The following is a 110,686-nucleotide window of genomic DNA, read 5'->3' as shown; positions in this document are numbered from 1 at the left end:
CGGATTTCCGCCTGATCAATATGGATTTGAAGCCGGGCACGGCCGCGCTGGCCACGGGCGCGGTGGACGCCTTGTTCATGATCAATGGCTATCCGCTGGAAGACAAGGGCATTGGCCGCATCATCTGGTCCAGCAAGGGCTTGCCGGAACGCAAGATGCGCGCGGAACTGTGGGCGCGGCGTGACTTTACGCAAGCCCATCCAGACATAGCGGAACTGGTGGCCACGGCCTGGCTGCGGGCCCAGCATTGGGCGGCGCTGGACGGCAACCGCGAAGCCGTGATCAAGGATGGCACGCGCAATGGCACGCCCGACAGCGTGGTGCGGCGCAGCTACGACGATCCTGGCTTGCAGTGGAAGGAACGCTGGTCGCCCCTGTACGACGACGCCGTATACCGGCATTACCGGCGCGTGCTGGCGTTTGCGCAGGAACAAAAGCTGATCCGACTACCGTTGACGGCGGAAGAATTGCTGGAACCGCGTTTTGTGGCGGCCGGTCTGAAAAAGCTGGGCCTGGTCAATTACTGGGAGCCGGCCAAGGTGTAGTCGTCGCGTGGGGGGGCGCTTCAGTGCGGCAGACACACGCGTCCTACCGGTTTTACTTCCGTATCGCCCGCATGCGCGCGCAGTTGCAGCAGCATCAGTGCCACGCCCAGCATCAGCGCCGCCGCGCAGAGTTTCTTGTGCATCGTCTTTCCCGTTTTTTGATCGATGGAGCTTAGTTGCCCTACTTGTTGCCCTATTTGCGGGCATATTATTGCCGAAATTCAGCGTGCGGATGATCAAATTACCAAGCGTGCTCTACAATTATGCATCTTGCGCATCCGCGCCATCTGAATTCTATGCATAGTATGTGAAGGGAATGACAAGCCTGTGACTTCCAAGCCGATCAAGATCGCCGCCACCGTCGTCGTGGCTCTCGCCGCTGGGGCCGGCATTTATACCTACACCCGTCCCGCCGCCATCGCCACGCCGGGCGCTCCCGCTTCGGGCAGTCCGGCCGCCGCGCCGCAGTCCGCCGTTGATACGGCCGCCGTCGCCGCCCAGTTCCGCGACTTGTTGGGCAATTTCCGCAAGATCATCGTGCTGCTGGCCGACGAGCAAAGCTTGCCGGAAGGGGCGCGCGACGAAGCGCGCAAGGTGGGGCAGGCGCTGTTCCATGAAAACCAGGAGCGCATCGCCAAGCTCGATGCGGTGCTGGACCAGCTGACGGCGCCCACGAATCCGGGCCGCGTCGAGGCGCTCGACAGCCTGCTCACGTACATCGAATCCGATCCCGGCCTGTATGATGCGGACCGCCTGGCTTTCCGCGAATTGCTGCAAAGCCTGCTGGCCGACGTGGCCAAAGATTCGTCCTTGCCGGCGATCAAGCTACACAAGCGCATTTCCGAAGACCTCGATGCGCTGGGCGAGATCGAGCGTAATTACGAGAAGGAAATCCGGCAAATCTTCGGCAACCTGGGCCAGCGTGCCATCGAACTCAAGCGCGAGCGTTGGGACGATTACGTGGCGCAGCTGAAAAAGCTTTACAGCCGCGAACAGATTTTGAAGGAAAACGGCATTGTCGTGCCTTACACCGTGCCGCCGGCCGCGCCGTCAGCTGGCACGGTGCCCGAAGCCAAGCCCGTACCAAAAAAAGATGAGGCGGAAATCTTCGGCCTGGGCTTGCCGAAGAAAACCATCGTGCTGACCTTCGACGACGGCCCGCACCGCCGCTACACGGAAGAAATCAGCGCCATTTTGAAACAGTATGGCGTGCCGGCCGTGTTCTTCAACGTGGGCCGCAACCTGGGTTCGTTGGACGCGGAAGGCCACGCCAAGCTGAACGCGGGCGCGGAAGTGAGCCGCAAGCTGATGAAGGAAGGCTATGCCGTGGGCAACCACAGTTTCAGCCACGCCCAATTGTCGAAACAGACGGGCGACAAGCTGAAAGGCGAAATCCTCGGCACCGACACCTTGTTAAAAGCCATCAGCCCCGAGCGGGCCGCGTTGTTCCGCTTTCCGTATGGCGCGCGCAACAGCGAAGGCATGGCCGCGCTGGCCGATGCGCACCTGAAATCCGTGATGTGGAATATCGATTCGCTGGACTGGGCCGACCCCGTGCCCAGCTCGATCACGAATCGTGTGCTGGCGTCCGTCGACAAGGCGGGGCGCGGCATCATTCTGTTCCACGACATCCATGAACGCACGGTGAAAGCCTTGCCAGCCGTACTCGACAAGCTGATCGCCGAAGGCTATCAATTCGCGGCTTGGGATGGCACCAGCTTCCAGGTGGCGAAAAGCACGACGCCCGCGCCCGAGAAGGTGCCCGTGACGACCGGTTATGCCAATTCCTGGGCCGTAGTGATCGGCATCGACGATTACGCGAAATGGCCAAAACTGCAATATGCGGTGCGCGATGCGCAGGGCATCCGCGAAACCCTGATCGAAAAATTCGCTTTTGCGCCCGAGCGTGTCGTGACGCTGAAGAATGGCGAAGCGACGCGCAACAACATCCTGGCCGCTTTCCACGACAAGCTGGTCCACGGTGGCGTGCAAAAGAATGACCGCATCTTTGTCTTCTTCGCCGGTCACGGCGCCACGCGCAAGCTCAGCTCGGGGCGCGACCTCGGCTACATCGTGCCCGTCGACTCCGACCCGGCACAGTTCGCCACGGATGCGATTCCGATGACGGAAATCCAGAATATCGCGGAGTCCCTGACCGCCAAGCATGCGTTCTTCGTCATGGATGCCTGTTACAGCGGCCTGGGCCTGACCCGCGGCGCCGGTTCCAGCTCCTTCCTGCGCGACAACGCCAAGCGTATCGGCCGGCAAATGCTGACGGCTGGCGGCGGCGATCAGCTGGTCGCCGATGGCGGGCCGAACGGCCACTCCGTATTTACCTGGACCTTGCTGCAAGGCTTGGCGGGCAAGGGTGACCTGAACGGCGACGGCCTCATTACGGCCACGGAGCTGGCCGCCTACGTGGCGCCGGCCGTCTCCAGCGTATCGAACCAGACGCCCGCGTTTGGCAGCCTGCCCGGCTCGGAAGGGGGCGACTTCGTCTTTGAGTTGCCTGGCGAGACGGAATTCCTCAGCCCGAACACGACGCAGCTGTCGACGGAAGCCATCGCCCTGAACAGCAAGCTCGATGCCAAGCCGCAAGCGGCCAGCGTGACGGTGAAGGATTTGCAGGGCGGTGAGCAGAAGATCGTCACGCCGGGTGCCGTGCCGACCTCCACGCGCCAGCTGGCGCAGCGGGCCAACGACCGCGGCTTGCAGCTGTACAAGGAGAAACAATATGCGGCGGCGGAAGCGCAATTTACGGAAGCGCTGAAATTGCGTCCCGATTTCGCCCTGGCCGCCAACAACCTGGGCTTTGTCTTCTACAAGCAGGAAAAATACCGCGAAGCGGCCCGCTGGTTTGAAAACACGGTCAGGATGGACCCGTCGCGCGCCATCGCCTATTTGAACCTGGGCGATGCCTATGCCAAGGCCGGCGATGCCGCCAAGGCCAAGGCGGCATACAAAACCTATCTGGAACTGGCGCCGACGGCTTCGACGGCGCCGGCCGTGCGGCAAAAGATGGAGAAGCTTTAATTTTGCCCATTGTCCACGTGTTTGCCTGCAGCGGCCGCTTCGGCAGCCGGGAAGCACTGCAGGCTTACCTGTCGCCCACGTACACGGAGGATGGCGATGCCGTGCCGTCGCCATTCTTCCTGGAAACGGGCCTCACGCACTACGAGCCTGTGTGTGTGGAAAGCACGCTGCTGGCCGCGCCCGCACCGCTGGTACAGTTGCTCGATGGCGTCTCGTATGGCGACAGCTGGATAGTGCAGGCTTGCGCGGATGCGGATGCGGATGCGGATGCGCGGGGCTTGCTGGCCGACACGGGCATCTGCGTGTTTGCGCCGAATCAACTGGCGCACCCGCAGCGCAGTTCGCTCCATTACGTGGGCAGCTACCGTTACCGGGTGGATTGATCGTCATCCTCGCGCTCTTCGTGCAATAGTTTGTTGACGCTGGCCAGCAGGCTGGTGCCCGACGTGGTGATGAAACGGGCGCCTGCCGCCTGCGCTTCCACGCCGTAGCTGGCGACCGTATCCTTGCTGCAATACACGATGATGGGCAGCTCCGGCTGCACTTGGCGCACTTCGCGCACCGTGCGCACGCCAGCATCCTTGATGCGCCGGCGGTTTTCCACCCGTGCCATGTCCGTGATCAGCAGCGCATAGTGTCTCTGTTGCAGCATGGCCAGCGCCTGCCGCATCGACACGGCCTGGTCGACCTTGATGTTTTCCCGTTCCAGCTGTTCCAGCAGCAAGGTATTGTTGCGCGGATGGTCGTCCAGCCACAGCACCAGGCTGGACGGCTTCTGCGCCGTCGGCACGCCGGCCAGGGCCGTGACTGCCGCGCCGCCATCGGGCGGATGGGCCAGCAGCAGCTGCGTGACGGCTTCCTGCATGTCGTCGAGCGACTTTTGCTGCAAACGGCTGAGTTCCGTCACGTCGATTTCCTTGCCGCTTTCCAGGCGCACGGACTCGTTTTTGACGAGGCTGTCGGCGCGTTTGATCATGATGGACAGGTAAATGCGCGTGAGCAGGTAGCCGATCAGGAAACCATGCACGGAAAAGAACAGCATGATGCCGCCCACCACCGCCATGGCCGTGGGCGTGTCCGTGGCCAGACTGGGTGCAATGAAGGCGGTCATGCTGCGCGCGCTGCCGGGCAGGCTTTTGAGCTCGATCAAACCCACGCCGACGATGATTTTCGTCAGCCAGTCCGACACTTCCACCAGATTCGAATTGATTTCCATGGGCGTGGGCGTGCCCAAAAACAGGGTATTGCTGGGGTTGCCGGTCGCCGCATCGGCGTTTGCTGCGGGCGGTTCGTCCGTGGGGTGGCCCTTGCCATTGGCCCGCTCGTCGGGCGGTGCCACGTTGACGGTGCCCGAAGGCAGGCTGCGCGGTATGCCGAACAAAAAGCCCAGCAGCATGCCGCTGACGCAAAAGCCCAGGCTCCACAGCAGTGCCGGCACGGCGTGGTAGTACGGCGGCAGCAGGGCGCCAGCCAGCACGGCCAGCAGCCCCGCCAGCAAGATGTACAGCAGGATGTACGGCAGCACGTCGCGCTTGCGCGCGGCCGCCGTGGAGGTTTTGCTCGCCTTGCCGGCGCTGTCGCTCAGGTCCACGCTCGCTCCTTGAAAAATACTGAATCCAGGCAGCCGGCCTGCCGCGTATATATCCCGTAGGAGCCCGTACTGACATCATAAAAACTGGAGACGCGATGCGATTGAGAAAACGCAAACAGGTGGCAGCTTGTGCACTGGTATTGTTAAGCATGGCGCGCCAAGTGGCGGCGCAAGCGCCAGCCGAGGCCACCGCCGTCGCCGACGCAGCGCGTACCGTGCGTGTGGCGGGCCACTACGACAACGCCGTCGGCACCTCGGACGCGGCCAGCCAGGGCGTCATCACGACGGACTTGATCATCAACCGGCCCGCCTTGCGCACGGGCGAATTGCTGGAATTCGTGCCGGGGCTGATCGTCACCCAGCACAGCGGCGACGGCAAGGCCAACCAGTATTTTTTGCGCGGCTTTAACCTCGACCATGGGACGGATTTCGCCACCCATGTCGATGGCATGCCCGTCAACATGCGCACGCACGCGCATGGACAGGGTTATTCCGACCTCAATTTCCTCATTCCCGAACTGGTGCAGCGCATCGACTACAGGAAGGGGCCGTATTTCGCCGGCGAAGGCGATTTTTCCTCTGCCGGCGCGGCGCGCATCCGCCTGGCCGACAAATTGCCGCAAGGCCAGGCCAGCGTGTCCGTCGGGCAGCACGGCTATCTGCGCGGCGTCGTGGCCGCATCCTTTGATGCAGGACAAGGTACCTTGCTGTACGGCCTGGAAGTGAACCGTAACAACGGCCCCTGGGACGTGCCGGAGCGCGTGCGCAAAATCAGCGGTGTGCTGCGCTACAGCCAGGGTGCGCCGGACAACGGTTTCAGCGTGACGGCCATGGCCTATAAAAACAGCTGGAACGCCACGGACCAGGTGTCGCTGCGCGCCGTGGAGTCCGGCCTGATCGGCCGTTTTGGCTCGCTGGCGCCCAGCGATGGGGGCGACACCTCGCGCTACAGCTTGTCCTACGCTCTGCGCCAGCGCATGCAAAACCGCTTGTTCGAGCTGGACGCGTATGTGATCCGTTCGCAGCTGGAACTCAACAGCGATTTCACTTACTTCCTGGCCAAGCCGGCAGCAGGCGATCAGTTCCAGCAAAGCGAACTGCGCACGGTGGCGGGCGTGAATGCCAGCGAAAGCTGGAATACGGAGCTGTTCGGTCTTCCCCTGCGCAACAAGCTTGGCGTGCAGGCACGTGTCGACCGCCTGTCGCCCGTGGCCCTGTACAGCACGGTGGAGCGGATACGGCAAAGCACGGTGCGCGAAGACCGGGTGCGCGAGGCCAGCGTCGGCCTGTACGGCGAAAACACCGTGCAATGGCTGCCGTGGCTGCGTTCCGTGGCGGGCTTGCGCTATGACGCCTACCGTTTCAAGGTCGACAGCAGCGTGGAGGGCAACAGCGGTACGGCGAGCGACCATGTGGTGTCGCCGAAGCTGTCATTGATACTCGGGCCGTGGCGCAGGACGGAGTTTTTCGTGAACTATGGCAAGGGATTCCATAGCAACGATGCGCGCGGCACGACGCAGACGCGCTTGCCCGATGGCACGTCTTCCACTCCGGTCACGCCCCTGGTGCCGACGAAAGGCATGGAACTGGGCGCGCGCACGGAGTGGCTGCCGGGCCTGCAAAGCTCGCTGGCCCTGTGGCGCCTCGATCTCGGGTCGGAACTGCTGTTCGTGGGCGACGCGGGCGAGACGCAAGCGAGCCGCGCCAGCCGCCGCCACGGCATCGAGTGGAACAACCATTACCTAGCCGCGCCGTGGCTGCTGTTCGACCTGGACCTGGCCGCCTCGCGCTCGCGCTACACGGAACATGATCCGGCCGGCAAGCATATCCCCGGTGCCATCGGCAAGGTGGCTTCGTTCGGCGTGACGGTGACGGACCAGGGGCCGTGGTCGGGCGCCTTCCAGCTGCGCTATTTCGGTCCCCGTCCCTTGATCGAGGACAATAGCGTGCGCTCGGGTTCGACCACCCTGGCGTATGCGCGCCTGGCGTATCAGCTCAACCGCAAGACGCGGCTGTCGCTCGACGTGTTCAACCTGTTCAACAAGCGCGCCAGCGACATCGACTATTACTATGCCTCGCGCCTGCCCGGCGAGGCGGCGGACGGGGTGAACGACCGGCATTTTCATCCCGTGGAACCGCGTTCCGCGCGCCTGACCTTGTCATATGCGTTCTGATAACGGTAAACTGGGGGCATGACAGATGATTTAGTAAATACCAGTAAATTCCTTTCCCTTATCCTGCGCCACGCGCCTGAAAAAATCGGCCTCGTGCTCGATGCCCAGGGCTGGGTCGATATCGGCCAACTGCTGGCGCAAGCGGCCCAGCATGGTCGCCATCTTTCTCGTGAACAATTGGATGACGTGGTGGCGCGCGACAGCAAGACGCGCTACGCCATCAGCGATGACGGCTTGCGCATCCGCGCCAACCAGGGCCACTCGCTGGCCGCCGTCGATATTGCTTTGCCGCCCGCCACGCCGCCTGCCATGCTGTACCACGGCACGGCCAGCCGCTTTGTCGAGGCGATACGCACTGCCGGCTTGCTGCCGGGATCGCGCAAGCACGTGCACCTGTCTGCCAACCGCGAAACGGCCGTGGCCGTGGGCGCGCGCCATGGCAAGCCCGTCGTGCTGACGGTGGAAGCAGCCGCCATGCAGGCGCAGGGGCAGGTGTTTTATGTGTCGGCCAATGGGGTGTGGCTGGCGGACGCAGTGCCGGTGGGGTTTATCGGCTTTCCCTGATTAATGAATGAGGGCCTTGACCTTCGCCTTGCCCTGGCGCTTGCGGCGCCAGATCAGCACGCCAGTCGCGCTCAAGCCCGCCACCAGCACGCCCATGGCGCAAATGAACAGTTTGAAAGGCCAGCCCCACATCGAGGCCATGTGCAGGGCGCTGATCCAGCTGCGGATGGTGTCGCCGCTGGCCGTGCCCGTGGGTAGCCAGGTGGCCAGCTGCCGGCCGCTGGCCGCGTCGAAAAAGACGCTGGTGAGGCCCTTGTGGGCGTGCACGTCGCGGCTGCTGCGTACCTGATAGCTGTACACGCCCAGCTCGCGTTCATACGCCAGCGCGTTTTCCTCGATGATGGCGAACGCGTGCTGGCGTGCCAGCTCGTTCATCAAGAGGCGGCCCTGCGCGCGCGCCGCTGGCCAGGCCAGCTGCGGCCCCGGCGACGGCGTGTGGCGCGCGACGATTTCCTCGGCCCCCTGGTGCGCAAACAGGGGATGCATCACGGCCGCATACGCGCCATACAGGTTGAAGGCGACGCCGCTCCAGGCAAACACCAGCAGCATGGCCCACAGCCACAGGCCGCCCGCGCGGTGCAGGTCGAATACCAGTTTATAACTGCCGCCATGCCGGCGCAGCAGCCAGGACGGGCGCCAGCGCAGCAGCCAGGGCTTGCTGCCCGGTGACCGTTTTTTCAGGCGCGCGGGGAAGGTCAGGGCGGCGCCGATGAAGCAGTCGACCGTCCACACGATGGCGATCAGGCCGAAAATCAGCAAGCCCGTATCGCCCAGCGCCAATGCGTAATGCAGGCGCTCGATGAAGGGCAGCAGGTTGATGGCGCCCTGGCCGATCTCGCCCCACCGACGCTGGCCCAGCACGGCGCCCGTGTACGGATCGACAAACACTTCGTTGCTGGCCAGCGGCGAGCCGAGCGCTGGCTGCAGGTAAAACACCATGCTGTGGCCGGGTGGCGCCGACAGCGGCGCGTAGCTGACCTGCGCCTGGGGAAAGCGCGCGGCGACGGACTCGCGCAGTTGCAAGGCATCGAGCGGCGCGGCGCCTGGCGAAGGCGGCGCCGCGCGGAAGACGGCGGGCAGCAGGGCCGCCTCCAGTTCATCCTTCCAGGCCAACGCGCTGCCCGTGACGCCCGCCACGATCAGGAAGCCAGCCATCAGCAGGCCGGCGTAGCGGTGCAGCGCCGCCAATGCAGGGCGCATTTGCGGCGATGGCATCAGAAACGATACATGGCGCTGACGTTGGCCGTGCGTTCGGCATTGCGGTAGCACAGGCCCGGCAGGTAGCCGCAGTCATACAGGGTCTGCTTGTTGAGCACATTGTTGATGTTGAGGGAAAACTGCCACGCTCCGCGCGACACGCCCAGCGCCGCATCCCACTGCGTCAGGCCGCCATTGCGGATATTCAGGTTGTCGCCGTCGGAGTTCGAGCGCATGGCGCCGAGAAAGCGCATGCCCAGCGCCGCATACGCGGGCAGCGCCACGCCCACGTTGAAGGACTGGCGCGCCCAGGCCGAAGCGCTGTGGCGCGGCGCGCCCGACTGCTGCAAGCCCAGGTCGTCGTTATTGCTTTTCCTGACCTGCGTATCCAGGTAGGTGTATTGCGCGATCAGGCTCAGGCGGCTGGCGAACTCCGTGCGCGCTTCCAGTTCCAGGCCGCGCGAGCCCACCTGGCCCGTTTGCTGCAGGCGGCCAGGATTGCCGATGTCGGAGGTGGTGACGTTGTCGCGCACCAGGTCGAACACGGCCGCCGTGTAGCTGGCGCGCTGGCCCACGGGTTCGTAGCGCACGCCCGCTTCGATCTGCTTGCCGCGCGACGGTTTCAAGGCGTCGCCGTTTGCCGTAATGCCCAGTTCGGGCGAGAACGAGGTGGCGTAGCTGACATACGGCGCCCAGCCGCCATCGAACAGGTAGACGGCGCCCAGGCGGCCCGTGGTGGCCGATGGCGACTGGTGGTAGTCGGGTTTGACGCTGCCGCTATGGAGGTCGGTGACGTCGCCCGATTGCGTGGACTTGTCGCGGCGCAGGCCCGCCGTCACCACCCAGCGGTCCCATTTCATTTGATCCTGCGCATACAGGCCCAGCTGGCGCGACGGTGCGTCCGCGCGCGTGGGCGCCTTGGCTGGGACCAGGGGCTGCTTGCCATACACGGGCTGGTACAGGTCGAGCGGCTCGATAAAGCCTTTCTGGTGGCGGTAATCGTCGGTATTGCGGATGTTCGCGTAATCCACGCCCAGCAGCACCTGATGCGCCAGGCCGCCCGTGGCGAAGCGCGCCTGCAGCTGCGTGTCGGCGAATAGGCTTTTCGACGCCGTATCGACGGGCATGAAATAGCGCTCCACCGTGCCATCGTCATTCAAGCCCAGGGGGAACATGTCTGTACGGTCGTTCTTCAGGCGCGTGTAGCGCAGGTTCTGGCGCAGCGACCAGGTATCGCTGAATTTGTGCTCGAATTCGTAGCCAAGCATGGTGTTGCGGCGCTTGAAGCGGTTATCGTCGCCCATCAGGTTGACACCCGGATCGACCTGGCCGCGCGGGCCAGGTTCCAGCAGCTGGTTGGGAAATGCGTACTGCTGGTTGTCCTGCTCGTAGCGGGCCAGCAAAGTCAAACGCGTGGCGGGTCCCGCCTGCCAGGTCAGCGAGGGCGCAAAATACAGGCGGTTGTCGCGGTCGTGGGCCAGGCGCGTGTTGGCTTCGCGGCCCAGCATGACGACGCGGTAAGTCCAGGCGCCTTGCGCGTCCAGCGTGCCGCCCACGTCGGCTTTCAGCTGGCGGCGCTGGTAGCTGCCGACTTCCACGCCCACTTCGCGCACGGCATCCGCGCTGGGGCGCTTGCTGACGGCGTTGACCATGCCGCCCGGCGGAATCTGCCCGTACAGCACGGACGCGGGGCCGCGCAGCACTTCCAGGCGTTCCAGCCCATAGGGCTCGATGGAGGCGCCAAAGGTGCGGCCCGAATTGCGCAAGCCATCTTGCAGGATGCCGTTCGTTTCGATGGTGAAGCCGCGCAGCAGCGAGGAATCATCGCTGCCCAGCGGGCGCTGGTTCGGCGTCACGCCGGCCGTGTAGCGCAGGGTTTCATCGAGCGACTCGGCATTGCGGTCGCTGATTTCGTCGGCCGTGACCACCGACACGGATTGCGGATTTTCATTCAGGGCCGTATCCGTCTTGGTGGCCGAGGCGGCGCGCCGCGCCACATAGCCGCGCACGGGACCCGTGGCCGTTTCGCGTTCGTTGCTGGCATTGATGGTGATGGCGGGCAGGGTGGCGCCGATTGCACTGGTCTGCGCCGGCGCATTTGCTGGCGCTGGCGAGGTTTCCGCCCGCAGCGCATACGCGCCATTGGCGCCCGCCACCACGCGCACGCCCTGGCCGCGCAGCAGTTCTTCGAAACCCTGGCGCACCGTGTAGCTGCCTGCCAGGCCACCGCTGCGCTTGCCCTGCAAGAGGGTCGCATCGGCCGACAGTTCCACCCCGGCTGCGCTGGCGAACGTGGTCAAGGCCCGCTCCAGCGAACCGGCGGGGATCGCGTAGGGGCGCTTGGCTTGCGCATTCTCAATCGTCTGCGCGTGGGTGGCGCTGGCCGTGACGGCCAGGGCACTCACTGCGGCGCCGGCCAGGAACAGGGCCTGGATGGCGGCGGCGAGGGGGAACGGGCGCGGATGGCGCGCGGGCGCGTGCAGGCGAGGTGGCATGGTGCAAATCCTTGGAAAGTGGCAGGAAAAAAACGGTTCTTCCCGTATTCCGAACGAAACGCCAAAACCCTCAACGTTTTTTCACTTATTTTGCATTTATTTTTCAGGAGGCCTGGCGCGGCCCCAGATTGACCCAGTAGCGCGTGTGGTAGACCAGCTGCACGGGCAGGCTCAGGGCCAGGTTGGCCAGCGAGCGGTCCGTGTCGCGCAGCGAATACACGCCCGTCACGCGCAGGCCGGCGATGGACTCGTCGCAGCGCAGCACGCCGTGGCGGTAACGTCCCAGCTCCGCCAGCAGCTCGCCCAGGCGCATGCGCTCGGCCACCAGGCTGCCGTGCGCCCAGGCGGCGGCGCTGTCTTCCACCTGGCCGATGTCTTGCACGGCCAGGCGCGTGTAGCCGGCCCGCTGGCCCGCTTGCAAGTGCAGGGAGGGTGCGCCGTCCTGCAGCGGCTGCAGGGCGACGGCGCCCTGGAACACGGCGACCTTGCTGGCGTCAGCATCGAGGCGCACGGAAAAGCGCGTGCCCAGCGCCGTGGCAGTGCCTTGCGGCGTTGCCACCAGCAGCGGACGGTAGACGGACGTCGCTTCGTGGGCGCTGGTGACGAGGATGGCGCCAGCGCGCAGCACGATGCGCCGTTCATTGACGTTGTAGCGCACGTCGATGGCGCTGGCCGTGTCCAGCACCAGCTGCGTGCCGTCGGCCAGCACGATGGCGCGCGTCTCGCCCACGGCCGTGCGGTAATCGCTGGCGGCGCGCTGCCACAGGCCCTTGTCGTGCCCCAGCAGCGCCGTGCCGCCGCCCGCCGTGATCAGGCCTAATAGCTGCAAGGCGCGCCGGCGGCCGGCTGTGTGGCGCGGAGCCGGTGCCAGTGCACCGCGCGCCACCTCGCGTGGCAAAGCCTCGAATTGCCGGGCGAAGCGCTGCAGCCGGACCCAGGCCCGCTCGTGCTCGGGGTGGGCGGCGCGCCAGGCGGCGCAGGCGTCGGCATCGGCCGCACTGGCGTCTTCCGCCCACAGCCGCGCCATCCACTCGGCGGCGCGCCGCAGCACGGCGGGGGCGATGGGAGTAGTGTCCAGCTGGGAACTCATGCGCATTGCGCCATGCAGCAGGCCAGCAGCGCGCGGGCGATGTATTTTTCAACCGACGAGATGGACACACCCAGGCGCGTGGCGATGTCGGCGTAGGCCATGCCTTCCAGCTTGCACAGCAAAAAAGCATCGCGTACTTTATGCGGCAGGCTGGCCAGGATGGCGTCGATCTCCATCAGCGCCTCGACGATCAGCGCGCGCATTTCCGGCGTCGGCACGAGCGCTTCCGGCTGCGCGGCGATGGCGTCCGCATAGGCCGCCTCGATATGCCGGCGGCGGAACAGGTCCACCACCAGGCCATTGGCGATCTGCGCCAGGTGCTGGCGCGATTCCACAGGGGCGGGCGCGCGGCCCCGCGCGAGGATGCGCAGATAGGTGTCGTGCGCCAGGTCGGCCGCATCGAAGGCGTTGCCCAGCTTGCGGCGCAGCCAGCCCTGCAGCCAGCCGTGGTGGTCGCTGTAGAGGACTTCGATTTGCCGGTGCAGTTCCAGTTCGGGGCCTAGCATGCAACCTTTCCATGCCATGGTCCGCGGGACAGTCCGGCCTTGATGCGATTGAGAATTGTTCGTATTGTAGCCCGATTACGCGCGCTTGTGGCTGGCTAGTGGCGGGCCAGCAACGCTAGCGGGCAGCCATCAGGCTGAAATCAGCTTGATATCGGCAACTCTTTCCACCAGCCACACGCACGCCACCAGCGCGATGGCCAGTGAACCCACGGTCAGCACTTGTCGGTACAGCCAGGTCTTGCGCAGCAGCCAGGCGACGGGCAAGAAAACGGCGACGATGGCCAGTTGTCCCAGCTCCACGCCGACGTTAAAGCCCAGCAGGCTGGCCAACAGCGAGCCTTGGGGCAAGCCCAGGTCGCGCAGCACGCTGGCGAAACCGAATCCATGGATCAGGCCAAAGGCAAAGGCCGCCACGGGCCGTTTGCCGCGGAACAGCGGCAGCAGGTTGTTCAGCGCGGCCAGGATCACGGACGCGGCGATGGCCGATTCCACCCAGCGCGAGGGCAGGGATACGAGCGACAGGCTGGCCAGGCTCAAGGTGATGGAATGGGCGAGTGTGAACGCCGTGACGACTTTCAGCACGTCATAGAAGGCCGCCTTCAAGCCCTGCTGTTGCTCGCGCAAGCCCGGCAGCAGCACGGCCGGCAGCAGCAGGGACAGCAAAAACAAAATATGATCGTAGCCGATCCAGATATGCCAGATGCCGTGTTTCACGTAGGCGCCGAACTGCGCCAGGCGCTCGGGCGCGGCCAGCGAAATCGTCTGGCGCGGGCTGTCCGGGTCGAAGATGGCCGTTTGCGTGGCGCCGTCGCTGTTGATCTTGAGCAAACCCTTGTGCTGCGGGTCGAGGTCGGCGAACAGGCTGTAGCCGACGTGTACATTCGCCAGTGCGCCACCCGGGCAAGCGGCCTGGAAGCGCAGCACGCTGTAGGCGCCGTCCGTATGGTTGTCGATCAGTTGCTGCGTGGCGCGCAGCGGGCAGGCGCCCTGGTCGCTGGCCACCTGCAGGCGCTGCAGCGCGTAGGCGGCAATCGCCTCGTGGCGCGCGCGGATTTCATCCCAGGTCAGGGCGCCGTCGCCATTGCCGTCCAGGCCGATGGCGAAATCGAGGTCGCGCAGGGCGATATCCCATTGGCCCTCGACCTGCTGGCCGCGCACCGTCAGGCTCAAGTAACTGTCACTTGGCTTGTGCGCCTGCGCGGGAGCCAGCCAGGCACACAGTAGCAGGACGAAAAGGTATCGTTTCACAGCACCCCCGCTTTCTTCGCTGCGCTGCTTTTCGCACCATTCTGCGGCCCCAGCTGCCTGACGAGCCGCTGCAGGGCCACGTCTTCCGCGCCGTTGGCCACGATCCAGGCCAGCACTGGCTGGGCCGCGCCGTCATTGCGTGCCGCCAGGGCCGCTTCCAGCAAGATGCGCATGTCGGGCACTTCCTTCTGGATGGCCCAGTTTTGCTGCGCCAGCTGCAGGGCGGCGGGAATATCTTGCTGCAGGAACAGGGCGAAACGGGCTTGCTCGCGCTGGTGCACGGTGTCGCCCCGTTGCATGGCGGCATTGAAACGGGCCGCCAGTTCCGCTTTTGCCGCCAGGAAAGCCGTCTGCCGGCCGGGCAGAGATTGCAGCGCCAGCGCGTAGCGCAGCAGCAGGGCGTCGATGCGCTGCTGGTCTTTCAAGAGATGGACGACTTCCTGCGGGCGCTGCTGGTCGAGCAGGAAATCCGCGTAGGCGCCCAGCAGATAGCTGTCGCGCGGTTGCTGCGCCAGCGCTTGCTTATAGCGCGCTTCGGCCAGCGCCAACTCGGCGCGCCGCGTGGCCATTTCCGCCAGCAGGGTCAAGGCCCAGCTTTCCAGCTGGGGCGCCGCGCCGGCGCTACGCTGCAAGGTCAGGTCCAGCAAGCGCTCGCTGCTGGCGGCGCGGCCCGTGGCGCTGGCGATATTGGCAAGGCAGGTGACTGTGACCAGTTGCGTGGTGAGCGCCGACAGGCGGGCGCAAGCCGCCGTGGCCTGCGCGTAATCGCCCTGCACGGTGAGCACGGTGGCGCGCGTCAGCCAGGCCTGGCCGTTTTGCGGCTGTTGCGCGATGACGGCATCGAGGTCTTGCAGGGCGGCGCCGAAATGGTGGGTGCTTTGCAAAATGGTGGCGCGCAGCAGGCGCACGGGCACGGGTGGCGCTGCCTGCCGCCACCAGGGCGCCAGCGCCGCTTGCGCATAACCGAGGTAGCGCGGGTCCGTTTCGCTGCGCGCCAGGGCAATGTAGCGCTGCGCCAGGCCGGTGGCCAGGGCCAGGTCGCCTGGCGTGGCATCGAGTTGCTGGCGCAGACCGCGCAGTGCGAGCTGCGTGGCGTCGGCGCGGCGCGGCAGCTGTTCGATGACGGCGCTGCCGTCTTTCGGCGTGTAGGGCGCGGCCAGCGCCAGCAAGGGCAGGCAGGCGCACAGCAGGGAAATCGGTGTTTTCATCGTGGACGCCGTCGACGGTAGAGTGGCACAGGCGCCGGGGGAGAGCTTGCCCCGGCGCCCGCAGGGGCTTACAGCGGCACCGGTTCCGTGTTTTCCGGAGACGTCGCCATAATGGCGTCGATGCCCACGCCGTCCTTGTCATCGCTGGTGGTCAGAATGACGTTGCTGACGGCCACATAAAACGCATCGAGCAAGACCACGGGCGGCGGCGTGGTGCCACCATTGTCGCCGCCGTGGCTGCTGCTACCGCTGCCACCGCAGCCGGCCAGCAAGGCCGTGAACGCCAGGGCGCTGCATACATAGAGCTTTTTCATCGCATTCTCCTGGTTGGCTTACAGCTGCGGCGAACCGGCCACGGGGGTTTTCAGGTAGGGGAAACCTGCCGTGAACGCCGTTTCATCGAGGAAAGCGCCGTCCGTGAAATGCAGGCCGCCCGCCGGTGCATCGGCCGGTGCGCAGCCGATGTTCAAGGTGCACAGCTTGCCCATGGCTACGCGCAGCACCACGTCGACCACGTCGTCGCCGGGGCGGCGGCCATTGGGGAAGCCCGCGTTATCGCCATCGATGACGCCGAGGCGCTTTTGCGATCCCACGGCGGTGGGGGCGATCGAGGTATTCAGGCGCAGCATTTCCGATGCCGTCACGGTGACGGGCTGGTTCACGCCCTTGATGCCCGTCAGGAAGGTAGCCACCAGGTCGTTGCGGGGGAAGTTGGTGGGCGCCTTGGCGCCTGCCGAGCCGAACAGCACTTCCACCAGGGCTGGCGCCGTCGGGTTGGTGACGTAGTCGGCAAATTGGGCGTCGCCCGATGGCTTGCTGGCGTTGAAACGGTCCTTGTCCTTCAGGCCGATGACCAGTTCATTTACCAGCGGCATGCCCAGGCGCGACACTTGCACCCACGCGCCGCCTTCCTTCGAGGCCGTGGTGGTCGTGCCCGGCGCCGGGTTCAGCAGGCGGCCCTGGCGCAGGCTGGCCGTGGTCCAGCCGCCGATGACAGGGTCGCTACCGGCCGTCAGGCAGGCGGTCGGCACTTCCATCTCGATGGCCGTGACGTTTTTCCGCGCCAGGTCATCCTTGGCGGCGGATTCCGCATTCGCCGCAAACTCCGTGGCGGGCGCCTTGATGTTGATCAAGTCAAACGTTTCGCCCAGATTCACCACGAAGGGATCCTTGCGCTGGCCGACGAACAGGCGCGCCGGCGTGGCGCAGCCGGGGATGTTGACGGCGTACACATGCTGCGCGGCATACGCGGCATAGTTGGGAATGGCCTTGTTGCCGATATTGTCGACGGGCTTGTCGAAGGTCGTGCCGCCGCCCGTGGCATTCGTGACGACGCTCCTCGTGCCCGTGCGGCGGTCGCCCCGCACCACCGTTACGCTGTAGGTTTCACGCACGTTCAGCCCGGCAGGGTTGACGCTATCGATGGCGCCACCGTTGATGACCAGCGGAATCGAGACTTTCTTGCCGCCCACGGTGAACTGGCTATCCTTGATGGTGTTGGTAAAGCGAAACTGGAAGGTGAGGTCTTCCTTGCCGTCGCCATTGTTGTCGATATGGATTTCATACAGGGCGTTGGGATCCATGGCGAAATAATTCGGCCCGCCGTAGGCGTCTTGCAGCGGAATATAGTCGGCCACGAGGGTGGTGTAGGCCCCTCGGCCCGCCTCATAGCTGCGGAACATATAGAAGTCGGTGGCGTCGACTTTGGGGTTTTGCGTGATGAATGGCGCTTCGCGGTGGCTGGAAGCGTAGGCCGCTGGCGCGATGACCATGGCAAGCAAGCTGCCCAGGAGGGCGGTGCCCACTGCGGTTTTCGAGTGTGACAATGACATTTCGATTCTCCCGATTTTTGTTAGCGTTGACAGACAAGTCCAAGAAACTGCAGGCTGCCTGACTTATACGCACGGGCGAAGAAAACGGATTCACTTCTTAGAAAAGGACGTCCTTGGCTTACCAGGCCAGCACTTTCTGGCCGATGGCGGCGCCGATGGCCGCCGGCACCAGCATGCCCAGCACGTACCAGAAGCCGACGAAGCTGGCCGCCAGCTCCGGGCAGTGCAGGCAGTAGACGAGGGCCGCCATGCCTCCGGCGGCAAAGCCGGCGGCCGCGCCCGCCAGGCGCAGCCGCGTGGGCGCCAGCTGGCGCATGCAGCGCAGCACGGCGGCCAGGATGGGTAGCGAGAGCAGGGCGATCAGCAAAGGGCAGCTGCGCCAGGTGGCGCCCCAGAACAGCTCGGCGCGCTGTTCTGGCGGGGCTTCTTGCACAATGATGGCGGCCAGCGCCCACATCAGCAGCAGGGGCATGGCCAGCAGCAGGGGCAGGGCGCGCGTCTGCGCACCCGGCATGCACAGGCGGCGGCTGACATGCCAGGCTGCCAGGCAGAGGCAAATGACAAAACCGACCTTGATCCAGAAGTCGGGCAGCAGGGCCAGCTGTTCCAGGTTGGGCCGCACGCCCAGCAGCATGGCCATCAGCGCCACGCTGGCCAGCAGCCCGGCGCCCAGGGTAGTGGCGGCACGCCAGCGGGCGCCCGGGGGCGGCGCGGCGGCCACATCGGGGCCGCTGGCCAGCATGGTGATCAAGTCATCGGTTTTCATGATGTGCTTCCTTCAGTCCTTAAATTGGCCGCCAGTGCCTTCAAGCCGCGATGCACGGCTACTTTGACGCTGGCTTCCGAAATGTCCATGGCGGCCGCCGTGTCGCGCACGGACCAGCCGTCGAGCTTGGTATGCACGATGGCGTCGCGCTGCTGCGCCGGCAAGGTGGCCAGCAGCTTGCCCAGGTCGCGGCTGGCCTCGGCCGCCTCGGCATCGGCGCTGGAAAACAGTTCCTGCGCGCTATCTTCTTCGTCATACGGCAAGTGCTGCGCCTCGCGCCGCCCATGCCGGCGCAGCCAGTCGATCAATTTGTAGCGCGCGATCGCATGGATCCACGATGTCAGCGGCACGCCCGTATCGTACGTCAGGCGCTGGTTGTGGATGGCCAGCAGACATTCCTGCACCAGGTCTTCCACCTCGTCAGGCCAGCGCTGCAGGCGGCGCCGCAAAAACGCGCGCAAATGGCTGCTGGTGGCCTGCAAGAAACTGCGATACGCCGCCGCATCGCCATCGAGCCCGCGCAGCATCAAGCCATGCAGCCGCAATTCCGTGCCGTGCAGATGCTCGCTAACGGGTATTCGTTGCATGCAGGCCTTTGGTGACAGGCATTGAAAAAAATAAATTCAAAAATAATTGATGGTGGCTGTAACCAATCCGGCCATCGCGGCGAATTGACAGGCAAGCACGTTTCTTCATTCACTATAACGGGTAGTCATCATGCATATCAAGCACCGCCTTGCCGCCAGCCTCGTTCCGCTCTGTGCATGGGCCGCGACGGCACCTGCGTACGCGCAGCTGGCAGCGGGCCAGCGCTGCGCCGTGCAAAGCGGGGCGCAGACGGCGGCGCTGGTGGAGCTGTACAGCAGCGAAGGCTGCTCCAGCTGCCCGCCCGCCGACCAGCGCCTGAACGCCTTGCGCAAGGAGGCGGGGGCGGCCAGCCTGGTCGTACCGCTGGCCCTGCACGTCACGTACTGGGACCAGATCGGCTGGACGGACCCGCTGGCGCAGGCGCAATTCGACGTGCGCCAGGCCGAGCTGCTGCGCCACCAGCCGCGCCATGTGGCCTACACGCCGCAGTTTTTCGTTGGCGGCACGGAATTGCGCAGCTGGGATACGCAGCTGCCGGCCGCCATCCGCCGCATCAACGCGACCGCAGCGCCCGTCAACATCAGCCTGTCCGCCACGCCGGGGCCGGGTGGAAAGCTATTGCTGGAAGCTAATGCCAACGCGCCGGACGCGCAGACCGGTGGCCAGCTGTACCTGGCCATCAGCGAAAGCGGCATCGTCTCGAAAGTACTGCGCGGCGAAAACCGGGGCGCCACCCTGCATCACGATGCGGCCGTGCGCCTGTGGCTGGGACCAGTTGCGCTGGCGCAAGGCCGCGCCCAGCTGCGCCGCGAAGTGCATCTACCCGCCAGCTGGCGCCCGGAGCAGCTGCAAGTGGTGGCCTTCGTGCAGCGGACCGACAGCAGCGCCATCCTGCAAGCCGTCAGCACGGCGCCATGCGCGAAGGGAGTACTGTGATGCATACGCATACCGTTTCCAGCGCCACCATCCACCCCGCCTGGCTGCGCCTCACGCACTGGCTCAACGCCGTGGCCGTGGTCGTGCTGGCCACCAGCGGCTGGCGTATCTACAACGCGGCGCCATTCTTCCCGTTCGAGCTGCCGCGCGCGCTGACCCTGGGCGGCTGGCTGGGCGGCGCTCTGCAATGGCATTTCGCCGCCATGTGGCTGCTGGTGGGCAATGGTTTGCTGTATCTGATCATTAATATTGTCTCGGGCAGGCTGCGGCGCCAGTTCTTTCCCTTGTCGCCGCGCCTGCTGCTGGCCGATTTCACCGCTGCCCTGAAAGGCAGGCTGGCCCATGCGGACCCACGCCACTACAACATGGTGCAGCGCGCCGCCTACCTGTTCGTCATGCTCGATTGTATGGTGCTGGTGCTGTCCGGCCTGGTGCTGTGGAAATCCGTGCAGTTCCCCCTGCTGCGCGAGCTGATGGGCGGCTACGAGAGCGCGCGTCGCGTGCATTTCATCGCCATGGCGCTGCTGGTGGGCTTTGTCGGCGTACACCTGATGATGGTGGCGCTGGTGCCGCGCACCTTGCTGGCCATGCTGCGCGGCCGCTAAAGGAGATGAGCATGAAAAAATCCATTATTGTGCAAGCGCAGGGCCAAGCCATGCTGGCCGACGCCCTGCGCCAGATCAAACAGCCGTCGCGCCGCCTGTTCTTGCAGCGCAGCCTGAGCCTGGGCGGCCTGTCCCTGCTGACCGCTTGCAACGTCAGCGACCCGTCCAGCATCGAGACAGCCCTGACGGCGGTGTCGCGTTTCAACGACCGGGTGCAGGGCTGGCTCTTCGACCCGACCAGGCTGGCGCCGACTTATCCCGACTCCATGATCACCCGGCCGTTTCCCTTCAACGCGTATTACGGCGAGGATGAAGTGGAAGAGGTCGACGGCGACGCCTGGCGCCTGGAATTGAGCGGCTTGATCGCCGACAAGAAGCCCTGGAGCTTGCCGCAGCTGCGCGCCCTGCCGCAGGAAACGCAAGTCACGCGCCACATCTGTGTGGAAGGCTGGAGCGCCATCGGCAAGTGGGGCGGCGTGCCGTTTTCGCACTTCCTGAAGCGGGTCGGCGCCGACACGACGGCGAAATACATCGGCTTCCAGTGCGCCGACGATTACTTCACCAGCATCGACATGGCCACGGCCCTGCATCCGCAAACCATCATGGCCTTGACGTATGACGGCCAGGAATTGCCGCCCAAGTATGGCTACCCGATGAAATTGCGCATGCCCACCAAGCTGGGCTACAAGAATCCGAAACACGTCCAGGCCATTTTTGTCACGAATACCTATCCGGGAGGGTATTGGGAGAATCAGGGCTACAACTGGTTCGGCGGTTCCTAGGAAGGCCGGGGAGGCGGCCAGTGCGGCGTTGCATTGCCTTGTCGTACTAATCGTACTGCCTGCGGCAATGCGCCTGGCCCTGACCACCTCCCGGCCTTCCTGTTTTTAGCAGCAAGCAACACCCTGTAGCACAGTAATAGCTTTACCACCGGGCAATCTCGCCCATCCAACACTGAGACAAGGACATATCATGAAAACCACCATCACCGCCATCCTCGCTTCCGCCATCCTCATGTCGGGCGCCGCATTTGCCCAGGACGCCATGAAGAAAGACGCTATGGCCAAGGATGCCTCGGCCGATGCCATGCACAAGGATGCGATGGACAAGGACGGCATGAAGAAGCCGATGGCCAGGAAACACATGAAGAAGGATCACATGGCCAAGGATGGCATGGCGAAAGACGGCATGAAGAAGGACGAGATGAAAAAGGATGATATGAAGAAGGATGCGATGGGCAAGTAAAACTGGAGCAGATCGGGGCGTGGTGACTGCCTGTCACCATGCTGCCGGATCGATCACGCCGATGGCCATCAGCGCCGGCTTGCAAAATAAATATCCCTGCATCAAGTCGATGCCCATCGCCTTCAAGCAATCGCGTTCGGCGGCCGTTTCGATGCCTTCCGCCAGGACTGTAATGTGGAGTTCCTTGCAAATGGCGATGATGCCTCTGACGATCGCTTGCCTGGGCGCGCTGGCCTCGATGCCGCGCACCAATTCCATGTCGATCTTGATGATGTGCGGCTGATATTCCGCCAGCAGGCTCAGTCCCGCGTAGCCGGCGCCGAAATCGTCGATGGCCGTCTGGAAGCCGAAGCGCCGATACTCATGGAAGATGTTCACGAGGTGGGGCCGGTCGCGCACTTCTTCGCCCTCGGTCACTTCGAAAATAATGCGCTGGATGGGGAAATTGCATTCGCGCGCCGCGGCAAAAGTAGCCTGGATGCAAGCCTCGGGGCGATACACGGCATTCGGCAGAAAATTGATGGACAGGTATTCCTGGATGCCCAGCCGGGCCGCACCCTCGATGGCGCGCACGCGGCAGGCCTGGTCGAAGACATAACGGTTTTCGTCATTGACCTGGGACAAAATCGAGTATGCCGATTCGCCGTTGGGACCGCGCACCAGGGCTTCATGGCCAAAGATCGAGCGCGTGGACAGTTCGACGATCGGTTGATAGGCAAAGGTGAAATCGAAGTTCAGTGGCTCGGTGTCCAGGCACTGGCTGCAGCCTGTTTTTTTCCCGGCTTGGCCCGAGGTGTCGCTGGATGACGTCATGGTCGCGCTGGCCTCTGATGAGAAAGGTACGAGTTGTACACAGTAGTTATACCACGGCCTGCCGCCGGTGGAACGCTATTTCTGGTGCACAAAGATAGACGGAGGACTATGTCCGGGTGAGAAAGGAACAAGCGAGGCGCGCGAGATGCCAACGCAATTTGTAGTAAGCTGGTCGCCTCCTGATTTCCTGCATGCATAGTCATGACCGAACCGTCCGCCGCCGTGCCTTCCACCGTTTCTTCCCCCTCCGATAAATCGATCCGCCGCCGCTCGCTGTTCGCCGCCTGCAGCGCGCATGCCGTGCATGACGGCTTGACGGACGTTATCTACGTGCTGCTGCCCATCTGGCAGGCACAGTTTGCCATCAGCTACGCCATGGTGGGCCTGTTGCGGGGATCGTACTCGGGCATGATGGCCGGTTTCCAGTTGCTGGCCAGCCGCCTGGCCATGCGCTGGGGACGCGAACGCCTGCTGGTGGGCGGCACGGCGCTGGCCGGGGGCGCTTACCTGATCGCGGGCCAGGCGGGTGGTCTGGCCGTGCTGCTGTTTGCCTTGCTGCTGGGCGGCCTGGGCGCCAGCACGCAGCATCCGCTGGCCTCGTCCATCGTCACCGACACGCACGAGGCGGGCGGCGGCGTGAAGGAGGCGCTGTCGCACTACAACTTTGCCGGCGATATCGGCAAGACCCTGATTCCCGCCCTGGTGGGCTTGCTGTTGCTGGTGTGCAGCTGGCAAGCCAGCGTCTCGCTGCTGGGACTGCTTGGCCTGGCGGCGGCCGGCTTGCTGTGGTGGCTATTGCCGAAGCCGGGCGAGCTGCAGGCGGGCGCGAAGAAGGCGGGCAAGAGCATCGTGGGCAGCGGCTCGAAAGGCAGCTTTCGTGCGCTGCTGGCCACGGGCACTTTGGACAGCGCCGTGCGCATGGGTTTCCTCACCTTCTTGCCATTCTTGCTGAAAAGCAAGGGCGCGGGCACGGCCGGCATCGGCGTGGCGCTATCTCTTCTGTTCATGGGCGGCGCCTTCGGCAAGCTGCTGTGCGGCTATCTGGGCGCGCGCATCGGCATGATGAAAACCGTGTGGCTGACGGAATCGATGACTTCCGTGTTGATCGTGGCTGCCCTGTGGCTGCCCCTGGCCGGCGTGATGGCCATGCTGCCGTTGCTGGGCTTGGCGCTGAACGGCACGTCGTCCGTGCTGTACGGCGCGGTGCCGGAACTGGCCGCCCCTGGCAAGCGCGAACACGCGTTCGCCCTGTTCTACACGGGCAGCATCGGCGGCGGGGCGCTGTCGCCCGTGCTGTTCGGCGCGCTGGGCGACCATACCAGCGTGCCCACGGCCTTGCTGGCGCTGGCGGCCGTATTGCTGCTGACCTTGCCGTTGGCGTGGAAGGTACAGCGGGGCCTGGCGCACGGTAGCACCCCATCGTCTACACTCGCCGCATGAAAAATTTTGAAAAGCGGCGCGACCGCTATGACTTGTTCCGCGCGTTTGACAATCCCCTCGTCAACATCAACTTCCAGCTCGACGTGCCGGACTTCCGGCCGTACTGCAAGGCGCGCCGGATTCCCGTGTTTCACTTTTTCCTGTTTTGCCTGCTCAATACGGTCAGGGAGATCGACAACTTCATGTACCGCATCTACCAGGGCGAAGTGATCAGGATCGACGATTTCCCCGCTTCCTACACCGTCATCAACGGCGACGACAACCTCAACTACACGCGTTTCACGATGACGGACCAGCTCGATCTCTTCATCGTGCGCAGCCTGGAAGCGAAACGCATCGCCGAAGCCAGTTGCGCGCTGATCAATACGGGCGAGGGCGAGAGCGAGCGTGAACAGCGCAACAATATTTTCGTCACCTGCCTGCCATGGCTGGACTTGGCGGCCATCGAGCACCCCATCTACCGCCACCGCGACGCCGACATCCCGACCTTTACCTGGGGCAAGTTCGGCCCCGCACAGGAAGACGGCCGCATGCGGGTACCGTTTTCCGCGCAGGCTCACCATGGTTTTGTCGACGGCTACCATGTGCAGAAACTGGCGCAGGCGGTGGCCTGGCGTATCGCCGCCATCATTTCCTAGTCCAGCGTAACTTGACTTAAATACGCGCTGGGCGCCTGCCCCAGCACGCGGCGGAAGGCGGCCGTAAAGGCGCTGGGGCTGGCATAACCGAGGTCGAGCGCCACGCGGGTGACGGCTTGTCCCTCGGCCAGGCGCGTGATGGCTGCCAGCAGGCACGCTTGCTGGCGCCATTGGGCAAAGGCCAGCCCCGTCTGGGCGCGGAACTGCCGCGTAAAAGTGCGCCGGCTCATGCCGGCCTGCGCCGCCATCGCGTCCAGGTTGCTGTCCAGGCTGGGTTGCCGCAGCAATTCCATGCACAACCGCGCCAGCCTGGCGTCATGCGGCAGGGGCGCGCTCAGGGGCAGGGGCCTGGCAGCGGCGATCTCATCGAGCAGCAAGGCCATCAGGCGTCCGGCGCGTGACGCTTCCGCATACAATGCCTCCACGCTCACTGCTTCGGCCAGCAGCTGGCGCAGCAGCGGCGAGGCGTCCAGCACCTGGCAATCGGGTGGCAAGCCCATCCTGGCGATGGCGGCCTCGTCAATGAAGACATTGTGCATGGTCACGGCCCCATGCATGCGCATGCCGTGGAATAGCCGGGCCGGTACCCAGCAGGCGCGTTGCGGCGGCACCAGCCAGTTACCGTGTGGCGTGTGCACGCTGATGACGCCCCGCGCCGCATAGGCGAATTGCCCGCGCGCATGGCCGTGACTGGGAAAAATGGTGCCGGGGGCATGGTCGCGTGCGGTGGCGATCGCTGCGCGCGGCACTTCCGTATAGAAATCATCCATGGCCCGTACTCTACAGTATTTGACCTGCTATCGAAGGCGGGCCGCTTGATCTGCCCTTACCATGCACTCTTTTTCAGGAGAGCGTATGCACAATAGCTATCATCGCGTGGGCCATGGCCCCCACGCCGTCATCGTCCTGCACGGCTGGTTTGGCGACGCGCAGGCGTTCGCGCCGATGGAAGCGGCCCTCGATGGCGGCGCTTTCAGCTATGTCTTCATGGACAATCGCGGCTATGGCGGCATGCGTGGCATGGCCGGCGATTATTCGATGGACGAAGTGGCCACGGACGCGCTGGCGCTGGCCGATGCGCTGGGCTTTGCCACGTTCAGCGTGGTGGGACATTCCATGGGCGGCATGGCGCTGGAACGGCTGGCCTTGCTGGCGCCCTTGCGTTTGCGCAAGCTGGTTGCCGTGGCGCCCGTGCCCAGCTGCGGCGTGGCGCTTGAGGGCGCGGCGCGGCAACTGTTTCTCGACGCCAGCGCGAACGTGGATGCCCGGCGTTCCATCATAGATCGCAGCACGGGCGGGCGCTTGCCAGCCACCTGGCTGGACTGGAAGGCGCAATACTCGTGGGCAAGCTCGGATCCAGCAGCGTTTGCCGCCTATTTTCTGGCGTGGAGCGGGACGGATTTCAGTGAAGAAGTCAAGGCGGCGCACACGGCGCTGCCCTTGCTGGCGCTGGTGGGGGAGCACGACCCCCGCTTTGATGCGGCCCTGATGCGCCGCACGTATCTGGCGTGGTACCCGCAGGCCAGGCTGGAGGTGCTGGCCACTGCGGGACACTATCCGATGAATGAAACGCCGCTGGCCCTGGCGGCCAGCATCGAGGCGTTTTTATCGGCGCAGTGACGTTACGCCGCCTTGGCGCGCAGACGCAGCAGGCTCAGACCCAGCAGCACGAAGGCGCCGCCCGAGATGCGGTTGAACAGCTTGGCGCGCCCTGGCGTGGCCAGCTGGGTTTTCAGCAGGCGCGCCAGGTTGGCGTAGAACAAATGGGCCAGCATGGCGCAGGCGACAAACGAGGTCGTCAGCACGGTGAACTGGATGGCCACCGGTTCGCCCGGCGTGATGAATTGCGGGAACAGGGCCGAGAAGAACAGAATGGCCTTCGGATTGGTCAGCGCCACCGTTAATCCCTGGCGGAAGAGTTTCCAAAAGGAATTTGGATTGGCCGCGCCAAGCGCCACGGGCGCATCGGCCACGATGCTGGTCTTGCTGCGCCATTGCTTGATGCCCAGGTACACCAGATACAGGGCGCCAGCCAGTTTCAGCAGCATGAAGGCCGTGGCCGAGGTGGCCAGTACGACACCCATGCCGGCCATGGCCACGCCGGAAATGATGAACAAACCAAAGCCATTGCCCATGCTGCTGATCATCGCGCGGCGCGGGCCGACGGCGATGGCATTCGAGATGGCCAGCAAGACGGCCGGGCCGGGAGAAAACGTGACGAGCAGGGCGACGCTGCAAAAAAGCAGCCAGTTCGAGAGATGCATGGGTGTTCCTGGGTGGGGCCGGGGCCGGATTGAGAGTCAAAACACGGCTATTGTACGAAGTTTTCGACTCCCGCGTCAGCCGCCCCCGCTTGAATCAGGCTCAGCTTCAGGCAAACAGGCTGGCGACCACATGGTTGATGGCCGCGCCACCGGCGATCAGCCAGCAGAACAGCAGGCCGGCCAGCAGCAGGGGCTTGATGCCGGCGCGGCGGATGGCCGACATGTGTGTCGTCAAGCCCAGGGCTGCCATGGCCATGGCCAGCAGGGCCGTATCGATATCGGTGATGGTGGCCACGGCGCTCGCTGGCAGCAGACCCAGGGAATTGAAGGCCACCACGGCAATAAAAATGAAGGCGAACCAGGGAATGGCCAGCTTGGCCGCCTTGTCGTGGCCACCGGCCTTGGCCTTGTCGCGCGCCAGCACCGCCGACAGGATGACGAGGAAGGGCGCCAGCATCATCACGCGCACCATCTTGGCGATCACGGCCGCGTTCGCCGCCTCCTGCCCGATCGACTTGCCGGCCGCCACCACTTGCGCCACTTCATGCACGGTCGAACCGATGTACACGCCAAAGGCGGTGGGCGTGGCGCCCAGTACATGCCAGCCCAGGTTCAACTGGTACAGCAAGGGATACAAAAAGATGGCGATGGTGCCGAACACTACGACCGTGGAGACAGCGACGGTGACATCCTCGCTGCGCCCCTTGACGACGGGTTCGGTCGCCATCACGGCCGCCGCGCCGCAGATGGAACTGCCCGCGCCGATCAGAATGGCGCTGTTGCGCTCCAGCTTGAACACCTTGGTGCCCAGGAACATGGCCAGGCCAAACGTGGACGCCAATACCAGCGCATCGATGGCGATGCCGGCCACGCCCACCTGGCCGATATCCTGGAACGTCAGGCGAAAGCCATACAGGATGATGCCAAGTCGCAATAACGTCTGCTTGGAAAAGGCCACCCCCGCGCCGCAGGTGGGCGCCAGGCGGCCATACACGCTGTTGCCCAGCACAATGCCCAGCATGATGGCCAGGGTCAGCGCGCTCATGCCGTGGCTTTGCATCCATTCCAGCTTGCCCAGCGCGATGGCGCCCCAGGCGATCGCGCCGCTCAGCAGCAGGCCAGGCAGAAGGCGGCCATAGCGGTCGCTGACACTGGTGGTATTCGTCGTTGATAGGGATGACATGCCGTACTCCATGGTTACTGATTCGTATGGCATGACTGTACAGTTCGCTGATTAAATGGTAAAACGGATTGTTTTTGTATGTTTAACCAATTAAGCAGGTAGATTTGATGGCCTTAACTTTGCGGCAACTGCAGATTTTTCTCGCCGTGGCGGACACGGGCAGCACCAGCGCGGCGGCCGAACACATTGCGTTGTCGCAATCGGCCACCAGCGCGGCCCTGAACGAGCTGGAAACCTTGCTCGGCGCGCAGCTGTTCGACCGCGTCGGCAAGCGATTGCTGCTCAACGATAATGGCCGCCTGCTGTTGCCGCAGGCGCGGCAGATGCGCGACGGGGCCGCCAGCATCGAGCGCCAGTTCGCGGGCGCCGACCCGTCCGTGCCCGTCAGCCTGCAAATCGGCGCCAGTACCACCATCGGCATTTATCTGCTGCCGCACATCCTGGCGCAGGCGGCGCAGCAGTACGGGCGCAGCATTCCGCAGGTGACGATTGCCAACACGGCCGACATCGCCGCCGCCGTGGCCGCATTCAAGGTCGATATCGGCCTGATCGAAGGGCCGTGCCACGAAGCGGGCTTGCTGGTGGAGCCGTGGCTGACGGACCAGATGTTGATCGTGGCCGCGCCCACGCATCCGCTGGCGCAGCTGTGCCATCTGCTCAGTTTTACGGAATTGAACCAGGCGGGCTGGCTGCTGCGCGAAGCGGGCTCGGGCACGCGTGAAGCGGTGGAGCAGGCGCTGGTGCCGTACCTGCACTATCTGCGCCCCGCAGGCGAATTCAGCAATTCGGAAGCCATCAAGTATGGCGCCGCTGCGGGGCTGGGCATCGCCTGCCTGTCGCGCGTGGTGGTGGCCGATCTGCTGGCCAGCGGGCAACTGGTGGAACTGGACACCATGCTGCCGGCATTGAAGCGCAACTTTTACCTGATACGCCAGTCCAAGAAGATTCTCTCGCCCCGTTTGACGGGTTTCCTGGAATTGTGCCGCCACGCCTCGCGCATGGCGGGGTAGGTACGTGCGGTTTCATTTTGGCCGCGGAGCTTGTAATGCCGCATCGGGCGGCGCCAGTGTGCCCGCGCGCAGCCGTTGGACGGCTTCGGCCACGGCGCGCGCCACGTTGCGCACTTCTTCCTGCATATTGCTATCGCGGTCCAGCGCCTCATGGCTTTGCGCATAGCTGTCGTAATAGCCGATGTAGCGGTCCAGCCGCGACTTGGCGCCAGCGTCGACCAGACCCATCCAGTCGAGCCAGTCCGACAGGCCACGCCGCACGCCTTCGATGCCGGCCACGTCGCCATGCACGACGAGGCCATACGCGCGCCCGGCCAGGTGTTTCGGGTAGTTCCAGCCTTGCAATTCCAGGGCCTTCGCTTCCACGGCTTTCTTGCCGTGCGTGGACGTGGGGTCCGGGTTGCCGCCGTCGGCGCACACGAGCCGGTCTATCATGAGTTTCAGCACGCCTGGCGTCTGATACCAGTACACGGGCGTGAGGATGATGACGGCGTGCGCGGCCGTCCAGCGCTCGTAAATATCCGTCATCCAGTCATTCGTCTGGCGTTCGCCATGGTTCGGGTAGCAGCTGCACGGCCAGTGGCACAGGGGCATGGCCGTCGAGACGCAGCCTTTGCACGGATGGATGTGCAAGTCATACGAGGAGGTCAGCAAGCTCAGGTCCAGCACGTCCGCTTCGATGGCGTCCGCCTGCAGCACTTCTTTCGCCCATTGCGTCATGCGCCAGGTCTTTGATATTTCACCAGGGCAAGAACCGTCGTTGCGCGCCGCGCCGCAGATCAGCAGCACGCGCGACGGCGTGGCGGGATCCTTCTGGCGCGCCTCGGCGGCCAGCAGGCGCTCGCGCGTGGCGAGCCATTCCACCGATAGCTCGTAGTCGGGGTCGATAAAACCCGGTCCCGCCTTCTGCGTGACGGGCGCCTTGCGCCCATCCTGGTAATTCTTCCACGCCACTTCTTCCACCTGTACCAGGGCGCCGCGCACGGCGTCGAACGTGGGGTCGGCAAACGAGCGGATGAATTGCAAATGAAATTCGACCCTGCCCAGCGGCGCAGGCGCCTGGCCCTGGCGCGGCTGGGGAGTGGGGGGAGTGGCGGACATGGCTTCTCCTTGAAGTGGTGGCACCATGATGCCTGGAGTCCGGGTGCGGGTCCGTGCGTTGAGCAACTCTGCGACGATTGCTTGCCAAATTCCCGTTTTAGGGATAAATTCCCATATATGGAAAATACAGAATTGACTGATAACGATACGGAACGGCGCCTGGCCGCGCGTTTAAAGCAGTTGCGCGTGGAGCGGGGCTGGTCGCTGGACCAGCTGGCCAGTGCCAGCCAGGTCAGCCGCGCAACCCTGTCGCGCCTGGAAAATGGCGATGTCAGCCCGACCACGGCTGTGCTGGGCAAACTATGCGCCGCGTATGGCCTGGCCATGTCGCGCCTGCTGCGCATGGTCGAGGATGATTTTCCACCCCTGCTGCGGCGGGCCCAGCAAAGCGTGTGGACGGATCCGGACACCGGCTTTATCCGCCGCTCCTTCTCGCCGCCGTCGCGCGCGCTGGCCGGCGAAGCGCTCGAATGCGAACTGGGCGCTGGCGTGACGATAGCCTACGCCGCCTCGCCCCGGCCCGGCATGGAACATCATCTGTTGCTGCAGGAAGGTCAGCTGAACGTGACCGTTGACGGCCGCTCACACGACTTGCTTGCCGGCGATTGCCTGCGCTATCAGTTGCATGGCGCCAGCGCGTTTACGACGCCGCCGGACAGCGGCGCCCGCTACTTTCTCTTTCTTGTCTGAGGTTGATATGTCCCCATCGCTGCGCGTTTTTACCTCCGCCGATATTCATGCACGCTTGCCGGAACTGGGGGCCTTGCTGCAAGATTGCGTGCACGACGGCGCCAGCATCGGTTTTATCTTGCCGTTCGACACGGCGGTCAGCCAGGCGTTCTGGACGGATAACGTCTTGCCGGCCGTGACGCGCGGCGTGCGCCTGCTGCTGGTGGCCGAGGTGGAAGGGAAGGTGGCGGGCGCCGTGCAGCTGGACTGGGACACCAATCCCAACCAGGCGCACCGGGCCGAGGTGCGCAAGCTGCTGGTGGCGCCCGCTTTCCGCCGGCACGGCATCGCCCGCTTGCTGATGCAGGCGCTGGAAGTGCGGGCGCGCCAGCTGCCGCGCAGCCTGCTGACCATGGACACGCGCAGCAGCGACCATGCGCAAGCGCTGTACTTGTCGCTGGGCTATGTGGTGGCGGGCAGCATCCCCGCCTATGCGCTGGCGCCGGCCGGCGACCGGCTGGACGCCACCACCATCATGTACAAGCAGCTATAGCAATGCGCGATCAATGAGCTATAAGCGATGAACTATCAGCGGGAACTCAGGCTTTCAGGCGCGCTCTAACGACAGGGGCGCGCGACCGTGCCAGGGCGGGTGCCGCCTTGTCTTGCGTCGCGTCTTGCGCCGCCACAAGGCTGATGGCCGGTGCCGCCTGCAGGGGCGCCACCTCATTGCCCAGCGTGAAGATGCCCACCGTGCCCGATAGCTGCTGGGCGCGCTGCTGCATGCTCGCTGCCGCCGTCGACGCCTGTTCCACCAGCGCGGCATTTTGTTGCGTCACATGCTCCATCTGCACGATGGCGGCGTTGACTTGCTCGATGCCGGACAATTGCTCGCCGCTGGCCATGCTGATCTCGCCCATGATGTCCGTCACGCGATGCACGCTGGCAACGATTTCGCGCATGGTGGCGCCCGCCGTATCGACCAGGCGCGCGCCCGCGTCGACGCGCTCGACGGAGTCGCCGATCAGCTGCTTGATTTCCTTGGCCGCGCCGGCCGAGCGTTGCGCCAGGGTGCGCACTTCGGCGGCCACGACGGCAAAGCCGCGTCCCTGTTCGCCTGCGCGCGCCGCTTCCACGGCCGCATTCAGGGCCAGGATATTCGTCTGGAAGGCGATGGCGTCGATCACGCCGATGATATCAACGATCTTTTTTGACGACGCATTGATCGAGCTCATGGTATCGACCACTTGTGCCACCACCTTGCCCCCTTTGCCGGCCACGTCGGCGGCCGATAGCGCCAACTGGTTGGCTTGCCGCGCATTATCCGCATTTTGCTTGACGGTGCCAGTCAGCTCTTCCATCGAGGCGGCCGTCTGCTCCAGCGAACTGGCTTGCGCCTGCGTGCGCTGCGACAAGTCCAGGTTGCCGGCGGCGATTTCGCCCGAGGCGCCGGCGATGTCTTGCGTGCCGCCGCGCACGTCGCCCACGATATGGATCAAGCTGGCATTCATGTCTTTCAGCGCCTGCAGCAACTGGCCCACCTCGTCGCCGGATTCGACGCGGATATTGCCGCTCAGGTCTCCGCCGGCCACCTTGCGCGCCACCGTGACGGCATGCCGCAGGGGCCGCACGATGCCGCTGCTGATGAACCAGGCCGTGGCCAGGCTCAGCACGCCGCCGATCAGGCCCAGCGCGATGATCAGCACGCTGGTATTGTGCGCGCGGGCAATGGCCGCCTCGGCCGCCGCGCGCATCTGCGTTGATTGCGTGGCGATCTGCTGGTCGATGTCGCGCAGGGCGGGCTGCTCTTGCGTGCTGTTGCGTGTGGCCTGCAATTGCTCGATGCGCGCATAGCGCTGGTTCACGCTGCTATCGATTTCCCCGCTCACCGTGGCCAGTTGCCACGTGCTGACGCTGACGACCACCGCCAGCAGCAGCGATGCCAGCAAAAAACCCGTGGTCAGGCGTACACCGATGCGTATGTTTGAAATATTCATGTCCCCTCAGCTGTTGTCCCATGGTGGCCGCTACCCATGCGGGCGGCACGGCGCGGCGCTGTTGCCCCTGACGTTGCCGGGGTGAAATGAGTGTAGCAGTGCAATACTAAGTAATCTATAAATATTTCCATATTGGAATTGGTCACTGCTTGTTTAGCAACAGCTGGTAACTATGGCCGAAATGCATAGCCGCTTTGCCTGTCGCCGGCGCCTGGCTTGTTGCCAGATAAAATCACCTGCCTTATTACAGACTCGTCCTACCTCGAACCCCGGCATCGTCCGACTGGCGTATGCCGGTGCCGCGCCTACACTGAGCTTTGTACAGACCCGGCGGCGGGTCCTTTCTTCTTACAGGAGGCTGAGATGGCGAATATCCAGGCAGGATCGGACGGTGCGGCAAACGAGGAAATGACGGCGAAGCGCCTGAACGTGGTCGATTGGATCTCCATGATCCTGCTGATCGTGGGCGGCTTGAACTGGGCGTTGGTGGGCTTGTTCGATATCGACATCGTGGCCCGCATCCTCGGCGCCATGACGACGGCTTCGCGCGGCGTGTACGTGCTGGTGGGGCTGGCGGCGCTGTATTCCATTTACCTGTGTGTGCGCAAGCTGCCGGGCAAGCCCTAGGGGAAGCGATGCCCGTCGGTACCTATCCCCAGCGTGAACGCTAATTCAAGCAGCTGGAACGGGAGTTCAAGCAGGGAAGGTGCTAGCTAGGGCGCACGGCCAGCTTGCTGGCCGGCAGCAGCGTTGGTGCATGCGTCGATTGCACGCGCTAATTGGATGTGGTTATTGCGTGCGCAGGTAGGCCAGCAAATCGGCCACTTGCTGCGCATTGCCGATACCCCAGAAGCGCATGTTGTTTCCAGGAATGAAATCGTTGGGTGCTTTGAGGAAGCCGGCCAGGTTTTGCTCGGTCCAGACAATATTCGCGTTTTTCATGGCCGCCGAATATTTGTAGTCGGTGGTGGCACCGGCTTTGCGGCCGATCACGCCCGTCAGCTTGGGGCCGAAGCCGCCGCGCGCCGATGGCCCCACCTGGTGGCAGGAGGCGCACTTGCGAAACGCCGCCTTGCCCGCTTCGGCATTGTCCGTGAGGGTGGCGGGCGCGGCTGGCTGCGTGCGCGGCGACGCCAGGCGCCAGCAGCAAGGCTGCAGCGGCGAGTGGGGAGAACAAGCGGAAAAGGGAGGTGGATATCATCGGTGAGGCGGGAATGGGCTGAATGTACTTTTACTATGTGGCAAGGGATGGCGCATTTTACAGGCGGGCATCAAAACCTGCCCACCAGCTGCGCAGCAATGCCAGGATGCGGCGCAGGCAGCGATACAGGATGGGCTGACTACCGTTAGCGCTTGCCGCCTTGGGCGCCCAGCGCCGCCATGGCCGACGCGAACACGATGCAGGCGATGGCCAGCCACTGGGTCAGGCTCAGCAGTTCTCCCAGCACGGCCATGGCGGCCAGCGCGCTGACGGCGGGCGCCGCGCTGCTGAACATGCCGAATACGCCTTGCGGCAAACGACGCAGGGCAAAGATTTCCAGCGAATACGGCAGGGCGCTGGACAGCATGGCAATGGCAAGGCCCATCAGCGCAATCGATGGCGCCAGCAGGGCCGTGCCAGAATACGCGACCCCGATGGGCACCGTCACCATGGCCGCCACCGTCATGCCCCAGGCCACGGCTTGCCCGCCTTGCAAAGTCGAGGCGCGCTTGCCGAAAATGATATACAGCGCCCAGCACAGCGCCGCCCCCAGCGCATACGCCACGCCGACCGGGTCCAGGCTGCCCGGACTGCCTTGCAGCGGCAACAGCAAATACAAGCCGAACACGGCGCACGCCACGGCCAGCAAATCGCGCGGCCGGCGCGACGACAGCATGGCCACCGCCAGCGGCCCCGTCACCTCGATGGCGACGGCAATGCCGATCGGTATCAACGCAAACGCCCGGTAAATCAGCAAGTTCATCAGTCCCAGCACGGAACCGTACACAAGCAAGTTCAGCACATCCTTGCGCGTCAGGCGGAAACGCCAGGGCCGGAAGATGGCCAGCAAGATCAATGCCGAAAATCCCACCCGGTACGCCGTAATCCCCTCGACCCCGATGACAGGAAACAGATTCTTCGCAATCGCCGCCCCCAGATTGACGGAAATCTGCCCTCCCAGGACGGCCAGGGATGGGAGCAGGATGCTGTCGGGGAGGGAAGAGGTCGGGGCGGGGGAGGTCATGGGACGGTATTTTAATATGCCTGAGCGGGGTAGTCGCTGGCAGATTGGTAAGCCGAGGAGATTTAACGAGGTAGTTGCTGACATGACTGGTGCATCGCGGCTTCTTTTTCTATATCATGTTGTAAAATACGCTACAGTTGTAAAATTGTTTACTAATGGTCAGGAGTAGCCGCTCCTAATCGAACAGTCTTTACCATTAGCACATTAAAGACTGATACTAATGCTAACATGGGCAAAAGGATAAAAATTGGGCATCGGCACGATCGCCGTAATTGCCGGATTTGGTGATCGATGAGGTTGCCCTGCATTCCTTGCTGCCTGTCGCGCCGCATATTTACCTGTAACTCGGGAGTAGTATTGAATGACTGTTTTCAGTATCGGCGACACCAATTTTGAAGTGGATGTAGCGAAATCAAGCATTAGTCTGGAAGCTCATGGCAGCGGCATGCTGGAGCTCAATATCGATATCCATGGCGATGATGATGTGTTTATGCGCTTGACCGAGCCGGAGGATGCGGAATGGTCGTGGGCGCTGTATCCGCCGGCCTTTTTCCTGCACGGCTTGCGCATACCGGAAGGGCAGGGAGAAGCGTTTGCGATCGGGATGCTGGATACGCATCCCGAGGCGGAGGAATCGGGTATCTATATGATGGAATATGGCGACGTGTCGGCCGTCAATATTATCGAATTGTCCGCACGGCGCCTGCTCGTGTCTGGCATGGTGGACTTGTGCGGCAAGCGCTTGCCATTTCATATTGATCTGCCGCGCAGCTAGTGCCGGGGCGGTCGCCTCGGGATCGGAATGCACCCTTTTGAGGCGCATTCCCCCGCGGAGCCGGCCCCGCTCTTGCCTGATTACTCCAGACCCAACGCCCTTGCCACATCCCCCCACGCCACATACTTGAAGTTCTGCGGCCCATCGGGCAAGCGCTTGTAGCCGTCCTGGATCACCAGCATGCCTTGCGCATACGCGCCGCCCAGGTTGGCGGAGGTGACGTCCAGGCCATCCGTTTCCGACGTGCCGTCTATGCCGGCTGGCAAGTTGAATCCTACCTTGAAGCGGCCGCGCACCTTGTACGGGGCTTGTGCATCGAGCACCACATAGCTGCTGTCACCCTGGCTGGAAACGATCAGGTAGCCAGAGTCAGCCTTGCCACCCGGCTTGCGGTAGATGGCCATGCCTTCCACGTCGGCGCTCAAGTGCGCGCCCACGGGCAATACCATCGTGAGGGCGTCCGGCTTGGCGGCGTCGGCCGAGGTGGTCCAGATGCCGCGCGTTTCCTCGCCCAGGAACAAGCGGGCGTTGGCGTCGTCGGCCACGCAGCCTTCCGGTTGGGTGGCCACCTTGAAGCTGCGCAAGAGGGTGGCGCTGAACTGCTTGCCGCTCAAGCTGATGCTGTATTGCTGGAAAGTGCCGTCCTTGTCGTTGATGAACGCTTGCACGCCACCGCTGGCCGGCTGGTACAAACACATGCCGTAGATGCTTTTCAGGCCGGTAGGAAAACGGCCCGCTTCCGCCACTTCGCCGCTGGCATTGATGGTGAAGAGCATCATGCTGTTGTCGTCGCGCTGGGTGGCCACGGCCAGGTCGACCTTGCTGCCGCCAAGACTGACGTTCTGGCGCACGTCGACGTTGTTCAGGCGGCCCACTTCCAGCAGTTGGGTCTGCTTGCCTTGCAGGTCGTAGACGAGCAGTCCTTGCTTCTTGTTGGTGCCCAGGATGCGTGCGTCGGCAGGGTTGCTGGACAGCCAGATGGCTGGATCGTCTGCCGCGTCGCCCTGGCGCGCCATCGGCTCTGTCTGCGCTTGCGGGGCGATGATGGCCACCGCAGGCGATGTTTCCGACTTGCCGTTCCATTTCAAGGGCCGCGCTTGCCAACCGTTCTTGCCGCGCAGCAGCAAGGAGTCCTTGTCAAGCGCCAACTGGCTGTCGCCCTTGCGCACGTTCAAGGCCACGGCTTGCGGTGGCAGGGCTGTCCACTGTCCGCCCTGATGGGCGAACAGGTGCAGCTTGTCCGCCTTGCCGTCGAGCACAGCCACGCCGCCCGGCAGCACGGCCAGCGCGCCAGCGCCGCCGTCCAGCTGGCCGTACGGCTTGCGCAGTGCCACCACTTCACGCTTGCCCATGCCTTCGGAGTCGGCGTCATACGCCCACACGCCCATGTTAGCCTCGCTCACCAGCAGGCGCTGCGCGCCATCGTCGACTCTGCAATGTTTCGCATGGGGCGGCAAGGCGAGTTTACGTACCAGGCTGCGTTGCTCGCCCTGCATCACCCATTGTTCCGCTTGCCCATCCTTGCCGATCAGGAACAGATGGTCGAGCTGCTGGGCGTCGCGGTACAGGCAGGACGCTTCCACGGAAAACGTCGGTACGGGAAACGGCGCCAGCTTGACCAGCTTGCCAGCCTGCACATCGACGGAGACGGGCAGCGGGCGCTGCGTGTCCGCTTCCAAGAAGACGGCCAGGACCTTGCCGCCATCGATGCGCGTGTCGAGTTGCTTGGCGCGCACGGCGATGCGGTCCTGTTCCTTGCCGGCCGGATCGAACAGGCGCAAGCCGTGCTTGTCGAGAAGCAGCCAGCCGCCACCGGGCAGGCGCGCCAGCTCTTCGGCTTCCTGCATTAAAGAAGGTAAAGCAATGGCGGGGACAGCCAGCGCCAGATTGCTGAAAGAAAAGGCGGCCAGCAGGGCGCTGCACAGGACGGGTTTTTTCATGTTATTCAAGATCATCATCAGAAGGCGCTGGCTTTCAGGCTCACTTTGAAAGTGCGGCCATATTGTTCGTTCTGCACGTTGTACTGTTTCGTGCCTTGATACACATAGTATTTCTCGTTGTTCAGGTTGGCCGCCTCGAACATTACCTGGAACTGCTTGTTGATCTGGTATGACAGCGAGAAATCGAGCTGCTTCTGGCCGGCGACGATATGGTCCTGGCTTTGATCGAGGATGTCGCCGCCCATTTCCAGCAGATAAGGCGACTTGTAGTTGAGGGCCAGGCGGGCGCTCACAGGCCCTGTTTCATAGCCCAGCATCAAGTTCATCACCTGGTTCGACTGGCCCGGCAGGCGGATGTCGCGCTTGAGCTGCTTGTTCGTCGCCTTGTCGAAGCGGCCGATTTGCGCGCTGGAGGTGCTCAGGGTGGCATTCACGCCGACGAGAAACTTGTTGAATGGCGCCGGCAGCATGCGCAGCGGCTGCATGTAAGCCAATTCGATGCCCTTCACTTTCGCCGCGTCGCCGTTCGCATACGAGGTGGCCGTCGTGTAGCCCGTCCACTGGCCCGTGCCAGCCAGGTTGGTCGTGTACGTAAAATTCTTGATGTCCTTGTAGAAACCGTAGGCCGACATCACGCCGTCATTGCCCAGCACTCTTTCGATGCCCAGGTCGAGGTTGTTCGCCTTCAGCGGTTTCAAGTCCGGGTTGCCGATCACGGCTTCCGTATTGCTGGCCAGGCTGATGCCGGGCGCCAGCTGGCTGAAGTTGGCGCGCACCACGGCTTGCGTCCACGCGGCCCGCACGCTGGTTTTTTGATCCAGGTCATAACGGGTTTGCAGGTTCGGCAGCCAGTTGGTGTACGAGCGTTCGCGCGTCAAGGGCGTGGCCAACCCGGTGCTGTCCACCTGCGAGCCGGCTGCTTCAAAGCTGGTACGCTCGGCGCGCACGCCGCCCAGGACGTGCCAGGCATCGAAGTCGTAGCTGTTCTGCACATACATGGCGTTGATGTCTTCATGCATGCGGTAATCGTTGATGATGGACTCAGTGGCCAGGCGCGCCTTGTCGCGGTCCAGGCCCGCGACGCGGGCGCGGATGAGCAACGGGTCCAGCGCCACGCCGATGTTGCCCAGGTCATAGTCGAGGGTGTGACCTTGCACGAAGTTGCTCATCGAGGTCGAGCCTGCGCCCCAGTAATTACCGCTGCTGGCCTTGCTGCTGTTATACGCCCATTGATCCGTGTCATTGCTTTTTTCGCGGCGGCTGACTTTCGCGCCGAATTTCAGGGTGGCGATGTCGAACTTGCGCGCCAGGTCGATGCGCGCGTGGTGTTCATTGTCCTTCGAGTAGCGCTTTTGCAGGGTGATGGCGTTCAGCGCGTAGTTGGCCGGATCGTACAGCGAGGCGGGGCCGCTCAGCTTGGGTTCTTGCGTATCCGTGAAACTGATGCCGGCGAAATTGCTGGTGCCGCGGAAACGGCCGTCGTTCAGCGATTCTGGCGTGTCTTCCGTGGCGCGGCTCATGCCGCCTTTCACGTCCAGGGTCCAGTCGCCCGATTTCTGCTGCGTGCCCAGCACGAGGGAGCGCACTTGCTGCGTGTACTTGCGCTGGCGGATGCGGCGCTCGGCGCGCGCGCTGGCCGTTGCTCCTTCGGCCAGGCTGCCGCCGGCGATATTGCCGATGGTCAGGCGGTCGCGCACTTCATTGTCGGAAAATTCGCTGACGAACGAACGCAAAAACCAGCTGTTGCCCGCTTCCGGGCGGTAATCGAGGTTGACGGCCAGGGCGCCGCGCTTGCGCACGGGCAGGTAGTCGCGCAATTCCAGGCCCGATAATTTGCCTTTGCTCCAGGCGCCGCCCGTTTCCACGTCATCGGAGCCGAACGAGCGCTTTTCCGCGCTCAGGCCGGCAGCCACGCCCAGCTTGCCGTCGAGGAAGCGCTGGGCCCACAGGGCGCCGCCGCTGGGGCTGGTCTTGCCCGTCTTTTCATCATGGCTGGCACCCACGTTAGCCGACAGCAGCTTGCCCGGCAAGTCGAAGGCGGACAGCGATTTGACTTCGATGGTGGCGCCCAGCGAATTGGCGTCCATTTCCGGCAGCAAGGTCTTCGAGACTTCCAGGGTACGGATCAGGCCGGCAGGCAGGATATCGAGCGCCACGGCGCGGCGGCCCGCTTCCGGTGACGGCACCAGCGCGCCGTTGATGGTGACGGTGTTCAGGTCCGGGCCCAGGCCGCGCACCGTGATGTAGCGGCCTTCGCCTTGGTCGCGCTGCACGGATACGCCCGGCAAGCGGGCCAGCGCCTCGGCCGCGTTCTTGTCCGGCAAGCCGCCGATATCGTCGCTGCTGATGACGCTGATGATGTTGTCGGCTTTCTCTTGTGCGGCGATGGCGTTGCGCAGGCTGGCGCGCTGGCCGCTGACGACCACGGTGGCGGCCGTCTGGCCGTCCGCATCTTGCGCTTGCGCGTGGCTTTGACCGCTGAAGACGGCCATGATGGCCAGGGCCAGGGCCGTTAGGCGCAGCGGGGAGGGGGGCGAAGTGTGCATGGTTTTCATGAAGAGCTCGGTTAGGGAGGAGGGAACCGGGCGGATTCTAGGCAGCAAATATGACGGTTGCGTGACAGGCAGGGGCTTGCCACCCTGAAAACAACGGCCTGTGAACGCTTTCCGGCCGGAACTGAACCGTGGTGAGCTGAAATGACCTGCCGGCGCAGGGCGCATGGGGCGCGGCATGCCGTATTTGCAGGATGGTCGCTAGTAATGCTGAGCCGTTTGCACCTGCCGCACGGGCGTGGGGCATGTCATCGTGGCGTCATGGGCGGGCGCTATCGTGGCGACAGCACCACTTTTAAAGGTTTCCCAATGCTGCCGTTGCACCGTAACAGCCTGATTGCCGCCGCGCTGGCTTTGCCTCTGTTCTTTTTCCTGTACGCCACACTGGGGCACCTTAAACCGTTTGCCATCTGGAAGTGGATGGATATCGTCTGCGAAGGCGGCACGGCCGTCATGGCGGGCATCTGGTTCTTGTTTACTCTCAGCAGCCGGCCGCGCGGACGGGTGACGAGTCTGATCGCCGGTGGCCTGTGCGCCATCATGCTGGGATCCTGGGCCGATTGCCTCGATGAATTCTTTGCCGTCGATAAGAGTGCCGTGTGGGATAACTGGCTGGAAGCCCTGATTCCATTTGGCATGCTGGTGTTGACGATCGGCATGTATTACTGGCGCCAGGAACAGTTTCGGCTGAACGAACACCTGCAAAAGCGCGAACGCCTGTTCCGCGACCACCGCGCCTTCGACCGCATCACGCAGCTGGCCGACGCCAGCTATCTGCGTACGCAGATGCGCCTGGAACAGGAGCGCCGGCCCGGCCTCGATTGCGCGCTGGTCTTGCTCGATATTGACAGCTTTCACCTGATTAACCGCGAATACGGCCACCGCGAAGGCGACCGCGTACTGCAAGCCGTGGGCCACATGCTGCTGTTGAACTTGCGCAATGACGATTTGCTGTGCCGCTATGCGGGTGATCGCTTCGCCGTGCTGATGCCGGGCGTGTCGCGTGAAGATGCGGCCGTGCAGGCGCGCCACCTGTGCGCCATGGTGGGGCAGATGCGCCACCACGCCAACGACAACCGCGAAATCCGCCTGAGCCTGCGGCATGCCTGCTCGCTCACCGATGGCGTGCCGGAAGTGGTGTTGGCCGAGCTGAGCCGTGCCGTGGAGACGCCGGGCAGGGGTGCCAGTCCCAGTCCCAGGGCCAGCGCCGCCGCGCCTGCCTGATGCCGCTGAACCAGCAAGGCGACCCCAGCATCGCTGCCCATCACCAGCCGGCGCTGGTGCTCGATTACGCGCGCAGCCGCGAGCTGGCCACGGCGCCGCTGCTGAAGGGCACGGGCCTCGATGGCGGCGCGCTGCCATCCGCGGAAAGCCAGGTCAGCGCCGCGCAATACCTGCAATTGCTGGCCAACGTGGCACGCGGCCTGGACAGTGCCGACACCAGCTTCATGCTGGGCCAGCAAATGCTGCCCGGCCATTACGGCGCCGCCAGCCATGCCTTGCTGCAAGCGCAGAATCTGCGCCAGGCCTTGGGCATCCTGTGCGATTTTCATACCTTGCTGTGTCCGCTGTTGCAGCCCCGCTTGCGCGAGGCGGGCGACATGCACGTGCTGTATTGGACGGACGCGTTCGGCGCGCCGAGCCAGCTGCCTTTTCTGGTGGAAATGCATATGACGGCGCTGGCCGCCATGTGCCGCTGGCTGGCCGGCGAGGCGCTGCCGTGGCGCTTCTGCTTCAACCGCGCGCGGCCCCGTCACGTGGAGCAGCATGAAGTGCACCTGGGCCAGGCGCTGCGCTTCGATTGCCAGGTCGACGCCATGCTGATTGATTCCAGCTGGCTCGACAAGCCCTGGCCGCGCGGCAATGCCACGGCGGCCGCGCTGGCCTTGCGGGCGGCGGCCCTGGCGCCCGTGCCCGCCGCCAGCCTGCTCGGCGCGCTGTACGACTACCTGCTGGCCAATATCCGCTGCGCCCCCACCCTGGAGCGCACGGCGCAGGAGTTTGGCGTCAGTCCCGCCACCTTGAAACGCCACCTGGCGCGCCATGGCACGCATTTCCAGGCCGAGCTGGACCAGGTGCGTGCGCACAAGGCCATCTATCTGTTTCAGGCGCATGGCTACGACAACGATGCCGTGGCCGCCTATCTCGGCTTTCATGATGCCACCAACTTCCGCCGCTCGTTCAAGCGCTGGACGGGGCAAACGCCGCAGCTATTGCGTCACGCGCTGGCCCTGTTCGTGGCCGGTTGAATGGCGGCGTTGCGCGCCAGCGCCACAGACGGTCATTCCATAGGGAACAATTGCCCGTTCTGCTACATCCATAGTACACTCGATGAGAGAGCGAACAGATGCGCTTTGAGGCGCTCCGGCATGGCATCACGCGACGCCGCGCGTCTCCATTTCGATGGCGGGCCGGCGGCAGGCGACCGGTGTGCCGTGCCTTAACCCAGCCTGGAAACTGGTGCGCCCAGCGTGGTGCGCCGGAAACCGGGCAACTTGATAATGCTCAATCGTGTATTCACAATCGCAGATCGATCCAGTCGTCAGTTTCCGTAACACCCAGGGTGAGGCGGTGCGCGGCACGATTTTCAACTTGCAGCGCAATTCGCTGGTCATGGAAATCTACAATCCTTACTCGATTGTGCAGGTCAGCGAGGTGCTCAATGACTTGACGGTGCGCATGGGGGCGAAGAACGCCTATGTGGGCAAGGCCGTGGTCATCAGCAGCGTCAACACGGGCCTGACGGCCATCGTTTCCGTGACCCTGATCGACGAGTGGCGCGAGCTGAGCGACGTGGTGGTGGTCAAGGGCGCCGTGGCGAAAGAGTCCAGCGCCTTTGTCGCCGGCTGGGGCGAGCGCTTCCGCATCCGCCGCGACTACCAGATCGTCGTCAACGAAATGCGCGCCTTTTTGTCGGAAGTGGCGCGCTGGGTCGAGCAGGTCGACTTGTCCGATTCGCTACCCAAGGAAAACGGCCGCCTGCGCGCCGATATCTTCGACGAGCTGGCCTTGCCGCTGATGGAGCAAACCCAGCTGTACTTGCGCCAGCTCGAGGTGGAAGCCTCCCTCGTCGAGGAAGAGCGGGCGCCGGCCCATCGCGCATTTGCCCAGGCGGCGCTGCACCCGCTGATCCTGCGCGCGCCGTTCGTCTTCCGCACGTTTACCAAGCCGCTCGGCTATGCGGGCGACTACCAGATGGTCAACCAGCTGCTGGACGATCCGCGCCAGGGGCCCAGCACCTATTTTCAGATCGTTAATGCGGCCTTCTTGCAGGCGGCCGTGGCCACGGCGCACCGCAACCGCATCGATATCCTGACGGAATTCCTGGCGCAAAAGGCGGCCGCGGCGCGTGTTGCCGGGCGCGTCTTCAAGGTGCTCAACGTGGGGTGCGGCCCGGCCATCGAGGTGCAACGTTTTCTCGAGACCTGCCCCGATGCGCAATGGCTGGCGTTTGAGCTGGTCGACTTCAGCGGCGAGACGCTGGACTGGACGCGCGCGCGCCTGACCACCATCATGCAGCGCACGGGGCGCGTGGTGGAAATCGATTATGTGCACGATTCCGTGCACAACCTGCTCAAGCGCCGCCACGGCTCGGGCGCCGCGGGCTTGCCCGGCAGTTTTGACGCCGTGTATTGCGCCGGCCTGTTCGATTACCTGTCCGACAAGGTGTGTGCGCGCCTGCTGCTGCACTTCGCCTCGCGCGTGGGGCCGGGTGGACGTTTGCTCGTCACCAATGTGCACGCCAACAATCCGGGCAAGTTCGGCATGGAGCATTTGCTGGAGTGGCATTTGATCTATCGCAATGAAGCGGGCCTCTCGGCCTTGCTGCCTGAGCATGCAAGGGATCCGCTGATCTATGTCGACGCCACGGGCGTGAATGTGTTTGCGGAAGTGAGCATTCCTTGATGGATACTCCAGGCCTGCACGCCGGCTACACGGCCGTTTTGCGCGACTTTCGCCTGGAATTCAGCCGCGGCGGGGCCTACACGGGCATCGTGCTGATCCTGCTGGGCATGGGCCTCGATTCGGCCCTGTATCCGGACAAGCAGTCGGCCTTCACCGGTGCGCGCATCCTTGTGTCGGCATTGATCTTTTGCGTCGTGCTGACCATGCGCACGCGCTGGGCGCAAGACCGCATCCAGGGCTTGACCTTTGTCTGGCTGATCCTGCCGCAAATCATGATCGCCTGGATGATCGCCGTCACGGAAGGCGCCATCTCGATCTATTATGTGGGCATGACTTTGGCCATCTACTCGTCGGGCATCGTGCTGGCGTTCGGCTTGTGGCAAAACATGGTCTTTGGCGCCATCTCCTGCCTGCTGTACGTGGCTGCCTGCGCCTGGCATGCGGGCGGCTTCGACTTGCCGGGCACGTTCGTCGTCAACTGTCTATTTCTTATCATGTCGGCCAGCATCAGCGCCGTGTTTACCTATTTCAATGAGCGCGCCCGCTTCATGCTGTTTCAGCTGAAGGCGGAAGTGGCGCAAAAGAACACGCAGCTGGAAGAAACCAACAAGAGCCTGGCCGATATCAAGGGGCAGATGCTGCAGCAAGAGAAAATGGCCGCCATCGGCACCCTGGCCGCCGGCATGCTGCATGAAGTGAACAATCCCGTGAATTTCTGCATGATGGCCATCGAGGTGGCCATCGAAGACCCGGCCGCCCAGCAAAGTGCGCTGGTGAGCGAATGCCTGGCCGACGCCAAGCAGGGCATGCTGCGCGTGCAGCACATCGTTTCCGACTTGAAGACCTTTGCCTACCGCAAGAGCGGCAACCAGCTGGAAACGGGGCATTTCCAGTTCCGCAGCGCGCTCGATGCGGCCATCCGTCTGGTGGGACATGAAACGAAGAATGTCAGCATCAGCCACGATTTGCCGGTCGACACCCTGGTGCGCGGCGACGAGGCGGCCATCGTGGGCGTACTGATCAACTTGCTGGGCAATGCCGTGCTGTCCATGCGCAAGGGCAATGCACCGCCGTTCGAGATCCGTATCACGGCCCACTGGGATGAAAACCGCCTGCGCATCAGCGTGCGCGACAACGGCCCCGGCATCGCCCCGGAAAACCTGGCGCGCGTCTTCGAACCGTTCTTCACCACGCGCGAAGTGGGGCAGGGGTTGGGCCTGGGCCTGAGCATCAGCTATGGCGTGATCGAGCGCCACGGCGGCACCCTCAGCGCCGAAAGCGAGCTGGGCGTTTGGGCCAGCATGAATTTCGATCTGCAGCGCTCCGATTGGGAGGGCCGTTAGCATGGATAACGATAGCCGCGCCAGCGTGCTGTACGTGGATGACGAAGCGCTGGCCTGCAAGTATTTCGAGCGCGCCGTCGGCCAGCGCTACCGCGTGCTGACGGCGCAGAGCGTCGATGCGGCGCTTGCCTTGCTGGAAGACAATGGCGCCCAGGTCGACGTGCTCGTTACCGACTACCGCATGCCGGACCGGCTGGGCAGCGAGCTGCTGCAGGAAGCGGCGCAGCACTATCCGCACATCGTCTGCATGCTGGTGACGGCGTATGCGGACAAGGACGTGCTGCTGGAACTGATCAACGGCGGCACGCTGTTCCGCCTGCTGGAAAAACCGCTCGACTTGCGCGCCATGCAAACGGCGCTGCAGCTGGCCGTGCAGACGGGACGCGAGCGCGCCGCGCGCCGCCAGGGGCTGGTGGCGATGGAGGAGTCGCTGGCCTTCCTCGCGCATGAATTGAACACGCCGCTGGCGGCCATCGCCAATTTTGCGCGCGGCATCGCGCGGCGCGCGCAGGCGGATGCCGCACCGCAGGCCGAGATCGGCGAAGCGGCCACCTTGATGCACGACAATGCGCGCTATTGCCTGTCCGTGCTGGCCAGTTTTGTCGACACGGTGCGTCTGGCCAGTGCCGGGCCGGGCATGCAGGGGGGGCGCCGCGCCGGCAGCGCGCGCCAGCTGCTGGCCGCCTTGCTCGACAGCTACCCCTTGAGCACGGCACAGCGCGCCGCCATCACGGTCGAGCAGGGCGACGATTTCGCCATTGCCGAGTCACCCAACTGTGTCGCGCTGATTTTATCGTCCGTGCTGGCGAATGCCTTGCGCTCGGCCGGTGAGCAAACCCATCCTGCGATCGGCATCCGCATCGATGCCGGCCGCATCACGGTGCGCGACAATGGCGCCGGCATCGCCCCCGAGATTGTCGCGCAGCTGTTGATCGACCCCGTCAGTGCCAGCGGCGACGAAGGCAAGGGCTGGGGCATGGTATTTTGCCACCGCATGATGCAGTCGTTCGGCGGCAACCTCGATATCGCCACCGAGTTTGGCAGTTCCACCACGGTAACCCTGAATTTTCCAGTACATATAAGGAACGAGCATGATTGACGCCAATCTGCGTTTGCCGGCTCAGCGTGAGCCGGTCCAAGGCTTGCCGACGATACTCTATGTCGATGACGAGGCCAACGCCCTCAAATATTTCCAGCGCGCCATCGCGCCGCTGGCCGACGTGCTGACGGCCACCTCGGTCGAGGAGGGCAAGCGCATCCTCGACGAGCAGGCCGACCGCATCGCCGTGCTGGTATCGGACCAGCGCATGCCCGGCGCCTACGGCAACGAGTTGCTGTCGTATGCCTGGGACCGCCATCCGCATATCGTGCGCATCCTGACCACGGCGTATTCCGAACTGGAGCACACGGTGGAAGCCGTCAACCAGGGGCAGATTCACCGCTACATCCAGAAGCCGTGGGATATCGCGGCCCTGCGCATGGAATTGAAGCAGGCTTTGGAACTGGCGCGGCTGCGCAATGAACACGCCCAGTTGCTGCGCGAAAAGCTGATGGTGCGCCAGCGGCAAGCCGTCGCCAACCGCATCGGCACCCTGTATGCCCTGTGCGCCAGCCTGGCAGGTCCGGAGCAGCAGCTGCCCGTGGACGCGTATCTGTCGGCTGCCCTGACGGCCGGCGTCACACCGCCCGAGCCGGACTGGCTGCTGATGGATTATGCCGACCTGGTCAGTTCGGAAGCCTTCCGCGGCACCGCCTTTGCGGCCGCCGTGCGCCAGCAGCTCGACACGCTCGAGCGCGAGCATCCGGGGCGTGGCGTGGAGCAAGCGATCGACATGCTGCTGCCCGTGTTTGGCGCGGCACTGCAAAACCAGGGCGGCACGGCGCTGTTCCTCGATGGACGCCTGCTGACGGAATTCCTGGAAACGCCCACCACCACGCCCGTCTCGTCCATCCACGCATTCTGGCTGGCCAGCTTGCTGTGGCTGGCGCGGCGCGGCTGGTCTTTGCAGCTGAGCAAGACGGAACAAGGCTTGCAGGGCAAGGTGGTGCAGGCTGAACCGGCGCTCACGCCGGACCACCTTGCGGCCTGGATCGAGCAGTTCTGACGGGGCATTAACTGAAACAGGGCCACGCGGGCCCTGTTTCTGCTTGCTGCGAGCAGGCTTAGCGCTCCGCCGCCGCCTTCAGGTTGTTCAAGCCCTTTTCAAAATCCTTGCCGATCATCCTGTCCATGCTGACGAAGACCGTCATGACTTTGCTGACGAAAGGGCTGGGGCCCGTCATGGTCCAGTTCACCTTGGTGCTGTCGCCCTCGGGTGTCATGCTGAAGGTGGTGGTGTTATGGCTTTCGAACGGTTTGACGAAGTCCAGCTTGATGACGGTACGCTCGGGCTGGGCCGCTTCCGTGATTTCCATGCGGCCGGCGCCCACCTTGTCATTGCCTTGCCACGCATATTGCGCGCCCAAGCCATTGGCCGGGCCCGCAAAGGTGCGGCGCATGGCCGGATCGAGCTTTTCCCACGGCGACCAGGCAGCCCAGTAATGGAAATCCGTGATCAGGGCGGCGATTTTCTCGGGCGGCGCCTTGATGGTGATTTCGCGCTGGACACTGAAGGTGTCGGGCTTGGTGGTGGCATAGCCGAGGATGGCGGCGACGACGACAACGATCAGCAGCAGGGTTTTTTTGATCATATGCTCTCCAAATCTTGAATGGTCGATGCGAACAAATCAAGGCAATCTTAGCAGATATGAATGGCTGTGCGCAGCCTGTTGGCCTTTATTTGCGTCAGCTCTGCGCAGGGCCGCCTGCACGCCCTCCTGCACGCCAGTTCGCCGCCGCGCACACCCGCGCACGCCAGGTTTGTGCAGGTTTGTGGTGAGGGCCGGCGTCCGCTAGAATGCTGGCCTGCAAAGATTTCAGAGGGAAATATGATTCAACGATCGATCGCCAGGCTGACCCTGGCGTGCGGCCTGCTGGCTTGCGCCTTTGCCGCGAACCTGGCGCATGCCGATGCCTGTCCCGCCCATTATGTGGATGGCCGCAAGCCGGAAATCACCAACTCCAAGCTGGACGTGGCGACGAAAGAGCTGTGCTACAACGTGTTTGGCGTGATGCACTCGGGTATTACGCGCACGCCGCTGTGGTCGGCGGAACATTTGACGGCGAACAACCTGGAAGCGGCACAGGACTTGTCGCGCGAAAATTCCTTCCATGCGGAACGCAAGCTGCCCGCCGCCCAACGCGCGGAACTGGCCGATTATGCGCGCAGCGGCTTCGACCGTGGCCACATGGCGCCGAACGGCGACATGCCGGACCGCCAGAGCCAGCGCGACAGCTTTACCTTGGCCAATATGGTGCCGCAAGATGCGCGCAATAACCGCTATGTGTGGGCCGGTATCGAGGGCGCCGTGCGCAAGATGGCGAAGAAAGAGGGCGACCTGTACGTGATCACGGGGCCGGCTTTTATTGGAGGCAACCTGCGCAAGGTGGGAAGAGTCATTGTGCCCAGCCATCTGTACAAGGCTGTGTACAGCCCGCGCCAGCGCGCCGGCGCCGCCTACTTCATTGAAAACGTCGATACCAAGGCGTATGAAATGCTGAGCATTGCGCAACTGGAAGACAGGATAGGCATCGATCTGTTACCGTCGCTGACGCGGCAGCAAAAGCTGCGCATGCTGAGTTTACCCAAGATCAATAGCAAGTCCAAAAAATAATCCCCTTGAGAGGAAATCCCATGTGCGCAAAGAAATTCGTTCCCTACGCCAATGAAAGCGATGTGCTGGAGATCGGCGGCCTGACCATCGAAAACCGCATCGACCGCATCAGCATCAGCGGCGACATCGACCTGACCCTGGACAAGCCGGGCCTGGCCCTGGCGAAACAGCTGCAAAAACTGCTGGGCGACGTGGTGGCGCAGCTGGAAAAGCAGGCGCTGCCGGACCAGCTGCCGCCGCCCGAGGTGACGTCGGTGGCCAATCCTTTCGAGTGACGTTGGGGCCAGCACCTATTTTGCCGGGCTGGCGGCGCGATAGTAGCCTTTCCGGTTGATTTCTTCCGGGGCATTCGCGACTTCATACGCGGTCAGGGCGATGACGATGGCGGAATATTGCTGCGCTGAACGAAATGGCAGCACGTTCTCGTACGTGTCGAGCACCGTGTGATGCACGCGGGCATAGTCGAAATCGCCGAGCACGGTAAATTTCGGCGTCGGCACGCCATGCAGGCTGAAGACGGCGTCATCGCTGCCCGCCCGCGCGTTCATCGCCTTGCTGGCATCGCGCGCCACGTCATGGATGCTCGCGGCGAAGCCGAACACGGGATGGACGTCTTGCAGGGCCTGTTCCACCCGGCCAAACACGGGTTTCCACGCCGAGGGGATCGCGATGCCGTCGATGGTGCCAGGCCGGCCATCGCGGTTGAGCATCATGACGATATTTTTCAATTCACCCGCATGCCGCTGGGCGAATGCGAACGAACCCTTGCGGCCGATTTCCTCCGCGCCGAAGGCCACCAGCATGATGGTGCGGCGCGGCCTGGCATTGGACTTGGCCAGCAGGCGCATCGCTTCCAGCATGGTGGCCACGCCGCCGCCATTGTCGGCCGCGCCCGTGCCGCCATCGTAGCTGTCGAGATGGGCGCCGATCAGCACGATTTCTTCCGGCTTTTCCGTGCCGGGAATGCGGGCGACCACGTTGTGATACGTCACCGGCCCCGGATAGAACCAGTTGCGGATATCAAACTCCAGGGTGACCGCTACACCGCGCTCCAGGCGCTGGCGGATGTCGGCGTATTGTGGCGCGGCCAGCTTGATGTCGGGCAAGGTCGGCAGGCTCTGCCAGGTGGCCGGCGCCGCACTGGCGGCATACAGGGGTTCTTCGCCAGACTGGATGGTGCCCAGGGCCCCGGCTTCCATCAGCAACCGGGTGATGGCCCTGGGCTTGTGGATGGCCTTGCCATCGCGCCCGCCACCGCCGTTTTCGCCGCCGATCAGCACCCATTTGTCCTTGAATTGCGCAGCGCGTTCCTGCGCCTCTTCCAGGGTGGCCGGTCCCAGGGTGGCCAGCCCCTGCTGCACGCCACGCGTGCCGGCCGAATAGGCGGGCGTCGCCATGCGCAAGGGCTGTTCCCGGGGCGCCAGCATCTTGCCCGACCAGGGGCCGCGGTTGAAGCCGACGGGCATGTCACCGGCTTCTTCCAGTTCGGCCTGCACGCCCCATTGCTGCAGTTGCATGCGCGCCCATTGCGCCGCATGCGTGTAGGCATCGCTGCCGGTCGTGCGGCCGCCGAAGCGGTTGCTCAGGATGTCGAGCCAGTCCATGGCGCGCGGGTCACTGGTGCCCAATGCCACAATCCGGCGCGCCGTGGCGTCGCCGGAAGGCGAGGGCGCGGCTTCAATGCTGGCATCCCTGCCGGACAGCGTGGCCAGAAAGGCGGGCAGCCTGTCTTGCTGGCGTGCCGCCAGCGCCAGGTCCAGTTTCGCGGAGCGGTATCGGCTATCCTGGCGCAGCAGGGTTTCATAGGCGCGCAGCACGTCCTGCATACCCGCCAGGTCGCTGGCGCTCTGTTGTCCCGCCTGGTCCGGGTGTTCGATCTGGAAGGCCATCACGCTGGCCAGGTACTGGAAGCGCAGCGCAGCGCGCGCGGCCGCCCTGGGGGCGATGTTCAGCCAGCCATCGAGTGCGCTTGCCTCGAGCGTGAGGTCGGGAATATCTTCGATCCATGCGCTGAGCCAGGCGCCATCACGTTGCTGTAGCGCCAGCGGATCGTGCTGCGCCTGACTTGCCATCTGTACCACGCGCACGCGTTCGGCCGGCGTCGAAGGGCCGCGCGCGGCGGCGCTTGCCGCAGTTCCCGGCAGTGCAGCCGGCACATAACGTTGCTTGAGCCGCGTGCCCGTCACGGGCTTGGGTTCGTTCTCGTCGGTTTCGACCAGGCGTTCGCCGCTCAGCAGGTCGCCTTTGGCCTGCAAGGTCCAGCGGATCGTCACCTCGGTGCTCACTTCCTTGCCGTTTCTCCCCGTGCTGACGCGCTTTCCTCCGTGCCTGAAGACGGTGCCGGCGGGGCCGGACGTGCCGTTGACCTTGCGCGGCGAGGTAAGCTGGCCCCGCTCGTCGAGCCAGGATATCGTCGCGCGCAAGCTACCCTGGTCTGCGGTGATGTCGAGTACGCCCGTGTCGATCAGGTCGACTTCGACGCCATTCGTCGTTGTCGTCCCCGTCGCCGTCTGGAATTGCCAATGCCCCGCAAGGGCCGGTGTTTGGGCGTACAGGGTAGCAGGCAGCGCGGCAGCGGCGAGGACGCAGCTGGCGTAAAGGTAGGGCGGGAGCAGATGCATGTATATCCTTGTCATGGTTTTCACTCGGGAAGAGTGGAAAAACAGTATGGGGATAAGCAGATTGCCAAGATGCTATTTTCCGACCAAGGCCGGGATTGGCGGCTTGAAGGCGCGTTTGGCCGCGCCGAATACCAGATCAACCGCGTCCAATGCAGCTTGCCGGACGAGGTTGCTCTGGCAAAACGCTTACTTCGCGAACGCCTGCGCCGCTGGCGTCACGGTGACGGCTTCCGGCTTGATGTCCAGCTTCATCGCGCCGATGACCTTGTCTTCATCGAGCAGCGCCTGCGGCTTGTTGCCGTCGTACTTGATGGGAGAAAACGCGTCGCTGACGAGCTTATCCTTCAAGCCGGCCGCATCCTTGGCGACGATCACCACGGACAGATTCTTCGCCGACAAATGTTGCTTGATGGCACGGTTGACATCGGCTACCGTCAGCTTCGCCAGGCCATCACGCATCAGCTTGGTGAACTCGGGCGTGCCATACCATTGCGAGTCGAGCGCATAGCCCAGTTGCTGGTCTTGCGTCGACGTCATGACGAAGACGTTCTTCATCAGGTAATCGCGCGTGGTGGCGAAGTCGTCCTGCGTCAGGCCGTTGTCGATGAGCTTGCCCAATTCCGTCAGGGCCACGCGCAGGGCGAAGTGGGCGTTGTCTGGCGCCACGGGACGGATCCAGATTTCGAACAGTTGCGCCTTGCGGCCCAGGTTCGGGTTCGGGAAGAACTGAACCATGCCGCGCGGGAAGGCTTCGATGTACGCGTAATCGCCATAGTTCATGCCGCGGATTTCACGGATGCGCTGGTACAGGTAGGAATTCGAGGCGCGGTGCTCGCCCAGCCAGGTTTTCGCCAGCCACAGGGCGGGGAAGTCCGGGTGCGTGCGCGTCACGTCGAGCGGCAGGCCGAAGGAAATCGCCGTGGCGCGCGTGTTTTTCTCGATGATTTCCACTTCCAGTCCCTGCGCCTTGCGGCCCGCGGGTTTCACCGTGGCCGGCAAGCCGGGACCGGCCGGCAAGGTCGCCAGCGCCTGCGTCAGTGTAGCCGTCATGGCGTCGGACACATCGCCGGAAATGCCCACCTTGACGGCGCCTTGCGCATACGCGCTCTTCCAGAACTGTTTCACATCGTCCAGGGTGATGGCGTCGATGCCGGCGAGCGTGCCCAGTACCGGGTGGCCATACGGCGTGCCCGCGTAGACATTGGTTTGCAGGCGTTCCTTGGCGAATTCCTCTTCGTTATTGTCCTTCAGGTCCAGCAGCAGCGCGTTCCTTTGCGCATCCTTCAGGCGGCGGAAGTCGTCTTCGCGGAAACCGGGCGAGAGCAGCAGGGGCAGGGCGATGGCGTTGAACTGCGTCCAGTTATCCTTGTGGATGGAGCCCGTAAACGTCGTCATTTCCTTGTCCGTTTGCTGGGAAAAGCTGCCGGCCAGCGGGAACAGGGCCTGGTTGACTTCGTCGATCTTGCGTTCGGACGAACCACCGGAGGCCACCATGGCGGCCGTCAGCGCGGCCAGGCCTTCCTTGCCTTGCGGGTCTTGCGCGGAACCGGCCGTCAACAGCAGCTTGTAGCGGATTTGCGGCAGCGCCGACTTTTGCACCAGCACGTCGAACTTGGCGTTCGAGGCGGCGGGCAGCAGGCTGGCCAGTTTCGGCGTGGTGGCGATGGCGGCTGCCATCGGCTGGTTTGACAGGGTGGTCACCACCAGGCCATCGTCCGTCAGGTATTTACGCGCGGCCGCCTGCAGGTCGGCCGGCGTGAGCGTATCGATCAGGCGGTAGTACTGGTTGATGGTGGCATACGAGCGGTCGAAATGCACGAAGGACGCCAGGGTGCCGGCGATCTGCTCGGTGTTGTCGAGCGAACGGATCAGGCCGTATTTTTCGGCCGACTTGGCGTCCGCCAGGTCTTTTTCGCTAACTAGCGTGTCGCGCAGCTGCGCCACGGTGGCCAGGATGGCGTCGCGCACGTAGACGGCGTCATCGATGTTTTTCACGCGCGCGCCGAGCACGGCCAGGGTCGGGTCGACCCGCTCCGGCGTCATGTCGAACAATTGGTCGACCTTTTGTTCGTTCTGCACCAGGCGTTTATATAGCGGCGAGGTGCGGCCGAACGACAGCGACAGCAGGGTCGCCAGCGCGGCCTGGTCCTTGTCCTTCACGGAAAACGCGGGCGCGTGGAAGCCCACGGCCACCCACGGCAGGGTCGGCGTGGGCCAGGCCACGTGCTTGTAGACGGGGCCGCGCGGCTTTGGTTCCACGGGCACGGCCGCCTGCTGCTTGCCGCGCTGCCATTGACTCCAGTATTTTTCCACCAGCGCAATGGCTTGCTGCGGCTCCACGTCGCCGGCGATGATGATGGTGGTGCGCTCGGGACGGTACCAGCGGTCGAAGAAGATCTTCGAGTACGCGTACTGGTTCGGCATGTCTTCGATGTCCTGGATGAAACCCATCGTCGTGTGCTTGTAGGTATGCGTCGTATAGGCGCTATCGCGCATCACTTCGAACAGTTTCGAGACGGGATTGGCGCTGTTCTTGTTGTATTCGCCCAGCACGGCCCGCGATTCCGTCTTGAACGCATCTTCCGCGTAATCGAGGTGCTGGAAGCGGTCCGCTTCCACCTTCAGCACGGTTTCCAGGTCTTGCTTGGCAAACGTCGTGTGGTAATTGGTCAAATCGTCGCTCGTATACGCGTTCTGGCGCGCGCCGGCCCGGGTGATGACTTCCTGGTATTTCTCGGGCGGATAGGCCTTGGTGCCACGGAACATCATGTGCTCGAAAAAGTGCGCGAAACCGGACTTGCCCGGCTCGACTTCATTGCGCGAACCCGTCTGCACGGGAATTTGCAGCGAGACCAGGTTCGGGAAGCCGGTCGGTACGATGATGATTTTCAAGCCGTTGGGCAAGGTCTTTTCCGTGGCCTTGAACGGCAGCAAGTCGGCCTTGCTGGCGGCGGCGCTGCTGGCGGTGGCCGGCTTGACGGGCGCGGCGCCCAGGTTGGACGAGGCCATGGCCGACAGGGCCAGGGCGAAAGCGGGGATGAATGTGGGTAGCAATGCGGGCATGATTCTTGACACGAGGGCTCCTTCTTTTTGGATGTTATGAAAGTGCAACGCCGCAGCATAGAATATTCGTGCCGCCGTGCATAGGGGCGGGGGGCTTGCGGACGGGTGCGGTGGGGTAGATTAAAAGTCCGGCCGCAGGATGCGTGCCGTCAGGTGGGACAGAAAATCGCGCCGGGTGGGCAGGAGCATGCGGATATACACGATGTCGTGCGCACGATCATGGTGGTAGACGACGCGGATCTCTTCGCACAGGCGTTGCCGCACATCCATGCCGACTTCGCGGGCGGCCTCGACGGGCGTGCCGCTGTCGGGAAAGGCTTTCAGATCAGTAAGTGATTGCCGGAAGGCGAGGAGGAACTGCGCATGGGCCGCCGCCGTATGGTGCGCCTTGAAGTCGCTGCGCAATTCCTTGAAATCGGCCTCGGCGCTTTCCAGCACGACGATGCGCGCCATGTCAGTCCTGGTCGAGACTGGCCAGGAAGTCCTCTTCGGACACCACGTCGCCGCGCGCGATTTCCTGGTTGCCCATGGCGATCAGCTTCATGAACGCATGCTGTTCCTGCATGTGCCTGGTTTGCCGCTTGCCTTCCTGATACGCGTGCATGGACAGCACGACCATCTTCGCTTCGCCATTTTGCGTGATGATGATGGGCTCGTCCTGGCCCGCGTCAAAGCTGTTGACGATCTCCGTGGTATTGGCCTTGAGATAGGAAATCGGCTTGATGCGTTCCTTGAGGTCCATGGCGGCTCCGAGATCGAAAAGTGGGACAGGACTAAATATACACCAAATTTGGTCGTATTTCCTGATGCAGACACTTGTTGCCTACGTGAGTGTCGCTTCCGGCAGGCTGATGCGGTTGCGGCCCAGGTACTTGGCGCGATACAGGGCGCAGTCGGCAGTGTGGATCAGTTGCCCCGGTTCCGTGCCGGGGCCGGGCAGGGCCGTGGCGGCGCCGATGCTGACGGTGACGCAGGCACCGTCGGGGCGCTTGCGCGGCAATTGCAGCCGCTCTACGCGCTGGCGGATGCGTTCGGCCACGATGGCCGCGCCCTTGAGCGACTGGTTCGGCAGGATGACGGCAAATTCCTCGCCGCCATAGCGGGCCACCATGTCGTTCGCGCGCATTTCGCTGGCCACGGCGCCGGCCACCTTGCGCAGGCACAGGTCGCCGCCCTGGTGGCCGTGGCAGTCGTTGTATTCCTTGAAATTGTCGACATCGACCATCAGCAGCGACAGGGGCTGGCCCTGCCGTTGGGCGCGTTGCCACTCGGCCAGGATGGTATCGTCGAAGCAGCGCCGGTTCGCCAGCCCCGTCAGGCCATCGCGCGTGGCCAGGCGTTGCAGTTCCACCTGCGCGCGCTTTTCTTCGGTCATGTCGCGCAGGGTTTCGACCACGGCGATCAGTTCGTCGCCATTGCCGTAGATGGGACTGGCATCGACGGCCAGGTAGCGCCGCCGCCCCGTGCGCGGCATGTCGCACCAGTTTTCCGCGCACAGATTGCTGCCCGTGCTGCTGCGGTATTGCTGCTGTGCATGCAGCGCGCGCATGTCGCCGCCGCGTCCGGCCAGCAGCAGGTCGGCCAGGGTGGGGCGCTCGTCGTTGTAAAAACAGCGGCCCGGCTCGTGCGTGCCCAGTACTTCGCTGGCCGGCACGCCCGTCAGTTGCTCACAGGCGCGGTTCCAGATCATGACCCGGCCATGCATATCGAGGACAAAGGTGGGTACCACCAGCAACTCCATCATCTTGACGGCGAAGCCCTGGGCTGCATCGCAGGGAGATACGCTGGCATGTGCATGGCTATCCGGCATGTATGCATCCTTCTTGGGCGTGAATGTGGGCTGGCTCGTTGCTCATGATGCAGCGTGGAGTAGCGATGGTGTTGATATTGGGCAATATTTTCAGCGATGGACCATCGCTTCGTCGTGGCAGCCTGGCAGGGGCAGCGACAGGCGCAAGGTGGTGCCGGCACCGCTGTGGCTGTCGATGTGCAGGCTGCCGCCGGCGCCAGCCACGCGCTCGTGCATGCCAGACAGGCCGCAACCGAGACGCGGCGGCGAGCCCGACAGCCCGACGCCGTCGTCGCTGATGCGGCAAGTCAGGGTGGCGCCCACTTGCTGCAGGCACAGCTGGACATGTGTGGCATGCGCATGGCGGGCGATATTGGCCAGCGCTTCCTGCAGCGCGTGGTACAGCAGGGGGCCGTGCGCGCTGCCGGCGGCGGCGTCGAGCCGGTAATCGCAGCTGCAGTGTATGCCCGTGCTGCGCTGGAAGTCCGCCAGCAAGCCGTCGCACGCCGCTTGCAGGCCGGCATCAAGGGCGGGCGGGCGCAGGTCGTGGATGACGCGGCGCAGCGCCGCGATGCTGAGGTCGACATTGCGCGCCATCACGGCCAGTTGCCGCGCCAACTGGGGCGTCGCGCCAGGCGCGCTGGCCTGCAGCATGGACAGGTCGATTTTCAGGGTCAGCAAATGCTGGCCCAAGTCGTCGTGGATGTCGCGCCCGATGCGCAGGCGTTCCTGCTCGCGCGCCTTGCGCTGGCCGCTGGCCAGGCGCGTCTGCTCGGCGTCCGCGCGCAGTTGTTCCAGCGCCTGCCGGCGCTGGCGCCACAGCAGCAGCGCCAGCGCGCCCGGCAGGAGGGCGCAGGTCGTCATCAGGGGCCAGGGCAGGTTGGCTTGCGCCAGTGGCCCGGCGGCATGACCTGCATATAGGGACGCGAGTGCGCCGGCTGTCAGGCAGGCCAGAATGCTCCGGCGGTACGGCAGGCGTATCCAGCGTTGCAGCATGTCCTTGCTCCCTAAATATTTTCCAACAGGCAATGCTCTTACAGAAAATATATTAACTTTGGCTTATATTATATTGTCTAAACGCAAAAACTACGCAGTTATGCCTGCCGCTGTGGCTTTCTTGCCTGTTGACGCCGCGGCGCCAGGTGGCGGCCACGGCATTTGCACGGGAAGTGTCGCGGCGGCATATAATAGAGGGTTGTCAATCGGCTTTTGCGGTGACGGCGCTGTGCGCCGGCATCGCTGCGTACGCCCTGCGCGAGGACGCCAGCCTGCTCTTAGGAAATACAGTGACTTATAGCATCAAAGAAATTTTTTACACCCTGCAGGGCGAAGGTGCGCACGCGGGCCGTCCGGCCGTGTTTTGCCGCTTTTCCGGCTGCAACCTGTGGACGGGCCGCGAAAGCGACCGCGCCACGGCCGTGTGCCAGTTCTGCGACACGGACTTCGTCGGCACGGACGGCGAACTGGGCGGCAAGTTCAAGACGCCCCAGGAACTGGCCGCCCTGATCGACAGCCTGTGGCCGGCCAGTTACGCGCCCAGTAAATACGTGGTGTTTACGGGCGGCGAGCCGTTGCTGCAACTGGACACGGCCCTGATCGACGCCATGCACGCAGTGGGCTTTACCATCGCCATTGAAACCAATGGCACCTTGCCCGTGCCGGCCGGCGTGGACTGGATCTGCGTCAGCCCCAAGATGGGTTCCACGTTGGTCGTGCACAAAGGCAATGAAATCAAGGTCGTCATCCCCCAGTTCCAGCAAGACCTGGCCGCCTACGAAGGGCTCGATTTCGAGAACTTCTTCGTGCAGGCGATGGATGGCCCCCTGGCCGCACACAACATGCAGCTGGCTATCGAAACGTGCAAAAGCAACCCGAAGTGGAAGCTGAGCCTGCAAACCCATAAACTCTTGCAAATACCTTAACAAAACAATATGCTGACTATCACACGCAAGCTCGAATTCGACGCGGGCCACCGCATTCCCGACCATAAAAGCCAGTGCCGCAACTTGCACGGCCACCGCTACACGGTGGAAATCACCCTGGTCGGCAAGGTCATCGAAGCGGAAGGCAATTCCGACAATGGCATGATCATGGACTTTTCCGACGTGAAAACCCTGGCCAAGCAGCACCTGGTCGATGTCTGGGACCACGCCTTCCTGGTCTATGAAAAGGATACGGTCGTGCGCGACTTCCTGGCCAGCCTGCCCGACCATAAAACCGTCGTCATCGACCGCATCCCGACCGTGGAAAACCTGGCGCGCATCGCCTTCGAGATCTTGAAAGCGGCGTTTACCGACCATTTCGGCACGGGCTTGCACCTGCATAAGCTGGTGTTGCATGAAACGCCGAATTGCTGGGCAGAAGTGACCGATGACTAAAGTGCACGATAGCGCGCTCGATGCGCGCTACATGCAACTGGCCCTGGAGCAGGCCCAGTACGCCTGGGACCTGGGCGAGGTGCCCGTCGGCGCCGTCGTCGTCAAGGATGGGGAAGTCATTGCCGTGGGCTACAACCAGCCCATCGGCCGCCACGACCCCACGGCGCACGCGGAAGTGATGGCCTTGCGCGCGGCCGCCGAAAAGCTGGGCAATTACCGCTTGCCCGGCTGCGAGCTGTACGTGACCCTGGAACCGTGCGTGATGTGCTCGGGCGCCATGCTGCATGCGCGCCTGGCGCGCGTGGTGTATGGCGCGGGCGACCCGAAGACGGGCGCCTGCGGTTCCGTGCTGAACCTGTTCGAGCAGCCAGCCTTGAACCACCAGACGGCCATCGAAGGCGGCGTGCTGGCCGACGAGTGCGGCGCCTTCCTCAAGCGTTTCTTTGCCGAGCGCCGCCGCGCGCAAGCGGAAGCACGCAAGCTGGCCAATCCGCAGGCCTGACACCAGCCCTGGCTGGGCAGGGGCGCCATGGTCTTGCCCAGCATGCCATCGCTGCCAGCCCTCCCGACTGGCACTTTTGCAACTGTTGCGAAATAACATCTGTTTAGACCACTTTGCCATTCTCAAATGAGAATGATTCGTGTTACAGTGTTGTTTTCGCCAGCAATCTTCCCTGACGCATCGTCGTTGATTCGGGTTCAAGAGCCAGCCTTCACTCTTAGCCCGGATCATCATGACTACAGTGCTTCTGCAGCGCTCCGCTGCACCCGTCGTATCCTCATCCCGCCTGCTTGCCCGCCGCCATAACCTGGTGCTGCGTGCCGCCTTGCTGAGCCTGTTCGCCGCGCCCCTGCTGCCCGTGGCCGCGCAAACGGCCGCTGTCAACGCGGGCACGGCCGCCCAGGAACCGGCCAAGTTGCCCGTGTTTCCGGAAATCGTCGTCAATGCCAAACAGGACTATGAACGCCGCGCCGGCACCAAGACCGTGATCCGCAGCGATGACCTGGAGCGCCGCAACGTGACGGACATGGGCGGCATCGTGCGCTACCAGAGCCTGATCAGCGCGCCGATGGCGGCGTCGGGCGGCGGCGGCGTGTGGGATGGCGCCGGCAATACGGGTTACAACATCCGTGGCCTGGAAGGCAACCGCGTCAGCCTGGACGTGGACGGCATTTCCCTGCCGGATGCGGCGCCGAAGCCGGATGGCACGACCCTCAATGCCTTCGGCACGGGCCGCGATTATTTTGATCCCGAAACTTTCCGCGAAGTGCGCATCGATTCGGGCACGACGGCCGCCAGCGGCGCCAATCCTGGCCTGGGCGGCGGCGTGGCCTTCATCACCAAGTCGCCCGAGGATTACCTGGGCGAAGGGCAGGACCACTACGTAGCCTATAAATACGGCCGCGCCACGGCCGACCGCAGCAATGCGCACACCCTGACAGGGGCCGCCAAGATCGGCGCCACGCTGCAAGGCCTGGCCGTGTACGTGCGCCGCGACGGCGAACAGACGGATACGCGCGGCAGCACCGCCGCCAATCCCGACGACTGGCATTCGAACGCCTTGCTGTCCAAGCTGGTATGGGCTTTGCCGGGCGAACAAAAGCTGGATTTGACGGTCGACATGTTCGAGCGCAAGAACAAGCGCGATCTGCGCAACAAGGTCAGCGCCCTGTATCCGGACGGCGTGCAGCAGGATTCCACCACCAAGCGCACGCGCGTCAGCCTGGGCCATGATGTGGTGCTGAAGGATTTCGCCCTGTTCGACCGCCTGACCTCGAAAGTTTATCTGCAGAATGCAAAGACCGGGGACAAGACGAATGGGCGCTATGTGTATCGCGGCACCTTCTTGCGCGCCATCGACACCAGCTTTCAGAACGACAGCATCGGCCTGACGTCGGAAGCGTTCAAGCAAGTCAATGCCGATAACGCGCTGCTGTATGGCGTGCAGCTGGAGCAGGGGAAGTCGCGCCGCCCCTGGGTGGAGGACCGCACGGCGGTCGCCACGGGCGCGCACCAGATCACGCGCAAGAATCGCATGGCCGACATGGACAGCACCAAGCTGGCGTTGTATGTGCGCGACGATTACAGTTTCAATGTGGCGGGCAAGAAGGCGGTCCTGACGCCGGGCTTGCGCGCCGACTACCGCAAGAACGAGCCGAAAAACCTGCAAAACTACGTGATCGCCGTGCCGAATGCGGCCAAGGAAGTGCGCAAGGAAAGCGATAGCTATTTCACGCCCAGCCTGAGCCTGTCCGTGGAAGTACTGCCGCAAATCAATGCCTATGCCACCGTTACCCGCGGCACGCGCCTGCCGACGCCCGCCGAGCGCACGGGCACCTACGACTCCTTCAGCTACACGAGCACGAATGGCTATGCCATCCTGGGCAATGCCAATTTACGCAAGGAAACCAGCAAGGCCTACGAGCTGGGCCTGAAGGGCGATGTCGCCAAGGGTTTGAGCATGCATGCGTCCGTCTACCAGACCGAATACAAGGACATGATCGAATATGTGATGCAGGAAGATGACCCGGTGAACTACCCCACCATCACCCAGGGCTTGTACCGTCCGGAAAATATCGGCAATGCGCGCACCTGGGGCGCCGAGCTGACCCTGCGCGCGGAGCTGGGCGCCTGGGCGCCGGTCATGCAGGGCTATCACGTGGACCTGGCCACCGGCGTGGCCAAAGGGCGTTCCTTCAATACCCTGACGGGCGAAAGCGGCGACCTGAACTCGGTGGCTCCGGCCAAGACGGCGTTGACCTTGGGCTACGATCACGCGGATCAATTGTTCGGCCTGGCGCTGACGGCCGTGCATGCCGGTGAAAAACAGGCGCCGAACGACTTGCTCATGGGCACGACCGCGCCGCGCTTCAAGGTGCCGTCCTACACCATCTTCGACTTGTCGACCTACTGGAACGTGCACAAGAACGCCAAGATTATCGTCGGCGTGTACAACTTGACGGATCGCAAGTATTGGGATTACGCCGCCTCGCGCAGCCTGGCCGCCGGCGCCACGGCCGCCAGCCGCGTGGAGATCGAACGCTATGCCAAGCCTGGTCGCAACGTGGCAGCCAGCCTCAGCGTCAACTATTGATTTTTACCGGGGAGGGGCGCTTGCCTCTCTTTTTTTCCATGTTTGATTGAATGGTCTCTCTATGAAGTTATCCAAACTCGTTCTATCCCTGCTAGGCAGCCTGCTGATCGCAAACGCAACCGCGGCCCCAGCCACTTTGGCGGAACGCTGGTCCACCTTGCGCACGGAACAGCCGAAACTGCAGATCCGCGACGCGGCGCGCGCGCTGGGTGTATCCGAAGCGCAATTGCTGGCCACCAACATCGGCAAGGGCGTCACGCGCTTGCAGGCGGACGGCAACCAGCCGCGCGAAATCATGCGCGCCGCGCTGGACCTGGACATCGTGCAAGCGATCACGCGCAATGAAAACGGCGTCATCGAAACGACGGGCGTCGCCAGCAAGTTCAAGCAGGCGGGCGATAAATCCGAGCAGGCCGATGCCAAGGACCCGGAAACGGAAGCGCGCCAGCGCAATATAGCCGGCGGCTACCTGGGCGGCCCAATCGACCTGCGTTTCCACTTTGAAAACTGGAAATACGCATTTGCCGTGGAACAGTCTGGCCGCGACGGCAAGCCGACGCGCAGCCTGCAGTTCTTTGACGCCAACGGCACGGCCGTGCACAAGATTTATGTGCGCAACGAGGCGGGCATGGCCGTCTACGACAAGCTGGTGGCAAACTTCCGTTTGCCCCAGCAAAGCGGGGAATTGAACGTGCTGGCCGTGGCGCCGAAAGTGGCGGAAAAGCCCGATGCCGAGATCGACGTCAAGGAATTCCAACTGGCCTGGAAAGACATGACGGACGTGCACCAGTTTGCGCAAATCATGCGTGAATTCCATTTGACGCGTGAACAGGCGCTGCGCCTGGCGCCGGCCGGCGTGGTCGAGCGCGTGACGCCCGCAGCGCTGCGCACCTTGCTGGACAACGCGGCGAAGGACAAGGTCGCCATCATGGTGTTCCTGGGCAATGACGGCTTGACGCAGATCTACAGCGGCAAGATCGAGAAAACCATGGCCGCCGGCGGCTTCTTCAACGTGCTGGACCCCGACTTCAACCTGCACATCCGCGACACGGCCCTGCGCAGCGGCTGGGTCGTCAAGCGCGGCGGCGTCACTTCCGTCGAATTCTTCGACAAGGAAGGCACGCAAGTGGTCTCCTTCTTCGGCGTGCGCGAACGGGGCAAACCGCAGCCGCAAGCGTGGGTCGATCTGGCTGATTCCTTGCCTAAGGCCAAGTAAGGTGCATCACCGTTGCCGCGCGCCGTACCGGCGCGGCAACACTTCAGTTCGACTTACGCATGAGTCGTGATGGCACTATCGCAATAGTGGTATGCTGATTCCAAGGCCGCAGCGATCGTGCCTGCGTGCTGGTTCCTGGAAGAGAGGCAATCATGGCAACCATCATGGCGAACGGCCTCAACATAGCTTATGAAAGCCACGGCAACCCGGACGATCCGTGTGTGCTGCTGGTCATGGGCCTGGGCATGCAACTGATCGCCTGGCCGGCGGACTTCGTCGAAGGCATCGTCGAGCAAGGTTTTCGGGTGGTGCGTTTCGACAACCGCGACAGCGGCCTGTCGAGCAAGATGGCGCTGGCGGGCAAACCGTATTTGCCGCTGGCCTACGTGAAAAACCTCGTCGGCTGGCCCCTGAAAACTTCCTACACATTGAACGACATGGCGGACGACGCGCTGGGTTTGCTGGCGGCCCTGCGCATTGCCCAGGCGCACGTGATCGGCGTGTCGATGGGCGGCATGATCGCGCAAGTGATGGCGGCACGCGCGCCGCAGCAGGTGCTCAGTCTGACCTCCATCATGTCGAGCAGCGGCCGGCGCGGTTTACCCGGCCCCACGCGGGCGGCGCGCAATGCGTTATTGCAACGTCCGAAACGCAATGCCAGCCGCGCCGAACTGATGGCGCACATGGCGGCCACCGTGCGCGTCATCGGCAGCCCCGCCTATCCCGTATCGGAAAAACTGCTGTACCAGCGCATCGAGGCGGCGTTGCAGCGGGGCAGCTGCCCCGAGGGCGTGGCGCGGCAAATGGTGGCGATTGCCGCCTCGGGCGAGCGCACGGTCTTGCTGCCGAGCATCAGCTGCCCGGCATTGGTGATCCATGGCGCAGCCGATCCCCTGATTCCCGTCGCCTGCGGCATCGATACGGCGGCGCTGATCCCGGGTGCCCGGCTGGAGGTGATCGAAGGCATGGGGCACGATATGCCGCCCCAGCTGATCGAACGCCTGCTCGCCTTGATCGATGTGCATCTGCAAGGTAAGATGGCGCCCCAGATGCGCTCCCAGCCAGCTTGAGCCAGGCGCGCCCACCACTTGACTAGCCGGGCATATTTTGAAGACACCTGAGATTGGCATCGCCATTGTGGCGCCGGGCGGTTGCGCGCCCGATGAAGCGGCCGTGGCGCGCGGCATTGCCCGCTTGCAGGCGCAAGGCGCCACCGTCCACAATTACTACGACCCCGAGCACACATTCCAGCGCTTCGGCGGCACGGATGCGGGGCGCCTGGCGCAGCTGAACGGGGCCGCCGCCGACCCGCACGTGCAGGTGGTGATCGCCTTGCGCGGCAGTTACGGTATCAGCCGCATCCTGCCCGAGATCGACTTTGCCGCCATGGCCGCCAGCCGCAAGCTGTTTGTCGGCTATAGCGACTTCACGGCTTTCCACATGGGCTTGCTGGCGAAAACGGGCCGTGCCAGCTTTGCCGGCCCCATGATCTGCGACGATTTCACCCGCGACGAAGCCGAGCAATTTACGCTCGATCAACTGTGGTCGTGCCTGGCCGGCCCCACGCACACGGTGACGGGCACGGCAGCGGGCAATCCACAGATCGAGGTCACGGGTAAATTATGGGGCGGCAACCTGGCCATGCTGGTGCACTTGCTGGGCACGCCGTATTTCCCGCAGATCGATGGCGGCATTTTGTTCCTGGAAGACGTCAACGAACACCCGTACCGGGTCGAGCGCATGTTGCTGCAATTGCTGCATGCGGGCGTGCTCCAACGCCAGCAGGCGATCGTGCTCGGTGACTTTTCCGGCTATAAACTGAGTCCCATGGACAAGGGCTACGATGTTGACGTCATGCTGGCCTATGTGCGCCAGCGCCTGCCCGTGCCCGTGCTGACGGGGCTGGAGTTCGGCCATATCCGGCGCCGGGTTACCTTGCCGTTCGGCGGTCACGCGCAGCTACGTTCGGACGCATCCGGCTTCAGCCTGCAAATGACCGACTACCCCACCTTGTCGCGCCCCTGAACGCCCGCCCTGAACTCCATGTCCGCCAAACCCCGCCGTTTGCTGCAGCTCGATGTGCTGCGCGGCATCGCCGTGTTTGGCATCTTGCTGGTGAATATCTGGGGCTTTGCCTGGGGCACAATTTCCTTGCGTTACGGCACCTTGCCGGCACAGCCGCCCGCACTGGACCAGCTCGTCATTTTCGGCGTGGCGGCGCTGGCGCAGTTCAAGTTCTATCCCATCTTCGCCTTTCTGTTTGGCGCCGGCTTTGCCTTGCAGACACGTTCCCTGCAGCGTCAACTGGGCAGCTGGGAGGCCGCGCAAGCCGCCTACCGGCGCCGTTTGCGCTGGCTGCTGGCATTCGGCTTGTTGCACGGTTTCCTCATCTGGAGCGGCGACGTGCTGACTTCGTATGCGGTCGCCGGCATGCTGATCCTGCCGCTGGCAGCCGCCAGGCTCAGCCGCGTGCGCAACCGCGCGTGGTTGGTGGCGGCCGGCTTCCTGCTATTCATGTGTTTGCTGATTCCCGTGGGCCAGCAGGGCGGCGCGCCGGATATCGCGCGCGATCTGCAAGGCTTTGCGGACCGCTACGCGATCTACACGCAAGGCGGCGCGTGGGCCGTGGCCAAGCTGCGCGCCAACGATTTCCTCGTGTCCTTGCTGTACGCCGCCGTCATGCTGCCGCATATCATCGTGCTGTTCCTGCTGGGCATCTTGTCCGTGCGTTGTGGCTGGCTGACGCAGCCGCAGCGCCACCAGCGTCTGTGGCGCCGCGTGCGTGCCGTGGGACTGGGCGTGGGCTTGCCATTCAACCTGCTGGCAGCGGGCGCCATCGCGTGGCAGGTGGCTGATCCGTATCAAACCGTGTTCGATACGGCCTTGTTCGAAGTGGGCCTGTTCGCTGGCGGCCCCGTGCTGGCGGCCGGCTATATGGCGGCGCTGATGCTGGCCGGGCCCTTCATGTCGCGCTGGCTGGGATCATGGCTGGCGCCCGTGGGACGCATGGCGTTGAGCAATTATTTGCTGCAATCGCTGATCGGCACCTGGCTGCTGCAGGGGCCGGGCCTGGGCTGGGGCGCCAGGCTGCGTCCCGCCGAGATGCTGGGGCTGGCGGTCTTGCTCATGGCGGGGCAGGTGATACTCAGTCGTTACTGGCTGCGCTACTTCCGCCAGGGACCGATGGAAGCGCTGTGGCGCCGCCTGGCGCGCCTGCCTTAATCCGTTCCCCAGTCAAACGCGCCTTGCGGCGATGCCGGCGGCGGCTTGGCCTTGGCCGTGGGCACGAGGGGATTATCCACGGCATGCCATTCGAACAATTCTCCGTCCAGCATGCAGCTGCGCGCCAGGTGCAGCGCTTGCTCGGGCGACAAGGCGGGATCCAGCCAGCGGTGCGCGTCTTCCAGGCTGAGGGCCACGGGGCGGCGGTCGTGGATGTCGACCATGCCGCCCAGGCTGTCGGCCGTCACCAGCACGAAGCCCGCCTCCTCGCGGTTGTGCTTGTAGGGACCAAACTGGGCCAGCACCAGCAGGAACAGGCGCGCGCGGTCGCGGCGGTGGATGTGCCACGGCTGCTTGCTGCCTTTTTCACCCGTCCATTCATACCAGCCATCGACGCAGACGATGCCGCGCCCCGCGCGCAGCAGCGGCTTCCAGTAGGCGCCGGCGAGTTTTTCCAGCCGTGCATTGATGGCGATGGGGATTTTTTTCTTGCCGGGGGCGGGCACTGCTTGCGCGGCCCAGGCGGGGCGGTAGCCCCAGAAGACGTCGTCGATCCGGTGCACACCATCCTGGATGTGCAAGATGGGCCGGTAAGTGCCGGGCGAGACGTTCAGGTGCGGCTCGGCCTCGCTGTCGAAGACCGCGTCGGTCCAGCCGAAGGATGACGCCAGAGCGCGCGCCGTGTCATTTTGATCGAATCGTCCACACATGGCGAAATCATACCCGATCGCCCGGCGCCGCGACGACAGGCGCGTGTGCACTTTCTGTGTGTGGTCAAACGTACAGACTGCGGGCCGCATGTGGCGCACAGTGGAGCCCAGTCAGTTGGCTAACGCTTCTTGCATCGGAGGAAATATGTCTTTTGAAAATCCCACCATCCACAAAGGTTTTACCATCAGTGCCACGGCCAGCCAGCGCCGCGATGGCCGTTGGGTCGGTTCGTATGTCAGCCAGAACCAGGCGTGCGGCGCCTATGCGGATACCTGCGATTACGATGATTGCAGCAATGAAAAAGAGGCGCAGCAACTGGCGCTGTCCGTCGGCTGGCGCCTGGCCGATGGTATGCAGGCACGTTAAGCTGTGCGCTGCGTCAGCTTTTGCGCCGCAAGGCCAGCAGCAAGCCTGCCACAGGGAAGAGCAGGCTGGCGGCCAGGCGTACGGCGTTCAGCGAAGCCGTCTCCACACCCAGCACGTGCGGCAGGGCCAGCAATAACACTGGCGCGGGCACGGCGATGGCGAAGAAGAAGAACAGGTACCACGAGTAGCCATTCTTTTTGGCCAGCAAGGCAATCAGGGCGCAGCCGATCAGGAAGATCAGCGGTAAATTCACATATTCCATGGTGACGAACTCTTGACAAGGGGAACGCGATTATACGCGCCGCCCGCCCGGGTGGCGCCGGGCGTGGCCTTGCGTCGTCTTAATTGCCGATCAGGTCAGGCGGCTGTGGCGCCTGCTTGCCGCCGGCCGGCGCCTCGGCGGGCAGCAGCGCCTTGATGGCGCCGTTATAGATGAGTTCCTGGGCGTATGCCGATGCCTCGATCAAAGCCGCATGCACGGACTTGAAGCTGCTGAGCGTTTCAATCAATACGGGCTTGGCATACACCTGCTGCGTATCGCCGCGCTTGCTGATCAAAATCATCCCCCTGTAGCGCCCATCCTTCTCCAGCGTCCCCGCCACATGAAATTCATAGCCCCCGATCTGGTGTTTTTGTTGCTGCTCCATGTCTCCCGCCTCCAGACCTGATTATCGTGCCGTTTTACGCATATCGAACAGCAGAGTGTTTGATTTGGATCAATACCCAAATTCCTGAATACGATCCAACGAACGTCACGATGGCTGGCAAAATCGAAGCGAGCGGCGGTGATTTGTGGCTAAGCAGCGCAACCGTACATTAGTACGGTGAGCATCGCAGGCCGCAAAGCGCCCCGCGCTGCCGATTTGGCCAGCCGTCATCACCCCGCGCGAATGGCGCGGATTTGCTGGGCCGTTTCCTCGATCTCCCGATATGCTTCCTGGATATAGCCATTGATCGGGTGCCCGTCCATCCACTCGAAATAGGCGCGCTCATCGTGTTTGATGGCAAAAGGGACGTGGTGGTCGCGTATCGACTCTGCCGTCTCACGCACCAGCGAGGCAAAAAGCAACTCCAGAGTTTCCATGATGGTCACCTTGCGAGACAGGAATGCAGAGTAATGAATGTAGCACAAAGTACGCCTTCGCCCACGGCAGTGGCCGTGGCGTGCGCGCCAGGCCTGCGTTGCGGCTATCATGACGCCAGGCGGCACGCTGTGTGTCCGCACGTCAACCTGGAGTGTAAAGTTATCTTCATTTCGCGCCGGCCCAGGCCTCAGGCCGGATGGCCGATATGCTCGTACAAAATCACGCAGCCGATGACGATCAGCACCAGGCCGCCCACCAGTTCGGCGCGCCGGCCCGCCACCGTGCCCAGTACACGGCCCAGCATCACGCCCAGGGTGACCATGACGAAGGTGGAAAAACCGATGGCGGCGGCCGTCACGACGATGTTGGCGCCCAGCAAGGCCAGGCCCGCGCCGACCACCATGGCGTCGATGCTGGTGGCCAGGCCGGTGACGGCCAGCACCCAGAACGAGTGCGACTGCGCGGGCGCTTCTTCCTCGTCGGCGTCGGAGAGGGCATTGCGTATCATCAACAGGCCGATGATGCCCAGCAGGCTGAAGGCGATCCAGTGGTCCCATGCTTCCACGTAGGGTGCCGCCACGCTGCCCAGGGCCCAGCCGATGATGGGCGTGATGGCTTCGATGACGCCAAAAATCAGGCCCGTGCGCAGCGCCTCGCGCCATTGCGGCTTGTGCAGGGCGGCGCCCTTGCCTACGGCGGCCGCGAAGGCATCGGTGGACATGGCAAGGGAGAGGGCGGCGGTGGCGGCGAAATTCATCGTTGGCTTTCTGTAAACCTGGCTGGGATGTGTGTATAAACTAAAACCCGGCGATTTTACCCTAGGTACAACACGACCAAGGAAGCGACCAGGCAATACGCGCCAAAGAAATGCCAGCGGCCCTGTTCCAGCCAGCGCGACAGCCAGCGCAGGGCCAGCAAGCCGGCCAGGAAGGATAGCAGCATGCCCAGCAGGCTGGGACCGAGCAGGTGCAGCAGGCTGTTGCCGTGTGCCAGATGGTCCAGGCTGCCATTTGCCACGGCCTGGTAAAAGCGCCAGCCTTCCTTGACCAGCACGGCGGGCGTCAACACCACGGCCAGGGCAAAGCTGAATTCCTCGGCCCGGCGCTGCGGCACGCCCATGGCGATGCCGGCGGAAATGGTGGCGCCGGAGCGGGAAAAGCCGCGGAAGGGCAGGCACAGGCCTTGCACTGCGCCGATCACCATGGCCTTGCCGATGGACAGGCTGCCGCCTTCGCGCGCCTTTAGCCGCGAGGAAACGATGATCAGCACGCCGGCGGCGGCCAGCGCGGCGGCCATCAATTTCGCGTTGCCGAACAGGTGCTCGATTTCAAAGCCGGGCGCATCCTTGCTCATGATGTGCGTAATGCCCTTCAATAAGGCAAAGCCGACGATGCCCGTCAGGGCCGTGGCGGCCACGAGCAGCAGGACATTGCTGCGGAAGGCGGTGGCCGAGCTGAAATACGTGGCGCGCCAAGATTTCCAGAAATACACGATGACGGCAAACATGGTGCCGGTGTGCAGCATCACCAGCAACATGGTCAGCTCGGGCGATGTGGGGTCCAGGCCCATCCATTTTTCCGCCATGATGACGTGGGCGGAGCTGGACACGGGCAGCAGCTCGGCGAAGCCCTGGACGATGGAAAGAATAAATAATTGCAAAAAGCTCATGGGAATCTGGACTCAAACGGGGGAAGACGGGCCGCCGATTTTACCCGCCCGATACGGCGGGCGCGTCCCGCAGCAGATTACAGTTTGTCCATGTTTTATTGGCTGACCGGCAACTGCGGCTTGAACAAGGCGCGGAACGCCTTCAAGGCAGCCGGGTGATAGATCGTGCCATGGCTTTCTTCCGGCATCTTTTCCTGGCGCCATTGCAAGCCGGGCGGCGCCTGTTTTTCCAGCACTTCGGTCAGGCGCTGTACTTCGACGGCGATACCCGCTTCGCTGCTGGACGCCAGGTACAGGCTGTGCTTGCCTGGACTGCCCTTGGCCAGCAGGGCTGACGCCTGACGCGGCAGCGCGCCATGGTTCCACCACAGGCTGGGGTCGAACGCCAGGTAATGGTCGAACAGCTGCGGTTCCAGCAAGTACGTTTCCACCACGAACAGGCCCGCCAGCGATTCGCCGACGATGGCCGTTTCGCCTGTCGTGCGGTAGCGGCGCGCAATTTCCGGCATCAATTCATCGCGGATGAAGGCCCGGTAGGCGGACGCGCCGCCCACCACGGGGGCGATCTTGCGGTCTTCGGCACTGTCCGTCGGCCCCGTCAGATCGCGCCGGCGCTGCGTGTTTTGCATGCCGACCAGCATGAAGGGGCGCATCGTGCCATTCGCCACCGACACTTGCAGCAAGCCGGCCACATGCAGGAAATCCTCCGCCACGCCGCCGTCCGGCATGTACAGCACGGGCAACGGTGCCTCGGCTGGCGTATCCCAGCCGCGCGCCATGTACACATTGATGTGGCGTCTTTCCTGCAGCGCCTGCGAATCGATGACAAAGCTTTCGCCGATGATGAGCGGGGTGGCTGCGCTGGCGGCAGCGGTGGGCGCGGCAGTGGCAAGGTGGAAGGCGCTTGACAGCAGTAAGGCGGTGGTGAGGTGCAGTGCAAGGCAAGAGCGGCGCATGTTTTCTCGTGATAAGTAGTGGATCGATGGCATGTACTTGTATAGACATGCCATCAGGCAATTCTATCTTATCTATTTTATCTTTGACGCAGCCTTGCTTGACTTACTTGATCGTCAAGAGTTCCCGTTCGAGCACGACGCCCGCCTTGTCCAGCGTATAGGCGACCAGCAGCGTGCCATCGTCGGCGCAGGCATGGCAGCTCTTCAAGGGCGTGGAAAATAGCAGGCGCTGGCCGCCATCGCCAGTGGCCGTGCTGCCGACGAAATCGGCGGGGGCAAACGGCACGGCGTCCGGGTGGGCGGCGGCAAACGCGTGCCAGGCGGGTGTGGCGCGGTCTTCCTCGCGCACGGAATCTTCGTCGACGTCGATGGCCGCGCCATCGCTGCCGATCAGCAAGCTGCCTTCATTCGTGTTGGCGCGGAAAGGATAGGTGACGGTAGCCGGGGCCACCTTGCCCAGCGGGCGCCAGGCGGAGATGAAGCCGGCCTTGTCCGCTTTCACCAGCATCCTGGCGGCGGCGATGGCTTGCGGCCGGGCACCGGAGCGCTGCATGGTGCGCAGCAGGCAGACATCGGGTGCCGTGGACGATTGCTCGCTGCGGCAGGCCGATAGCGAACGTTCCTGCCATACGGCGCGCGCGTCGATGGGGCCAGTCTCCCGGGCATGGGCCACCTGCATGGCGGCCAGGCTGGAAAAAGTAAATACGGCGCAGCTGAATAAGTGGCGGGAGATTAACGTGGGCATGGAGAAACCTTTCAGTACAGGAAACAATGTATCGTGACTGATTATAGAAGGAGGACTGCGCCCGCCTGCGCACCGCTGCGCCGCTTAGCGCTTTTTCGCCGCCGCCTGGCGCAAGGCCTTGCTTTCCTGCTTGTTGAGTATGTGCGGGCGCGTGGCCAGCTCCGCCTTGACGGCGGCGATGGCGGCGCCGAACTGTTGCTCGGCCTGCGCTGGGCTGGCGCCTGCATAATTGTGCTGGTTGGATTGCGCGGCGCGCAGCCGGCGCAGCAGCGCCAGCAATTGCTTGCCGTGCAGGCTGGCGAGGTCCTGCGCCAGCACTTGCTTGACCAGCGCGCCTTCCACATGCTCGGGGTCGAGCAGGCGCAACAAGGCCAAGCCTGCGGGCTGTGGTGCCGGAGTGAATTTGTTCATCCGGCCATTCTAAACGACGCCAGGATTACAGGTAATCCCAGATTTCATCGAATGTTTCGCGCGCGAAATCATTGCGCCAGGCTTCCGAGTGCTTTTCGCGGCTGACGGCAAACACGGCGCGCCAGGTCTGCTTCGGTGCGCTGGTGTAGGTCGCGGCGATCTTTTTCAGGCCGGCCGTGCATTGCTCGACCTTGCAGCCGCTCTTCGCCAGTTGCTGGGCGGCAGCTGCCCATGCCACGGGCACCTTGACGACCTGGCATTCGAAGCTGACGGCGGCCGTCTGCATGCCGTTTTCCACCGTCACCGGGTCCGCCTTGGTAGCCTGGCACGCGGCGCCATTCTTGGCAGCGATGACATTCGCGGCCAGCAGTTCGGCGGCTGGCGTCACGGCCGCGTGCATGGAGGCCGGGAACAGGTCGGCGATCAGCTTGCCGGTTTCCGTTGGGAACTTGGCATCCGCTTCCTTCAGGCCGCTGTACGACGCGTATTCCGCGCTCTGGTGGCCCGCCAGGCGGGTGGGGCGCAGGTAGGCGTTGAGCTTGGCGACGCTGGCTTCATCCTGGTTGATGATGGTTTTGATGTACAGGTTGGCCACGTCGACCGGCGCCAGTTCCACGGCTATGTCGGCGGCGATGGCGGGTTGGACCAGCGCCACGGCAGCCGCAAAGCTTGCTGCCAGCAGGGCGGCGCGCGATGTTTCTTGTGTTTGATGCATGTATTTTCTCCACGATTCGATGTCAGGCGCCAAAAGATGCCGAGCGGCAATTCTGGCGCGCGCATTATATATGGTGAAAGTCATAACGTTGCACACATTAGGCGTCCGCCTTGTTCGCCGCTGCCAGCAAGGCCAGCAGCAGCGCCTTGCGCCGGCCCTGCGCCTTGCGGGCCAGGGTCGCGAGTTTTTCCAGCTTGCCCCAGATCGGATGCAGCATGTGCTCCACCACGTAGCCTTCCAGCCCCTGCAGTTGCTGGCAGAACAGCTCCAGTTTCTCCACCTCCTCCAGTTCCGCCTGTATCCTGACTTTTGCGTTATCCGTGCAGGCGCGCAGACACGCCGCCAGCACGGCAATGGTGTCGGTCGTGACGCCATGTTTTTCGGCAAAGGCGACCGTGAACTGGTCCTGCACGGACTGATGTTCCTCGTCGATGTTGGCCATATAGTGCTGCACCAGGGGAAAATAGCGCGCGTCGAGCAAGCCCAGGCCAAACGTGGCATAGCTGCCGGGCATGCAATTCTTTTCGCCTTCCGTGTCGGCATAAAATTCGAATTGCTCGATGGCCGCGCGCGCATATACTTCCAGCTGTGGCTGCAGGGCCGCATGGGCGAGGGCATTGGCAAAGAAGCGGTGCGTATCGGACTTGGCCAGGCCTTTCAAGGGAAGATATTGCTTCACCTTGGACTTGAGCTTGATCTGGTAGCTTTTCGGGAAACCGTTTTGCAGCAAATGCGTGATGAATGCCAGCGCCTGCGCATACGCGCCTTCCTCTTCCCGGGCGATGCTGATGTTGATGGTGGCAAACACATCGTTGGCGCGGCATTCCAGCAGTGCATTTTTTACGTGGGTGTCGGCATCGGGGAAGCTGCCGCTGCCTTCCTTGAGCATGCGCACGGCCCGTTCGCTGCCCAGTTCGCGCGCGATTTCCAGGAATTTGAGGCCCTTTGATTTGGCGTAGCTCGGTTCGTGGCGCAATATCATCACGGCGCCATACAGCAGCAGGTCGATCGGCTGCAGCGCCTGTGCATCGGGCGCCGCGCCCGCTTTCAAGGTGTATTCCGTGGCGCGGTAGGCGGAAAGCGCGCGGTCATAGTATTGCGGCAGGAAGATATTTTCCGCCCATGCGGTGATGGCGCGGATGATATGGTAGCGGTGCTCGGCCAGCGTGTCCGGGCGCGCCTTGTTCAAGGCCTGGATGCGATCATACTGGGCGATGATCCAGGCCACGTCAGGTTGCGGGAACAGCTGCTGGTCGAGCAGGTGGCGTGCCAGGAAAAACGTTTCCTGCGGTGGCGTTGGCGCGCTGCCCTGCGTGAGCGTTTGCACGATGTACGCGTGGATGTTTTCCAGCAAGGCCTGGCGCTTGCCGTCGTTGACGTAGTCCAGCAACGTCAGGTGCAGCTTGCCCTGCGCCGTCTGGAACTTGCCGCGGAAGGTGAAGCGGTAGTCGATCATCGGCGTGTCCACCAGCGGCGCCAGGCGGGCTTGCACCAGCGCCGTCAACTGCGGCGCGATCAGCTCGCGCACTTGCGCATCGTCCAGGCGCGCCGGCGTCCTGGGGCGCGCGTCGTCGTCATCGAAACCCAGGTCGAGATCGTCGGCGGTGGTGCGGCCCGGCTTGTAGTCGAGCATGAAGTCATTAAAGACGCCCGCTTGCAAGGGGGGGCGATTGGCGGTCTGCTTCAGGTCCGTGCGCTGCAGGCGCTCATCGAACCAGGCGTGGATGGTCGCCGTCATTTCCTGTGTTGCCAGCTCTACAAGAATATTCATCAGTATCGTCGTCTTTTCCTGTCTTGCGCGTGACAGCGCCACCGGCAGCCGTCACGGTCATGTTTAATATAAAGCACTATTTTAGGTGTTCGGGCCTGGCAGCAACAAGGGCCACATGGTTGTCAGGAAGGGGCGGTGAGGAAGCGCACATCGATATCATCGGACTGCGGTCCCACGGTGATCGTGGTATGCCAGCCGGAAGGCTTGTCTTTGCCATCAAACAAGGCGATGCGCGTGTGGACAAACAGGACCGAATACACGCCGGATTTCATGTCGCGGTTCAAGTCCCAGTGCATCAGTTCGATGGCTTCGCCTATGCGCGGCAAATGGGCGCCCGGCGGTAGCAGAATGTTCTGGTTGATGAATTCCCTGCTCGGGCCCGGTTCCTTATGGCGCGGATCGATGTAGCGGAACGAGACGCTGGTAACGATGTTTTGCATGCGTGGCACCTGCTTGGTTATGTATCTGATGACAATAGCACAGGGAGATGGCCGGCGCGTGCGCTGCACGGCGCCAGGCGGGCGTGCGCGCAACTATGTTCGGTAGCAGACGGTACTTGACAGCTCACCACGCTAGGCTTGCTTATTCTTAATCATTGAGATTGCTGGAGACGCCATGATGCATATATTCCTAGCCGAAAATCGCGCCGAGCTGGAGAGCCGGTGCCGAGATAAAGTCGCCAAGAGGCCATTGCGATTGCCGACCGATCAACAGTTGCAACATGGCATACCCATCTTCCTGGATCAGCTGATCCGCACCCTGAAGGCGGAGGAGGCGGGCCAAATGGCGAAGAGCCTGGCCATTTCCGGCCCCGCCGATGGCAATGCGCTGGCGACATCGGAACTGGCCGACAGCGCCACCACGCACGGCGGGCAGTTGCTGGCGCTGGGCTATTCCGTCAGCCAGGTGGTGCACGATTATGGCGACCTGTGCCAGGCCGTCAGCGATCTTGCCGTAGCGCGGGACGAGCAGTTCGCCGTCGAGGAATTCAGGACGCTGAACCGTTGCCTCGACAACGGCATTGCCGAAGCCGTATCCGAATTTACCCAGCGGCGCGACGTGCTGATTGCGAATGAACAGGCACTGGCCTTGAGCCAGCGCATCGGCTACTTTGCCCATGAATTGCGCAATCACCTGGGCACGGCCAGCCTGGCCGTCGCCGCGCTCAAGCAGGGCGGCATGGGCGTGGCAGGTGCGACTGGCGCCGTGCTCGACCGCAGCCTCGTGGGTTTGCGGACCCTGATCGACCGTTCGCTGGCGGAAGTGCGGGTGGAGGCGGGCCTGACCTTGCAGCGGTCGGTGTTCTTCCTGAGCAACTTCATCAGTGAACTGAATTACTCGGCCAGCCTGGAGGCGGACTTGCTGCGTTGCACCTTGATCGTGGAAGAGGTCGCTCCCTTGCTGCAGCTCGATGCGGACCAGGATTTGCTGCTCTGTGCCGTGGGGAATTTGCTGCAGAACGCCTTCAAGTTTGGCGCGCCGAATGGCACGGTGGTGCTGCGCGCGTATGCACACGGCGAGCGGATCAGGATCGAAGTGGAAGACAACGGCGCCGGCCTGGCGCCGCAGGCCGCAGAGGACTTGTTTTTGCCCTTTACCCAAGGCGGTGCCAACAAGACGGGCCTGGGTTTGGGGCTGTCGATTGCCTGGCGCAGCGTGGAAGCGAATGCTGGCACCTTGAGCGTGGAAAGCGTGCCTGGCCATGGCTGCGTCTTCATCATCGACCTGCCCCGGCATGCCGGTGCTGTCGCCACGTTCGCCACATGAACGGGCGCGGCGGCCATGCCCTATGACATCCTGCGCGACAGCATCGCGCTCGAGCCGGCAGGCGACGCCATCCGCTTCCACCTGAACGTTTTCGGGGTGGAAAAGTCCTGCCGCATTACCGTGACGGCATTGCGCCGCCTGGACCAGAGTCAGGGCGGCGACTTGCTGGCCATCTTCGACACCCACCGCCTGCGCATCGGCCAGCGCGCCTTCGCTTATCTGAGCCGCGATCTGCGGGTCAGCCGCGTGGTCTTGCGTGCGCTCGACTTCTAGCTGTCGTCCTGTGCCAGCCGTCCACCAATGGGGCCGGCCAGGCCAGCCTGTGCTAGCCAGTCGCGCGGCGACAGCCTGGTGCAAGCGCGGAAGGCGCGGGTGAAGGCCGGCTGGCTGCCATAGCCCACTTCCAGCGCGACATCCTGCACCAGCCGGCCTTGCTGCAGCAGCGCCTGGGCGCGTAGCATGCGCTGGCCCGTCAGGTATTCGGCCGGCGGGCAACCGATGACCGCGTGGAACTGGCGCGCGAAGCGGCTGCGCGACATGCCGCACAGGGTCGCCAGCGATGCCACCGTCCAATGACGCCCGGGATGGTCGTGCATGGCCGTCATGGCGTTGGCGAGGGCGGCATCGGACTGGCCGAGCAGGCATGTGGCCGACATGAGATGGTTGGCCAGCGCATGGCGCAGCAGCTGGACGATCAGGACGTCGCACAGGCGGTTGAGCACCAGTTTTTGCCCCAGCCCACCATGTAGCGCCTCGTCGAACAGCAGCTCGAGCACGCCAGCCATGGCTGGCAGTTGCGCCAGCGGCACCTGCAGATACGGCGGCAGGCTGTCGATCACTGCCTCGTCGTCGCCGGCCAGATGCACGGTGGCGCATAACAGTTGCGCCGTGCTGGCACCGGTACCCAGTCTATGCGCATGCGGGCGCGGGTAGAGGATCAGCGTGGGCGCATCGACGCGCAGCCGGGTGCCGTCTTCGTGGACGAAGATCGCCGGCCCTTCGCGCACCAGGTGCAGATGCCCCTTTCCCGGCTGCGCGGGAAAGTGGTTGCTGCCGCAAAACGTCCCCTGGAAGAAGGTGTCGGCTGAGAATCCAAAGTGCAGCAACAGGGCAGACAAGCGATCCATGGAAATTATAAAAAGACGATAAGATATAAATTGTATCCCACCAGCAACAAATGTTTCCATTTTTATCGCTATGATGGCGCCTTGATGTTTGTTCTTGAATGGAGTACGAAAATGGCATTGTCCAACTTGAAGATCGGCACCCGCCTGTATCTGGCCTTTGGCGCCATCGTCACCTTGCTGGCGATACTGGTCGCGTCAGCGCAAGCGAATTTCTCCCGCCTGGGTGAGGCCAACGGACTGAATATCCATACGTACGAGGTCATGGGAGAGGCCAATGCCTTGCTCGAAAGCCTGATCAACATCGAGACCGGCCAGCGCGGCTTTGCCCTGACCGGCAAGGATAGCTCGCTGGAACCGCTGGCAAGTGGCCAGCGCGGCTTTGCAGAACACTTGCAAAAGATCCGCGCCTTGACTGCCGACAACCCTACCCAGCTGGATCGGCTGAAGGTATTGGAAGGTGCTCAGCAGCAATGGCTGGCGACGGCTATCGATCCCGTGATCGCCTTGCGTCGCGCGGCGGCGGCCGATGGCAACCTCGACGCCGTGGTGGCGGCGGAGCAGGCCGGCAAGGGCAAGGCGGCCATGGATGCGATGCGTATCTTGCTCGCCGACATAGGCAAGACGGAAAGTATGTTGCTGGGGCAGCGCGGCCAGGAAGCGGCCGCCTTGAAGTCGCGCACGACGCTGGTCCTGCTGGGCGGCGGCGCCATCGCCGCGTTGCTGGCTTGTATGTTGGCGATCTTGCTGACCCGCAACATTACCCGCCCGCTGGTCGAAGCGGTGGCGTTGGCCAAGCGCGTGGCGCAGGGCGACCTGAGCAGCGACATCGTCGTGCGTTCGCAAGATGAAACGGGCCAGCTGATGGCCGCCCTGCGCGACATGAACACGGCGCTGGTCAGCATCGTGGGCGAAGTGCGCGGCGGCACCGATACCATCGCCACTGCTTCTGCGCAGATAGCCGTCGGGACCATGGACTTGTCATCGCGCACGGAACAGCAGGCCAGTTCGCTGGAAGAAACGGCGTCGTCAATGGAAGAACTGACGGCGGCCGTCAAGCAGAATGCGGACAATGCGCTGGCCGCGCGCTCGCTGGCGTCGGCGGCGTCCGCCGTGGCCGTCAAGGGCGGTGCGGTGGTGTCCGAAGTGGTGCAGACCATGGGTTCGATCAATGATTCCTCGCGCAAGATTGCCGACATCATCGGCGTGATCGACGGCATCGCCTTCCAGACGAATATCCTGGCCCTGAATGCCGCCGTGGAGGCTGCCCGCGCGGGCGAACAGGGACGCGGTTTTGCCGTGGTGGCCACGGAAGTGCGCAACCTGGCCCAGCGTTCGGCCAGCGCCGCCAGGGAAATCAAGGGCTTGATCGATGACTCCGTGGACAAAGTAGGCGCGGGCAGCAAGCTGGTCGACCAGGCGGGCGCCACCATGCAAGACGTGGTCGACAGTGTGCAGCGCCTGAGCGCCATCATCGGCGACATCACGGATGCGAGCGAAGAGCAGCGCCTCGGCATCGAGCAGGTCAATGAAGCCATCAGCCAGATGGACCAGGTGACGCAGCAAAATGCGGCCCTGGTCGAGGAAGCGGCGGCCGCGGCCAATGCCATGCAGGATCAGGCGGCGCAGCTGTCGCACGCCGTGCAAGTGTTTCGCCTGAAGGACGCGCCGCCGGCCACGCAGGCCGGCGCGGCACGGCCTGCCGCGCGTCGGCCCCTGGCCTTGACCATGGGCGGCTAGCCCCCGGCACTGTGGTCCCGCGGACGGCGGCGTATGGCATTTCCGCACAGATCGTCAAGTAAATGCAGGTATGGCTGGACGGAAATGTTACATCTGGGTATTCTGCGCATCTGATACTTATTTCTATACGGAAAAAGGTAGGAGGGCGGTTCGTGCCAGCGGCAACGCGGCTCGCACGGCCAGGCAAGGTCAGGCATGCAAAGGTGAAGTCGTCCGCTTGCTGAGCGAAACTATCGTGTTTCGGCTCGCGACGGGCAGGGAAACAGTGCTGTCATCTTTAAAATAGTAGGAGAGGTTGCTCATGGATGCAGAAAAGGATGTTGTGTACGGTACAGAAGATTTGTTGATGAGTTTGTGCAACTCGGTGGTTCGGGTGCTCAACGTTGCAACGCAAAGTAGAGTCAATTATTCAGGCATGGTGCAGCGCATCACGAAGACCGGCCTGAAGCCGGACATTGGTTGCTTCGTGATGTTCGATGGTGGTTTCACGGGCCTGGTGGTGCTCAATTTTGCCGCCGATACGGCGATGGAAATCTACGAGCGCTACATGTTGCACATGGGTATGCCGAAGTCGGAACTGGCCAATTTCTACACGTCGGACGAAGTGTCGAACATCATGGGCGAGCTGATGAACCAGATCGTGGGCGACTTCACGGGCAAGGTGCGGCGCGAACTGCAAACGAACATCACCCAGAGCCAGCCGAAGATGCTGGTGCTGAACAAGCAGGTGATGCTCAGCGTCGACACGCCGCTGGACCGCCCGGAAATGCGCCGCGTCACCTTCTACACGGAAAAGAACAATATTTTCTATCTGGAACTGGCGATCGACCGTACCGAGTTCATCAAGTTGCACGATTTCGATTCGCGCGAAGTCGATGCCGACTCGCTGATGGATACGGAATACGCGAACCGCGAACGCGACGCTGCTCCGGCGCCTGCAGTGGAACCGGAAGACGACGACAACGCCGACCTGCTCAAGTCGCTGGGCATGTAAACGGGCCTTGCCACTAGCGGCGGCATGCTTGCCGCCGCTAGTCGATGATGTTTGCCTTGCGCAAGCTGTACACGCCCGCCGTCCCCGGCACGGTGCAATTGATGGCGACGGCATTCCTTGCTGTCCTGATGATCTTGTTGACATTCATTGCTTATCGCATTCCCGGCCATGCCAGCACATCGTGTGCGCCGCCGCGAGGCTGGGCGAGGGGCAACGAAGATACTTTTTCCAGCCGCCGTTCTCCCGCGATGCCGGGCTGCTGGCCAGCATCGAGCGACCAGTACTCGAGCGCATACACATAGCTGCCATCGACGATGGTCAGCGATTCCTTCTGGCGTCCGTTGGGCGCCTTGTAATACAGGCGCCGCGCGGGCCTGCCGTCCACCGTCTGCTTGAACGCTTGCGGCGAAATGCTAACGCGCTTGCCCGTCTTGCCTGCCATCGACATCGCCGTGATCGTCACGTAGGCCCTGTCCGGGCAGCGCGCCAACAGGTGCGCGCCGCTCAGGACGATAGGGTGCGCCCGATCCAGCGGGAAGCCATACGGTTGCACGCCGACGATATCGTGGCACCCCATCTGCTGCGCCAGGGCCGTCAGCGCGGCCGGGTCGAGCGCGCTGTTGTAGTGTTTTTCTTCGGCCTGCGCCTGTCCCAACGCCCAGCGGCGCTCCAGCTCGGCCAGCGAGATATCGCTGGGCACGGGCAGCAGCGCCGGGGCATCTGGATCGGCGGCGCTGGACGTTTCCGCCTGCATGCGCGAGGCGACAGAGTGGCTGCGCTCGGCGGTGGCTGCCCCATCGAAGGCATGGGTGCATGGTGTGGCACAGGCAAGGCCAAGTGTCATGGTCACTATAAAAGCATGTTTTGTGAGCATACAGCCTCATGGAGTTGAACTGGCGCGTCAATTAGTTCTGCGCCGGAGTAGGGATTGAGATTATATGCATTCTGGCATTGAGTGAAGTAAGTGGCGCGTACGATATGGATATATTGCCAGTATGTATTTGCATATTTTTCAACAAAAGGCCAGTGCCGTTTTTGCTTATTCTCCGAATAAGCGCTTTCGGCGACAAGAAATTCATTGCCACTTATCACAGCTCATACCATGTGTCGACTAATCTGAGTCTGGTCGCACGTGGTGATCGGCAGATGAGTGGCATATTATTTTCCCAACTCCGTGCCAATCCACATCGGTGCCAATATCAAGGTTATGGTTGACAGTGGTCTTGCTTAGGTTTGCCGGTTGTGTCAAATTGAGCGTTTTACACTTAAATTTCAGAAATAAGAATTTTTATGTGATATGGATATCTGCGATAGGGGTATTGAGTTTCTAAAAATTTCCATTAAGATTGGAGTGGTGCTCTAAGTGTCGAGAGGAATTTTTTTCAAGGCTAATGCATGTTAAAAAGGAATAGATTCAATGAAAGACGGTGCAAGTTTTGAAAGCTATGTTCACTTTGTGTATCAGTCCATCTTAAATCTTAGAGGTGAACGCATCCAGGTTTCAAAAAACACGAAGTTTAGGATAAGTGAGCGTGAATCCTATGAGATCGATATTTACTATGAATTCATTCATGCTGGAGTGCGACATCGCGTCGCTATTGAGTGTAAGGATTGGAATAAACCTGTTGATCAGGGGCAGGTCTTGCTCTTTCATCAGAAGATAAAAAATATTGGTGACGAGTTGGTAGGTGTTTTTATATCACGGAAAGGGTATCAATCCGGGGCAATTGAAGTTGGTGATCGGCATGGCATCCTCATGCTCAAGGAGCAAGATCTTCCTACGCTTGGGCAGTTGGTTGGCAAAAGGATCTTGGCCGCATTTATTCCTGAGGAAAATTGCGTTGGGGAGCCATTTTGGTACATTGCCGTACTTGATCAACGCGATCAAGCTCCAGATGGTGACTTCTATGCCTTTCCTGAAAGTTTCCCCGTAAAGCTGCCATTATTTATATCAAAGAAACATGCCGAGGCATATTTGGGATTGCTTCCTGATAAGAATGCACTAAAAGTCTACGGTATGCCGCAATATAAGTTGAGGGGTTTCCTTGCCGCCGCCTTATTGCGCAACATGCCAATTGGACTTATCATAGATCCTCCTGATGCTGATGGTAAGCTGTGCCTACATCCAACCGATGCAGAAAGTATCAACCGTGACTTTTTAATGGAGCCGATCGTGCGGCCAGCAGAGCCCAAGGGACTTCATCGGTGGGTTGCGATGTTGCGCCCCAATCGGAGCTAAGCTTTTCCTTCTTTATTATTGCCTGAATTGTACGATTCCGACATTGAAGGGGTTGTGCATTAATTATGCGCGGTACTAATCTATTAAAGTTGAAAGATAAGAGTGAGGCCAGTTGTGGTTGTTGCTGTTGTTGTGATCACCCCTGGCCTTGTTTCACTCCCTCTGCCACTTACCTCCCGGCCATCGCCGACGCAATTTCAATCGAACTCAGTTTCCAGCCCCACACGCCATGGCGCAGCAGGACCAGTGCACCTTCCTGCGCATTGCCATCCTTTGCGCGCACGACGAAAGTGTTCACGCCGGCATAGCTTGCCGAATAGCCGGCCTTCTTCCGTGCGCCATCGGCGGGCCCATCTGCCGTGTCGCTTGCCTGCGGGCCGACGGCGCTTTTGTTAACCAGCGCGACGACGCCAGCGGGCGAGACCATGGTGTCGACCATCTTGCCCAGCATGGCGCTGGCGATCGACTGGCCCAGGGCGGCCAAGGGATTGTCGCTGCCGGCTGTCGCCGCGATGCTGCGGGCCATGCTGGCCTCCAGCTGCGCCTTGACACTGGCGCGCATGGCGGGAAAGTCCACGTGTGTGGCCAGGGCCTCGGCGTTGCGTTCGGCCAGGGCGGTCTTGATCTGGTGTAGGGCGTAGTACGGCGAAGCGTAGGCGGTGGCGGCGACGGCGATGACGGCCACGGCTGCGGCGATGATGATTTTTTTCAAGTGATACCTATAGGGTGGGGAGAAGAAAAACAGTGCCAGCGCAGCGTAGACGCTAAATGGAAATACGGCAATAATATTTTCTTGCCATCATCCTCATCCTGTTTTTTCTCCGTCGCGCCAAGTGCGCTGCCCTCGGCCACTATAGAGTGGAAGAGGGTGGGTGCTGTATAATGGGAGAAAAGTACCTAACTACCTGTTTTCACTGGATAAAGACCTCACTAATGCTTTCAACCGCAAATATTACGATGCAGTTTGGCGCCAAGCCATTGTTTGAGAATATCTCCGTCAAGTTCGGCGACGGCAACCGCTATGGCTTGATCGGCGCCAACGGCTGCGGCAAGTCGACGTTCATGAAGATCCTGGGCGGCGACCTGGACCCGTCGGGTGGCAATGTCATGCTCGATACCAACGAACGCCTGGGCAAGCTGCGCCAGGACCAATTTGCCTTTGAAGACATGCGCGTCCTAGACGTGGTCATGATGGGCCATACGGAAATGTGGGCCGCCATCCAGCAACGCGACGCGATCTACGCGAACCCGGAAGCGACCGACGACGACTACATGCAGGCGGCCGATCTGGAAGGCAAAGTGTCCGAATACGACGGCTACACGGCCGAATCGCGCGCGGGCGAACTGCTGCTGGGCGCCGGTGTCGCCATTGAGCTGCATCAAGGCCCGATGAGCAATGTCTCGCCAGGCTGGAAGCTGCGCGTGCTGCTGGCGCAGGCGCTGTTCTCGAACCCGGACATCCTGCTGCTCGACGAGCCGACGAATAACCTGGACATCAACACGATTCGCTGGCTGGAAGACGTGCTCAACGAGCGCAACTCCACCATGATCATCATTTCCCATGATCGCCACTTCCTGAACCAGGTCTGCACCCACGTGGCCGACATGGACTACGGCACGCTGAAGATTTATCCGGGCAACTACGACGAATACATGTTCGCCTCGACCCAGGCGCGCAACCAGCAGCTGGCCAACAACGCGAAAGCGAAAGACAAGGTTGCCGAGCTGCAGGAATTCGTGCGCCGCTTCGCCGCCAACAAATCCAAGGCCCGCCAGGCGACATCGCGCGCCAAGCAGATCGAAAAGATCAAGGTCGACGATATCAAGCCATCGTCGCGCGCCTATCCGTTCGTGCGTTTCGACGGCGAAAAGAAATTGCACCGCCTGGCTGTGGAAGTCGAGAATATCTCGAAAGGCTTCGATCGCCAGCTGTTCAAGAATTTCAGCATCATGGTCGAGGCGGGCGAGCGCATCGCCATCATCGGTGCCAACGGCGCCGGCAAGACCACCATGCTGCGTTGCATCGCGGGCGACATCGCCGGCCTGCAGCCGGACCAGGGCCGCGTGAAGTGGGCAGAAAACGCCAACGTGGGCTACATGCCGCAAGACCCGACGGAAGATTTCGCCAAGGACACGAACCTGACCGACTGGATCGGCCAGTGGACGAAAGAGGGCGACGATGACCAGGCCGTGCGTTCCATCCTGGGCCGTTTGCTGTTCGGCGGCGACGATGTGAAAAAGGCCGTCAAGGTGTTGTCCGGTGGTGAAAAGGGCCGCATGATGTACGGCAAGCTGATGCTGGGCCGCCACAACGTGCTGATGCTCGATGAACCGACCAACCACATGGACATGGAATCGATCGAATCCTTGAACATTGCGCTGGAAAAATACGCAGGTACCCTGATCTTCGTCTCGCATGACCGCGAATTCGTGTCTTCGCTGGCCAACCGCATCATCGAGATCAAGGAAGATGAAGTGGTCGATTACCGTGGCAACTACGAGGATTACCTCAGAAGCCAGGGTATTGATTAATATTTAAGGCAATATGCCGGGTGAAGCGCCAGCCGCCCATCCGGCAGCAGCACACCGACGCGCCGCGGTCTATTCGTTCCGGCGCACCAGCTTCATTGCGTTCGTGCCGGTCTATCCTGTTTTTGTTTGACACAGCCATGCAAACTTTAGCCATCAAATCCGTCGAGTATGAACATCCACAAGACGGAGCCAGCTGCACTGCCCACGCCTGGGCACGCACGCCAGCGACGCCATCCCCGGCTGAAAAAGCCGAACTGATCACGCGCATCAAGCGCCTGCTGATCGAGCGCGAAGCCGTGCTCGTTGCCCACTATTACGTTGATGCCGATCTGCAAGACCTGGCCGAAGCCACGGGCGGCTGCGTCTCCGATTCCCTGGAAATGGCCCGCTTCGGGCGCGACCATCCGGCCAAGACCCTGGTCGTGGCCGGCGTGCGTTTCATGGGCGAAACGGCGAAAATCCTCAGTCCCGAAAAAACGGTCTTAATGCCCGACCTCGACGCGACCTGTTCGCTCGACCTCGGCTGCCCGGTGGACGAATTCACGGCTTTCTGCGATGCCCATCCGGATCGCACGGTGGTGGTCTACGCCAACACCAGCGCGGCTGTAAAAGCGCGCGCCGACTGGATGGTGACGTCTTCCATCGGTCTCGACATCGTCGCCCATCTGCATGCGCAGGGCAAGAAAATCCTCTGGGCGCCCGATAAACACCTGGGCTCGTACATCCAGAAGCAAACGGGCGCCGACATGCTGCTGTGGCAGGGTAGCTGCCTGGTGCACGACGAATTCAAGGGCATCGAACTCGATTTGCTCATGGAAGAGTATCCGCAAGCCAAGGTGCTGGTGCACCCGGAGTCGCCCGCCAACGTGGTGGCGCTGGCCGACATGGTGGGCTCGACGTCGCAAATGATTGCGGCAGCGCAAACCATGGATACGGATACCTTCATCGTCGCCACCGACAACGGCATCCTGCACAAGATGCGGGCGGCCGCACCGGGCAAGCGCTTCATCGAAGCGCCCACGGCCGGCAACAGCGCCACCTGCAAAAGCTGCGCACACTGCCCGTGGATGGCCATGAACGGCTTGCTGAACCTGGCAGAAACGCTGGAAAACATGCACAACGAAATCCACGTCGATCCGGCCGTCGGCCAGCTGGCCGTGCGCTCGATCAATCGCATGCTCGACTTCTCCGCCGCCAAGAAGGCGGGCCTCAAGCCGGGCGCGGACCTGGCAAAAGAAACCACATTGTTCCAAGGAATCGGTCCAGCATGAGTACCCTCGTTAATTCTTTCGCTCCTTTTGATGCAGCCCTGGCGCGCGCGTTCGAGGGCAATCTGCTGGCCGCCTTGCTGGAAGACGTGGGCCAGTGCGACTTGACGGGTGAACTGGTGCCGCCCGATCACATCGTCACGGCCCGCGTCATCGTGCGCGAAGCGGCAGTGCTGTGCGGCGCACCGTGGTTCGAAGGCATCATGAAAAGCCTGGACCGCAGCATCGATATCGCCTGGCATTACGCCGAAGGCGACATGATGACGGCCGACAGCGTTGTCTGCACGATTCAGGCGCCGGCGCGCGCCCTGCTGACGGCTGAGCGCAGCGCCCTCAATTTCCTGCAACTGCTGTCGGCGGTCGCCACGGCCACGCGCCAGTATGTCGAGGTGATCGCCGGCACCAAGGCTTCCATCCTCGACACGCGCAAGACCTTGCCTGGCCTGCGCCTGGCGCAAAAGTATGCGGTGCGGGTCGGCGGCGGCAAGAACCAGCGCCTGGCCCTGTATGACGGCATCCTGATCAAGGAAAACCATATCGCGGCTGCTGGTGGCGTCAGCCAGGCCCTGGAAAATGCGCGCAACCTCGATGCGGGCGTGCCCGTGCAAATCGAGGTGGAAACCCTGGCGCAATTGCAGCAAGCGCTCGACGCGGGCGCCGTCTCCGTCTTGCTCGATAACTTCAGCAACGACCTGATGCGCGCAGCCGTGGCCTTGACGAATGGCCGCGCCTTGCTGGAAGCGTCGGGTGGTATCAATGTCGATACCGTGCGGGCCATTGCCGAAACAGGCGTGGACCGCATCTCGATCGGCAGCCTGACCAAGGATGTGCGGGCCACCGATTACTCCTTGCGCATCGTCGGCTGATGAGAAGAGCAGGGCCGCGCCTGCTGGTCCTGGCGCTGCTGTGGCCGGCATTCGCCGTGCCTTTGCCGGCGCCAGCCCGAGAGCTGCTGGCCGTGGGCGCGCAGTTCGAGCACGTGTTTGAATACCAGGACGGTGGCGAGTATGGCGGACTGGGCGCGGAATTGCTGCGCCTGATGGCGGCGCGCACGGGTAATACCGTGCGTTTTCGCATGGTGCCATGGGCGCGCGCGCAAGCCATGCTGGTGCAGGGCCAGGCCGATATCCTGATCGGCCCCTACAAGACGCCCGAGCGCATCGCCAGCATGGGGTTTTCCGATAAGCCGTTTTACCAGGACCAGATGGTCTTTTATACGCGCCAGGACGCCAGCTTCGGCTGGAATGGTGATTATAGTGTGCTGAAGCAGCGCAGGGTGGTGCTGCTCAATGGCTGGGCGTATGGCGCAGACTGGGAGCGCATGCGGCCCGGTTTGCAGGTCAGCGTGGCCAACAATGTGGAAAATGGCTTGAAGATGCTGGTGCACAATCACGTCGACGTGTTCGTCAGCAACCGCCGCAATACCGACCCCGTGATCGCCCGCCTCGGCTATGGGCGCCAGGTGAAACCTTTGCCCAAAGTCATCGAAGTACAGAATGGCTATTTCGCCTTTCCCCGCTCGCCCGCCTTCGACAAGTTGCGCCTGCAGTTCGACCAGGAACTGAATAGCCTGATCGAGACGGGCGAACTGAAACGACTGGGCAAGCGCTACGACGTCGGCATGCCCTGAGCGCATGCCGCCAGACCAGGCGGCATGCTTGCTTTGCCTGCATTACAGCTGGCGCGCCTCAAACGTATTGCACTGGGAAATCTGGCCGCTCTCGATGCCCTTGCTGAACCAGCGCACGCGCTGCTCCGAGGTGCCGTGCGTAAACGAGTCCGGCACGACATGGCCTTGTGACTGGCGCTGCAGCGCGTCGTCGCCGATGGCCGTGGCCGCTTTCAGGGCCGCTTCCACGTCGCCTTGTTCCAGGATCTTGCGGTCGGCGTTCGCGTGATACGCCCACACGCCGGCAAAGCAGTCGGCTTGCAATTCCAGGCGCACGGACATGGCGTTGGCCTGGCGCTCCGATTGCGTGCGGCGCGCCTTGTCGACCTTCTCGGACAAGCCCAGCAGGTTCTGTACGTGGTGGCCCACTTCATGGGCGATCACATAGGCTTCGGCAAATTCGCCCGAGACCTTGAAGCGCTGCTGCATCAGCTTGAAGAAATCGAGGTCCAGGTAGACTTTCTGGTCGCCGGGGCAGTAGAAGGGGCCGCTGGCGCTCTGGCCCGTGCCGCAGGCTGTCGGGATGCTGCCCGAGAATAGCGCCAACTTGGGTCGCACATAGGTGCCACCTTCGGCCTTGAACAGGGCGCCCCACGTGTCTTCCGTATCGGCCAGCACGGTTTTCACGAAGCGGGCCATTTCGTCCGATTCGGGCGGCTGGCGCGTGGGTGCCTGGCTTTGCTGGGTGCTGACCTGGCCGCCACCGCCGCTGAGCAAATTCAGCAAGGTCAGGGGATTGACGCCCAGTACATACGAGCCGACGAGGGCGATGACGATGGTGCCGATGCCGATCGAGCGCCCGCCAAAACCGAAGCCGCCGCCACCGCTACCACCACTGCCTCCTTCGCCACGGTGGTCTTCCACATTGTCGCTTTCGCGATTGCCTTCCCATTTCATGATATCTACTCCTGCTGCGATTTGCGATTGATTGGTGACGTTTAAAGATGCCTATTGGGACGAATCTTATAACGAGTCTTATAATTATCGCAGCAAACTGCGCCGCGACAGGAGCGACAGTGTTACGCTTTGCAACTTTCCAACGACATCACAACAGGTGCACGCATGGTGCTTGCCAACGATACACGCATTTCACCCACGGCGGTGGTCCAGGCACAACTGGACGCCTACAACGCACACGATGTGCCGGCCTTGCTGGCCATCTACGCCGATGATGCGCAGCAATTCCAGCATTCCGATACCTTGCTGGCCACGGGCAGCGCGCAAATCGGCCCCCGTTTCACGGCCCGTTTCGCCGCCAGCCGGCCGCGGGCGCAGTTGCTCGACCGCATCGCCTGCGGCAAGCTGGTGATCGACCATGAAATCGTCCATGGCGACACGGACGATGGCGTATCGGCGCAGGAACTGGTGGCGACGTATGAGGTGGAGCAGGGGCGCATCAGCCGTGCCTGGTTCAGCTTTGGCGCCTTGACCAGCCTGCGCGTGGCGCTGCCGGCCGATGTGCCGCAAATGAATGCGCTGATCGCCCGTTCCGGCGTGGCACTGAGCGTGGGATTTTATACGCAGGAACAGGCCGAAGCCGTGACGCGCCACGTGTTCGGCGTCGATACGCAACTGGTTGCCGACCGGACGTATTTCGTGATCGAACGCGATGGCGCCATGCTGGCCTGTGGCGGCTGGAGCCAGCGCGCCACCCTGTATGGCGCCGACCGCGCCAAGAGCGGGCCGGACCCGCTGCTCGATCCGGCCAGCCAGCCGGGGCGCATCCGCGCCTTCTTCGTCGAGCCAGCCGCCGCCCGCCAGGGCCTGGGCAGCATGCTGATGCGCCATTGCGAACGCCAGGCGCTGGGCGCCGGTTTCAGTGCGCTGGAACTGGCCGCCACCTTGCCCGGCGTGCCCTTGTACCTGGCCAGCGGCTTTGCCGTGACTGAAGAGTTTCATCTGGACTTGCCCGATGACATCAAACTGCCGCTGGCGCGCATGCACAAGCGGCTGTAAGCCGCCGGCTTACCAGGGCAGCGGCGCCTTTTCGCCGTTGGCATGCTCGCCGTAATACAGTGAGGGCAGGAAGCGCGACAAATAGGTAAATTCGCTGTAGCAATGGCGCAGCAAATTCAGGCCCAGCACATCGGGCACGTCGCGCACGGGATCGAGGCTGTTGCGGCCCAGCAGGAAGCGGCTGCGCAGCACGCAGCCCGTGGGCGTGTCGCGCGTCAGGTGCAGCATTTCGCCATCGAGCGGGTCGCCCTGCGGGTCCAGCTGCACGTGGTCGCCAAAGCCGATGCGCGCGCAGACGGCGGCCGACAGGGCGCCGCTGTCCCTGGCTTGCTGCAGTTGCGCCGGATCAAACACGTCTTTCGGATCATGGAACTTCAGCTTGGCCTTTACGGGCGGAATGTCGCCCAGGGATTCCACCGCCTCGATCGAGGCGCCGTAGTAACGCTCTCCCTTTTTCCACGCGCTGTTCCAGCCGTGATGGGCCACGTGATCGTGTGGGTGCCACCACTTGATGTGCTGCGTCGTCTCGAAAAACGTAAACCACCAGTCCAGCATGCGGCCGCTGCAGCCGTGCAGCTCCGTGCGCGCCGCCACCAGCAGGCAGCCATTATCCAGGCGCGTGATGCCCGTTTCCAGGTGCAGGGGAAATGGGGCGAGCAAGTCGCCCGTGCTGGTTATGCTCCATGGGAATTCAATATGCTGCGTCATGTCGTTCTCCTTTGTTGGGGTGAGCCAATTATATATTAAAGAAACTAATAACGTTTCCTAAATATGTTTCAGTGTAAAATTGCTCATCAATCAAGCTTGGAGCTGACATGCAGGAAGAAGAGAGCAAGGCCTTGCGCGGACGGGGCCGTCCGGCGCGGCCGCCCGAGGAAGCGCGCGAGGCGGCCGTGCAGGCGGCCACCTGGCTGCTGTTGCATGAAGGATATGCGGCCACGACCATGGAAACGGTGGCGCGCCACGCGGGCATGGCAAAGAAATCGCTGTATCAATACGCGGCCAACCGCGAGGAACTGGTCGCCCTGGTGGTGCGCGACTGGACGGACGCTTTCCTGCCGGCCATGGCGCACGATGCGGCCGGGCCGGGCGAAGTACTGCCCTTATTGAAAGAGATATTGCAGGCGATGGCGGCGCGCGTGCTGACGGCGGACGCCGTGGGCCTGTTCCGCCTGCTGTGCACGGAGTTTCCCGCGCGCGCGGACTTGCTGGTCGTGTATCAGCGCAACGGCATCGAGCGGGGCACGGCCTTGCTGGCCGAATGGCTGCAGCGTCAGGCGGCGCGCGGCCATCTGGTGCTGCACGATGGGCACGATGGACACGAAATGGCCGGCTTGCTGCTGGCCATGGTGATCGCTGAGCCGCTGCGGCAGATGGCGCTGGGCTTGCTGGCGCCCGTGCCGGCCTGGGATGCCGCGCCGCGCATCGACGCCGCGCTGCGCCTGCTCGGCGGACAGGCGTTCAAGGTGGCTGGTGCTTCAGCGCTTCGCGGTAGCTGAGCGGCGATAGTTGCTGGCGGTGCGCGTTGGCAAACGCCGTCACGGCCTCGGGCGCGTGGCGCGCGTAATCGCGCAAGACCCAGCCGATGGCCTTGCGGATGAAAAACTCGTCCTCATGGGCCAGCGCCAGGGCCGCATCAAATAGCCAGGTGGCATCCGTGTCAGCGCGCCAGCCCAGCTGGTGCAGCATGGCGATGCGGCGCAGCCAGAAGTCCTCGTGGTGCAAGGCGCCATCCATGTGCGCATGGCCATCGCCGCCGTGCCGCAGCTCTGCCTGCAGCACCTCGCCGACGATGCCCGCCATGCCGTCGACGCTGTCCCACCAGGCCCGCTGGCGCGCCAGTGCCAGCAGGGCAGGGATGTGCTCCGGTAGTAGTTGCCGCCGGTGCAGGGCCAGCATGTCGAGCGCCACGTGCTGGTATTCGCGCTGCGGCTGCTGCCACAGCAGTTGCGCGTGTTCCAACAGCGTTCTGGGATCGATGCCCTTCAGACCCGCCAGCAAGTCCCTGGCGGCCATCCGCCGCTGCGGCGCTGCCACGCCCAGGAACATGAACTGGTCGCGCATATAGGCTTGCATGGGCGCGGCACGGGTGGGATCGGCGGCTGTTTCAAGTGCGATTTTTAATTCCGCGTGCAAGTCCATGCTGTTTTCCCAAGTTCAGGCGTAAAAAAGGCGCTCCGTGGAGCGCCTTTTCATATTCATCCAATATTACTGGATTTTTGCCTTCTTCATCAGCTCATCGCGGTAGGCGGCGAGTTTCTTCTGTTGCAGCGACTCGGCCACTTGACCCTTGACTTCTTCCAGTGCCGGCAGTTTCGTCGGACGGGTTTCTTCCAGCTTGATCACGTGGAAGCCGAATTGCGATTGCACTGGCGTTTGCGTGACCTGGCCTGGTTTCAGGGCAACCATGGCGTCGGAGAATGGTTTGACGTAAGAAGCCGGGCTAGCCCAGTCCAGGTCGCCGCCATTGGCTGCGGAACCGTCTTTCGATACTTTCGCCAGTTCTTCGAACTTGGCGCCGCCTTTCAGCTTGGCGATGATGTCTTTCGCTTCCGCTTCGGTGGCCACCAGGATGTGGCGTGCATGGTATTCCTTGTCGCCCGCCTGCGCCTTGAACTTGTCGTACTCGGCCTTGATTTCAGCGTCCTTGACGGGATTTTTCTTGACGTAGTCCGCCAGCAGGGCGTTGATGATGATGCTTTGACGGGCATTGTCGATCTGCGACTTGACTTCCGGACGCGTGCCGTAGCCTTGCTTGTCGGCTTCCTGGATCAGCACTTCACGGCCGATCAGGTCTTTCTTGATGGCTTCGCGCAATTGTGGCGAATCGGCTTGCTTGCCTTGGGCGACGACTTGCTTGACGACCTGGTCAACGCGCGACGATGGGATGGCCTTGCCATTCACGGTGGCCACGTTTTGTGCGAACGCAGGGATCGCGACAACGGCGACCAGGGCTAAGATCAGGCGGGCTGGCTTCAAAATCATGTTCATTCCTAATAAATTTACAAAAAACTGATACAAGAGATCGCGACTGCCGTGCAGTTCGCGTTCAGGCGCAGAATACACGACCGGCGCCGAAAAGGGCGCCGGGGAGGTCAGTTCTTATTGAACTTTCGCTTTTTTGATCATTTCTTCCTGATACGCTTGCAGTTTCTTTTGCTGCAGCGCTTCGGCGATCTGTGGCTTGACTTCTTCCTGGGTCGGCAGTTTTGCTGCGCGGGTGTCGTCCAGCTTGATCACGTGGAAACCGTTAGGCGTTTGCACCGGGGTGTCGGTGACCTGGCCTTTTTGCAGTTTCACGAAGGCGTCGGAGAACACTTTCGGGAAGGACGATGGGGCTGCCCAGTCCAGGTCGCCACCGTTGTCGGCCGAACCGGCATCTTTCGATTGCTTGGCCAGGTCTTCGAACTTGGCGCCGCCTTTCAGCTTGGCGATGATGTCTTTCGCTTCGGCTTCGGTGGCCACCAGAATGTGGCGCACGTGGTATTCCTTGTCGCCGGTCTGGGCCACGAAGCGATCGTATTCAGCCTTGATTTCAGCGTCGTTGACAGGGTTCTTTTTCAGGTAGTCGCCGACCAGGGCGTTGATGACGATGGCCTGGCGTGCGTTCTCGATTTGCTGCTTGACGGCTGCATCTTTACCGAAACCTTTGTTTTCCGCTTCTTGCATCAGCACTTCACGGCCGATCAAGTCCTTCTTGATCATTTCGCGCAGTTGCGGCGAATCCGGTTGCTGGCCTTGGGCGACGACTTGCTTGACGACTGCATCAACGCGCGACGATGGGATAGGCTTGCCATTAACAACGGCAACATTTTGCGCAAAAACAGGTACCGCGACAACGGCGAGTAGTGCGATCAGCAAGCGGGCTGGCTTAAAAGTCATTATTAAATCCTGTTAGGGAAAGTTTCGTAAAAAACGCATGGAAAGAAAACGCGTGCGTGACGCTTGCAGCAAGCAGCATACCAAGTTGCCCCGGTACGCCAAAACGCCATCCTTACACTACTTCGGACGGCGCCAGGGCCACAATCGCCAATGCATGTATCTCATTATGCATCATATCGTGCACGGAATCATACACCAGTCGATGGCGCATGACGAGCCTGAGCCCCTCAAATTGACTAGAAATAATGCGTAGATTGTAATGACCTCCGCCCGAGGCGGCGCCCGCGTGGCCCCGGTGGCGCGCCGAGTCGTCTTCCAGCACGCATTCCAGAGGGGAAAGTGCCGTTTCCAGGCGGGTACGAATGCGCTGCATGCGCGTTTCTGGTGTAGTGTTTTCGGTGGTGGAGTTCATCATGCGTCTTCCTTGATATGTTTGGCCAGGAACAGGGTTTGCGCCACGATGAAGGCAAAGAAAATGCCTGTCGCGCCAAACGCTTTAAAACTGACCCAGGCAGCCATGTCGCCCTTGTACAGCACGAAGGCGACGAACAGGTTCAGTGCGCCGATGGCGCCGAAGAAGATGATCCATGCCGCCAGCAACTGGTTCCATACGGCATCGGGCAATTGCACTTGCGCTTCCATGGTCTTGCGGATCAGGTTTTTCTTGAAGCCAACATGGGCGATCAAGAGGGCCAGGCCCGACAGCCAGTAGATCAGGGTCGGCTTCCATTTCAGGAAGAAATCGTCGTGCAGGTAAATGCTGGCGCCGCCGAACACGACAAAGATGAATAGCGACAGCCACAGCATGCCGTCGACCTTGCGGCCGCGCAGTAGCAGATAGCTGACCTGGCAAGCGGTGGCGACGATGCCGACCAGGGTGGCGAGTATCCACGGCGCCTGGTCAGCCTTGATCAGGCCGCCGGACACGAAGCCGGATAAATATTGCTGCACGAAATCGTGCGTGGCTGCTTCATACATGCCGCCCAGCTTGAAGGCGGCGAAGAAGGCGATCAGGGGGAATAGGTCGAATAGAAATTTCATGGCGAGACTTTACACTGGTCTTATTAGAATCATCTTAGGAATGGCTTAGGAGCAACTGAGGTGCTCCCGGGCGCTCCTGTGTCTCAAGGCTGCGGATCGAAGCGCAAGGAAGCTGAATTGATGCAATAGCGTAATCCGGTCGGTGGCGGGCCGTCCGGGAAGACGTGGCCCAGGTGGGCGTCGCAGACGACGCAGACGATTTCCGTGCGCACCATGGCGTGGCTGCGGTCGACGATTTCCGTCACGTTGGCCGGGTCGAGCGCCTGGAAGTAGCTGGGCCAGCCGCAGCCCGAGTCGAACTTGGTGTCCGAGGCAAATAATGGCGTGTTGCAGCAGACGCAGGTGTAGATGCCGTGTTCATGGTGGTCCCAGAACTTGCCCGTGAAGGCCCGTTCCGTGGCCGCGTGGCGCGTGACGTCGTATTGCATCGAGTCGAGCATGGCGCGCCATTCGGCGTCGGTTTTTTTGACTTTATTCGTGGTCATAATGACTCCTCAGGATGAGCAACTGACTTCAAGGTGGCTGGCCCAGTCGGGCGGCAGGGCCGCATAGTGCTGGTGTTCGGGCTGTTCGTCAAATGGCTTTTGCAAAACTTCCAGCAATTTCGCCACTTCCGTGTAGTCCTGCTGCCTGGCTTTTTCGATGGCCACTTGCGCCAGGTAGTTGCGCAGCACGTATTTCGGGTTGACGCCGTTCATGGCGGCTTGTCGCTCGGCATCGACGCTGTCTTCCTGCCGCAGGCGCGCCCGGTAAGTCTCTGCCCACGTATCGAACGCGGGACGGTCAATGAACATGTCGCGCAGCACCGTGTCGTGCTCGGGGGCGGCCACCTGCAGCATCGACAGGGCGCGGAAGAAGTTGGTGAAATCCACGTGATTGGCTTGCATCAGCGCAAACATGCTGTCGAACAGCGCCGTATCGTCGTCCTGGATAGTCTGCAAGCCCAGCTTGGCGCGCAGCAAGGTATTCATCTTGTCTGCAAAGGCGGGCTGGTAAGTGTCCAGCGCGGCCTGCGCCTCGGTCACTTCGCCGATCAGCGGCAACAGCGCCTGGCCCAGCGCGTAGCAATTCCAGTGGCCCACCTGCGGCTGGTTGGCGTAGGAATAGCGGCCCTGCTGGTCCGTATGGTTGCAGATGTGTTCCGCGTCAAACGCTTCCATGAAGCCGAAGGGACCGTAATCGAGCGTCAGGCCCAAAATCGACATATTGTCCGTGTTCATCACGCCATGCATGAAGCCCACGGCTTGCCATTGCGCAATCATGTGCGCCGTGCGCACGCACACTTCGGCCAGCAAGGCTTGATATGGATTTGATGCGGCGCGCAAATGGGGGTAAAAGCCATCGATGATGTAATCGGCAAGGATTTTCAGCTCATCCGGCTGCTTGCGGTAAAACCAGTGCTCGAACGAGCCGAAGCGGACAAACGTGGGCGCCATGCGTGTGACGACTGCCGCCGTTTCCACCGTTTCGCGCAGGATGCCTTGCTGCGACCCCATGATGGACAGCGCGCGCGAGGTGGGAATGCCCAGCGCCGCCATGGCTTCCGAACAGAGAAATTCACGGATGGACGAGCGCAGCACGGCACGGCCGTCGCCCATGCGCGAATACGGCGTGGCGCCGGCACCTTTCAATTGCAGCTCCATCGGCCCGTTTTCTGTCGCGATATCGCCCAGCAAAATGGCGCGGCCGTCGCCCAGCTGGCCGGCCCAGACGCCGAACTGGTGGCCTGAATATACGGCCGACAGGGGCAGCGAGCGCTCGGCCACCGCATTGCCGCTCAGCAGCGCCACGTAATCGGCTTGCGCCAGGCGCGCCGCATCGAGGCCGATGAGGGCTGCTGCCGGTGCGCTGGCGGCCACGAAATACGGGGCGGGCAGGGGCGTGGGCATCAAACGCGTATAGAACGCGGGCGGCAAGGCCGCAAAGGCGTTATCCAGTAGTAAGGTAGGAGCGGTGATGGCAATTCCATTCAAATCAAATGTGGCGATGTGGCGGCAAGCAGCGCCAGCCTGGAATGCGATTTTACCGCACAGTGCCACGGCGCGTGGCGGGTGCCCGGCAGGCTAAAAAACGGAATCAAAAATTCCATGCTGCAATGCAATATCGAAATGCGTTGACGATTTCCGCACGACCGTACGAAACTAGGGAAAGTCTTTAACTTCCAACAATAACCGAGTATCCACCCCAGGAGACACGATGTCGGCATTCCCCTTGAGCCCAGTGATGGGCCAGATGATGAATCAGCCCCTGCTGATTTCCAGCATTATCGAGTTTGCAGCGCGTCATTATGGGGGCAGCGAAATCATTTCGCGGCGGGTGGAAGGCGATATGCACCGCTACACCTACCGCGATTGCCACCAGCGCGCGCGGCGCCTGGCCAATGCCCTGCATGGCCTGGGTGTCGGCATGGGCGACCGCGTCGCCACCCTGGCCTGGAATGGCTACCGCCATCTGGAGGCATACTATGCCGTGTCCGGCTCGGGCGCCGTGCTGCACACCATCAATCCGCGCCTGTTTCCCGACCAGATCGCCTATATCTCGAATCACGCGGAAGACCAGGTTTTACTGTTTGATTTAACCTTCCTGCCCGTGGTGGAGAAAATCGCCGCCGACTGCACCTTCGTGCGCCACTTCGTGCTGATGTGCGACCGTGAGCGCATGCCCGCCAGCAGCACCATCCCCGACCTGCTGTGCTATGAAGACTTGATCGCCACGCATTCCGACAATTACTCTTGGCCCTTGTTCGACGAGAACTCGGCCGCGACCCTGTGCTACACCTCCGGCACGACGGGCAATCCCAAGGGCGCCCTGTATTCGCACCGCTCGACCGTGCTGCACGCGTATGCCTCGGCCATGCCCAGCGCCCTGAACGTGCGCGCCTCCGACACGGTGCTGCCCGTCGTGCCCATGTTCCACGTGAATGCCTGGGGCTTGCCGTATTCCGTGCCCCTGTCCGGCGCGCGCATGGTGTTTCCCGGCGCGGCGCTGGACGGCAAGTCGCTGTACGAGCTGTTCGAGGCGGAAAAAGTGACGTTCTCGGCCGGCGTGCCCACCGTCTGGCTGGGGCTGCTGAACCATGCCTTGCAGAATGACTTGAAGTTTTCCACCTTCCGCCGCACCGTGATCGGCGGCGCGGCGTGCCCGCCGGCCATGATGGATACCCTGATCGACAAGTTCGATATCGAGGTCATCCATGCCTGGGGCATGACGGAAATGTCGCCGCTGGGCACGGCAGGCGGCTTGCAGACCAAGCACCTGGACTTGCCGAAGGACGCGCAGCGCAAGATCCTGCAAAAACAGGGCCATGCGATTTACGGCGTGGACATGAAGATCGTCGACGACGATGGCAAGGAATTGCCTTGGGATGGCGTCGCCTACGGCCATTTGCTGGTAAAAGGGCCGTGGATCATTTCTTCGTACTACAAGAACGAGGGCGGCGACATGCTGCAGGATGGCTGGTTCCCCACGGGCGACGTGGCCACCATCGACGCAGATGGCTACATGCAGATCACGGACCGCAGCAAGGATGTGATCAAGTCGGGCGGCGAGTGGATTGGCACCATCGACCTGGAAAACCTGGCCATGGCGCACCCGGCCGTGCTGCAGGCGGCCTGCATCGGCGTGTTCCACCCGAAATGGGATGAGCGGCCCGTGCTGGTGGTGGTGCTGCGCCCGGGCATGGCGGTCACGCGCGAGGTTTTGTTGCAGTTCTTCGAGGGCAAGATCGCCAAGTGGTGGACGCCCGACGACGTGCTGTTCATCGACGCCTTGCCCATGGGTGCGACGGGCAAGATCCAGAAGAACAAGCTGCGCGAGCAGTTCAAGGGGCACCAGTTGCCCGGCATGTAGCGCTACGCCGCGCTTATGCCGCCTGCGGCAGCGCCGAGCCCAGCTTTTCCAGCAAGTGATCGCACTGGAAGACGGACAGGGTCTGGCGCTGCGCATCCGTGCCGATATCGATCATTTCATCCATTTCGCTGCGCAAGTCGTCGTGCGTGCCCGTGCGGATGATTTGCGGCGCCGCAAAGCGCTGGCTGTCGGAAATGGTCATGATGTTGTCGACATGGTCGACGAGGAAACCGTAGCGCTCGCTACCCCGTTCCACGATGAGGATCTTGCCGGCGCTTGCGTCAGACAGGGCTGGCATCGCGTACAGCTGGCGCAAGTCGATGATGCTGATCATTTGCTGGCGCAAGTTCAGCATGCCGCGCATGCATGCCGGCATGCCCGGTGGTGTGGTGATGGCGCCGCTGAAGTCGATGATTTCGCGCACCTGCCCGATTTCCACGGCGAAGCGGGTTTCCACGGTAAACGTGATGTAGACGCGCCGCTGCGCCTTGGGCGTGGCGGCGGTGCCCGTTTCCGTGTCGGCCGGGTACAGGCGCGCGTGGCCGTCGCGCATTTCGACGATTTCCGCCTGCGACAGGATGGCCTTGTGGTCCAGGAAAATGATGTCGCCCAGGCCCTCTTTCGTGATGCAGCCGGCGAACATGGCGGCGCGCGCCTTGCTCAACAGGGGAATCGGCAGCACCTCATCGCCAAAAAAATGCACGATGCTGTCGACGGAGTCGACGAGGAAGCCCACGCTCGTGTCATCGAGGCGCACGACGATGATGCGCTGGTCGCCGGTAGCCGCCTTGGCCGTCCCGGCCGCTTGCAGCAGGGTGCCAAAATCGACGACAGCCACCTGGCTGCCGCGAAAATGCATGCGACCAAGGCACAGCTCGCTATTCAGCAGGGAGCTGTGCAGTTCCGGTACCCGGATGATTTCCTGGATGGCCAGCATTTCGAAGGCAAACGTGGCGCCAGCCGCATGGAAGCTGACGCACTGCCGGCGTTCGCTTTGCGCGTGGTAGCGGGCCGTGCTCAGTTTGGCGCCCGTCGCTTGCAGGGCCAGCACATGGGGCACGTTTTCGATGCGCAGCAGGGCGTGCGGGTCGAGGATTTGCAGCAGGCGCGCGCCGCCGTCGAGCAATATCGTGCCAGCGATGACGGCGTGCGCGTCGCCGGCCGCATACTGCAGGGCGCTGCGGGCGCTGGCCGGCACGCGCAGGATTTCGCCCGTATCCTGGAAGACGATGCCGATCAGCACTTGCTGGAAGTCGAGGATGGCGATCTTGTCGGTGGCCACGGCGCGCGGCGCATCGGCGCGGAACAGGCGGCCCAGGTTGACCACCGGAATGACACTGCCGCGCAAGGTGAACATGCCTTCCAGATACGCGGGTGAAAGGGGCAGGGCGGTGACTTTGGCGGGATAGTTGACCACTTCGCGGATGCAACTGGCGGGCAGGGCGAATTCATCCTCACCCAGATGGAAGGAACCGAACAGTTCGGCGGCGCCGTCGCGCTCATCCTTGTACCTTTCATGCATAGCCATATGCGCCTTCCTTGCGTGGAGTCAAGCCGGGTTGCGCCACCACATCGGTGACGGCGTAGCTGTGGTGGGCGCAATCGATCAGCAACCGGCGCCCGTGGCGTCCGCCCAGCGCGCAAAAACTGACGTGCAAGCCGCACTGGTCCAGGTATTTTTGCGCCGCTGCCGCGTTTTGCCGCCCCACCTGCAGGCGGCCATGGCCATTATCGGGGCCGAACATGCTGGCACCTCCCGCCAGCACCACATCGATATCGGCATAGTCTGCCTCGCGCACGCCCATCAGGCGCAGCAGCGAGGGCACGGCCTGGCTCACATAACGTGCATTAGGCGCGCCCAGTCCCTGTTCGGCAGCGGGCGCTTCCGGCAGTAAACAATGGGCCAGGCCGCAGCAAGGGCCGTTCTTCCAGATGACGCCGATGCCGATGCAGGAGCCGAGCAAGGCTTGCAGCTGTTGCCCTGGGGTGCCCACGCTAAGTTGCCCCATGCCAACATGATGTAGCGGCAGGCTCCGGTCGATGATGATGTTCATGCGGTACCCGCCTTATAAATCATGGGAAACTCGAATTGATAGCCGGTGCCCAGGCGGGCGATGGTTTCCGACTCGCCCAGGATCAGCCGTCCCTCATCCTTCAGGCTCAGGCGCGCCTGGCGCAGCACGGTTTCCTGGTGCCCGGCATCGAAATAAATCAGCACGTTGCGCAGGAACAGCAGGTCGAACTGCCGGGCCGGGCGCAGCGCTTCGAGCAGATTGTGCTGCGCAAAGCTGACGTGTTGCCGCAGTTCCTCGTTGACCTTGACGCCATACGGCGAGGGCGTGAAATATTTGCGCAGCAAGTCCGGGTGCGACAGGCGGATGCGCTCGACGGAGCGCCCGCTATACTGGCCGGCCCTGGCAGCGCCCAGGATTTGCTGCGAAATGTCGCTGGCCAGGATCTGGTAGCGGAAAGCGGGCGTTTGCAGCCTGAATTGCTCGCATAGCATGGCGATCGAATACAGCTCTTCGCCGCTGGCCGCCGCCGCCGACCAGATTTCCAGGCAGCCGCCCGGATGGGCGCGGGCCCAGGCGGGCAGGTAGCGGTCGCGGAAGTACTCCCAGATCGATGGCGTGCGGAAAAACAGGGTGTCGTTGGTGGTCACCAGGTCGATGAAATGGGCCACCTCGTCGCGGTCGCTGGCCACCCGCTCCAGGTAAGCCTGGTAGCTGTGCAGGGACAGCGCCTGCAGCCGTGGCTGCAAACGCCGTTCCAGCAGCACGCTCTTGCGCGCCGTCATGGCGATGCCCGTATGCTGGCGCACCAGCGCGAGCAGGCTCGTCAGCACCTCGGGCGTCAAGGTGGCCGCGTGGCTCACGGCTTACACCACGAAGCCGGAGACAGTCTGGTTCAGACTGCCCGCGCGCTCATTCAAACCATCCGTCGAACGGGCGATGCTGTCGCAGTTGGCGGCCGATTTTTCCGTTTCCTCGGCGATGTACTGGATCGCCGTCGATACTTCGCGCGCCGTCAGCAGCTGTTCATTGGCCGCCTTTGAAATATCCGAGATGGCCACGGTGGTCTTCGCCACGCCCGAGACGATCTTGTCGAAGGCATCGCTGGCCTGGCGCGAAATCTCGCTGCCGGTGGAGACGCGCTTGACGGATTCGTTGATCAGCTTGGATATCTCTTTGGTCGCCTGCGAGGAACGCTCGGCCAGCTTGCGCACTTCGTCGGCGACGACGGAAAAGCCCAGGCCGTGCTCGCCCGCGCGCGCCGCCTCGATGGCCGCATTAAACGCCAGCATATTCGTCTGGTTGGCGATTTCGCTGATCACCTTGACGATTTCGCCGATGTCTTCCGACGAGCGGTTGATCAAGTCCATCGCCTCGATCGATTTGGCGACGGCGCGCGCGCCCGCTTCCGCTTCCTGCTGCGTGGCTTTCGCCAGGCTGTCCGCATTCGAGGTGTTTTCCGCGATGGAATTGATGGAGAACGTCAGGCCATCGATGGAGGCGTTCATTTCTTCCACCGTGGCGCCCAGCGCCTGCGTGCCCACGGCCACGCCCGTGGCTCGCTCGGCGATGGCGTGCGAGGCGTCGGCAAAGCCGTTGGCCGCCGACACCACGTTGCCGATCACGCCGCGCAAGTCGACGATCATCTTGCTGATGCCGCCGGCCAGCAAGTCGATCGGCTCGTCGCCTTCGGGCACGATATTGCAGGTCAGGTCGCCTTGCGCCGCGCGCGCCACCGACTCGAGCAAGGCATTGACTTTGCGGCTGTCGTTGGCGGCCTTGGCCTGGATGCTGTTTTCCAGGTTGACCTGTTCGCTGATGTCGATGGCGAACTTGACCACTTTATACGGTTTGCCGTTCAAGTCCAGGATGGGGTTGTAGGTGGCCTGTATCCACACCACCTTGCCATGGTTGCCCAGGCGCTTGTAGCGGCCCGCGTCGAATTCGCCACGGTTGAGCTTTTGCCAGAATTTCTTGTACTCGGCGCTGCTGGCATACTCGGGCTCGCAGAATGTGCGATGGTGCTCACCCTTGATATCGCTCAAGTCATAGTCCATGACGGCGAGGAAATTCTCGTTCGCGTCCAGCACATTGCCCTGCATGTCGAATTCGATTACGGCCTGCGCCTTGCCGATGGCGCTGACCTTGCCTTCATATTCGGCGTTGCGCTTCTTCAGGGCCGTGATGTCGTTGGCGAACTTGACCACCTTGAACGGCCGGCCTTCCGTGTCAAAGATGGGATTGTAGGTGGCGTTGAGCCAGATTTCGCGGCCGTCCTTGGTGACGCGCTTGTATTCGCCCGCGTCGAACTCGCCCTTGCCCAGCTTGTGCCAGAATTGCGCGTATTCCTCGCTGCTGGCGTATTCCGGTTCGCAAAACATGCGATGGTGCTTGCCTTCGATCTCTGTCAGCGTGTAGCCGACGGAGGTAAGGAAGTTGTCGTTGGCGAGGATGATGGTGCCGTCGAGCCGGAACTCGATCACGGCCTGGGCCTTGCTGATGGCGTCGATCTTGCCTTCGTAATCGGCATTGCGGCGCTTGCTGGCCGTGATGTCGGTGGCAAACTTGATGACTTTATACGGCTTGCCATCCGCGTCGAGGATGGGGTTGTAGGAAGCGTTGATCCACACTTCGCGGCCATCCCTGGCGCGGCGCTTGTATTCGCCCTGGTCGAACTCGCCGCGCCCCAGCTTGGCCCAGAAGTCGCCATATTCGGCCGTTTTCACATACTCGGGGTCGCAGAAGATGGCATGGTGCTTGCCTTGCACCTCCGCCAGGGTATACCCGATGACGCGCAGGAAATTGTCATTCGCATGCAGGATGGTGCCGTCGAGTTCGAATTCGATCACGGCCTGGACACGGTTCAATGCAGTATTTATCGCTTGTAAGTCCAGATCCTGGGAGTGGCTGACATGGCTGGCTGCGTCCATAGTATTTCCTTCGGTGTGAGAAGAGGAATGGGGGTGATAAGGCTGCTGTTATTATTTTTTCTGCTATCCATATAAGACAGGAATGTTATTGCATGGGTCGACATCTGGTGATAATCAGTGAGAATGTGCGCAATGAACGGCTGCCAGTGTTTGCCATGCGCCCTGCCATATATTGTATAAATTGTAGAGTATTGATTTGTATCAATAATTTTATTATTCCCTAGCGCATGCTGAAAAACAAGGGGTGGGAATAAATAATGTAAAAATTGTCGAAATTGGCACGTGCTGGTATATAAGAAACCAATTTCCGAATAATAAAACGCTGTTATAAATCTTGTGTTTTTCTTATTTAAATGAATATTCAAGTGATAGCTTCTACTGGTGGGTAGCGCTTGCAGCAGAATCTTTCCGAAAACGATGATGTACCATGGCGTACCATGCTGGCGGCAGTACGCAAGCGACAAAAATAATACGAGCGTTCTTTTATGCGGTATAGTGAAGCTTCATCCCTTGCAACCACCTCATCGCTAAGCAAAAACCAATAAACCAATAAGGAAGAGACATGAGTGCTGAATATCAAGTGAACGGCGCCGTTGCCGTCATTACCCTGGCCAACCCACCCGTCAACGGCCTGGGCCTGGCCACGCGCACGGCCGCCGTGGCGGGCATCCGCCAGGCGCTGGCGGACGAGGCAGTGAAAGCCATCGTCATCACGGGCGCTGGCAAGGCCTTTTCCGGCGGCGCCGATATCAAGGAATTCAATTCGCCCAAGGCGCTCACGGAACCGACCCTGCACACCCTGATCAACGTTGTCGAACAATCGAGCAAGCCGGTGGTGGCGGCCATCCACAGCGTCTGCATGGGCGGCGGCCTGGAGCTGGCGCTGGGCTGCAACTACCGCGTGGCCGCGCCTGGCGCGCAGATGGCCTTGCCTGAAGTCAAACTCGGCATTTTGCCGGGCGCGGGCGGCACGCAGCGCCTGCCGCGCGTGCTGGGTCTGGAAATGGCCCTCAACATGATCGTCTCGGGCACGCCCGTCGCATCCGAAAAACTGGCTGGCACGGCCCTGTTCGACGAAGTCATCGCGCCCGGTGCCGACTTGCTGAAGGCCGCCGTGGCCTTTGCCACCAGGGTAGCCGATGTGCGTCCGCTGCCGAAAGTGCGCGAGCGCAAGGTCGACTATCCGAACCATGAAGCCTTTTTGCAGTTTTCGCGCAATACGGTGAAAGCCATGTCCGGCCCGTTCCCCGCACCGCTGAAATGCGTGGATGCCGTGGCGGCCGCCGTGACGATGAAATTTGATGATGGCTTGAAGTACGAGCGCGAACTGTTCATGCAGCTGGTGCAGTCGCCTGAATCGAAGGCCTTGCGCCACGCCTTCTTTGCCGAGCGGGTCGCCAGCAAGGTGCCCGACGTGTCGTCCGATACGCCCGTGCGCAGCATCGCCAGCGCGGCGATCGTGGGCGCCGGCACCATGGGTGGCGGCATCGCCATGAATTTCGCCAACGCAGGCATCCCGGTAACCTTGCTGGAAACGCAGCAGGAAGCGCTGGACAAGGGCCTGGCCACCATCCGCAAGAATTATGAAAACACGGTGAAGAAGGGCAAGCTGACGCAGGACAAGGCCGAGCAGCGCATCGCGCTCGTTTCCGGCACGCTGGCGTATGCCGATATCGCGCAGGCCGACATCGTCATCGAAGCCGTCTTCGAAGAGCTGGGCGTGAAGGAAACCGTCTTCAAGCAGCTCGATGCCGTCATGAAACCGGGCGCCATCCTCGCCTCGAACACGTCGACCCTGGACCTGGACAAGATCGCCGCGTTTACCCGACGCCCGCAAGACGTGATCGGCACGCATTTCTTCAGCCCGGCCAATGTGATGAAGTTGCTGGAAATCGTGCGTGGCAAGGAAACGGGCAAGGATGTGCTGGCCACGGCGCTGGCGCTGTCGAAAAAACTGAAAAAGACGGGCGTGGTCTCGGGCGTGTGCGACGGTTTCATCGGCAACCGCATGATCGAGCAATACAGCCGCCAAGCCGGCTTCCTGCTGGAAGAAGGCTGCTTGCCGGAACAAGTCGACAAGGCGGTGGAGAAATTCGGCTTCGCCATGGGCCCGTTCCGCATGGGCGACCTGGCCGGCAACGACATCGGCTGGGCCATCCGCAAGCGCCGCTATGTGGAAAAACCGGATGTGACGTATTCGAAGACGGCCGACCTGCTGTGCGAACTTGGCCGCTACGGCCAGAAGACGGGCGCCGGCTGGTATGACTACAAGGCGGGCGACCGCAAGGCGTATCCGTCGGAGCAAGTGAACGCCATGATAGCTCAGCACTCCGCCGACATCGGCGTGGCGCGGCGCAAGATCAGCGACCAGGAAATCGTCGAACGCCTCGTGTATGCACTGGTCAATGAAGGTGCGCGCATCCTGGAAGAGGGCATCGCCCTGCGCGCCTCGGATATCGACATGGTGTATTTGACGGGCTACGGCTTTCCCCTGTTCCGTGGAGGCCCCATGTTCTATGCGGACACGGTGGGCTTGCCGAACGTACTCGATACGATTGCCAGCTACGCGAAAGGCCCCCACGGCGAAGCGTGGACGCCGGCGCCGCTGCTGGTGAAACTGGCGGGCGAAGGCAAGGGTTTCAATAGCTGATGCTGTGGTGTCGAATGGCGAAGGGCAGATTTCTCTGCCCTTTTTTTATTTCTTCTTTGCCACCATCTTGATCGCCTCGTTGACGATGACGGGGTTGTCTTTCTGGATGTAATAGCCGGCGCCCGTGATGCGTTCGATGGCTGGCGCGCCGGACAGGCGCTGCCAATCCTTTTCCTGGGCCCGCACCAGGGTTTCAAACGAACCCATTTCCTCGATGCCGAACTTGTCGCGCACCAGCAGCATGGCAGGCACGCGCAGCGGGCTGGCCATGTCGACATGCTGCAGGCACTGCGTATGGGCATCGAATTCGGCCGATTCCGTACTGTTGAACATGAGCTTACGCCGGGTTTTCACGAGCATGGCGTAGGTGGTCGCCTCCGTTTGCATCCGGTTCCATTGCTGCGGGTGCGTGGGGTCGAGCAAGATCAATCCGGCCACGTCGTGCGGGTACAGCCTGGCATACACATACTGGTATAGCCCGCCCAAGCCTTGGCCGACCAGCACATACGGCGGCTTCAAGCCCGCTTGCGCCAGCAGGGCGCGCTGTTGGGCGGCAATGGTGCAAGGATCGCGCGGCGTGGTGGTTTTGCGGCTGTCGCCGTAGCCGGGACGGTCGTACACGAGCACGCGGTGCTGCCTGGCCACCTCGGGCACCACCTTGGCCCACACCTCCTTGCCGTCGCCCATGGCCGACTGGAAGACCACGGGCAAGCCGCCCTGGCCGCTCAAGGTGTAGGCGATGCTGGCGTCGGGCAGGGCGGCCGTGGCCGGCACGCCTGGCGTGGCCGGCGAGGACGGCAGCAGGGAGCAGCCGGAAAAACAGCCTGCCAGCAGCAAGCCGGCGCTGGAGAGGAGCATGGTGCGCGCGGGGCGGTCGACGAATAGATGATGCATGAATCTCCTTCTTGGTGCACGGACCGGGGACCGGTATGGCATGCCAGCCATTATAGGCAAAACATATAGAAGTGGAAATACCGAACAGAGGCGGATTTCCCGTCCTGTCAGCCGGCGTCGGCGCGATGGCAGACGGCTTCGATGCGGTTGCCGTCCGGATCGAACAAAAAGGCCGCGTAATAGCTGGCGTGATAGTGGCGCAGGCCGGGCGCGCCCAGGTCGATGCCGCCATGCGCCAGCCCCGCGTGCCAGAACGCTTCCACGGCCGCGCGCGAAGGGGCCTTGAAGCAGCAATGGCGGCGCGGCGCGGCGTCGGGCGCGGGGCCCAGGCGCACGGAAAAATAGCTGCGCTCCGGGTGTTCCGCATCGCTGCGCTCGCCATAGCCTATCCACGCGTGGGCATGGTCGCTGCCCACCTTGGGCACGCCCAGCGCGCCAAAGATGGCGTCGTAGAAGCGCTCGGCGCGTTCCAGGTCGCTAACGGTGAGGGAAACGTGATCGAGCATGGGCACTCCGCTGTAAAAACAAGGACGGCCATAGCATAGCCCGGATCAGGGCGGCCGTGGGCGGGAGTGACCGAGTGGTACTGTCGGCAGCCGACTGCTGGTTAAGGTCGGCTGGCGCACCGGGTGACGATATTGCGGCTGAGCAGTTGCACGCGGGGCGCGAACAGCATCACGGCGCAGAAGGCCACGGGCCAGGCGGCAAAGAACGCATGGCGCCAGCGGGGCAGGAAATCTGCCTGCAGGCCGATATTGAGCCAGGTGACCCAGGCGCTCATCAGCAGGGTCATTACCAGCGACATCAGGAAGGCAAATACGCAGCGCAAGCGCAGGGCTTCGGACATGGGGCACTTTCAAATTGTAAGGATAGGGCAGCGTAACGACTTGCAGCAATCTATACTAGAGGCATATTTTTAATTTCAAATTCCATAAATGAAATCATGCTCGACGATCTATGCTCGATGACCTAGCCCTGTTTGTCGCCATCGTGGAGGCGGGCAGCCTGCATGCGGCGGCCGTCAAGGAAGACTTGCCCGCCGCCACCGTCACGCGCCGGCTGCAAAAGCTGGAAAGCCAGCTCGGCTACCGCTTGCTCAACCGCAGCGCGCGCCGCTTGCAGCCGACGGCGGAAGGCTGGCAATACTACGAGCAGTGCCGTCCCTTGGTACACGCGCTGCGGCAAGCGACGCAGCAGCTCGACGCCAGCCTGTCGGCCGTCTCGGGCAGCATCCGCGTGCTGGCGCCCGTGAATTTCGCCAGCGGCTTGCTGACGCCGGCCTGGGTCAGCTTCATGCAGCAGTATCCGGACATCCGCCTGGAGCTGGAGTTGTCGAACCTGCTGCAAGACCTGGTGGGCAGCGGCGCCGACCTGGCCATCCGCGTGGGCGCGCTCGACGATTCCTCGCTGATGCAGCGGCGCCTGGGCAGTGCCGCGCTGGTGATGGTGGCCGCGCCCGCCTACCTGGCGCGCGCCGGCGTGCCGCGCGACTTGCAGGAACTGGCACGGCACGAGCTGATCGTGGCCGAGCCGCTGCGCAGCTGGCGCTTGCGGCGACCCGGCGACGGCGCCGAAATGCTGATCGAACCGCAGGCGCGCCTGCGCGTCAATGAAATGCGCCTGGCCGTGGAGATGGCCGACGCGGGCATCGGCATCCTGTTGTGTCCGCTTTTACAGTGCCGCGACGAAGTGGCCAGTGGCAGCCTGGTGCGCGTGCTGCCCGACTGGATGCCGCAGCCGCGTCACGTGTATGCCGTGTGGACGCAGCAGCGCTACCTGCCGGCCCGCGTGCGCGTATTGCTCGAGCACCTGGCGGCGTTTGCGGCGGGCAATCCGCTGCTGAACGAGGAGTTGGGCGTTTAAATCGTTTGTTGCCGCGCCAGCCACTGTGTGAACTGGCGCAGCGCTGGCGTAAAACCGCTGGCCGGCACGGCGCCGGGCCTGGCCTGGGCGAGGAAATACGCCATTTGCGCCTGCATGGAGGGATAGCGTTGCAGCAACAGCGCCGCGTGCTCGTCCAGGCTGGTAGGCCAGCAGGGATCGCCATCCTGGCGCAGGATGTTGCAGGAGCGGATCAGCTTGCGCGACGCTTCGCGCTGCAGGCGGACGACGGTGGCAGGCGCGCGCGCGCCATCGAGGCGCCGCGCATACGCGTCCAGCACCTGGGCAAAGTCGCCATTCACGGCCAGGGCGATGGCGCGCGAGGGTGGGAAAGGCGCAAAGTGCAGTGCCAGATCATTACCCCACAGGCAGCGGCACTGGTGCTTGAGCCAGTAGCCCCAGCTGTACAGGTGCTCGGGCGCCAGCACCTGGACCCGGTAACCGATATCGAAATCGATCTTGATCACCTCCGGGTGGCCCGCCTGCAAGGCACGGCGCAGCGTTTCCAGCGCTTCACCCTGCGGCGGCGTCGGCGGCTGGCGCAGCACCAGGGTCAGGTCGAGGTCGGATACGCCCGGCGTGGCGTCGCCACGGGCGATGCTGCCGTACAAGTAAACTCCGTCCAGCAAGTGACCGGCTTGCGTGGACAGGCTGGCGCAGACGTCTTGCAGCAAGGCGTCGAAATGGTGCTGCAGGGGGCCGCAGGGGGCGGGCGCAATGGTCGGCATGCCTGGTACGAGTCCGGTGAGAGAAACTTCCACCATAGCATGTAGTGGCGCGCGCGCAGGCAACCCTTTCCATTAAGTAATACCGAGCGCTTGTACTTTCCGTCAAGATCGCGTTAAGATAAAGCTGCTTGCTTATCCAGTGGGCAATCTGGTGTTTTTTTCGCGCAATCCGTCCCTATCCATGAGAGTAGCAATGAAATATCTGATCATTCCCTTCTTGCTGGCCATGACCGGCTGTGAAGTTTTGTATGACGCAAACCGGGACAAGATCGGAGAGTATTGCAACAGCCTTAATAATTTTGACGACCGCAATGCCTGCCGCAAGCGCAACCAGACCAGCTACCAGGAATACGTGCAGCAGCGCGACCATCAGAGAAAGAGCCGGAGCGACAAGTAAGCTTGCCACCGATTGAGTAGGGGACGGAGTTGCCCCCGTCGCCCTCTCACACCACCGTACGTGCGGTTCCGCATACGGCGGTTCATTTCACAAGCTGGAAGCGCTGCTGGGTGTCCAGCAGCGAAACT

The 110,686-nt window shown here is 62.7% G+C and carries 110 protein-coding genes (1 of these 110 cut by a window edge); 49 read left to right on the top strand and 61 right to left on the bottom strand.

Annotated features, from left to right (window positions below; all coding sequences use genetic code 11):
* On the top strand, positions 1 to 545 hold the 3' portion of the coding sequence (locus tag ACQ4WP_RS15000; RefSeq protein WP_436521888.1) for an ABC transporter substrate-binding protein. 532 nt of this gene lie to the left of the window's left edge; 545 of the gene's 1,077 nt are visible here — the last part of the coding sequence; its start codon lies beyond the left edge, outside the window; its stop codon occupies positions 543 to 545.
* Between the two features lie 20 nt (positions 546 to 565).
* Here ACQ4WP_RS15000 and ACQ4WP_RS14995 read toward each other — a convergent pair whose 3' ends face one another.
* Positions 566 to 688, bottom strand: coding sequence for a hypothetical protein (locus ACQ4WP_RS14995; protein WP_436521886.1), 123 nt, complete (start codon positions 686 to 688; stop codon positions 566 to 568).
* A gap of 184 nt (positions 689 to 872) precedes the next feature.
* On the opposite strand from ACQ4WP_RS14995, the gene ACQ4WP_RS14990 reads away from it, so the two are divergent.
* Positions 873 to 3,578: a polysaccharide deacetylase family protein gene (locus ACQ4WP_RS14990; RefSeq protein ID WP_436521884.1), complete on the top strand. Its 2,706-nt coding sequence runs from the start codon at positions 873 to 875 to the stop codon at positions 3,576 to 3,578.
* A 2-nt stretch (positions 3,579 to 3,580) separates the two neighbouring features.
* Positions 3,581 to 3,961: an immunity 22 family protein gene (locus ACQ4WP_RS14985; protein WP_436521882.1), complete on the top strand. Its 381-nt coding sequence runs from the start codon at positions 3,581 to 3,583 to the stop codon at positions 3,959 to 3,961.
* Here the strand turns inward: ACQ4WP_RS14985 and ACQ4WP_RS14980 are convergent.
* Entirely contained in the window at positions 3,946 to 5,169 is a 1,224-nt protein-coding gene (locus tag ACQ4WP_RS14980) for a response regulator (protein WP_436521880.1), read from the bottom strand. The two genes, ACQ4WP_RS14985 and ACQ4WP_RS14980, sit on opposite strands and share 16 nt — an antisense overlap.
* 95 nt (positions 5,170 to 5,264) lie before the next feature.
* Between ACQ4WP_RS14980 and ACQ4WP_RS14975 the strand changes: the two genes are divergently transcribed.
* Together ACQ4WP_RS14975 and ACQ4WP_RS14970 are read left to right on the top strand one after the other, a co-directional pair.
* Positions 5,265 to 7,343, top strand: a complete 2,079-nt coding sequence (locus ACQ4WP_RS14975) for a TonB-dependent receptor (protein ID WP_436521878.1) — start codon at positions 5,265 to 5,267, stop codon at positions 7,341 to 7,343.
* Positions 7,344 to 7,361: 18 nt separating this feature from the next.
* Positions 7,362 to 7,907: an RNA 2'-phosphotransferase gene (locus ACQ4WP_RS14970; protein WP_436521876.1), complete on the top strand. Its 546-nt coding sequence runs from the start codon at positions 7,362 to 7,364 to the stop codon at positions 7,905 to 7,907.
* Here ACQ4WP_RS14970 and ACQ4WP_RS14965 read toward each other — a convergent pair whose 3' ends face one another.
* From ACQ4WP_RS14965 to ACQ4WP_RS14920, 10 genes are all read right to left on the bottom strand, one after another.
* Positions 7,908 to 9,107 carry a PepSY-associated TM helix domain-containing protein gene (locus tag ACQ4WP_RS14965; protein WP_436521874.1) on the bottom strand — a complete coding sequence of 400 codons (1,200 nt, stop codon included), beginning with the start codon at positions 9,105 to 9,107 and terminating at the stop codon, positions 7,908 to 7,910.
* Between the two features lie 14 nt (positions 9,108 to 9,121).
* The gene (locus ACQ4WP_RS14960) at positions 9,122 to 11,599 is read right to left on the bottom strand and encodes a TonB-dependent siderophore receptor (protein WP_436521872.1); all 2,478 of its coding nucleotides are present in this window, start codon (positions 11,597 to 11,599) and stop codon (positions 9,122 to 9,124) included.
* Positions 11,600 to 11,702: 103 nt separating this feature from the next.
* Complete coding sequence (locus tag ACQ4WP_RS14955; RefSeq protein WP_436521870.1) at positions 11,703 to 12,689, bottom strand: FecR domain-containing protein; 987 nt, start codon at positions 12,687 to 12,689, stop codon at positions 11,703 to 11,705.
* A complete protein-coding gene (locus tag ACQ4WP_RS14950) occupies positions 12,686 to 13,195 on the bottom strand; it encodes a sigma-70 family RNA polymerase sigma factor (RefSeq protein ID WP_436521868.1) in 510 nt (169 codons plus the stop codon). The genes ACQ4WP_RS14955 and ACQ4WP_RS14950 overlap by 4 nt, the downstream gene beginning before the upstream one ends.
* A 129-nt stretch (positions 13,196 to 13,324) precedes the next feature.
* Entirely contained in the window at positions 13,325 to 14,443 is a 1,119-nt protein-coding gene (locus tag ACQ4WP_RS14945) for a HupE/UreJ family protein (RefSeq protein WP_436521866.1), read from the bottom strand.
* A complete protein-coding gene (locus tag ACQ4WP_RS14940) occupies positions 14,440 to 15,651 on the bottom strand; it encodes a tetratricopeptide repeat protein (RefSeq protein WP_436521864.1) in 1,212 nt (403 codons plus the stop codon). Before ACQ4WP_RS14940 ends, ACQ4WP_RS14945 begins: the two co-directional genes overlap by 4 nt.
* A 68-nt stretch (positions 15,652 to 15,719) precedes the next feature.
* Entirely contained in the window at positions 15,720 to 15,965 is a 246-nt protein-coding gene (locus ACQ4WP_RS14935; protein ID WP_436521862.1) for a hypothetical protein, read from the bottom strand.
* A gap of 18 nt (positions 15,966 to 15,983) precedes the next feature.
* Positions 15,984 to 17,483 (bottom strand): DUF4331 domain-containing protein, encoded by a 1,500-nt coding sequence (locus ACQ4WP_RS14930; protein WP_436521860.1) that lies wholly within the window; start codon positions 17,481 to 17,483, stop codon positions 15,984 to 15,986.
* 118 nt (positions 17,484 to 17,601) lie between these two features.
* Positions 17,602 to 18,249 carry an NrsF family protein gene (locus ACQ4WP_RS14925; RefSeq protein ID WP_436521858.1) on the bottom strand — a complete coding sequence of 216 codons (648 nt, stop codon included), beginning with the start codon at positions 18,247 to 18,249 and terminating at the stop codon, positions 17,602 to 17,604.
* Positions 18,246 to 18,836, bottom strand: a complete 591-nt coding sequence (locus tag ACQ4WP_RS14920) for a sigma-70 family RNA polymerase sigma factor (protein WP_436521856.1) — start codon at positions 18,834 to 18,836, stop codon at positions 18,246 to 18,248. Before ACQ4WP_RS14920 ends, ACQ4WP_RS14925 begins: the two co-directional genes overlap by 4 nt.
* A gap of 130 nt (positions 18,837 to 18,966) precedes the next feature.
* On the opposite strand from ACQ4WP_RS14920, the gene ACQ4WP_RS14915 reads away from it, so the two are divergent.
* The 4 genes from ACQ4WP_RS14915 to ACQ4WP_RS14900 all read left to right on the top strand — a co-directional run bounded on the left by ACQ4WP_RS14915 (position 18,967) and on the right by ACQ4WP_RS14900 (position 21,623).
* Complete coding sequence (locus ACQ4WP_RS14915; protein WP_436521854.1) at positions 18,967 to 19,773, top strand: DUF1223 domain-containing protein; 807 nt, start codon at positions 18,967 to 18,969, stop codon at positions 19,771 to 19,773.
* Complete coding sequence (locus tag ACQ4WP_RS14910) at positions 19,773 to 20,378, top strand: cytochrome b/b6 domain-containing protein (protein WP_436521852.1); 606 nt, start codon at positions 19,773 to 19,775, stop codon at positions 20,376 to 20,378. Before ACQ4WP_RS14915 ends, ACQ4WP_RS14910 begins: the two co-directional genes overlap by 1 nt.
* Before the next feature lie 50 nt (positions 20,379 to 20,428).
* Complete coding sequence (locus tag ACQ4WP_RS14905) at positions 20,429 to 21,160, top strand: molybdopterin-dependent oxidoreductase (RefSeq protein ID WP_436522089.1); 732 nt, start codon at positions 20,429 to 20,431, stop codon at positions 21,158 to 21,160.
* 190 nt (positions 21,161 to 21,350) lie between these two features.
* Positions 21,351 to 21,623 (top strand): pentapeptide MXKDX repeat protein, encoded by a 273-nt coding sequence (locus tag ACQ4WP_RS14900; RefSeq protein ID WP_436521850.1) that lies wholly within the window; start codon positions 21,351 to 21,353, stop codon positions 21,621 to 21,623.
* A 33-nt stretch (positions 21,624 to 21,656) separates the two neighbouring features.
* Here ACQ4WP_RS14900 and ACQ4WP_RS14895 read toward each other — a convergent pair whose 3' ends face one another.
* Complete coding sequence (locus ACQ4WP_RS14895; RefSeq protein WP_436521848.1) at positions 21,657 to 22,436, bottom strand: EAL domain-containing protein; 780 nt, start codon at positions 22,434 to 22,436, stop codon at positions 21,657 to 21,659.
* A 201-nt stretch (positions 22,437 to 22,637) separates the two neighbouring features.
* Between ACQ4WP_RS14895 and ACQ4WP_RS14890 the strand changes: the two genes are divergently transcribed.
* Both ACQ4WP_RS14890 and ACQ4WP_RS14885 read left to right on the top strand, forming a co-directional pair.
* Positions 22,638 to 23,876, top strand: a complete 1,239-nt coding sequence (locus ACQ4WP_RS14890; protein WP_436521846.1) for an MFS transporter — start codon at positions 22,638 to 22,640, stop codon at positions 23,874 to 23,876.
* Complete coding sequence (locus ACQ4WP_RS14885) at positions 23,873 to 24,514, top strand: CatA-like O-acetyltransferase (protein WP_436521844.1); 642 nt, start codon at positions 23,873 to 23,875, stop codon at positions 24,512 to 24,514. Before ACQ4WP_RS14890 ends, ACQ4WP_RS14885 begins: the two co-directional genes overlap by 4 nt.
* Here ACQ4WP_RS14885 and ACQ4WP_RS14880 read toward each other — a convergent pair.
* Complete coding sequence (locus tag ACQ4WP_RS14880) at positions 24,511 to 25,284, bottom strand: AraC family transcriptional regulator (RefSeq protein ID WP_436521842.1); 774 nt, start codon at positions 25,282 to 25,284, stop codon at positions 24,511 to 24,513. The two genes, ACQ4WP_RS14885 and ACQ4WP_RS14880, sit on opposite strands and share 4 nt — an antisense overlap.
* Before the next feature lie 85 nt (positions 25,285 to 25,369).
* Here ACQ4WP_RS14880 and ACQ4WP_RS14875 point away from each other — a divergent pair, with 85 nt between their 5' ends.
* On the top strand, positions 25,370 to 26,134 hold the full coding sequence (locus ACQ4WP_RS14875; protein WP_436521840.1) for an alpha/beta fold hydrolase: 765 nt from the start codon (positions 25,370 to 25,372) through the stop codon (positions 26,132 to 26,134).
* Positions 26,135 to 26,136: 2 nt separating this feature from the next.
* Here ACQ4WP_RS14875 and ACQ4WP_RS14870 read toward each other — a convergent pair whose 3' ends face one another.
* The gene (locus ACQ4WP_RS14870) at positions 26,137 to 26,778 is read right to left on the bottom strand and encodes a LysE family translocator (protein ID WP_436521838.1); all 642 of its coding nucleotides are present in this window, start codon (positions 26,776 to 26,778) and stop codon (positions 26,137 to 26,139) included.
* Between the two features lie 106 nt (positions 26,779 to 26,884).
* Positions 26,885 to 27,961 carry a YeiH family protein gene (locus tag ACQ4WP_RS14865; RefSeq protein WP_436521836.1) on the bottom strand — a complete coding sequence of 359 codons (1,077 nt, stop codon included), beginning with the start codon at positions 27,959 to 27,961 and terminating at the stop codon, positions 26,885 to 26,887.
* A 107-nt stretch (positions 27,962 to 28,068) separates the two neighbouring features.
* On the opposite strand from ACQ4WP_RS14865, the gene ACQ4WP_RS14860 reads away from it, so the two are divergent.
* Positions 28,069 to 28,971, top strand: a complete 903-nt coding sequence (locus ACQ4WP_RS14860) for a LysR family transcriptional regulator (protein WP_436521834.1) — start codon at positions 28,069 to 28,071, stop codon at positions 28,969 to 28,971.
* A gap of 12 nt (positions 28,972 to 28,983) precedes the next feature.
* Here ACQ4WP_RS14860 and ACQ4WP_RS14855 read toward each other — a convergent pair whose 3' ends face one another.
* On the bottom strand, positions 28,984 to 30,072 hold the full coding sequence (locus tag ACQ4WP_RS14855; protein WP_436521832.1) for a flavodoxin family protein: 1,089 nt from the start codon (positions 30,070 to 30,072) through the stop codon (positions 28,984 to 28,986).
* A 117-nt stretch (positions 30,073 to 30,189) separates the two neighbouring features.
* On the opposite strand from ACQ4WP_RS14855, the gene ACQ4WP_RS14850 reads away from it, so the two are divergent.
* Both ACQ4WP_RS14850 and ACQ4WP_RS14845 read left to right on the top strand, forming a co-directional pair.
* Positions 30,190 to 30,762, top strand: a complete 573-nt coding sequence (locus ACQ4WP_RS14850) for a helix-turn-helix domain-containing protein (protein ID WP_436521830.1) — start codon at positions 30,190 to 30,192, stop codon at positions 30,760 to 30,762.
* Between the two features lie 7 nt (positions 30,763 to 30,769).
* On the top strand, positions 30,770 to 31,294 hold the full coding sequence (locus ACQ4WP_RS14845) for a GNAT family N-acetyltransferase (RefSeq protein ID WP_436521828.1): 525 nt from the start codon (positions 30,770 to 30,772) through the stop codon (positions 31,292 to 31,294).
* Between the two features lie 46 nt (positions 31,295 to 31,340).
* Here the strand turns inward: ACQ4WP_RS14845 and ACQ4WP_RS14840 are convergent, their stop codons facing one another.
* The gene (locus ACQ4WP_RS14840; protein WP_436521826.1) at positions 31,341 to 32,738 is read right to left on the bottom strand and encodes a methyl-accepting chemotaxis protein; all 1,398 of its coding nucleotides are present in this window, start codon (positions 32,736 to 32,738) and stop codon (positions 31,341 to 31,343) included.
* Between the two features lie 363 nt (positions 32,739 to 33,101).
* Between ACQ4WP_RS14840 and ACQ4WP_RS14835 the strand changes: the two genes are divergently transcribed.
* Positions 33,102 to 33,365: a DUF378 domain-containing protein gene (locus tag ACQ4WP_RS14835; protein WP_436521824.1), complete on the top strand. Its 264-nt coding sequence runs from the start codon at positions 33,102 to 33,104 to the stop codon at positions 33,363 to 33,365.
* A 162-nt stretch (positions 33,366 to 33,527) separates the two neighbouring features.
* Here ACQ4WP_RS14835 and ACQ4WP_RS14830 read toward each other — a convergent pair whose 3' ends face one another.
* Entirely contained in the window at positions 33,528 to 33,875 is a 348-nt protein-coding gene (locus ACQ4WP_RS14830) for a c-type cytochrome (protein ID WP_436522087.1), read from the bottom strand.
* A 209-nt stretch (positions 33,876 to 34,084) separates the two neighbouring features.
* A complete protein-coding gene (locus ACQ4WP_RS14825) occupies positions 34,085 to 34,963 on the bottom strand; it encodes an EamA family transporter (RefSeq protein ID WP_436521822.1) in 879 nt (292 codons plus the stop codon).
* A 361-nt stretch (positions 34,964 to 35,324) separates the two neighbouring features.
* Here ACQ4WP_RS14825 and ACQ4WP_RS14820 point away from each other — a divergent pair, with 361 nt between their 5' ends.
* Positions 35,325 to 35,738, top strand: coding sequence for a hypothetical protein (locus ACQ4WP_RS14820; RefSeq protein WP_436521820.1), 414 nt, complete (start codon positions 35,325 to 35,327; stop codon positions 35,736 to 35,738).
* A gap of 80 nt (positions 35,739 to 35,818) precedes the next feature.
* Here the strand turns inward: ACQ4WP_RS14820 and ACQ4WP_RS14815 are convergent, their stop codons facing one another.
* Positions 35,819 to 37,678, bottom strand: coding sequence for a phytase (locus ACQ4WP_RS14815; RefSeq protein ID WP_436521818.1), 1,860 nt, complete (start codon positions 37,676 to 37,678; stop codon positions 35,819 to 35,821).
* A gap of 17 nt (positions 37,679 to 37,695) precedes the next feature.
* Positions 37,696 to 40,224 carry a TonB-dependent receptor gene (locus tag ACQ4WP_RS14810; protein ID WP_436521816.1) on the bottom strand — a complete coding sequence of 843 codons (2,529 nt, stop codon included), beginning with the start codon at positions 40,222 to 40,224 and terminating at the stop codon, positions 37,696 to 37,698.
* A 315-nt stretch (positions 40,225 to 40,539) separates the two neighbouring features.
* Here ACQ4WP_RS14810 and ACQ4WP_RS14805 point away from each other — a divergent pair, with 315 nt between their 5' ends.
* From ACQ4WP_RS14805 to ACQ4WP_RS14780, 6 genes are all read left to right on the top strand, one after another.
* On the top strand, positions 40,540 to 41,454 hold the full coding sequence (locus ACQ4WP_RS14805; protein ID WP_436521814.1) for a GGDEF domain-containing protein: 915 nt from the start codon (positions 40,540 to 40,542) through the stop codon (positions 41,452 to 41,454).
* Positions 41,454 to 42,479, top strand: a complete 1,026-nt coding sequence (locus tag ACQ4WP_RS14800; protein WP_436521812.1) for an AraC family transcriptional regulator — start codon at positions 41,454 to 41,456, stop codon at positions 42,477 to 42,479. Before ACQ4WP_RS14805 ends, ACQ4WP_RS14800 begins: the two co-directional genes overlap by 1 nt.
* Positions 42,480 to 42,741: 262 nt before the next feature.
* On the top strand, positions 42,742 to 44,136 hold the full coding sequence (locus tag ACQ4WP_RS14795) for a class I SAM-dependent methyltransferase (RefSeq protein WP_436521810.1): 1,395 nt from the start codon (positions 42,742 to 42,744) through the stop codon (positions 44,134 to 44,136).
* Entirely contained in the window at positions 44,136 to 45,479 is a 1,344-nt protein-coding gene (locus ACQ4WP_RS14790) for a sensor histidine kinase (RefSeq protein ID WP_436521808.1), read from the top strand. The genes ACQ4WP_RS14795 and ACQ4WP_RS14790 overlap by 1 nt, the downstream gene beginning before the upstream one ends.
* 1 nt (position 45,480) lies before the next feature.
* Positions 45,481 to 46,578, top strand: a complete 1,098-nt coding sequence (locus tag ACQ4WP_RS14785; protein WP_436521806.1) for a hybrid sensor histidine kinase/response regulator — start codon at positions 45,481 to 45,483, stop codon at positions 46,576 to 46,578.
* Complete coding sequence (locus ACQ4WP_RS14780; protein WP_436521804.1) at positions 46,571 to 47,584, top strand: response regulator; 1,014 nt, start codon at positions 46,571 to 46,573, stop codon at positions 47,582 to 47,584. Before ACQ4WP_RS14785 ends, ACQ4WP_RS14780 begins: the two co-directional genes overlap by 8 nt.
* Positions 47,585 to 47,642: 58 nt before the next feature.
* Here ACQ4WP_RS14780 and ACQ4WP_RS14775 read toward each other — a convergent pair whose 3' ends face one another.
* Positions 47,643 to 48,170, bottom strand: coding sequence for an SRPBCC family protein (locus tag ACQ4WP_RS14775; protein ID WP_436521802.1), 528 nt, complete (start codon positions 48,168 to 48,170; stop codon positions 47,643 to 47,645).
* Positions 48,171 to 48,407: 237 nt separating this feature from the next.
* Here ACQ4WP_RS14775 and ACQ4WP_RS14770 point away from each other — a divergent pair, with 237 nt between their 5' ends.
* Both ACQ4WP_RS14770 and ACQ4WP_RS14765 read left to right on the top strand, forming a co-directional pair.
* Positions 48,408 to 49,193 (top strand): DNA/RNA non-specific endonuclease, encoded by a 786-nt coding sequence (locus ACQ4WP_RS14770; protein ID WP_436521800.1) that lies wholly within the window; start codon positions 48,408 to 48,410, stop codon positions 49,191 to 49,193.
* Positions 49,194 to 49,213: 20 nt separating this feature from the next.
* Positions 49,214 to 49,468, top strand: a complete 255-nt coding sequence (locus ACQ4WP_RS14765; RefSeq protein ID WP_436521798.1) for a hypothetical protein — start codon at positions 49,214 to 49,216, stop codon at positions 49,466 to 49,468.
* A 15-nt stretch (positions 49,469 to 49,483) separates the two neighbouring features.
* Here ACQ4WP_RS14765 and ACQ4WP_RS14760 read toward each other — a convergent pair whose 3' ends face one another.
* The 6 genes from ACQ4WP_RS14760 to ACQ4WP_RS14735 all read right to left on the bottom strand — a co-directional run bounded on the left by ACQ4WP_RS14760 (position 49,484) and on the right by ACQ4WP_RS14735 (position 57,662).
* Positions 49,484 to 51,814: a M28 family metallopeptidase gene (locus tag ACQ4WP_RS14760; protein ID WP_436521796.1), complete on the bottom strand. Its 2,331-nt coding sequence runs from the start codon at positions 51,812 to 51,814 to the stop codon at positions 49,484 to 49,486.
* A 186-nt stretch (positions 51,815 to 52,000) separates the two neighbouring features.
* A complete protein-coding gene (locus tag ACQ4WP_RS14755; RefSeq protein ID WP_436521794.1) occupies positions 52,001 to 54,889 on the bottom strand; it encodes a M16 family metallopeptidase in 2,889 nt (962 codons plus the stop codon).
* Between the two features lie 108 nt (positions 54,890 to 54,997).
* The gene (locus ACQ4WP_RS14750; protein WP_436521792.1) at positions 54,998 to 55,330 is read right to left on the bottom strand and encodes a type II toxin-antitoxin system RelE/ParE family toxin; all 333 of its coding nucleotides are present in this window, start codon (positions 55,328 to 55,330) and stop codon (positions 54,998 to 55,000) included.
* A gap of 1 nt (position 55,331) precedes the next feature.
* The gene (locus tag ACQ4WP_RS14745; protein WP_436521790.1) at positions 55,332 to 55,619 is read right to left on the bottom strand and encodes a type II toxin-antitoxin system Phd/YefM family antitoxin; all 288 of its coding nucleotides are present in this window, start codon (positions 55,617 to 55,619) and stop codon (positions 55,332 to 55,334) included.
* Between the two features lie 81 nt (positions 55,620 to 55,700).
* Positions 55,701 to 56,687, bottom strand: coding sequence for a sensor domain-containing diguanylate cyclase (locus ACQ4WP_RS14740; RefSeq protein WP_436521788.1), 987 nt, complete (start codon positions 56,685 to 56,687; stop codon positions 55,701 to 55,703).
* Positions 56,688 to 56,777: 90 nt separating this feature from the next.
* Positions 56,778 to 57,662: a sensor histidine kinase gene (locus ACQ4WP_RS14735; protein ID WP_436521786.1), complete on the bottom strand. Its 885-nt coding sequence runs from the start codon at positions 57,660 to 57,662 to the stop codon at positions 56,778 to 56,780.
* A 290-nt stretch (positions 57,663 to 57,952) separates the two neighbouring features.
* Here ACQ4WP_RS14735 and queE point away from each other — a divergent pair, with 290 nt between their 5' ends.
* From queE to ACQ4WP_RS14695, 8 genes are all read left to right on the top strand, one after another.
* Positions 57,953 to 58,588, top strand: coding sequence for a 7-carboxy-7-deazaguanine synthase (gene queE, locus ACQ4WP_RS14730; protein WP_436521784.1), 636 nt, complete (start codon positions 57,953 to 57,955; stop codon positions 58,586 to 58,588).
* A gap of 9 nt (positions 58,589 to 58,597) precedes the next feature.
* Entirely contained in the window at positions 58,598 to 59,044 is a 447-nt protein-coding gene (gene queD, locus ACQ4WP_RS14725; RefSeq protein ID WP_436521783.1) for a 6-carboxytetrahydropterin synthase QueD, read from the top strand.
* Positions 59,037 to 59,546: a tRNA adenosine(34) deaminase TadA gene (gene tadA, locus ACQ4WP_RS14720; protein WP_436521781.1), complete on the top strand. Its 510-nt coding sequence runs from the start codon at positions 59,037 to 59,039 to the stop codon at positions 59,544 to 59,546. Before queD ends, tadA begins: the two co-directional genes overlap by 8 nt.
* 232 nt (positions 59,547 to 59,778) lie before the next feature.
* Complete coding sequence (locus ACQ4WP_RS14715) at positions 59,779 to 62,139, top strand: TonB-dependent hemoglobin/transferrin/lactoferrin family receptor (RefSeq protein ID WP_436521779.1); 2,361 nt, start codon at positions 59,779 to 59,781, stop codon at positions 62,137 to 62,139.
* A 61-nt stretch (positions 62,140 to 62,200) separates the two neighbouring features.
* The gene (locus ACQ4WP_RS14710; RefSeq protein WP_436521777.1) at positions 62,201 to 63,355 is read left to right on the top strand and encodes a hemin-degrading factor; all 1,155 of its coding nucleotides are present in this window, start codon (positions 62,201 to 62,203) and stop codon (positions 63,353 to 63,355) included.
* 152 nt (positions 63,356 to 63,507) lie between these two features.
* Complete coding sequence (locus ACQ4WP_RS14705; RefSeq protein WP_436521775.1) at positions 63,508 to 64,425, top strand: alpha/beta fold hydrolase; 918 nt, start codon at positions 63,508 to 63,510, stop codon at positions 64,423 to 64,425.
* Positions 64,426 to 64,462: 37 nt separating this feature from the next.
* A complete protein-coding gene (gene ldcA, locus ACQ4WP_RS14700; protein ID WP_436521773.1) occupies positions 64,463 to 65,380 on the top strand; it encodes a muramoyltetrapeptide carboxypeptidase in 918 nt (305 codons plus the stop codon).
* An 18-nt stretch (positions 65,381 to 65,398) separates the two neighbouring features.
* Positions 65,399 to 66,577, top strand: coding sequence for a DUF418 domain-containing protein (locus ACQ4WP_RS14695; RefSeq protein ID WP_436521771.1), 1,179 nt, complete (start codon positions 65,399 to 65,401; stop codon positions 66,575 to 66,577).
* Here ACQ4WP_RS14695 and ACQ4WP_RS14690 read toward each other — a convergent pair.
* The gene (locus ACQ4WP_RS14690) at positions 66,574 to 67,287 is read right to left on the bottom strand and encodes an SOS response-associated peptidase (protein ID WP_436521769.1); all 714 of its coding nucleotides are present in this window, start codon (positions 67,285 to 67,287) and stop codon (positions 66,574 to 66,576) included. The two genes, ACQ4WP_RS14695 and ACQ4WP_RS14690, sit on opposite strands and share 4 nt — an antisense overlap.
* 145 nt (positions 67,288 to 67,432) lie before the next feature.
* Here ACQ4WP_RS14690 and ACQ4WP_RS14685 point away from each other — a divergent pair, with 145 nt between their 5' ends.
* Positions 67,433 to 67,654, top strand: coding sequence for a hypothetical protein (locus ACQ4WP_RS14685; protein ID WP_436521767.1), 222 nt, complete (start codon positions 67,433 to 67,435; stop codon positions 67,652 to 67,654).
* A gap of 13 nt (positions 67,655 to 67,667) precedes the next feature.
* Here the strand turns inward: ACQ4WP_RS14685 and ACQ4WP_RS14680 are convergent, their stop codons facing one another.
* The 11 genes from ACQ4WP_RS14680 to ACQ4WP_RS14630 all read right to left on the bottom strand — a co-directional run bounded on the left by ACQ4WP_RS14680 (position 67,668) and on the right by ACQ4WP_RS14630 (position 75,445).
* Positions 67,668 to 67,916, bottom strand: a complete 249-nt coding sequence (locus ACQ4WP_RS14680; RefSeq protein WP_436521765.1) for a hypothetical protein — start codon at positions 67,914 to 67,916, stop codon at positions 67,668 to 67,670.
* 79 nt (positions 67,917 to 67,995) lie between these two features.
* Positions 67,996 to 68,301, bottom strand: a complete 306-nt coding sequence (locus tag ACQ4WP_RS14675; RefSeq protein WP_436521763.1) for a hypothetical protein — start codon at positions 68,299 to 68,301, stop codon at positions 67,996 to 67,998.
* Between the two features lie 230 nt (positions 68,302 to 68,531).
* Positions 68,532 to 68,738 carry a hypothetical protein gene (locus tag ACQ4WP_RS14670; RefSeq protein ID WP_070259409.1) on the bottom strand — a complete coding sequence of 69 codons (207 nt, stop codon included), beginning with the start codon at positions 68,736 to 68,738 and terminating at the stop codon, positions 68,532 to 68,534.
* Positions 68,739 to 68,926: 188 nt separating this feature from the next.
* Positions 68,927 to 69,496, bottom strand: a complete 570-nt coding sequence (mntP, locus tag ACQ4WP_RS14665) for a manganese efflux pump MntP (RefSeq protein ID WP_070218395.1) — start codon at positions 69,494 to 69,496, stop codon at positions 68,927 to 68,929.
* 56 nt (positions 69,497 to 69,552) lie between these two features.
* On the bottom strand, positions 69,553 to 70,407 hold the full coding sequence (locus ACQ4WP_RS14660) for an undecaprenyl-diphosphate phosphatase (protein WP_436521761.1): 855 nt from the start codon (positions 70,405 to 70,407) through the stop codon (positions 69,553 to 69,555).
* 95 nt (positions 70,408 to 70,502) lie between these two features.
* A complete protein-coding gene (locus ACQ4WP_RS14655) occupies positions 70,503 to 71,363 on the bottom strand; it encodes an alpha/beta hydrolase (RefSeq protein WP_436521759.1) in 861 nt (286 codons plus the stop codon).
* Between the two features lie 103 nt (positions 71,364 to 71,466).
* Positions 71,467 to 72,108, bottom strand: a complete 642-nt coding sequence (locus ACQ4WP_RS14650; protein WP_436521757.1) for a hypothetical protein — start codon at positions 72,106 to 72,108, stop codon at positions 71,467 to 71,469.
* An 84-nt stretch (positions 72,109 to 72,192) separates the two neighbouring features.
* Positions 72,193 to 72,519, bottom strand: a complete 327-nt coding sequence (locus ACQ4WP_RS14645) for a hypothetical protein (protein ID WP_436521755.1) — start codon at positions 72,517 to 72,519, stop codon at positions 72,193 to 72,195.
* Positions 72,520 to 72,544: 25 nt separating this feature from the next.
* Positions 72,545 to 73,234, bottom strand: a complete 690-nt coding sequence (locus ACQ4WP_RS14640) for a hypothetical protein (RefSeq protein WP_436521753.1) — start codon at positions 73,232 to 73,234, stop codon at positions 72,545 to 72,547.
* Positions 73,235 to 73,331: 97 nt separating this feature from the next.
* Positions 73,332 to 75,005: a DUF6138 family protein gene (locus ACQ4WP_RS14635; protein WP_436521751.1), complete on the bottom strand. Its 1,674-nt coding sequence runs from the start codon at positions 75,003 to 75,005 to the stop codon at positions 73,332 to 73,334.
* Positions 75,006 to 75,127: 122 nt separating this feature from the next.
* Positions 75,128 to 75,445 (bottom strand): hypothetical protein, encoded by a 318-nt coding sequence (locus ACQ4WP_RS14630; protein WP_436521749.1) that lies wholly within the window; start codon positions 75,443 to 75,445, stop codon positions 75,128 to 75,130.
* Between the two features lie 175 nt (positions 75,446 to 75,620).
* On the opposite strand from ACQ4WP_RS14630, the gene ACQ4WP_RS14625 reads away from it, so the two are divergent.
* Positions 75,621 to 76,772 carry a sensor histidine kinase gene (locus ACQ4WP_RS14625; protein WP_436521747.1) on the top strand — a complete coding sequence of 384 codons (1,152 nt, stop codon included), beginning with the start codon at positions 75,621 to 75,623 and terminating at the stop codon, positions 76,770 to 76,772.
* A gap of 15 nt (positions 76,773 to 76,787) precedes the next feature.
* Complete coding sequence (locus tag ACQ4WP_RS14620) at positions 76,788 to 77,045, top strand: DUF1488 family protein (RefSeq protein WP_436521745.1); 258 nt, start codon at positions 76,788 to 76,790, stop codon at positions 77,043 to 77,045.
* On the opposite strand, the gene ACQ4WP_RS14615 is transcribed toward ACQ4WP_RS14620, so the two are convergent.
* Positions 77,042 to 77,899 carry an AraC family transcriptional regulator gene (locus tag ACQ4WP_RS14615; RefSeq protein ID WP_436521743.1) on the bottom strand — a complete coding sequence of 286 codons (858 nt, stop codon included), beginning with the start codon at positions 77,897 to 77,899 and terminating at the stop codon, positions 77,042 to 77,044. The genes ACQ4WP_RS14620 and ACQ4WP_RS14615 overlap by 4 nt on opposite strands.
* 111 nt (positions 77,900 to 78,010) lie before the next feature.
* Here ACQ4WP_RS14615 and ACQ4WP_RS14610 point away from each other — a divergent pair, with 111 nt between their 5' ends.
* Together ACQ4WP_RS14610 and ACQ4WP_RS14605 are read left to right on the top strand one after the other, a co-directional pair.
* Positions 78,011 to 79,636 (top strand): methyl-accepting chemotaxis protein, encoded by a 1,626-nt coding sequence (locus tag ACQ4WP_RS14610; protein ID WP_436521741.1) that lies wholly within the window; start codon positions 78,011 to 78,013, stop codon positions 79,634 to 79,636.
* 301 nt (positions 79,637 to 79,937) lie between these two features.
* On the top strand, positions 79,938 to 80,630 hold the full coding sequence (locus tag ACQ4WP_RS14605; RefSeq protein ID WP_436521739.1) for a DUF3334 family protein: 693 nt from the start codon (positions 79,938 to 79,940) through the stop codon (positions 80,628 to 80,630).
* A 151-nt stretch (positions 80,631 to 80,781) separates the two neighbouring features.
* Here ACQ4WP_RS14605 and ACQ4WP_RS14600 read toward each other — a convergent pair whose 3' ends face one another.
* Complete coding sequence (locus tag ACQ4WP_RS14600; protein ID WP_436521737.1) at positions 80,782 to 81,474, bottom strand: hypothetical protein; 693 nt, start codon at positions 81,472 to 81,474, stop codon at positions 80,782 to 80,784.
* A gap of 573 nt (positions 81,475 to 82,047) precedes the next feature.
* Between ACQ4WP_RS14600 and ACQ4WP_RS14595 the strand changes: the two genes are divergently transcribed.
* On the top strand, positions 82,048 to 82,869 hold the full coding sequence (locus ACQ4WP_RS14595; RefSeq protein ID WP_436521735.1) for a restriction endonuclease: 822 nt from the start codon (positions 82,048 to 82,050) through the stop codon (positions 82,867 to 82,869).
* A gap of 169 nt (positions 82,870 to 83,038) precedes the next feature.
* Here the strand turns inward: ACQ4WP_RS14595 and ACQ4WP_RS14590 are convergent, their stop codons facing one another.
* Positions 83,039 to 83,581, bottom strand: a complete 543-nt coding sequence (locus ACQ4WP_RS14590) for a DUF2939 domain-containing protein (protein WP_436521733.1) — start codon at positions 83,579 to 83,581, stop codon at positions 83,039 to 83,041.
* Between the two features lie 221 nt (positions 83,582 to 83,802).
* On the opposite strand from ACQ4WP_RS14590, the gene ACQ4WP_RS14585 reads away from it, so the two are divergent.
* From ACQ4WP_RS14585 to ACQ4WP_RS14570, 4 genes are all read left to right on the top strand, one after another.
* Positions 83,803 to 85,401 (top strand): ABC-F family ATPase, encoded by a 1,599-nt coding sequence (locus tag ACQ4WP_RS14585; RefSeq protein WP_071077220.1) that lies wholly within the window; start codon positions 83,803 to 83,805, stop codon positions 85,399 to 85,401.
* 137 nt (positions 85,402 to 85,538) lie between these two features.
* Positions 85,539 to 86,672, top strand: coding sequence for a quinolinate synthase NadA (gene nadA / locus ACQ4WP_RS14580; protein WP_436521731.1), 1,134 nt, complete (start codon positions 85,539 to 85,541; stop codon positions 86,670 to 86,672).
* A complete protein-coding gene (gene nadC / locus ACQ4WP_RS14575; RefSeq protein WP_436521729.1) occupies positions 86,669 to 87,535 on the top strand; it encodes a carboxylating nicotinate-nucleotide diphosphorylase in 867 nt (288 codons plus the stop codon). The genes nadA and nadC overlap by 4 nt, the downstream gene beginning before the upstream one ends.
* Positions 87,535 to 88,299 (top strand): substrate-binding periplasmic protein, encoded by a 765-nt coding sequence (locus ACQ4WP_RS14570; protein WP_436521727.1) that lies wholly within the window; start codon positions 87,535 to 87,537, stop codon positions 88,297 to 88,299. Before nadC ends, ACQ4WP_RS14570 begins: the two co-directional genes overlap by 1 nt.
* Before the next feature lie 42 nt (positions 88,300 to 88,341).
* Here ACQ4WP_RS14570 and ypfJ read toward each other — a convergent pair whose 3' ends face one another.
* On the bottom strand, positions 88,342 to 89,235 hold the full coding sequence (gene ypfJ / locus ACQ4WP_RS14565; RefSeq protein WP_436521725.1) for a KPN_02809 family neutral zinc metallopeptidase: 894 nt from the start codon (positions 89,233 to 89,235) through the stop codon (positions 88,342 to 88,344).
* A 165-nt stretch (positions 89,236 to 89,400) separates the two neighbouring features.
* On the opposite strand from ypfJ, the gene ACQ4WP_RS14560 reads away from it, so the two are divergent.
* Positions 89,401 to 90,294 (top strand): GNAT family N-acetyltransferase, encoded by an 894-nt coding sequence (locus ACQ4WP_RS14560; RefSeq protein ID WP_436521723.1) that lies wholly within the window; start codon positions 89,401 to 89,403, stop codon positions 90,292 to 90,294.
* A 9-nt stretch (positions 90,295 to 90,303) separates the two neighbouring features.
* On the opposite strand, the gene ACQ4WP_RS14555 is transcribed toward ACQ4WP_RS14560, so the two are convergent.
* Positions 90,304 to 91,002, bottom strand: a complete 699-nt coding sequence (locus tag ACQ4WP_RS14555; RefSeq protein ID WP_436521721.1) for a DAPG hydrolase family protein — start codon at positions 91,000 to 91,002, stop codon at positions 90,304 to 90,306.
* A gap of 107 nt (positions 91,003 to 91,109) precedes the next feature.
* Between ACQ4WP_RS14555 and ACQ4WP_RS14550 the strand changes: the two genes are divergently transcribed.
* Entirely contained in the window at positions 91,110 to 91,793 is a 684-nt protein-coding gene (locus ACQ4WP_RS14550; protein ID WP_436521719.1) for a TetR/AcrR family transcriptional regulator, read from the top strand.
* Here the strand turns inward: ACQ4WP_RS14550 and ACQ4WP_RS14545 are convergent.
* The 7 genes from ACQ4WP_RS14545 to ACQ4WP_RS14515 all read right to left on the bottom strand — a co-directional run bounded on the left by ACQ4WP_RS14545 (position 91,756) and on the right by ACQ4WP_RS14515 (position 97,190).
* Positions 91,756 to 92,436, bottom strand: a complete 681-nt coding sequence (locus tag ACQ4WP_RS14545) for a DNA alkylation repair protein (RefSeq protein WP_436521717.1) — start codon at positions 92,434 to 92,436, stop codon at positions 91,756 to 91,758. The two genes, ACQ4WP_RS14550 and ACQ4WP_RS14545, sit on opposite strands and share 38 nt — an antisense overlap.
* A gap of 66 nt (positions 92,437 to 92,502) precedes the next feature.
* Complete coding sequence (locus tag ACQ4WP_RS14540) at positions 92,503 to 93,279, bottom strand: peptidylprolyl isomerase (protein ID WP_034756072.1); 777 nt, start codon at positions 93,277 to 93,279, stop codon at positions 92,503 to 92,505.
* A gap of 117 nt (positions 93,280 to 93,396) precedes the next feature.
* On the bottom strand, positions 93,397 to 94,176 hold the full coding sequence (locus ACQ4WP_RS14535) for a peptidylprolyl isomerase (protein ID WP_436521716.1): 780 nt from the start codon (positions 94,174 to 94,176) through the stop codon (positions 93,397 to 93,399).
* Between the two features lie 112 nt (positions 94,177 to 94,288).
* The gene (locus tag ACQ4WP_RS14530; RefSeq protein ID WP_436521715.1) at positions 94,289 to 94,591 is read right to left on the bottom strand and encodes a BolA family protein; all 303 of its coding nucleotides are present in this window, start codon (positions 94,589 to 94,591) and stop codon (positions 94,289 to 94,291) included.
* A complete protein-coding gene (locus ACQ4WP_RS14525) occupies positions 94,588 to 95,217 on the bottom strand; it encodes a septation protein A (protein WP_046682773.1) in 630 nt (209 codons plus the stop codon). Before ACQ4WP_RS14525 ends, ACQ4WP_RS14530 begins: the two co-directional genes overlap by 4 nt.
* Before the next feature lie 83 nt (positions 95,218 to 95,300).
* Complete coding sequence (gene msrB, locus ACQ4WP_RS14520) at positions 95,301 to 95,702, bottom strand: peptide-methionine (R)-S-oxide reductase MsrB (protein ID WP_436521713.1); 402 nt, start codon at positions 95,700 to 95,702, stop codon at positions 95,301 to 95,303.
* A gap of 9 nt (positions 95,703 to 95,711) precedes the next feature.
* The gene (locus ACQ4WP_RS14515) at positions 95,712 to 97,190 is read right to left on the bottom strand and encodes a protein adenylyltransferase SelO (RefSeq protein WP_436521711.1); all 1,479 of its coding nucleotides are present in this window, start codon (positions 97,188 to 97,190) and stop codon (positions 95,712 to 95,714) included.
* A 223-nt stretch (positions 97,191 to 97,413) separates the two neighbouring features.
* Between ACQ4WP_RS14515 and ACQ4WP_RS14510 the strand changes: the two genes are divergently transcribed.
* Positions 97,414 to 99,066, top strand: a complete 1,653-nt coding sequence (locus tag ACQ4WP_RS14510; protein WP_436521709.1) for a 3-(methylthio)propionyl-CoA ligase — start codon at positions 97,414 to 97,416, stop codon at positions 99,064 to 99,066.
* A 13-nt stretch (positions 99,067 to 99,079) separates the two neighbouring features.
* On the opposite strand, the gene ACQ4WP_RS14505 is transcribed toward ACQ4WP_RS14510, so the two are convergent.
* Genes ACQ4WP_RS14505 through ACQ4WP_RS14490 form a run of 4 tightly spaced genes read right to left on the bottom strand, consistent with a single transcriptional unit; the run spans position 99,080 to position 104,008 of the window.
* A complete protein-coding gene (locus tag ACQ4WP_RS14505) occupies positions 99,080 to 100,594 on the bottom strand; it encodes a chemotaxis protein CheW (protein WP_436521707.1) in 1,515 nt (504 codons plus the stop codon).
* Complete coding sequence (locus ACQ4WP_RS14500) at positions 100,581 to 101,120, bottom strand: chemotaxis protein CheD (protein ID WP_436521705.1); 540 nt, start codon at positions 101,118 to 101,120, stop codon at positions 100,581 to 100,583. The genes ACQ4WP_RS14505 and ACQ4WP_RS14500 overlap by 14 nt, the downstream gene beginning before the upstream one ends.
* Positions 101,117 to 101,941: a CheR family methyltransferase gene (locus ACQ4WP_RS14495; RefSeq protein ID WP_436521703.1), complete on the bottom strand. Its 825-nt coding sequence runs from the start codon at positions 101,939 to 101,941 to the stop codon at positions 101,117 to 101,119. The genes ACQ4WP_RS14500 and ACQ4WP_RS14495 overlap by 4 nt, the downstream gene beginning before the upstream one ends.
* Positions 101,942 to 101,944: 3 nt before the next feature.
* On the bottom strand, positions 101,945 to 104,008 hold the full coding sequence (locus ACQ4WP_RS14490; RefSeq protein WP_436521701.1) for a methyl-accepting chemotaxis protein: 2,064 nt from the start codon (positions 104,006 to 104,008) through the stop codon (positions 101,945 to 101,947).
* A 562-nt stretch (positions 104,009 to 104,570) separates the two neighbouring features.
* Between ACQ4WP_RS14490 and ACQ4WP_RS14485 the strand changes: the two genes are divergently transcribed.
* Positions 104,571 to 106,658: a 3-hydroxyacyl-CoA dehydrogenase NAD-binding domain-containing protein gene (locus tag ACQ4WP_RS14485; RefSeq protein WP_436521699.1), complete on the top strand. Its 2,088-nt coding sequence runs from the start codon at positions 104,571 to 104,573 to the stop codon at positions 106,656 to 106,658.
* A gap of 45 nt (positions 106,659 to 106,703) precedes the next feature.
* On the opposite strand, the gene ACQ4WP_RS14480 is transcribed toward ACQ4WP_RS14485, so the two are convergent.
* From ACQ4WP_RS14480 to ACQ4WP_RS14470, 3 genes are all read right to left on the bottom strand, one after another.
* Complete coding sequence (locus ACQ4WP_RS14480; RefSeq protein ID WP_436521697.1) at positions 106,704 to 107,552, bottom strand: alpha/beta fold hydrolase; 849 nt, start codon at positions 107,550 to 107,552, stop codon at positions 106,704 to 106,706.
* Positions 107,553 to 107,659: 107 nt separating this feature from the next.
* On the bottom strand, positions 107,660 to 108,058 hold the full coding sequence (locus tag ACQ4WP_RS14475; protein WP_436521695.1) for a VOC family protein: 399 nt from the start codon (positions 108,056 to 108,058) through the stop codon (positions 107,660 to 107,662).
* A 101-nt stretch (positions 108,059 to 108,159) separates the two neighbouring features.
* Positions 108,160 to 108,399, bottom strand: coding sequence for a DUF2798 domain-containing protein (locus tag ACQ4WP_RS14470; protein WP_436521693.1), 240 nt, complete (start codon positions 108,397 to 108,399; stop codon positions 108,160 to 108,162).
* Positions 108,400 to 108,509: 110 nt separating this feature from the next.
* On the opposite strand from ACQ4WP_RS14470, the gene ACQ4WP_RS14465 reads away from it, so the two are divergent.
* Positions 108,510 to 109,415: a LysR family transcriptional regulator gene (locus ACQ4WP_RS14465; protein ID WP_436521691.1), complete on the top strand. Its 906-nt coding sequence runs from the start codon at positions 108,510 to 108,512 to the stop codon at positions 109,413 to 109,415.
* Here ACQ4WP_RS14465 and ACQ4WP_RS14460 read toward each other — a convergent pair.
* The gene (locus ACQ4WP_RS14460; protein WP_436521689.1) at positions 109,412 to 110,161 is read right to left on the bottom strand and encodes a nucleotidyltransferase domain-containing protein; all 750 of its coding nucleotides are present in this window, start codon (positions 110,159 to 110,161) and stop codon (positions 109,412 to 109,414) included. The genes ACQ4WP_RS14465 and ACQ4WP_RS14460 overlap by 4 nt on opposite strands.
* A 193-nt stretch (positions 110,162 to 110,354) precedes the next feature.
* Here ACQ4WP_RS14460 and ACQ4WP_RS14455 point away from each other — a divergent pair, with 193 nt between their 5' ends.
* Entirely contained in the window at positions 110,355 to 110,558 is a 204-nt protein-coding gene (locus ACQ4WP_RS14455; protein WP_436521687.1) for a hypothetical protein, read from the top strand.
* Positions 110,559 to 110,686: the final 128 nt, after the last annotated feature.

It is taken from the genome of Janthinobacterium lyxosi (assembly GCF_051380665.1).
In the GTDB taxonomy this organism is placed as follows: Bacteria; Pseudomonadota; Gammaproteobacteria; order Burkholderiales; family Burkholderiaceae_D; genus Janthinobacterium.
Note: the sequence above shows the minus strand (reverse complement) of the source record. Positions and strands in the feature narration are given on the sequence as shown.

Bases quoted from the DNA above. Each gene is read 5' to 3' on its own strand.
- ACQ4WP_RS14475 (WP_436521695.1), bottom strand. From the start codon at position 108,058: ATGCTCGATCACGTTTCCCTCACCGTTAGCGACCTGGAACGCGCCGAG.
- ACQ4WP_RS14870 (WP_436521838.1), bottom strand. From the start codon at position 26,778: ATGCATCTCTCGAACTGGCTGCTTTTTTGCAGCGTCGCCCTGCTCGTC.
- ACQ4WP_RS14740 (WP_436521788.1), bottom strand. From the start codon at position 56,687: ATGCCGGATAGCCATGCACATGCCAGCGTATCTCCCTGCGATGCAGCC.
- ACQ4WP_RS14635 (WP_436521751.1), bottom strand. From the start codon at position 75,005: ATGAATATTCTTGTAGAGCTGGCAACACAGGAAATGACGGCGACCATC.
- ACQ4WP_RS14810 (WP_436521816.1), bottom strand. From the start codon at position 40,224: ATGCACACTTCGCCCCCCTCCCCGCTGCGCCTAACGGCCCTGGCCCTG.
- queD (WP_436521783.1), top strand. From the start codon at position 58,598: ATGCTGACTATCACACGCAAGCTCGAATTCGACGCGGGCCACCGCATT.
- ACQ4WP_RS14535 (WP_436521716.1), bottom strand. From the start codon at position 94,176: ATGACTTTTAAGCCAGCCCGCTTGCTGATCGCACTACTCGCCGTTGTC.
- ACQ4WP_RS14865 (WP_436521836.1), bottom strand. From the start codon at position 27,961: ATGTCATCCCTATCAACGACGAATACCACCAGTGTCAGCGACCGCTAT.
- ACQ4WP_RS14835 (WP_436521824.1), top strand. From the start codon at position 33,102: ATGGCGAATATCCAGGCAGGATCGGACGGTGCGGCAAACGAGGAAATG.
- ACQ4WP_RS14630 (WP_436521749.1), bottom strand. From the start codon at position 75,445: ATGCAAAACATCGTTACCAGCGTCTCGTTCCGCTACATCGATCCGCGC.
- ACQ4WP_RS14655 (WP_436521759.1), bottom strand. From the start codon at position 71,363: ATGCGCCGCTCTTGCCTTGCACTGCACCTCACCACCGCCTTACTGCTG.
- ACQ4WP_RS14550 (WP_436521719.1), top strand. From the start codon at position 91,110: ATGCAGGAAGAAGAGAGCAAGGCCTTGCGCGGACGGGGCCGTCCGGCG.
- ACQ4WP_RS14645 (WP_436521755.1), bottom strand. From the start codon at position 72,519: ATGAACAAATTCACTCCGGCACCACAGCCCGCAGGCTTGGCCTTGTTG.
- ACQ4WP_RS14760 (WP_436521796.1), bottom strand. From the start codon at position 51,814: ATGCATCTGCTCCCGCCCTACCTTTACGCCAGCTGCGTCCTCGCCGCT.
- ACQ4WP_RS14815 (WP_436521818.1), bottom strand. From the start codon at position 37,678: ATGAAAAAACCCGTCCTGTGCAGCGCCCTGCTGGCCGCCTTTTCTTTC.
- ACQ4WP_RS14685 (WP_436521767.1), top strand. From the start codon at position 67,433: ATGTCTTTTGAAAATCCCACCATCCACAAAGGTTTTACCATCAGTGCC.
- ACQ4WP_RS14650 (WP_436521757.1), bottom strand. From the start codon at position 72,108: ATGCCCACGTTAATCTCCCGCCACTTATTCAGCTGCGCCGTATTTACT.
- ACQ4WP_RS14670 (WP_070259409.1), bottom strand. From the start codon at position 68,738: ATGGAAACTCTGGAGTTGCTTTTTGCCTCGCTGGTGCGTGAGACGGCA.
- nadA (WP_436521731.1), top strand. From the start codon at position 85,539: ATGCAAACTTTAGCCATCAAATCCGTCGAGTATGAACATCCACAAGAC.
- ACQ4WP_RS14930 (WP_436521860.1), bottom strand. From the start codon at position 17,483: ATGTCATTGTCACACTCGAAAACCGCAGTGGGCACCGCCCTCCTGGGC.
- ACQ4WP_RS14880 (WP_436521842.1), bottom strand. From the start codon at position 25,284: ATGGATGATTTCTATACGGAAGTGCCGCGCGCAGCGATCGCCACCGCA.
- ACQ4WP_RS14960 (WP_436521872.1), bottom strand. From the start codon at position 11,599: ATGCCACCTCGCCTGCACGCGCCCGCGCGCCATCCGCGCCCGTTCCCC.
- ACQ4WP_RS14965 (WP_436521874.1), bottom strand. From the start codon at position 9,107: ATGCGCCCTGCATTGGCGGCGCTGCACCGCTACGCCGGCCTGCTGATG.
- ACQ4WP_RS14500 (WP_436521705.1), bottom strand. From the start codon at position 101,120: ATGAACATCATCATCGACCGGAGCCTGCCGCTACATCATGTTGGCATG.
- tadA (WP_436521781.1), top strand. From the start codon at position 59,037: ATGACTAAAGTGCACGATAGCGCGCTCGATGCGCGCTACATGCAACTG.
- ACQ4WP_RS14765 (WP_436521798.1), top strand. From the start codon at position 49,214: ATGTGCGCAAAGAAATTCGTTCCCTACGCCAATGAAAGCGATGTGCTG.
- ACQ4WP_RS14530 (WP_436521715.1), bottom strand. From the start codon at position 94,591: ATGATGAACTCCACCACCGAAAACACTACACCAGAAACGCGCATGCAG.
- ACQ4WP_RS14695 (WP_436521771.1), top strand. From the start codon at position 65,399: ATGTCCGCCAAACCCCGCCGTTTGCTGCAGCTCGATGTGCTGCGCGGC.
- ACQ4WP_RS14790 (WP_436521808.1), top strand. From the start codon at position 44,136: ATGGATACTCCAGGCCTGCACGCCGGCTACACGGCCGTTTTGCGCGAC.
- ACQ4WP_RS14600 (WP_436521737.1), bottom strand. From the start codon at position 81,474: ATGACACTTGGCCTTGCCTGTGCCACACCATGCACCCATGCCTTCGAT.
- ACQ4WP_RS14715 (WP_436521779.1), top strand. From the start codon at position 59,779: ATGACTACAGTGCTTCTGCAGCGCTCCGCTGCACCCGTCGTATCCTCA.
- ACQ4WP_RS14935 (WP_436521862.1), bottom strand. From the start codon at position 15,965: ATGAAAAAGCTCTATGTATGCAGCGCCCTGGCGTTCACGGCCTTGCTG.
- ACQ4WP_RS14605 (WP_436521739.1), top strand. From the start codon at position 79,938: ATGGATGCAGAAAAGGATGTTGTGTACGGTACAGAAGATTTGTTGATG.
- ACQ4WP_RS14845 (WP_436521828.1), top strand. From the start codon at position 30,770: ATGTCCCCATCGCTGCGCGTTTTTACCTCCGCCGATATTCATGCACGC.
- ACQ4WP_RS14505 (WP_436521707.1), bottom strand. From the start codon at position 100,594: ATGGCTATGCATGAAAGGTACAAGGATGAGCGCGACGGCGCCGCCGAA.
- ACQ4WP_RS14480 (WP_436521697.1), bottom strand. From the start codon at position 107,552: ATGCATCATCTATTCGTCGACCGCCCCGCGCGCACCATGCTCCTCTCC.
- ACQ4WP_RS14785 (WP_436521806.1), top strand. From the start codon at position 45,481: ATGGATAACGATAGCCGCGCCAGCGTGCTGTACGTGGATGACGAAGCG.
- ACQ4WP_RS14455 (WP_436521687.1), top strand. From the start codon at position 110,355: ATGAAATATCTGATCATTCCCTTCTTGCTGGCCATGACCGGCTGTGAA.
- ACQ4WP_RS14620 (WP_436521745.1), top strand. From the start codon at position 76,788: ATGCCCTATGACATCCTGCGCGACAGCATCGCGCTCGAGCCGGCAGGC.
- ACQ4WP_RS14940 (WP_436521864.1), bottom strand. From the start codon at position 15,651: ATGAAAACACCGATTTCCCTGCTGTGCGCCTGCCTGCCCTTGCTGGCG.
- ACQ4WP_RS14955 (WP_436521870.1), bottom strand. From the start codon at position 12,689: ATGAGTTCCCAGCTGGACACTACTCCCATCGCCCCCGCCGTGCTGCGG.
- ACQ4WP_RS14690 (WP_436521769.1), bottom strand. From the start codon at position 67,287: ATGTGTGGACGATTCGATCAAAATGACACGGCGCGCGCTCTGGCGTCA.
- ACQ4WP_RS14555 (WP_436521721.1), bottom strand. From the start codon at position 91,002: ATGACGCAGCATATTGAATTCCCATGGAGCATAACCAGCACGGGCGAC.
- ACQ4WP_RS14975 (WP_436521878.1), top strand. From the start codon at position 5,265: ATGCGATTGAGAAAACGCAAACAGGTGGCAGCTTGTGCACTGGTATTG.
- mntP (WP_070218395.1), bottom strand. From the start codon at position 69,496: ATGAATTTCGCCGCCACCGCCGCCCTCTCCCTTGCCATGTCCACCGAT.
- ACQ4WP_RS14805 (WP_436521814.1), top strand. From the start codon at position 40,540: ATGCTGCCGTTGCACCGTAACAGCCTGATTGCCGCCGCGCTGGCTTTG.
- ACQ4WP_RS14510 (WP_436521709.1), top strand. From the start codon at position 97,414: ATGTCGGCATTCCCCTTGAGCCCAGTGATGGGCCAGATGATGAATCAG.
- ACQ4WP_RS14970 (WP_436521876.1), top strand. From the start codon at position 7,362: ATGACAGATGATTTAGTAAATACCAGTAAATTCCTTTCCCTTATCCTG.
- msrB (WP_436521713.1), bottom strand. From the start codon at position 95,702: ATGACCACGAATAAAGTCAAAAAAACCGACGCCGAATGGCGCGCCATG.
- ACQ4WP_RS14895 (WP_436521848.1), bottom strand. From the start codon at position 22,436: ATGACGTCATCCAGCGACACCTCGGGCCAAGCCGGGAAAAAAACAGGC.
- ACQ4WP_RS14995 (WP_436521886.1), bottom strand. From the start codon at position 688: ATGCACAAGAAACTCTGCGCGGCGGCGCTGATGCTGGGCGTGGCACTG.
- ACQ4WP_RS14525 (WP_046682773.1), bottom strand. From the start codon at position 95,217: ATGAAATTTCTATTCGACCTATTCCCCCTGATCGCCTTCTTCGCCGCC.
- ACQ4WP_RS14745 (WP_436521790.1), bottom strand. From the start codon at position 55,619: ATGGACCTCAAGGAACGCATCAAGCCGATTTCCTATCTCAAGGCCAAT.
- ACQ4WP_RS14875 (WP_436521840.1), top strand. From the start codon at position 25,370: ATGCACAATAGCTATCATCGCGTGGGCCATGGCCCCCACGCCGTCATC.
- ACQ4WP_RS14860 (WP_436521834.1), top strand. From the start codon at position 28,069: ATGGCCTTAACTTTGCGGCAACTGCAGATTTTTCTCGCCGTGGCGGAC.
- ACQ4WP_RS14850 (WP_436521830.1), top strand. From the start codon at position 30,190: ATGGAAAATACAGAATTGACTGATAACGATACGGAACGGCGCCTGGCC.
- ACQ4WP_RS14460 (WP_436521689.1), bottom strand. From the start codon at position 110,161: ATGCCGACCATTGCGCCCGCCCCCTGCGGCCCCCTGCAGCACCATTTC.
- ACQ4WP_RS14925 (WP_436521858.1), bottom strand. From the start codon at position 18,249: ATGAAAACCGATGACTTGATCACCATGCTGGCCAGCGGCCCCGATGTG.
- ACQ4WP_RS14750 (WP_436521792.1), bottom strand. From the start codon at position 55,330: ATGGCGCGCATCGTCGTGCTGGAAAGCGCCGAGGCCGATTTCAAGGAA.
- ACQ4WP_RS14910 (WP_436521852.1), top strand. From the start codon at position 19,773: ATGCATACGCATACCGTTTCCAGCGCCACCATCCACCCCGCCTGGCTG.
- ACQ4WP_RS14545 (WP_436521717.1), bottom strand. From the start codon at position 92,436: ATGGACTTGCACGCGGAATTAAAAATCGCACTTGAAACAGCCGCCGAT.
- ACQ4WP_RS14820 (WP_436521820.1), top strand. From the start codon at position 35,325: ATGACTGTTTTCAGTATCGGCGACACCAATTTTGAAGTGGATGTAGCG.
- ACQ4WP_RS14885 (WP_436521844.1), top strand. From the start codon at position 23,873: ATGAAAAATTTTGAAAAGCGGCGCGACCGCTATGACTTGTTCCGCGCG.
- ACQ4WP_RS14710 (WP_436521777.1), top strand. From the start codon at position 62,201: ATGAAGTTATCCAAACTCGTTCTATCCCTGCTAGGCAGCCTGCTGATC.
- ACQ4WP_RS14890 (WP_436521846.1), top strand. From the start codon at position 22,638: ATGACCGAACCGTCCGCCGCCGTGCCTTCCACCGTTTCTTCCCCCTCC.
- ACQ4WP_RS14585 (WP_071077220.1), top strand. From the start codon at position 83,803: ATGCTTTCAACCGCAAATATTACGATGCAGTTTGGCGCCAAGCCATTG.
- ACQ4WP_RS14675 (WP_436521763.1), bottom strand. From the start codon at position 68,301: ATGGAGCAGCAACAAAAACACCAGATCGGGGGCTATGAATTTCATGTG.
- ACQ4WP_RS14905 (WP_436522089.1), top strand. From the start codon at position 20,429: ATGCTGGCCGACGCCCTGCGCCAGATCAAACAGCCGTCGCGCCGCCTG.
- ACQ4WP_RS14840 (WP_436521826.1), bottom strand. From the start codon at position 32,738: ATGAATATTTCAAACATACGCATCGGTGTACGCCTGACCACGGGTTTT.
- ACQ4WP_RS14570 (WP_436521727.1), top strand. From the start codon at position 87,535: ATGAGAAGAGCAGGGCCGCGCCTGCTGGTCCTGGCGCTGCTGTGGCCG.
- ACQ4WP_RS14465 (WP_436521691.1), top strand. From the start codon at position 108,510: ATGCTCGATGACCTAGCCCTGTTTGTCGCCATCGTGGAGGCGGGCAGC.
- ACQ4WP_RS14625 (WP_436521747.1), top strand. From the start codon at position 75,621: ATGATGCATATATTCCTAGCCGAAAATCGCGCCGAGCTGGAGAGCCGG.
- ACQ4WP_RS14915 (WP_436521854.1), top strand. From the start codon at position 18,967: ATGCATATCAAGCACCGCCTTGCCGCCAGCCTCGTTCCGCTCTGTGCA.
- ACQ4WP_RS14560 (WP_436521723.1), top strand. From the start codon at position 89,401: ATGGTGCTTGCCAACGATACACGCATTTCACCCACGGCGGTGGTCCAG.
- ACQ4WP_RS14680 (WP_436521765.1), bottom strand. From the start codon at position 67,916: ATGGAATATGTGAATTTACCGCTGATCTTCCTGATCGGCTGCGCCCTG.
- ACQ4WP_RS14705 (WP_436521775.1), top strand. From the start codon at position 63,508: ATGGCAACCATCATGGCGAACGGCCTCAACATAGCTTATGAAAGCCAC.
- ACQ4WP_RS14470 (WP_436521693.1), bottom strand. From the start codon at position 108,399: ATGTCCGAAGCCCTGCGCTTGCGCTGCGTATTTGCCTTCCTGATGTCG.
- ACQ4WP_RS14485 (WP_436521699.1), top strand. From the start codon at position 104,571: ATGAGTGCTGAATATCAAGTGAACGGCGCCGTTGCCGTCATTACCCTG.
- ACQ4WP_RS14490 (WP_436521701.1), bottom strand. From the start codon at position 104,008: ATGGACGCAGCCAGCCATGTCAGCCACTCCCAGGATCTGGACTTACAA.
- ACQ4WP_RS14770 (WP_436521800.1), top strand. From the start codon at position 48,408: ATGATTCAACGATCGATCGCCAGGCTGACCCTGGCGTGCGGCCTGCTG.
- ACQ4WP_RS14660 (WP_436521761.1), bottom strand. From the start codon at position 70,407: ATGAGCTTTTTGCAATTATTTATTCTTTCCATCGTCCAGGGCTTCGCC.
- ACQ4WP_RS14615 (WP_436521743.1), bottom strand. From the start codon at position 77,899: ATGGATCGCTTGTCTGCCCTGTTGCTGCACTTTGGATTCTCAGCCGAC.
- ACQ4WP_RS14920 (WP_436521856.1), bottom strand. From the start codon at position 18,836: ATGCAACGAATACCCGTTAGCGAGCATCTGCACGGCACGGAATTGCGG.
- ACQ4WP_RS14900 (WP_436521850.1), top strand. From the start codon at position 21,351: ATGAAAACCACCATCACCGCCATCCTCGCTTCCGCCATCCTCATGTCG.
- ACQ4WP_RS14855 (WP_436521832.1), bottom strand. From the start codon at position 30,072: ATGTCCGCCACTCCCCCCACTCCCCAGCCGCGCCAGGGCCAGGCGCCT.
- ACQ4WP_RS14595 (WP_436521735.1), top strand. From the start codon at position 82,048: ATGAAAGACGGTGCAAGTTTTGAAAGCTATGTTCACTTTGTGTATCAG.
- ypfJ (WP_436521725.1), bottom strand. From the start codon at position 89,235: ATGAAATGGGAAGGCAATCGCGAAAGCGACAATGTGGAAGACCACCGT.
- ACQ4WP_RS14800 (WP_436521812.1), top strand. From the start codon at position 41,454: ATGCCGCTGAACCAGCAAGGCGACCCCAGCATCGCTGCCCATCACCAG.
- ACQ4WP_RS14775 (WP_436521802.1), bottom strand. From the start codon at position 48,170: ATGATCAAAAAAACCCTGCTGCTGATCGTTGTCGTCGTCGCCGCCATC.
- ACQ4WP_RS14780 (WP_436521804.1), top strand. From the start codon at position 46,571: ATGATTGACGCCAATCTGCGTTTGCCGGCTCAGCGTGAGCCGGTCCAA.
- ACQ4WP_RS14610 (WP_436521741.1), top strand. From the start codon at position 78,011: ATGGCATTGTCCAACTTGAAGATCGGCACCCGCCTGTATCTGGCCTTT.
- nadC (WP_436521729.1), top strand. From the start codon at position 86,669: ATGAGTACCCTCGTTAATTCTTTCGCTCCTTTTGATGCAGCCCTGGCG.
- ACQ4WP_RS14735 (WP_436521786.1), bottom strand. From the start codon at position 57,662: ATGCTGCAACGCTGGATACGCCTGCCGTACCGCCGGAGCATTCTGGCC.
- ACQ4WP_RS14540 (WP_034756072.1), bottom strand. From the start codon at position 93,279: ATGATTTTGAAGCCAGCCCGCCTGATCTTAGCCCTGGTCGCCGTTGTC.
- ACQ4WP_RS14640 (WP_436521753.1), bottom strand. From the start codon at position 73,234: ATGCATCAAACACAAGAAACATCGCGCGCCGCCCTGCTGGCAGCAAGC.
- ACQ4WP_RS14825 (WP_436521822.1), bottom strand. From the start codon at position 34,963: ATGACCTCCCCCGCCCCGACCTCTTCCCTCCCCGACAGCATCCTGCTC.
- ACQ4WP_RS14950 (WP_436521868.1), bottom strand. From the start codon at position 13,195: ATGCTAGGCCCCGAACTGGAACTGCACCGGCAAATCGAAGTCCTCTAC.